This is a genomic window from Pararoseomonas baculiformis, from assembly GCF_017813395.1.
Taxonomy (GTDB): Bacteria; Pseudomonadota; Alphaproteobacteria; order Acetobacterales; family Acetobacteraceae; genus Roseomonas; species Roseomonas baculiformis.
Genome location: NZ_JAGIZB010000011.1, coordinates 1 through 112434, shown reverse-complemented (window position 1 = coordinate 112434; position 112434 = coordinate 1). Strand labels below are relative to the sequence as shown.

104 protein-coding genes, 4 tRNA genes and 3 pseudogenes are annotated in these 112434 nt (G+C 69.8%); 37 read left to right on the top strand and 74 right to left on the bottom strand.

Translation table 11 applies throughout. The features are described from left to right. Positions 1–77: 77 nt before the first annotated feature. From eno to tpiA, 6 genes are all read right to left on the bottom strand, one after another. Entirely contained in the window at positions 78–1361 is a 1284-nt protein-coding gene (eno, locus tag J8J14_RS13175) for a phosphopyruvate hydratase (RefSeq protein ID WP_209379991.1), read from the bottom strand. 110 nt (positions 1362–1471) lie between these two features. Further along, positions 1472–2074, bottom strand: a complete 603-nt coding sequence (gene wrbA / locus J8J14_RS13170; RefSeq protein ID WP_209379990.1) for an NAD(P)H:quinone oxidoreductase — start codon at positions 2072–2074, stop codon at positions 1472–1474. Between the two features lie 127 nt (positions 2075–2201). After that, positions 2202–3026, bottom strand: a complete 825-nt coding sequence (kdsA, locus tag J8J14_RS13165) for a 3-deoxy-8-phosphooctulonate synthase (protein ID WP_209379989.1) — start codon at positions 3024–3026, stop codon at positions 2202–2204. Continuing rightward, a complete protein-coding gene (locus J8J14_RS13160; protein ID WP_209379988.1) occupies positions 3023–4654 on the bottom strand; it encodes a CTP synthase in 1632 nt (543 codons plus the stop codon). The genes kdsA and J8J14_RS13160 overlap by 4 nt, the downstream gene beginning before the upstream one ends. Before the next feature lie 105 nt (positions 4655–4759). After that, on the bottom strand, positions 4760–5122 hold the full coding sequence (gene secG / locus J8J14_RS13155; RefSeq protein WP_209379987.1) for a preprotein translocase subunit SecG: 363 nt from the start codon (positions 5120–5122) through the stop codon (positions 4760–4762). 67 nt (positions 5123–5189) lie between these two features. Beyond that, the gene (tpiA, locus tag J8J14_RS13150; protein WP_209379986.1) at positions 5190–5948 is read right to left on the bottom strand and encodes a triose-phosphate isomerase; all 759 of its coding nucleotides are present in this window, start codon (positions 5946–5948) and stop codon (positions 5190–5192) included. 119 nt (positions 5949–6067) lie between these two features. Here tpiA and J8J14_RS13145 point away from each other — a divergent pair, with 119 nt between their 5' ends. Both J8J14_RS13145 and trpE read left to right on the top strand, forming a co-directional pair. Continuing rightward, positions 6068–7966: a peptidyl-prolyl cis-trans isomerase gene (locus J8J14_RS13145; protein ID WP_209379985.1), complete on the top strand. Its 1899-nt coding sequence runs from the start codon at positions 6068–6070 to the stop codon at positions 7964–7966. Beyond that, a complete protein-coding gene (trpE, locus tag J8J14_RS13140) occupies positions 7963–9483 on the top strand; it encodes an anthranilate synthase component I (protein ID WP_209379984.1) in 1521 nt (506 codons plus the stop codon). Before J8J14_RS13145 ends, trpE begins: the two co-directional genes overlap by 4 nt. A gap of 24 nt (positions 9484–9507) precedes the next feature. Here trpE and J8J14_RS13135 read toward each other — a convergent pair whose 3' ends face one another. Then, positions 9508–9774, bottom strand: coding sequence for a hypothetical protein (locus tag J8J14_RS13135; protein ID WP_209379983.1), 267 nt, complete (start codon positions 9772–9774; stop codon positions 9508–9510). A gap of 200 nt (positions 9775–9974) precedes the next feature. On the opposite strand from J8J14_RS13135, the gene J8J14_RS13130 reads away from it, so the two are divergent. The 6 genes from J8J14_RS13130 (at position 9975) to lexA (ending at position 15014) form a co-directional block, all read left to right on the top strand. Beyond that, positions 9975–10589 carry an anthranilate synthase component II gene (locus tag J8J14_RS13130; protein ID WP_209379982.1) on the top strand — a complete coding sequence of 205 codons (615 nt, stop codon included), beginning with the start codon at positions 9975–9977 and terminating at the stop codon, positions 10587–10589. A 2-nt stretch (positions 10590–10591) separates the two neighbouring features. After that, a complete protein-coding gene (trpD, locus tag J8J14_RS13125; protein WP_209379981.1) occupies positions 10592–11605 on the top strand; it encodes an anthranilate phosphoribosyltransferase in 1014 nt (337 codons plus the stop codon). 79 nt (positions 11606–11684) lie between these two features. Further along, positions 11685–12497 carry an indole-3-glycerol phosphate synthase TrpC gene (trpC, locus tag J8J14_RS13120; protein WP_209379980.1) on the top strand — a complete coding sequence of 271 codons (813 nt, stop codon included), beginning with the start codon at positions 11685–11687 and terminating at the stop codon, positions 12495–12497. Continuing rightward, the gene (gene moaC, locus J8J14_RS13115; protein WP_209379979.1) at positions 12494–12970 is read left to right on the top strand and encodes a cyclic pyranopterin monophosphate synthase MoaC; all 477 of its coding nucleotides are present in this window, start codon (positions 12494–12496) and stop codon (positions 12968–12970) included. The genes trpC and moaC overlap by 4 nt, the downstream gene beginning before the upstream one ends. Beyond that, positions 12970–14175 (top strand): molybdopterin molybdotransferase MoeA, encoded by a 1206-nt coding sequence (locus tag J8J14_RS13110; RefSeq protein WP_209379978.1) that lies wholly within the window; start codon positions 12970–12972, stop codon positions 14173–14175. Before moaC ends, J8J14_RS13110 begins: the two co-directional genes overlap by 1 nt. A 107-nt stretch (positions 14176–14282) precedes the next feature. Next, the gene (gene lexA, locus J8J14_RS13105) at positions 14283–15014 is read left to right on the top strand and encodes a transcriptional repressor LexA (protein ID WP_209379977.1); all 732 of its coding nucleotides are present in this window, start codon (positions 14283–14285) and stop codon (positions 15012–15014) included. Between the two features lie 171 nt (positions 15015–15185). Here the strand turns inward: lexA and J8J14_RS13100 are convergent, their stop codons facing one another. Next, entirely contained in the window at positions 15186–17375 is a 2190-nt protein-coding gene (locus J8J14_RS13100; RefSeq protein ID WP_209379976.1) for a ComEC/Rec2 family competence protein, read from the bottom strand. A 79-nt stretch (positions 17376–17454) separates the two neighbouring features. Here J8J14_RS13100 and gltX point away from each other — a divergent pair, with 79 nt between their 5' ends. After that, the gene (gene gltX, locus J8J14_RS13095; RefSeq protein ID WP_209379975.1) at positions 17455–18861 is read left to right on the top strand and encodes a glutamate--tRNA ligase; all 1407 of its coding nucleotides are present in this window, start codon (positions 17455–17457) and stop codon (positions 18859–18861) included. Positions 18862–18868: 7 nt separating this feature from the next. Here the strand turns inward: gltX and J8J14_RS13090 are convergent, their stop codons facing one another. From J8J14_RS13090 to J8J14_RS13000, 19 genes and pseudogenes are all read right to left on the bottom strand, one after another. Next, complete coding sequence (locus J8J14_RS13090; protein WP_209379974.1) at positions 18869–20935, bottom strand: methyl-accepting chemotaxis protein; 2067 nt, start codon at positions 20933–20935, stop codon at positions 18869–18871. Between the two features lie 70 nt (positions 20936–21005). After that, positions 21006–21875, bottom strand: a complete 870-nt coding sequence (locus tag J8J14_RS13085; protein ID WP_209379973.1) for a DUF697 domain-containing protein — start codon at positions 21873–21875, stop codon at positions 21006–21008. A 32-nt stretch (positions 21876–21907) separates the two neighbouring features. Continuing rightward, a complete protein-coding gene (locus J8J14_RS13080) occupies positions 21908–23305 on the bottom strand; it encodes a YcjX family protein (RefSeq protein WP_209379972.1) in 1398 nt (465 codons plus the stop codon). A gap of 1 nt (position 23306) precedes the next feature. Continuing rightward, positions 23307–23708 carry a lactoylglutathione lyase gene (gene gloA / locus J8J14_RS13075; protein ID WP_209379971.1) on the bottom strand — a complete coding sequence of 134 codons (402 nt, stop codon included), beginning with the start codon at positions 23706–23708 and terminating at the stop codon, positions 23307–23309. After that, entirely contained in the window at positions 23705–24565 is an 861-nt protein-coding gene (locus J8J14_RS13070; RefSeq protein ID WP_209379970.1) for an LpxI family protein, read from the bottom strand. The genes gloA and J8J14_RS13070 overlap by 4 nt, the downstream gene beginning before the upstream one ends. 18 nt (positions 24566–24583) lie before the next feature. After that, positions 24584–25408: an acyl-ACP--UDP-N-acetylglucosamine O-acyltransferase gene (gene lpxA, locus J8J14_RS13065; protein WP_245215753.1), complete on the bottom strand. Its 825-nt coding sequence runs from the start codon at positions 25406–25408 to the stop codon at positions 24584–24586. Beyond that, positions 25405–25896, bottom strand: coding sequence for a 3-hydroxyacyl-ACP dehydratase FabZ (gene fabZ / locus J8J14_RS13060; RefSeq protein WP_209379968.1), 492 nt, complete (start codon positions 25894–25896; stop codon positions 25405–25407). Before fabZ ends, lpxA begins: the two co-directional genes overlap by 4 nt. 2 nt (positions 25897–25898) lie before the next feature. Beyond that, a complete protein-coding gene (gene lpxD / locus J8J14_RS13055) occupies positions 25899–26951 on the bottom strand; it encodes a UDP-3-O-(3-hydroxymyristoyl)glucosamine N-acyltransferase (protein WP_209379967.1) in 1053 nt (350 codons plus the stop codon). Positions 26952–26955: 4 nt separating this feature from the next. Next, positions 26956–27744: an OmpH family outer membrane protein gene (locus J8J14_RS13050; protein WP_245215742.1), complete on the bottom strand. Its 789-nt coding sequence runs from the start codon at positions 27742–27744 to the stop codon at positions 26956–26958. Between the two features lie 26 nt (positions 27745–27770). Then, entirely contained in the window at positions 27771–30107 is a 2337-nt protein-coding gene (bamA, locus tag J8J14_RS13045) for an outer membrane protein assembly factor BamA (RefSeq protein ID WP_245215741.1), read from the bottom strand. 127 nt (positions 30108–30234) lie between these two features. Further along, on the bottom strand, positions 30235–31362 hold the full coding sequence (rseP, locus tag J8J14_RS13040) for an RIP metalloprotease RseP (protein ID WP_209379964.1): 1128 nt from the start codon (positions 31360–31362) through the stop codon (positions 30235–30237). A gap of 39 nt (positions 31363–31401) precedes the next feature. Then, positions 31402–32568 (bottom strand): 1-deoxy-D-xylulose-5-phosphate reductoisomerase, encoded by a 1167-nt coding sequence (gene dxr, locus J8J14_RS13035; protein ID WP_209379963.1) that lies wholly within the window; start codon positions 32566–32568, stop codon positions 31402–31404. Between the two features lie 18 nt (positions 32569–32586). Beyond that, positions 32587–33453 (bottom strand): phosphatidate cytidylyltransferase, encoded by an 867-nt coding sequence (locus J8J14_RS13030; protein ID WP_209379962.1) that lies wholly within the window; start codon positions 33451–33453, stop codon positions 32587–32589. Beyond that, positions 33450–34199 carry a polyprenyl diphosphate synthase gene (gene uppS / locus J8J14_RS13025; protein WP_209379961.1) on the bottom strand — a complete coding sequence of 250 codons (750 nt, stop codon included), beginning with the start codon at positions 34197–34199 and terminating at the stop codon, positions 33450–33452. The genes J8J14_RS13030 and uppS overlap by 4 nt, the downstream gene beginning before the upstream one ends. A gap of 13 nt (positions 34200–34212) precedes the next feature. Then, positions 34213–34785 carry a ribosome recycling factor gene (gene frr / locus J8J14_RS13020; RefSeq protein WP_209379960.1) on the bottom strand — a complete coding sequence of 191 codons (573 nt, stop codon included), beginning with the start codon at positions 34783–34785 and terminating at the stop codon, positions 34213–34215. Between the two features lie 11 nt (positions 34786–34796). Further along, a complete protein-coding gene (gene pyrH / locus J8J14_RS13015; RefSeq protein ID WP_209379959.1) occupies positions 34797–35516 on the bottom strand; it encodes a UMP kinase in 720 nt (239 codons plus the stop codon). A gap of 186 nt (positions 35517–35702) precedes the next feature. Continuing rightward, complete coding sequence (tsf, locus tag J8J14_RS13010; protein WP_209379958.1) at positions 35703–36617, bottom strand: translation elongation factor Ts; 915 nt, start codon at positions 36615–36617, stop codon at positions 35703–35705. A 324-nt stretch (positions 36618–36941) separates the two neighbouring features. Beyond that, positions 36942–37697 (bottom strand): annotated as a pseudogene (rpsB, locus tag J8J14_RS13005) (30S ribosomal protein S2); the annotation flags it as partial. A gap of 204 nt (positions 37698–37901) precedes the next feature. Next, complete coding sequence (locus tag J8J14_RS13000; RefSeq protein WP_209379956.1) at positions 37902–38459, bottom strand: type 1 periplasmic-binding domain-containing protein; 558 nt, start codon at positions 38457–38459, stop codon at positions 37902–37904. 188 nt (positions 38460–38647) lie between these two features. On the opposite strand from J8J14_RS13000, the gene J8J14_RS12995 reads away from it, so the two are divergent. Continuing rightward, a complete protein-coding gene (locus J8J14_RS12995; protein ID WP_209379955.1) occupies positions 38648–39463 on the top strand; it encodes an NADPH-dependent oxidoreductase in 816 nt (271 codons plus the stop codon). Positions 39464–39467: 4 nt separating this feature from the next. Here the strand turns inward: J8J14_RS12995 and J8J14_RS12990 are convergent, their stop codons facing one another. From J8J14_RS12990 to J8J14_RS12965, 6 genes are all read right to left on the bottom strand, one after another. Further along, positions 39468–40037, bottom strand: coding sequence for a hypothetical protein (locus J8J14_RS12990; protein ID WP_209379954.1), 570 nt, complete (start codon positions 40035–40037; stop codon positions 39468–39470). Positions 40038–40118: 81 nt separating this feature from the next. Continuing rightward, complete coding sequence (gene dnaE, locus J8J14_RS12985; RefSeq protein WP_209379953.1) at positions 40119–43565, bottom strand: DNA polymerase III subunit alpha; 3447 nt, start codon at positions 43563–43565, stop codon at positions 40119–40121. A 75-nt stretch (positions 43566–43640) separates the two neighbouring features. After that, complete coding sequence (locus J8J14_RS12980; RefSeq protein ID WP_209379952.1) at positions 43641–44345, bottom strand: ABC transporter ATP-binding protein; 705 nt, start codon at positions 44343–44345, stop codon at positions 43641–43643. Next, on the bottom strand, positions 44338–45591 hold the full coding sequence (locus J8J14_RS12975; protein WP_209379951.1) for a lipoprotein-releasing ABC transporter permease subunit: 1254 nt from the start codon (positions 45589–45591) through the stop codon (positions 44338–44340). The genes J8J14_RS12980 and J8J14_RS12975 overlap by 8 nt, the downstream gene beginning before the upstream one ends. Continuing rightward, positions 45591–46907 (bottom strand): proline--tRNA ligase, encoded by a 1317-nt coding sequence (gene proS / locus J8J14_RS12970; protein ID WP_209379950.1) that lies wholly within the window; start codon positions 46905–46907, stop codon positions 45591–45593. The genes J8J14_RS12975 and proS overlap by 1 nt, the downstream gene beginning before the upstream one ends. 306 nt (positions 46908–47213) lie before the next feature. Further along, the gene (locus J8J14_RS12965; RefSeq protein WP_209379949.1) at positions 47214–47474 is read right to left on the bottom strand and encodes a DUF1467 family protein; all 261 of its coding nucleotides are present in this window, start codon (positions 47472–47474) and stop codon (positions 47214–47216) included. 106 nt (positions 47475–47580) lie between these two features. Here J8J14_RS12965 and J8J14_RS12960 point away from each other — a divergent pair, with 106 nt between their 5' ends. Further along, positions 47581–47853, top strand: a complete 273-nt coding sequence (locus J8J14_RS12960) for a hypothetical protein (RefSeq protein WP_209379948.1) — start codon at positions 47581–47583, stop codon at positions 47851–47853. A 60-nt stretch (positions 47854–47913) separates the two neighbouring features. Here J8J14_RS12960 and J8J14_RS12955 read toward each other — a convergent pair whose 3' ends face one another. The 27 genes and pseudogenes from J8J14_RS12955 to J8J14_RS12825 form a co-directional block, all read right to left on the bottom strand. After that, entirely contained in the window at positions 47914–49566 is a 1653-nt protein-coding gene (locus J8J14_RS12955; RefSeq protein WP_209379947.1) for a ribonuclease J, read from the bottom strand. Next, positions 49563–50384: a type III pantothenate kinase gene (locus J8J14_RS12950; RefSeq protein ID WP_209379946.1), complete on the bottom strand. Its 822-nt coding sequence runs from the start codon at positions 50382–50384 to the stop codon at positions 49563–49565. The genes J8J14_RS12955 and J8J14_RS12950 overlap by 4 nt, the downstream gene beginning before the upstream one ends. Positions 50385–50406: 22 nt before the next feature. Further along, complete coding sequence (locus J8J14_RS12945) at positions 50407–51132, bottom strand: biotin--[acetyl-CoA-carboxylase] ligase (protein ID WP_209379945.1); 726 nt, start codon at positions 51130–51132, stop codon at positions 50407–50409. Further along, the gene (gene nuoN / locus J8J14_RS12940; protein WP_209379944.1) at positions 51129–52550 is read right to left on the bottom strand and encodes an NADH-quinone oxidoreductase subunit NuoN; all 1422 of its coding nucleotides are present in this window, start codon (positions 52548–52550) and stop codon (positions 51129–51131) included. Before nuoN ends, J8J14_RS12945 begins: the two co-directional genes overlap by 4 nt. An 8-nt stretch (positions 52551–52558) precedes the next feature. Then, entirely contained in the window at positions 52559–54070 is a 1512-nt protein-coding gene (locus J8J14_RS12935; RefSeq protein WP_209379943.1) for an NADH-quinone oxidoreductase subunit M, read from the bottom strand. Further along, positions 54067–55983: an NADH-quinone oxidoreductase subunit L gene (gene nuoL, locus J8J14_RS12930; RefSeq protein WP_209379942.1), complete on the bottom strand. Its 1917-nt coding sequence runs from the start codon at positions 55981–55983 to the stop codon at positions 54067–54069. The genes J8J14_RS12935 and nuoL overlap by 4 nt, the downstream gene beginning before the upstream one ends. Positions 55984–55989: 6 nt before the next feature. Further along, the gene (nuoK, locus tag J8J14_RS12925) at positions 55990–56301 is read right to left on the bottom strand and encodes an NADH-quinone oxidoreductase subunit NuoK (protein WP_209379941.1); all 312 of its coding nucleotides are present in this window, start codon (positions 56299–56301) and stop codon (positions 55990–55992) included. Beyond that, positions 56301–57020: an NADH-quinone oxidoreductase subunit J gene (locus J8J14_RS12920; protein WP_209379940.1), complete on the bottom strand. Its 720-nt coding sequence runs from the start codon at positions 57018–57020 to the stop codon at positions 56301–56303. The genes nuoK and J8J14_RS12920 overlap by 1 nt, the downstream gene beginning before the upstream one ends. Further along, positions 57017–57505: an NADH-quinone oxidoreductase subunit NuoI gene (gene nuoI, locus J8J14_RS12915; RefSeq protein WP_209379939.1), complete on the bottom strand. Its 489-nt coding sequence runs from the start codon at positions 57503–57505 to the stop codon at positions 57017–57019. Before nuoI ends, J8J14_RS12920 begins: the two co-directional genes overlap by 4 nt. Before the next feature lie 37 nt (positions 57506–57542). After that, positions 57543–58553 carry an NADH-quinone oxidoreductase subunit NuoH gene (nuoH, locus tag J8J14_RS12910; RefSeq protein ID WP_245215740.1) on the bottom strand — a complete coding sequence of 337 codons (1011 nt, stop codon included), beginning with the start codon at positions 58551–58553 and terminating at the stop codon, positions 57543–57545. Next, entirely contained in the window at positions 58553–60625 is a 2073-nt protein-coding gene (gene nuoG / locus J8J14_RS12905; protein WP_209379937.1) for an NADH-quinone oxidoreductase subunit NuoG, read from the bottom strand. Before nuoG ends, nuoH begins: the two co-directional genes overlap by 1 nt. A gap of 5 nt (positions 60626–60630) precedes the next feature. Further along, positions 60631–61941: an NADH-quinone oxidoreductase subunit NuoF gene (nuoF, locus tag J8J14_RS12900; RefSeq protein WP_209379936.1), complete on the bottom strand. Its 1311-nt coding sequence runs from the start codon at positions 61939–61941 to the stop codon at positions 60631–60633. Position 61942: 1 nt separating this feature from the next. After that, entirely contained in the window at positions 61943–62614 is a 672-nt protein-coding gene (locus tag J8J14_RS12895) for a complex I 24 kDa subunit family protein (protein ID WP_209379935.1), read from the bottom strand. Further along, positions 62611–63864, bottom strand: a complete 1254-nt coding sequence (locus J8J14_RS12890) for an NADH-quinone oxidoreductase subunit D (protein ID WP_209379934.1) — start codon at positions 63862–63864, stop codon at positions 62611–62613. The genes J8J14_RS12895 and J8J14_RS12890 overlap by 4 nt, the downstream gene beginning before the upstream one ends. Beyond that, positions 63861–64547, bottom strand: a complete 687-nt coding sequence (locus J8J14_RS12885) for an NADH-quinone oxidoreductase subunit C (RefSeq protein ID WP_342452442.1) — start codon at positions 64545–64547, stop codon at positions 63861–63863. The genes J8J14_RS12890 and J8J14_RS12885 overlap by 4 nt, the downstream gene beginning before the upstream one ends. Beyond that, positions 64540–65100, bottom strand: coding sequence for a NuoB/complex I 20 kDa subunit family protein (locus J8J14_RS12880; RefSeq protein ID WP_209379932.1), 561 nt, complete (start codon positions 65098–65100; stop codon positions 64540–64542). Before J8J14_RS12880 ends, J8J14_RS12885 begins: the two co-directional genes overlap by 8 nt. A gap of 103 nt (positions 65101–65203) precedes the next feature. Beyond that, positions 65204–65572 carry an NADH-quinone oxidoreductase subunit A gene (locus J8J14_RS12875; protein ID WP_209379931.1) on the bottom strand — a complete coding sequence of 123 codons (369 nt, stop codon included), beginning with the start codon at positions 65570–65572 and terminating at the stop codon, positions 65204–65206. Between the two features lie 250 nt (positions 65573–65822). After that, positions 65823–65899, bottom strand: a tRNA-Asp gene (locus tag J8J14_RS12870). A gap of 59 nt (positions 65900–65958) precedes the next feature. Further along, positions 65959–66035 (bottom strand) — tRNA-Asp (locus J8J14_RS12865). Between the two features lie 81 nt (positions 66036–66116). Beyond that, positions 66117–66188 (bottom strand) — tRNA-Val (locus J8J14_RS12860). A gap of 151 nt (positions 66189–66339) precedes the next feature. Continuing rightward, positions 66340–68757: an endopeptidase La gene (gene lon, locus J8J14_RS12855; protein WP_209379930.1), complete on the bottom strand. Its 2418-nt coding sequence runs from the start codon at positions 68755–68757 to the stop codon at positions 66340–66342. A 180-nt stretch (positions 68758–68937) separates the two neighbouring features. Next, complete coding sequence (gene clpX, locus J8J14_RS12850; protein ID WP_209379929.1) at positions 68938–70194, bottom strand: ATP-dependent Clp protease ATP-binding subunit ClpX; 1257 nt, start codon at positions 70192–70194, stop codon at positions 68938–68940. Positions 70195–70360: 166 nt separating this feature from the next. Further along, entirely contained in the window at positions 70361–71038 is a 678-nt protein-coding gene (gene clpP / locus J8J14_RS12845) for an ATP-dependent Clp endopeptidase proteolytic subunit ClpP (protein ID WP_209379928.1), read from the bottom strand. Positions 71039–71208: 170 nt separating this feature from the next. After that, positions 71209–71988, bottom strand: a pseudogene (gene tig / locus J8J14_RS12840) (trigger factor); the annotation flags it as partial. 636 nt (positions 71989–72624) lie between these two features. After that, positions 72625–73041: pseudogene (locus tag J8J14_RS12835) on the bottom strand (trigger factor); the annotation flags it as partial. A 48-nt stretch (positions 73042–73089) separates the two neighbouring features. Next, positions 73090–73174: transfer RNA gene (locus tag J8J14_RS12830), tRNA-Leu, on the bottom strand. Positions 73175–73201: 27 nt separating this feature from the next. Then, entirely contained in the window at positions 73202–74728 is a 1527-nt protein-coding gene (locus J8J14_RS12825) for an NAD(P)H-hydrate dehydratase (protein WP_209379927.1), read from the bottom strand. A 58-nt stretch (positions 74729–74786) separates the two neighbouring features. On the opposite strand from J8J14_RS12825, the gene J8J14_RS12820 reads away from it, so the two are divergent. Genes J8J14_RS12820 through parA form a run of 3 tightly spaced genes read left to right on the top strand, consistent with a single transcriptional unit; the run spans position 74787 to position 77258 of the window. Beyond that, the gene (locus J8J14_RS12820; RefSeq protein WP_209379926.1) at positions 74787–76088 is read left to right on the top strand and encodes a sulfite oxidase; all 1302 of its coding nucleotides are present in this window, start codon (positions 74787–74789) and stop codon (positions 76086–76088) included. Next, positions 76085–76597: a hypothetical protein gene (locus J8J14_RS12815; protein WP_209379925.1), complete on the top strand. Its 513-nt coding sequence runs from the start codon at positions 76085–76087 to the stop codon at positions 76595–76597. The genes J8J14_RS12820 and J8J14_RS12815 overlap by 4 nt, the downstream gene beginning before the upstream one ends. 40 nt (positions 76598–76637) lie before the next feature. Next, the gene (gene parA / locus J8J14_RS12810) at positions 76638–77258 is read left to right on the top strand and encodes a ParA family partition ATPase (protein ID WP_209379924.1); all 621 of its coding nucleotides are present in this window, start codon (positions 76638–76640) and stop codon (positions 77256–77258) included. Positions 77259–77265: 7 nt separating this feature from the next. On the opposite strand, the gene J8J14_RS12805 is transcribed toward parA, so the two are convergent. Beyond that, the gene (locus J8J14_RS12805; RefSeq protein WP_209379923.1) at positions 77266–78186 is read right to left on the bottom strand and encodes a DMT family transporter; all 921 of its coding nucleotides are present in this window, start codon (positions 78184–78186) and stop codon (positions 77266–77268) included. Positions 78187–78312: 126 nt separating this feature from the next. Here J8J14_RS12805 and J8J14_RS12800 point away from each other — a divergent pair, with 126 nt between their 5' ends. Genes J8J14_RS12800 through metC form a run of 4 tightly spaced genes read left to right on the top strand, consistent with a single transcriptional unit; the run spans position 78313 to position 81741 of the window. Continuing rightward, on the top strand, positions 78313–78966 hold the full coding sequence (locus J8J14_RS12800; protein WP_209379922.1) for an NUDIX domain-containing protein: 654 nt from the start codon (positions 78313–78315) through the stop codon (positions 78964–78966). Then, on the top strand, positions 78963–79694 hold the full coding sequence (locus J8J14_RS12795) for an alanyl-tRNA editing protein (RefSeq protein WP_456307517.1): 732 nt from the start codon (positions 78963–78965) through the stop codon (positions 79692–79694). The genes J8J14_RS12800 and J8J14_RS12795 overlap by 4 nt, the downstream gene beginning before the upstream one ends. Further along, positions 79691–80548 carry a sulfurtransferase gene (locus J8J14_RS12790; protein ID WP_209379920.1) on the top strand — a complete coding sequence of 286 codons (858 nt, stop codon included), beginning with the start codon at positions 79691–79693 and terminating at the stop codon, positions 80546–80548. The genes J8J14_RS12795 and J8J14_RS12790 overlap by 4 nt, the downstream gene beginning before the upstream one ends. Beyond that, positions 80548–81741, top strand: a complete 1194-nt coding sequence (gene metC, locus J8J14_RS12785; RefSeq protein WP_209379919.1) for a cystathionine beta-lyase — start codon at positions 80548–80550, stop codon at positions 81739–81741. Before J8J14_RS12790 ends, metC begins: the two co-directional genes overlap by 1 nt. Positions 81742–81779: 38 nt before the next feature. On the opposite strand, the gene J8J14_RS12780 is transcribed toward metC, so the two are convergent. The 5 genes from J8J14_RS12780 to J8J14_RS12760 form a co-directional block, all read right to left on the bottom strand. Further along, the gene (locus tag J8J14_RS12780) at positions 81780–83867 is read right to left on the bottom strand and encodes a sensor histidine kinase (RefSeq protein WP_209379918.1); all 2088 of its coding nucleotides are present in this window, start codon (positions 83865–83867) and stop codon (positions 81780–81782) included. Between the two features lie 21 nt (positions 83868–83888). Next, the gene (locus J8J14_RS12775; RefSeq protein WP_209379917.1) at positions 83889–85238 is read right to left on the bottom strand and encodes an NTP/NDP exchange transporter; all 1350 of its coding nucleotides are present in this window, start codon (positions 85236–85238) and stop codon (positions 83889–83891) included. Then, complete coding sequence (locus tag J8J14_RS12770; RefSeq protein WP_209379916.1) at positions 85228–86142, bottom strand: aldo/keto reductase; 915 nt, start codon at positions 86140–86142, stop codon at positions 85228–85230. The genes J8J14_RS12775 and J8J14_RS12770 overlap by 11 nt, the downstream gene beginning before the upstream one ends. 151 nt (positions 86143–86293) lie before the next feature. Next, positions 86294–86662, bottom strand: a complete 369-nt coding sequence (locus tag J8J14_RS12765) for a hypothetical protein (RefSeq protein WP_209379915.1) — start codon at positions 86660–86662, stop codon at positions 86294–86296. A gap of 109 nt (positions 86663–86771) precedes the next feature. Then, the gene (locus tag J8J14_RS12760) at positions 86772–87254 is read right to left on the bottom strand and encodes a Fur family transcriptional regulator (protein WP_209379914.1); all 483 of its coding nucleotides are present in this window, start codon (positions 87252–87254) and stop codon (positions 86772–86774) included. Between the two features lie 70 nt (positions 87255–87324). On the opposite strand from J8J14_RS12760, the gene hisI reads away from it, so the two are divergent. The 5 genes from hisI (at position 87325) to lpxB (ending at position 91239) form a co-directional block, all read left to right on the top strand. After that, positions 87325–87777, top strand: coding sequence for a phosphoribosyl-AMP cyclohydrolase (gene hisI, locus J8J14_RS12755; RefSeq protein ID WP_209379913.1), 453 nt, complete (start codon positions 87325–87327; stop codon positions 87775–87777). Positions 87778–87861: 84 nt separating this feature from the next. Beyond that, positions 87862–88536 (top strand): GOLPH3/VPS74 family protein, encoded by a 675-nt coding sequence (locus J8J14_RS12750; protein ID WP_209379912.1) that lies wholly within the window; start codon positions 87862–87864, stop codon positions 88534–88536. A 77-nt stretch (positions 88537–88613) separates the two neighbouring features. After that, the gene (locus tag J8J14_RS12745) at positions 88614–89213 is read left to right on the top strand and encodes a GNAT family N-acetyltransferase (protein ID WP_209379911.1); all 600 of its coding nucleotides are present in this window, start codon (positions 88614–88616) and stop codon (positions 89211–89213) included. After that, positions 89210–90094: a carbon-nitrogen hydrolase family protein gene (locus tag J8J14_RS12740; protein WP_209379910.1), complete on the top strand. Its 885-nt coding sequence runs from the start codon at positions 89210–89212 to the stop codon at positions 90092–90094. Before J8J14_RS12745 ends, J8J14_RS12740 begins: the two co-directional genes overlap by 4 nt. Then, on the top strand, positions 90091–91239 hold the full coding sequence (gene lpxB, locus J8J14_RS12735; protein WP_209379908.1) for a lipid-A-disaccharide synthase: 1149 nt from the start codon (positions 90091–90093) through the stop codon (positions 91237–91239). Before J8J14_RS12740 ends, lpxB begins: the two co-directional genes overlap by 4 nt. Here lpxB and J8J14_RS12730 read toward each other — a convergent pair. Continuing rightward, positions 91229–91714: a hypothetical protein gene (locus tag J8J14_RS12730; protein ID WP_209379906.1), complete on the bottom strand. Its 486-nt coding sequence runs from the start codon at positions 91712–91714 to the stop codon at positions 91229–91231. The two genes, lpxB and J8J14_RS12730, sit on opposite strands and share 11 nt — an antisense overlap. A gap of 56 nt (positions 91715–91770) precedes the next feature. Beyond that, positions 91771–94104, bottom strand: coding sequence for a bifunctional salicylyl-CoA 5-hydroxylase/oxidoreductase (locus J8J14_RS12725; RefSeq protein ID WP_209379905.1), 2334 nt, complete (start codon positions 94102–94104; stop codon positions 91771–91773). Between the two features lie 105 nt (positions 94105–94209). On the opposite strand from J8J14_RS12725, the gene J8J14_RS12720 reads away from it, so the two are divergent. From J8J14_RS12720 to J8J14_RS12665, 12 genes are all read left to right on the top strand, one after another. After that, a complete protein-coding gene (locus tag J8J14_RS12720) occupies positions 94210–94962 on the top strand; it encodes an SDR family NAD(P)-dependent oxidoreductase (protein WP_209379903.1) in 753 nt (250 codons plus the stop codon). Beyond that, positions 94959–95468, top strand: coding sequence for a MarR family winged helix-turn-helix transcriptional regulator (locus J8J14_RS12715; protein ID WP_342452441.1), 510 nt, complete (start codon positions 94959–94961; stop codon positions 95466–95468). The genes J8J14_RS12720 and J8J14_RS12715 overlap by 4 nt, the downstream gene beginning before the upstream one ends. Beyond that, positions 95465–96274, top strand: coding sequence for an enoyl-CoA hydratase family protein (locus J8J14_RS12710; protein WP_209379901.1), 810 nt, complete (start codon positions 95465–95467; stop codon positions 96272–96274). Before J8J14_RS12715 ends, J8J14_RS12710 begins: the two co-directional genes overlap by 4 nt. Then, positions 96274–97446 carry an acyl-CoA dehydrogenase family protein gene (locus tag J8J14_RS12705; protein WP_209379900.1) on the top strand — a complete coding sequence of 391 codons (1173 nt, stop codon included), beginning with the start codon at positions 96274–96276 and terminating at the stop codon, positions 97444–97446. The genes J8J14_RS12710 and J8J14_RS12705 overlap by 1 nt, the downstream gene beginning before the upstream one ends. Then, a complete protein-coding gene (locus J8J14_RS12700) occupies positions 97431–99086 on the top strand; it encodes an AMP-binding protein (RefSeq protein WP_245215739.1) in 1656 nt (551 codons plus the stop codon). Before J8J14_RS12705 ends, J8J14_RS12700 begins: the two co-directional genes overlap by 16 nt. After that, the gene (locus J8J14_RS12695; RefSeq protein WP_209379898.1) at positions 99083–99568 is read left to right on the top strand and encodes an acyl-CoA thioesterase; all 486 of its coding nucleotides are present in this window, start codon (positions 99083–99085) and stop codon (positions 99566–99568) included. Before J8J14_RS12700 ends, J8J14_RS12695 begins: the two co-directional genes overlap by 4 nt. Then, a complete protein-coding gene (locus tag J8J14_RS12690) occupies positions 99565–99966 on the top strand; it encodes a RidA family protein (RefSeq protein ID WP_209379897.1) in 402 nt (133 codons plus the stop codon). Before J8J14_RS12695 ends, J8J14_RS12690 begins: the two co-directional genes overlap by 4 nt. 307 nt (positions 99967–100273) lie before the next feature. Then, the gene (locus J8J14_RS12685) at positions 100274–101488 is read left to right on the top strand and encodes an NADP-dependent isocitrate dehydrogenase (RefSeq protein WP_209379896.1); all 1215 of its coding nucleotides are present in this window, start codon (positions 100274–100276) and stop codon (positions 101486–101488) included. A gap of 92 nt (positions 101489–101580) precedes the next feature. Further along, positions 101581–102258, top strand: a complete 678-nt coding sequence (locus J8J14_RS12680; protein WP_209379895.1) for a DUF599 domain-containing protein — start codon at positions 101581–101583, stop codon at positions 102256–102258. Positions 102259–102306: 48 nt separating this feature from the next. Next, the gene (locus J8J14_RS12675; protein WP_209379893.1) at positions 102307–103242 is read left to right on the top strand and encodes a cation diffusion facilitator family transporter; all 936 of its coding nucleotides are present in this window, start codon (positions 102307–102309) and stop codon (positions 103240–103242) included. A 150-nt stretch (positions 103243–103392) separates the two neighbouring features. Then, a complete protein-coding gene (locus J8J14_RS12670) occupies positions 103393–104694 on the top strand; it encodes an MFS transporter (protein ID WP_209379892.1) in 1302 nt (433 codons plus the stop codon). A gap of 46 nt (positions 104695–104740) precedes the next feature. Beyond that, positions 104741–105124: a hypothetical protein gene (locus tag J8J14_RS12665; protein WP_209379890.1), complete on the top strand. Its 384-nt coding sequence runs from the start codon at positions 104741–104743 to the stop codon at positions 105122–105124. 7 nt (positions 105125–105131) lie between these two features. Here J8J14_RS12665 and J8J14_RS12660 read toward each other — a convergent pair whose 3' ends face one another. From J8J14_RS12660 to J8J14_RS12650, 3 genes are read right to left on the bottom strand one after another with little or no spacing between them, the layout of a single operon-like run. Then, positions 105132–105617, bottom strand: a complete 486-nt coding sequence (locus J8J14_RS12660) for a hypothetical protein (RefSeq protein WP_209379889.1) — start codon at positions 105615–105617, stop codon at positions 105132–105134. A gap of 12 nt (positions 105618–105629) precedes the next feature. Beyond that, positions 105630–107255 carry a peptide chain release factor 3 gene (locus J8J14_RS12655; RefSeq protein ID WP_209379881.1) on the bottom strand — a complete coding sequence of 542 codons (1626 nt, stop codon included), beginning with the start codon at positions 107253–107255 and terminating at the stop codon, positions 105630–105632. A 43-nt stretch (positions 107256–107298) separates the two neighbouring features. After that, positions 107299–108468 (bottom strand): multidrug effflux MFS transporter, encoded by a 1170-nt coding sequence (locus tag J8J14_RS12650; RefSeq protein WP_209379879.1) that lies wholly within the window; start codon positions 108466–108468, stop codon positions 107299–107301. A 154-nt stretch (positions 108469–108622) separates the two neighbouring features. On the opposite strand from J8J14_RS12650, the gene J8J14_RS12645 reads away from it, so the two are divergent. Next, positions 108623–109069: a hypothetical protein gene (locus tag J8J14_RS12645; RefSeq protein ID WP_209379877.1), complete on the top strand. Its 447-nt coding sequence runs from the start codon at positions 108623–108625 to the stop codon at positions 109067–109069. 63 nt (positions 109070–109132) lie between these two features. Here J8J14_RS12645 and J8J14_RS12640 read toward each other — a convergent pair whose 3' ends face one another. The 3 genes from J8J14_RS12640 to J8J14_RS12630 are packed head-to-tail and all read right to left on the bottom strand — an operon-like array spanning position 109133 to position 111550. Next, entirely contained in the window at positions 109133–109720 is a 588-nt protein-coding gene (locus J8J14_RS12640; protein ID WP_342452444.1) for a YcbK family protein, read from the bottom strand. A 5-nt stretch (positions 109721–109725) separates the two neighbouring features. Beyond that, on the bottom strand, positions 109726–111267 hold the full coding sequence (locus J8J14_RS12635) for a L,D-transpeptidase family protein (protein WP_245215737.1): 1542 nt from the start codon (positions 111265–111267) through the stop codon (positions 109726–109728). Between the two features lie 52 nt (positions 111268–111319). Continuing rightward, positions 111320–111550: a hypothetical protein gene (locus tag J8J14_RS12630; RefSeq protein WP_209379875.1), complete on the bottom strand. Its 231-nt coding sequence runs from the start codon at positions 111548–111550 to the stop codon at positions 111320–111322. Positions 111551–111648: 98 nt separating this feature from the next. Here J8J14_RS12630 and J8J14_RS12625 point away from each other — a divergent pair. Next, positions 111649–112434: IS110 family RNA-guided transposase (locus J8J14_RS12625; protein WP_209379874.1), on the top strand; the 786-nt coding region annotated here is incomplete at its 3' end.

The window sequence follows — 112434 nt, the reverse complement described above, 5'->3', positions numbered from 1 at the left end:
CGCGGCTGGGTTGCGGAAATAGCTGTGGACGTTGCGCGCGCGCCGCGCCCGCGGCGCGCGCAGATTAACAACTGATGTCAGCGCCCGCGCGGAAGCACGGTGCGGCCGGCATAACGCGCCGCCGTGCCGAGATTCTGCTCGATGCGGATGAGCTGGTTGTACTTGGCCAGGCGGTCGGAGCGGGAGAGCGAGCCGGTCTTGATCTGCCCGCAGTTGGTGGCCACCGCGAGGTCGGCGATGGTCGCGTCCTCCGATTCGCCGGAGCGGTGGGACATCACCGCCTTGTAGCCGGCGCGATGCGCGGTCTCCACCGCCTCCAGCGTCTCGGTCAGGGTACCGATCTGGTTCACCTTCACCAGGATCGCGTTGCCCACGCCCTTCTCGATGCCCTGGCGCAGCCGCTCGGGGTTGGTGACGAAGAGGTCGTCGCCAACCAGGTTCACCGTCTTGCCCAGGCGATCCGTGAGAAGCTTCCAGCCCTCCCAGTCATCCTCGGACATGCCGTCCTCGATGGAGACGATCGGGTACTTGCCGCAAAGCGCGGCCAGGTAATCCACCATCCCGGCAGAGTCGAGCTTCTTGCCCTCGCCCTCCATGTCGTAGGTGCCGTTCCTGAAGAACTCGGTCGAGGCGCAGTCGAGGGCGAACATGATGTCTTCGCCCACGCGGTGGCCGGCGGCCTCACAGGCCTGGGCGATGAAGTCCAGCGCCTCCTCGGCGCTGTTCAGGTTCGGCGCGAAGCCGCCCTCGTCGCCCACATTGGTGGCGTGGCCGGCGTCATGCAGCTTCTTCTTCAGCGCCTGGAACACCTCGGACCCGATCCGCACGGCATCCGCCATGGTACCGGCGGCCACCGGCATGATCATGAACTCCTGGATGTCGATCGGATTGTCCGCGTGCTGCCCGCCATTGATGATGTTCATCATCGGCACGGGCAGGGTGCGGGCGAAGGTGCCGCCGACATAGCGGTAGAGCGGCAGGCCGTAATGCTCCGCCGCTGCCTTGGAGGTGGCCAGGGAGACGGCGAGCAGCGCATTCGCGCCCAGCCGGCCCTTGTTCGGGGTGCCGTCCAGCTCGATCATCGTCTCGTCGATTTTCACCTGGTCGGTCGCGTCCAGGCCGGAGAGGGCGTCGAAGATCTCGCCCTCCACATTCGCGCAGGCCTTGCGCACGCCCTTGCCGCCGTAACGGGACTTGTCCCCGTCCCGCAGCTCCACGGCCTCATGCGCGCCGGTGGAGGCGCCGGAGGGGACGATGGCGCGGCCGATGGCGCCACTGTCCAGCACCACCTCCACTTCCACGGTCGGGTTGCCGCGGCTGTCCAGAACCTCGCGGGCAACAATGTCGGCGATGGCGCTCATTCGGTGCTCTCTCCCGGCCTTGTCCCGCCACTCCGGGACGGGAAGCGGATAGGGCCGGGCGGGGGTGGCAGGCAAGGGAGGGGCGGAACGATACCCCTCCCCCGCCCCGCTCAGCCGAAGAGCTTGGCGGCGATCCGCGCCACATGCTCGCCCTGGAAGCGGGCGGCGCCCAGGTCGTCCGGGGTGGGCTTCAGGCTGCCATCCCCGCCCGCCACGGTGCTGGCGCCGTAGGGCGTGCCACCCTGAACCTTGGTTACGTCCTGCAGCGGGGCATAGGAGTAGGGCAGGCCCACGATCACCATGCCCAGGTGGTAGAGCACGTTGTTGGTGGCCAGGATCGTGCTCTCCTGCCCGCCATGGAGGCTGGCGGTGGAGGTGAAGGAGGAACCCACCTTCCCGTTGAAGGCGCCCCGTGCCCAGAGCCCGCCGGTCTGGTCCAGGAAGTTCTTCATCTGGGACGCCATGTTCCCGTAGCGGGTGGGCGTGCCGATGATGATGGCGTCGTAGCTCACCAGCTCGTCCACGGTGGCCACCGGGGCAGGCTGGTCCAGCTTGTAATGGGACTTCCGCGCAACCTCCTCCGGAACCAGCTCCGGAACGCGCTTCACATCCGCCGTGGTGCCGGGCACTCCGCGCGCGCCCTCGGCAACTGCATGGGCCATGGTCTCGATATGGCCGTAGCTGGAATAGTAGAGGACAAGAACCTTCGCCATTCGTCACACATCCTTCATGAGCGGCCCGCCGCGGCGGCGGGGTTGCCCGGAGTTATGGCTGGGCAGCCCTGCCGGGCAACGCATGAGGGAAATGACGGTCATTCACCGGAAGCGGGTGACAATCGCGTCAGGCAGCGCCCTTCGAGAGCGAGTCGAAGGCCTTCAGCCGGGCGATCAGGTCCGGCATCTCCCGGATCGGCATCATGTTCGGGCCATCGCTCGGCGCCTTGTCCGGGTCGGGATGGGTTTCGATGAACACCATCGCCACCCCCACCGCCACCGCCGCGCGCGCGAGCACGGGTGCGAATTCCCGCTGCCCGCCGCTGCTGCCGCCCAGCCCCCCGGGCTGCTGCACGGAATGTGTGGCGTCGAACACCACGGGATAGCCCGTGCGGGCCATGATCGGCAGGCCGCGCAGGTCGGAGACAAGGGTGTTGTAGCCGAAGGAGGTCCCGCGGTCGCAGAGCAGGATCTTCTCATTGCCCGTGGAAGCGATCTTCGCGGCCACGTTCACCATGTCCCAGGGTGCCAGGAACTGGCCCTTCTTCACGTTCACCGCCTTGCCCGTCTGGCCCGCGGCCAGCAGCAGGTCGGTCTGGCGGCAAAGAAAGGCCGGGATCTGGAGGCAGTCCACAACCTCGCCCACGGGGGCGCATTGGGCGGCGTCATGCACATCGGTCAGCACGGGCAGGCCGGTGCGTTCCCGCACCTCGGCCAGGATGGAAAGACCCTCCTCCATCCCCACGCCGCGCGCGGCATTCGCGCTGGTGCGGTTGGCCTTGTCGTAGCTGGACTTGAAGACCATGCCGACGCCGGCTTCCTTCGCCATGGCGGCGATCGCCTCGGCGCATTCGAGCGCGTGGGCGCGGGATTCGATCTGGCAGGGGCCGCAGATGAAGGCGAGCGGGAGGTCGTTGCCGACCTCCAGCGTGCCGATCGAGACGCGGCTCATACCAGCCGCGCCTGGCGCACGGCCGCGCCGATGAAGCCGGCGAAGATCGGATGGGGCTCGAAGGGCTTGGACTTCAGCTCCGGATGGTACTGCACGCCCAGGAACCAGGGATGGTCAGGCCGCTCCACGATCTCGGGCAGGACGCCATCGGGCGACATGCCGGAGAAGCGCAGGCCCGTGGCCTCCAGCTTCTCGCGGTAGTTCACGTTCACCTCGTAGCGGTGGCGATGGCGCTCCATGATCTCGGCGCGGCCGCCATAGATCTCGCGCACCAGCGATTCCTCCGCCAGCAGCGAGGGATAGGAACCCAGGCGCATGGTGCCGCCGAGATCGCCGCCCTCGCTGCGCTTCTCGATCATGTTGCCGCGCTTCCACTCGGTCAGCAGGCCGACCACAGGGTCCTCGCAGGGGCCGAACTCCGTGGAGGAGGCACCGGGCATGCCGGCCAGGTTCCGCGCGGCCTCCACCACGGCCATCTGCATGCCGAAGCAGATGCCGAGGAAGGGCACCTTCTGCTCGCGCGCGAACTGCACCGCGCGGATCTTGCCCTCCGAGCCGCGCTCGCCGAAGCCGCCGGGCACGAGAATGCCGTGCACGCCCTCCAGCCGCTTCGTCGCGCCGTCGCCCTCGAAGATGGAGCTGTCCACCCAGTCCAGCTTCACCTTCACATGGTGCGCGATGCCGCCATGGGTCAGCGCCTCGCCCAGCGACTTGTAGGCATCGAGCAGCGACATGTACTTGCCGACGACGGCGATGGTGACCTCGCCCTCGGGCTGCTGCAGCGCGCCGACGATCCGCTGCCAGCGCGAGAGATCCGGCTCGCCATAGACCGACATGTCGAAGTGGCGCAGCACTTCGCGGTCCAGCCCCTCGGCATGGTACTGAAGCGGCACGGCATAGATGCTGGACGCATCCAGCGCCGGGATGACGCTCTCCGGCCGCACATTGCAGAAATTGGCGATCTTGCGCCGCTCGTTCTCGGGGATCGGCCGGTCGCTGCGGCAGAGCAGGATCTGGGGCTGGATCCCCAGGCCCAGCAGCTCCTTCACGGAATGCTGCGTCGGCTTGGTCTTCAGCTCGCCCGCCGAGGCGATCCAGGGCACCAGGGTCAGGTGGACGAAAAGCGAGTTGCGTGGGCCAAGCTCATTGGCAAGCTGCCGCAGCGCCTCAAGGAAGGGCAGGCTCTCGATGTCGCCCACCGTGCCGCCGACCTCCACGAGGCAGAAGTCGTAATCCTCCACCCCCGCGGTGATGCCCGCCTTGATGGCATCGGTGATGTGCGGGATCACCTGCACGGTGCCGCCGAGATATTCGCCGCGCCGCTCCTTCGCGATCACGTCGGAATAGATGCGCCCCGTCGTCCAGGCATCCGCCTGGTTGGCATGCACGCCGGTGAAGCGTTCGTAATGGCCGAGGTCGAGGTCGGTTTCCGCCCCGTCATCGGTCACGAAGACCTCGCCATGCTGATACGGGCTCATCGTGCCCGGATCGACGTTGAGATAGGGGTCCAGCTTCCGCATACGGACCGTGTGGCCGCGCGCCTGCAGGAGCGCCGCAAGGGATGCGGCGGCAATGCCTTTTCCAAGGGAAGAGACCACGCCGCCGGTGATGAATACGTACCGCGTCATGGGAGGCCCTTATAGCGAACGAGGAAACGCCGCGGCCAGAGGCCGCGGACGCAATGAAGCCATGCGCGACACCCGCTTGAAGGGTGCCGCTGCCGATACAGGGAACTAGTTCGTCGGAACCGCGGGCGCCGCCGGGGTGGCGGGCGCGGCCGGAAGCGCCGGCAGGCCGCCCGGCGCGGCCGGAGCCGTGCCGCCGGGGGCAGAGGGCGCCGCCGAATCGAAGATGGAGCGCTGGCGGCCGGTGCCCTGGTTCATCAGCCCGAGCGCAAGGGCCAGGGCGAAGAAGATGGTGGCCAGCACCGCCGTGGCCCGGGTCAGCAGATTCGCCGTGCCCCGCCCCGACATGAAGTTGCCCATGCCCTGGGAGGAGCCGATGCCCAGCCCGCCGCCCTCGCTGCGCTGCAGCAGCACCACCCCGATCAGGGCGGCGGCGACGAAGAAGTGCAGGACGAGGAGGACGGTGGTCATGATGGGCGGCTTCTAGACCCGTAACGGCCCGGGGGGGAAGGTCTTTCCCCGCCGGGGTGGAGAGGTTTCAGGCCGGAACCGCCGCGCCGATGGCCAGGAAATCATCAGCCTTGAGGCTGGCGCCGCCCACCAGGGCCCCGTCCACATTCGGCAGGGCAAGAATCGCCTGCGCGTTGGAGGGCTTCACCGAGCCGCCATAGAGAAGGCGCGTGGTCTCCCCCTGCCCCGGGAAGCGCGCCGCCAGCTCGGCCCTCATCCGGCCATGCATCGCCGTGATATCGGCCTCGGTCGGGGTCCGGCCGGTGCCGATGGCCCAGACCGGCTCATAGGCCACCACGCCCCTGGCACTGGCGAAATCCGGCGGCAGGGAACCGGCCAGCTGCGCCGCGACCACCGCTTCCGCCTCCCCGGCGTCACGCTGCGCCTCGGTTTCGCCCACGCAGACGATCGGGATCAGCCCGGCCTCGATGGCGGCCCGCGCCTTGGCCTGCACCAGCCCATCCGTCTCGCCATGGTCGGCCCGGCGCTCGGAATGCCCCAGGATCACGTAGCCGCAGCCCGCATCGGCCAGCATGGCGGCCGAGACATCGCCGGTATGGGCGCCATTGGCCTCGGCCGAGCAGTCCTGCCCGCCGATGCCCACCGGCTTCCAGCCCATGGAAGCCGCCGCGACATGCAGGTGGAGGAAGGGCGGGCAGAGCAGAAGGTCGGCCCCGGTCACGCGGTCCAGCCCGGCGCGCACGCCCTCGGCCAGGGCCGCGGCCTCGCGCAGCGTGCCGTTCATCTTCCAGTTGCCGGCGATGAGGGGGCGGACTCCGGGGGTCATAGGCTCTCCTGGCGTTACGGCGGGTATCCCTGGCGCGTATCGGTGTGCCGAAGGTTTGGCAACGGGGCGCGGGTGCGCTACGGGCTGCCCCTTCACGCCTTCCCGACAGGGCCATCCGCATGATCTCCGCGTTCCGCCGCCTCGCCGGCACCTGGTTCGCCAAGGGCCTGTTCCTCCTCCTGGTCCTTTCCTTCGCGGTCTGGGGCATCGAGGACGTGGTCCGCAATTTCGGGCGGGACAATGCCGTGGCCCGGGTGGGCGGCCAGCCGATCGAGCTGACCGAGGCGCAGAATGCCGCCCGGCGCGAGACCCAGCGCGTGCAGCGCCAGCTCGGCCCGCGCTTCGAGCCGAACGAAACCTTCCGCCAGGCCGTCGCGCGCCAGGCGGTGGACAACCTGATCGCCAGCCGCGCCCAGACGCAGGAGGCCCGGCGCATGGGCATCGCGGCCTCGGTGGATGCCGTGCGGGGCTACACCTTCGCCATTCCTGCCTTTCATGGCGCGGATGGCCAGTTCAACCCGCTGCTTCTGCAGCAGTTCCTGCGCCAGAACGACCTTTCCGAGGCCGACTTCACCCGGCTGGTGGTGCAGGATCTGGAGCGGCAGCAGCTGATCGGCGCCGTCCGCGCCGGGGCACGGGCGCCGGAGGCGCTGACCCGTCGGCTTCTCGCCTTCGCCAATGAGCGGCGCGTGGCCGAGGTGGCGGAGTTCCCCCTGCTGAACGCCCCTGAGGTGCCCGAGCCGACCGAGGCGCAGCTCACCCGCTTCCACGAGAACAACCCCGCCCTCTTCTCCGCCCCCGAGTACCGGGAGGTCGCGCTGGCGCTGCTCTCGGCCGAGACGCTGATCCCCCGCGTCACGGTCACCGATGCCGAGGTGGAGGCGGGGCTGGAGGCCCAGCGCGAGCGCAGCGGCACGCCGGAGCGGCGCAGCGTGGAGCAGGCGCTGGTCACCTCCCAGGAAGCGGCCGAAGCCATCCGCCAGGCCTGGGCCGGCGGCGCGGAGCTTGCCACCATCCGCGGCCGGGCCGAGGCGGCCGGCGGCACGGCGCTGGAGATGGGCCAGGTCTCCCGCTCCGAGATGCCGGTGGAGAACATCGCCAACGCCGTTTTCGCCCTGCCCGAGGGCGGCGTGACCGCCCCGATCCAGAGCCCCTTCGGCTGGCACGTGATGAAGGTGACCGCCATCCAGCCCGCGGCCGAGAAGCCGATCGAGGAGCTCCGCGCCGAGACCCGCGCGTTCCTGGCGCGCGAGAAGGCCGCCGACCTCTCCTATGAGGAGGCGAACAAGCTGGAGGACGCGCTGGCCGGCGGCGCCACGGTGGAGGAGGCCGCGCAGCGCTTCGGCCTCACCCCCATGCGTGTGACACTCGACCGCCAGGGCAACGCGCCGGATGGCCAGCGCGTGGAGCTGCCCGGCGGCCCCGCCGCCCGAGCCGCCATCCTGGAGGCCGTCTTCGCCAACCCGGCCGGCCAGGGATCGCGTCTGGCGGAGGCCGCTGGCGGCTTCGTGGCGCTGGACGTGACCAACACCACCCCGGCCGCGCTGCGCCCCTTCGACAGCGTGGAGGCCGAGGTGCGCCGGGCCTGGGCGCTGGATGCGCGCCGCCGCGCGCAGGAGGAACGGGCCGCCGCCCTGCTCGCCGCCGTCCAGGGCGGCAAGGACTTCAGCGAGGCCGCACGGGAGGCCGGGGTGGAAGCCGTGCGGATGGGTCCCTCCCTGCGCGACCCGCAGCAGGCGGCCCCGGGCGGCATCCCGCCGGAGCTGCTGCCCGGCCTCTTCGCCGCCAAGCCCGGCGAGGTGACCATGGCCCAGACCTCTGACGGCTATGCGGTCGCCAGGCTCGTGGAGATCCTGCCCGCCGAGGTCGCGGCCGATGCCGAGGGCCTGGCCCGGGTGAAGTCCGAAGTGGAGCAGGCCATGCAGGATGACCTGGAGGCCCAGTTCGCCGCCGCCCTGCGCGCCCGTGCCGACGTGACCATCAACCAGTCCTTGATGGATCAGGTGGCCACCCGATGAACGCCGCCGAGGGTTACGCCGCCTTTGCAGCGGCCCATGCCGCCGGCCGGGGGCAGGTGCTGTTCCGCGAGCGGGTGGCGGATCTCGACACGCCGGTCGGCGCCTTCCTGAAGATCGCCGAAGGGCGGCCGAACACGTTCCTGCTGGAAAGCGTGGAGGGCGGGCAGAGCCGCGGCCGCTACTCCGCCATCGGACTCGGCCCCGATCTCGTCTGGCGCTGCCGCGACGGGCGCGCCGAGATCAACCGCCACGCGCTGACCGCCCCCCACGCCTTCGTGCCGGAGGAAGCCGCGCCGCTCGACAGCCTGCGCGCGCTGATCCAGTCCTGCCGGATGGAGCTGCCCGCCGGACTGCCCCCCTGCGCGGCGGGCCTCTTCGGCTATCTGGGCTATGACATGGTGCGGCAGATGGAGAGGCTGCCCGCAACCAACCCGGATGTGCTGGGCATCCCCGAGGCCATCCTCGGCCGCCCCACCCTCATCGCGGTCTTCGACCATGTGAGGGACATCCTCACCCTTTGCGCCCCGGTCTATGCGGATCGGGGCGAGACGGCGCGCGCGGCCTATGAGGCGGCCCAGGCCCGGCTGGACGAGGCCGAGGCGGCGCTGGACCGCCCGGTGCCCCGCCCCGCGCCGCCCGCCGCCCTGCCCGCCCCCGGCACGCCTTCCTCCAACTTCACGAAGGACGCGTTCATCGGGGTCGTGGACCGAGGGAAGGAGTACATCGCGGCCGGCGACGCCTTCCAGATCGTGCTCAGCCAGCGCTTCCAGGCGCCCTTCGCCCTTCCGCCCTTCGCGCTTTACCGCGCGCTGCGCCGGCTGAACCCGGCGCCCTTCCTGTTCCACTTCGATTTCGGCGGCTTCGCGGCCGTGGGCGCGAGCCCGGAGATCCTGGTGCGGCTGCGGGACGGCACCGTCACGGTCCGCCCCCTGGCCGGCACCCGCCGCCGCGGCGCGACGCCCGAGGAGGATGCCGCGCTCGAGCGCGAGCTGCTGGCCGACCCGAAGGAACGGGCCGAGCACCTGATGCTGCTCGATCTCGGCCGCAACGATGTGGGGCGGGTGGCGGAGATCGGCTCCGTCCGCGTCACCGCCCAGTTCGGGATCGAGCGCTACAGCCAGGTCATGCATATCGGCAGCGAGGTGCAGGGCCGCCTGCGCGCCGGCCTCTCCGCGCTCGACGCCCTGGCGGCCGGCTTCCCCGCCGGCACGCTTTCCGGCGCACCCAAGGTGCGGGCCATGGAGATCATCGAGGAGCTGGAGCCCTCGCGGCGCGGCGTCTATGCCGGGTGCTTCGGCTATTTCGGCGCCGATGGCGGGATGGATACCTGCATCGGCCTGCGCATGGCGCTGGTGAAGGACGGGGTCATGTCCGTCCAGGCCGGGGCCGGGGTGGTGGCCGACAGCGATCCCGAGGCCGAGTACGAGGAAACCCGCCAGAAGGCGCGCGCCCTGTTCCGGGCGGCGGAGGAAGCGGTGCGCTTCGCGGCCGCGGCGCCCCGGCGCGAGGGGGGCTGAAGCCGCTTCCGGGCAGGCCCCGCTTCAGACGGGCGCGTGGAGGACCGTGGCGTCGGTCCGGGCCGGCAGGGAGGAGAGAAAGCTCGCGCCCGCCCACTGGCCCCGCGGCATTTCCGTGTGGGCGGATAGGGGCGCCGCTTCGACCGTGCCAGCCGGCCAGCCATGGGCGACGGCCAGAATCTCCATCAGGATGCCCTCGGCCTCATGGATGCCGTTCTCGGCGGCGTATTCGGCCAGCAGCTTCACCGCGGAGGCGATCTGGCTGCTGGGCTTGGGAGGGGCAGACGCCATGGGAAAGCTCCGGCGCCGGATCATGCCGCGGCGCAGGCTCCGATTAACACATCTCACGCTCTCGTGAGCTGATTTAAATCAGCAGGCAGGGAAAGGGCCCGCAGCCCTCTCTCCTTCACCCACTCCGGGTGCCACGCACCCCCTCCGGGTGCCACGCCAGCTTGACCAATGCCCGGCCCTGGGCCGAAGTGAACGGTGCCATGATCCTGCTCATCGACAATTACGACAGCTTCACCTTCAACCTCGTCCATTTCCTCGGGGAACTGGGTGCGGAGGTGGCGGTCTGGCGCAACGACGCGCTCTCGGCCGAGCAGGCCCTGGAGATGAAGCCGCGCGCCATCGTGCTGTCGCCCGGACCCTGCACGCCCAAGGAGGCGGGGATCTGCCTCGACCTCATCGGCGCCGCCTCGCGCAAGGGCGTGCCCCTCTTTGGCGTCTGCCTGGGCCACCAGGCCATCGGGCATGCCTTCGGGGGCACCGTGCTGCGGGCGCCTGAGCCCGTGCATGGCAAGGTGCATGCGGTGCATCACAGCGGGGCCGGTGTCTTTGCCGGCCTGCCCTCCCCCTTCCGCGCCACCCGCTACCACTCCCTCGTCGTCCGCCGCGAAGACCTGCCCGAGCAGCTGGACGTGACCGCCGAGACCGCCGATGGCCTCATCATGGGCCTGTCCCACCGGGACCTGCCGGTCTGGGGCGTGCAGTTCCATCCCGAGAGCATCGCCTCCGAGCACGGCCACGACATGCTGGCCAATGTCATGCGCATGGCCGGCATCAACCTGCCGCCGCGCCCGCAGACCATGCCCCGGGCCGCCTGACCATGTCACTCAAACCTGTCCTGGCCCGGCTCGCCGCCGGGGAGCGCCTTGCCGAGTCCGAGGCGGAGGCGGCCTTCGGCACGGTGATGGCCGGGGAAGCCACCCCGGCGCAGATCGCGGGCATGCTGATGGCCATGCGCGTGCGCGGGGAAACCGTGGCCGAGATGACCGGCGCCGTCCGGGCCATGCGTGCCCGGATGATCGCGGTGGAGGCGCCCGAGGGCGCGATCGACCTTGTCGGAACCGGCGGCGATGCCGCGGGCACGCTGAACATCTCCACCGCCGCCGCGCTGGTGGTGGCGGGCTGCGGCGTGCCCGTGGCCAAGCACGGCAACCGTGCGCTGTCCTCCCGCGCCGGCGCTTCGGACGTGCTCTCGGCCCTGGGCGTGAACACGGATGTGCCCTTCGAGCGCCTGCCCGGAATCATCCGGGATGCCGGGATCTGCTTCCTGATGGCACCGCGCCACCACGCGGCCCTGCGCCACGCGGCCGGGCCACGGATGGAGCTGGGCACGCGGACCATCTTCAACCTGCTGGGGCCGCTGACCAACCCGGCCCGCGTGCGCCGCCAGATGACCGGCGCCTTCGCTCCCCAATGGCTGCGCCCGATGGCCGAGACGCTGGGCCGCATCGGCACCGCGCATGCCTGGCTCGTGCATGGCCAGGGGCTGGACGAGCTGACCATCGCCGGCCCCTCCCAGGTGGTGGAGCTGAAAGATGGGGTGATCCGCGAGTTCGAAGTCGCCCCCGAGGATGCCGGCCTGCCCCGCCATCCTGCCGATTCCCTGCGCGGAGGCGAGCCGGCGGAGAACGCGGAGGCCTTGACCGCGATCCTGCGTGGAGAGCCCGGCGGCTACCGCGACTGCGTGCTGCTGAACGCCGCCGCCGCACTGCTCGTGGCCGGGCGCGTGGAGGAGCTTCGCGCGGGCGCCGCGCTTGCCGCGGAATCCATCGCCTCCGGAGCGGCCCTCCGGGCGTTGGAGAGGCTTCGGGCACTCACATCGGGAACCACCTGACGGCCTGCATGGGGAGCGTGGCTCCCCATGCGCTCCACCGCTTGACGCGCCTGCCGGAAGGGCGCGAGGAACCGCCATCATGGACCAGACCCTTTCGGTATCGGACACGCTCCGCCGCATCCTCGACGACAAGCGCGTCGAGGTGCAGACGCGCATGCAGGAAACCTCCCTGGCCGAGATGGAGCGGCGGGCACGGGATGCCGGGCGGCCGCGGCCCTTCACCCAGGCCCTTTGCGCAGCCGTCGCCGAGATGCGGATCGGGCTGATCGCCGAGGTGAAGCGCGCCTCGCCCTCGGGCGGCCTCATCCGCGAGCCCTTCGACCCCGCCGGTATCGCCCGGGCCTATGAGCAGGCCGGTGCCGTCTGCCTCTCCGTGCTGACCGACGAGCCCTATTTCCAGGGCACGCCCGAGCATCTGCGCCTTGCGCGGGAGGCGACGAATCTTCCCGTGCTGCGCAAGGACTTCATGATCGACCCGTGGCAGGTCTTCGAGGCGCGAGCGATGGGGGCGGACGCCATCCTCATCATCATGGCGGCACTGAACGACGAGGAAGCCTCCACCATCGAGGATGTCGCCCGCGGGCTCGACATGGGCGTGCTGGTGGAGGTGCATGACGAGGCCGAGCTGGAACGCGCCCTTGGCCTCGAAACCCGGCTGATCGGCGTGAACAACCGCGACCTGCGCAGCCTGCGCACCGACATCGCCGTGACGGAGCGCCTGGCGCCGCTGATCCCCGCGGACCGGATCCCGGTGGCCGAGAGCGGCATCCGCACCCCTGCCGATGTGCGGCGCATGGCCAATGCCGGCGCGCGCTGCCTGCTGGTGGGCGAGCATCTCCTGCGCCAGCCCGACCCGGGGGCGGCGGCGCGCGAACTGGTGCAGGCGATTTGAGCGGCCCCCTCACCCATTTCGACGCCGCGGGCCGCGCGGCGATGGTGGATGTGTCCGCCAAGGCCGAGACGGTGCGGGAAGCCACCGCCAGAGGCCGCATCACCATGCAGCCCGAGACCCTGGCGCTGATCGCCGAGGGTCGGGCGGGCAAGGGTGACGTGCTCGGCGTGGCCCGGCTGGCCGGGATCATGGCCGCCAAGCGCACCGCCGAGCTCATCCCGCTCTGCCACCCCCTGCCCCTTTCCTCCGTCTCGATCGACCTGGAACTGGCGATACCGGACGCGGTGGACATCGCCGCGACGGTCCGCACCGCGGGGCGGACCGGGGTGGAGATGGAGGCCATGACCGCCGTGACCGTGGCGGCCCTGACCATCTACGACATGGTGAAGGCCGTCGATCGCGGCATGCGGATTGAGGCGGTGCGCCTGACCCGTAAGTCCGGTGGGAAATCGGGCACTTACGAGGCGCCGTGATGATCCCGGTGGAGGAAGCCCTGGACCGCGTCCTGGCGGGGCTGGCCCCCACGCCGGCGGAGACGGTCGGATTGTCCGAGGCATGGGGGCGCGTCCTCGCGCAGCCCGTGCTGGCCCGGCTGACCCAGCCGCCGATGGATGTCTCGGCCATGGATGGCTACGCCCTGCGGGCAGAGGATGCCGCAACCGGCGCGCGTCTGCGCGTGATCGGCGCCTCGCCGGCCGGACATCCTTTCCCCGGCACGGTTGGGCCCGGCGAGGCGGTCCGCATCTTCACCGGCGGCGCGGTGCCTCCGGGCGCCGACACCATCCTGCTGCAGGAGGATGCGACGGCCGAGGGCACCCATGTGCTGCCCACGGAGACGCCGCGCGCGGGGCGCCATATCCGCCGCGCCGGGCTGGATTTCGCGGCGGGCGACACGGTCCTCTTCCCCGGGCGGCGCCTGACGGCCCGGGATACGGGGCTGGCGGCGGCGGCCAATCACCCCTGGCTGGCCGTGCACCGGCGCCCCCGTATCGGCATCCTCGCCACCGGGGACGAGATCAGCCTGCCCGGCGATCCGATTCCGCCCGGCGGCATCGTCTCCTCCAACGCCCATGCCCTGGCCGGGCTGGTGAAGGCGGCAGGGGGGGACCCGCTGGTCCTGCCGATCGCCGCGGACGACCGGGACGCCATCGCCGCGGCCGCCGAGGCCGGCCGCCGCTGCGACATGCTGGTCACCACCGGCGGTGCCAGCGTGGGCGAGCATGACCTGGTGCAGGCCGCGCTCGGCCCCCAGGGCTTCTCCCTGGATTTCTGGAAGATCGCCATGCGGCCGGGCAAGCCGCTGATCTTCGGGAATTTGCGCGGCACGCCGCTGCTGGGCCTGCCCGGGAATCCTGTTTCGGCCCTGGTCTGTGCCGTGCTGTTCCTCATCCCCGCCATCCGCCGCCTCTCCGGCCTGCCCTCCGGCCCCGTGGAGACGCGCCCGGCCCTGCTGGGCCGGGACATGCCGGCCAATGACCGGCGGCAGGACTATGTCCGGGGCGAGCTGACCCGCGATTCAGCAGGCCAGCCCGTGGCGACGCCTTTTCCGGCGCAGGACAGCTCCATGCTGCGCCTTCTGGCGCAGGCCGGCTGTCTCATCATCCGTCCGCCCCATGCGCCGGCGGCCCCGGCGGGCAGCATCGTGCAGGTTGTTGAACTTTCCTCTCTCGGCGTGTGAAGCGCGGCATTGACCGACGCGGGAGAACTTTCATAGAACTTCCGTGTCGGTTGCCCGTTTGTTCGTGCAGAAGACTTGCCCCCCGCCGCCAGGGAGACGCCCGGACCATGCTCACCCGGAAGCAGCACGAGCTGCTCATCTTCATCGACAAGCATCTGCGCAACACCGGCTTCTCCCCTTCCTTCGAGGAGATGAAGGAGGCGCTGAACCTGAAGTCCAAGTCCGGCATCCACCGCCTGATCACGGCGTTGGAGGAGCGCGGGTTCCTGAAGCGCCGTGCCCACCGCGCCCGCGCGCTGGAGGTGCTGCGCCTGCCGGACAACCTGGCGCCCCGCGCGGCCGGGGCTGCATCCGCCCCCGCCGCGGCGGCCCCGCCCGCCTTCGCGCCGAACGTCATCCGCGGGAATTTCGCGCAGAACCTCCCAGGCGTGGCCCGCACCGCCAATGACGCGGCTGCGGTTCACCTGCCCCTCTACGGCCGCATCGCCGCCGGCCTGCCGATCGAGGCGCTGCGCGACGGCGGTGAGAGCGTGGAGGTTCCGGCCGCCATGCTCGGCAATGGCGAGCATTACGCGCTGGAGGTGGCGGGCGATTCGATGGAAGGCGCCGGCATCCTGGACGGGGACACGGTGATCATCCGCCGCGGCGAGATGGCCGATAACGGCGCCATCGTCGTCGCCCTGGTGGACGAGAACGAGGTGACGCTGAAGCGCCTGCGCCGCCGCGGCAACTCCATCGCCCTCGAAGCTGCGAATCCCCGGTACGAAACCCGGATCTTCGGGCCGGATCGGGTGAAGGTGCAGGGCCGCCTCATCGGGCTCGTGCGCCGCTACAACTGATCCGGGACGGATTCCGGAAAACGGAAGAACGGAGGCCGGGGAGAGAGGATCTCCCTGGCCTTTCTCATTCAACCTCGGCCGGCGGCTCGGCCTGGGGTTGCGCGTGATCCGGGACGGATTCCGGAAAACGGAAGAACGGAGGCCGGGGAGAGAGGATCTCCCCGGCCTTTCTCATTCAACCTCGGCCGGCGGCTCGGCCTGGGGTTGCGCGCGGGGGATGGGCACAGGCGGCACCCAGGGGCGGTTCCCGCGCCAGGCCCGGTCCGAGAGGATGGTGGCTCCCCCGGGACCGAGCCAGATGGCATGCGCCCCGTCCCGCCACACCGAGAACCGGTCCACACCCGGCGTATCCCGGCAGCGTCCACGGATCGGCTCCAGCGAGATCATCACCGCCGCCTGCCGGCAGCCGGTTTCGGCCAGCACGGGCGGGGGCGGAGGCGCAGGGCCACGCCGGGGCCGGGGCGAATCGGGGGGCGGGCGCCGGAGCAGGATGGCAGCGGCGGCTTCGGGGCGCGGGCGGAGCAAGCAGCTCAGCGCCCCGCATTGCGCGAGCCCATCAGCCGCCTCGCCGTCCCGCGGCAGGGGGATGGCCTGATCCTCGCCCCAGCTGCGAAGCCAGGATTCCCGCGTGATCCGGTTCGCGCCCGAAGCACGTTCGGTCAGGACGGCGGAAGGGGTGGCGATGGCGAGCATCCGGCCATCGGCCGCCACCAGGATATCGGGCGGCCGCGCCGCCATGCCCGAGAGAAGCCCGAGAAGCATCATGGGCAGCCCCGCCCAGCGCCAGGCCAGGCGCCAGAGGCAGAGCCAGCACAGGCCGAGCGCGAAAAGGCCGAGCCCCCAGGCCGGGATGGGCGGCGCGCTCAAGGCGGCACCGGGCCAGGCCGCGACGGCACGCCCGGTCCAGAGCGTGGCATCCACCCCCCATCCCATCGCCGCGAGGGCCGGACCCTCCAGCCCTAGCGGCATCAGCAGAAGCGCCAGCATGCCCGCCGGCATCACCAGGAAAGAGGTGAGCGGCACGGCAATGGCATTGGCGAAGACGCCGTAGAGCTGGAGCCGCCCGAAATGATGCAGGCCCACCGGCGTGGTCACGGCGGCCGCAACCACGGAGGTGGCAACCAGCCCCAGCAGCATGGCGGAGCAGCGCCCGGCGCGCCCGCGCAGCCGCAGCGCCCGCAACAGGGCACGAGAGGCCTGTGCCATGGCAATCAGCGCGAGCACAGCCGCGAAGGACATCTGAAAGGAAGGCCCGACCAGCGCCGCCGGATTGGCGAGAAGCACAAGCCCCGCCGCCAGGGCCAGTGCCCTGAGCGAAAGCGCGCGCCTGCCGGCCAGCACGGCAAGCGTGGCCAGCGCCGCCATGGCGAAGGCGCGCAGCATCGGCACCCCGGCTCCGGTGAGCAAGGTGTAGGCGCCGCCCATCGCAAGGCCCAGCAAGGCCGCCGCGGCCTTGGAGTCCAGCCGCAGCGCCAGCCAGGGAATCGCAGCGATAAGAGCCCGGAGCGTGACAAAGCCGAGCCCCGTGACGATCCCCACATGCAGGCCGGAAACGGAGAGAAGATGCGCCAGCCCGGAATCCCGCAGTGCGGACAGTTCGGCGGCCGGGATGCCGGATTGCGAGCCGGTGAGAAGTGCGGCGGCCACCGCCCCGGTCGCGCCGGGCAGCGCATCCCCGATCCGCGCCTCGATGCCGGCGCGCAGCCCCGCGAAAAGCGGCGCCTCCCCCCTGTCGATGACCGCAGCCGGGTTGAGGGCGAAGCCCGACCCGCCCAGGCCGGAGAAAAAGGCGGCGCGCTGCAGGTCGTAGGCACCGGGATAGGCGGGCGCCATGGGCGAGCGGACCAGGGCGCGGATTCTCACTGTATCGCCAGGCGCCGGGCGGGCTGGATCGCCGGCCCGCAGCCGGATGCGAAGCTGCCGCTCCAGCGCCGGCCCATCATCCAGGCGAGGTCCGTCCAGCACGAGCCGCCGGCCTTCCGGGAGGAGATCCGCGGCGGCGACGCGGCCGGTCACCACCACCGCGATCCGTGGCAACTCCGGCATCGGCGCCGCCGCCGAGCTGTGGAATCGCGCCGCAGCGAAGCCCAGCGCCGCCGCCGCGACAAGAAGGATAGCCGCTGAAACGACGGGGCGTGGCCCTCGCAGTGCGAGGCCGGCGCCCAGCAGCGGCCAGGGAAGCGCCAGCCAGGCAAGGCCCGGCTCGGCCGGAAGCTGGAAATAGGCCAGGATCCCCAGCGCAACCGCCACGGGCAGCCAGAGCGGCCACTGGTCCCACTCCTCCGCGATCCACCCAAGGACGCGTTCGCCCAGGGGCGGCATGGGGGCGGCAAGCGGGGCCGGGCTGGCATGTGCAGACATGGTCCGGCGGCATGCTAGAACGACCATCACGGATTCGTGAGGGGTCAACAGCCCCGCCGCGCAATGATAGAGGGGCGGCATGACCGTCCGCACCCGCTTCGCCCCCTCCCCCACCGGCTACCTGCATATCGGCGGGGCCCGGACCGCGCTCTTCAACTACCTCTTCGCGCGGCACCATGGCGGCCAGTACCTGCTGCGGATTGAGGACACGGACCGTGCGCGCAGCACGCCGGAGGCTGTGCGCCAGATCATCGAGAGCCTGGAATGGCTCGGCCTGTCGCCCGATGAGCCGCCCGTGATGCAGACCGCGCGCGAGGCGCGGCACGCGGAGGTCGCGAAGCAGCTCCTGGCGGAGGGCAAGGCCTATCTCGCCTATGACACCGCCGAGGAGCTGGTGGCGATGCGCGAGCGCGCCCAGGCCGAGGGCCGCCCGCCCCGATACGACGGGAACTGGCGTGACCGCGACCCGTCCGAGGCGCCGGCCGGCGTGGCGCCCGTGATCCGCATCAAGGCCCCGCGCGCGGGCGAGACGGTGGTGCGGGACTTGGTGCAAGGCGAGGTGCGCGTTCAGAACACCGAACTGGATGACATGATCATCCTGCGCAGCGACGGGACGCCCACCTATCTGCACGCGGTTGTGGTGGACGACCATGACATGGAGATCACCCATGTCATCCGCGGCGACGACCACCTGACCAATACCTTCCGCCAATGCATGGTCTATGACGCCATGGGATGGGAGCGCCCGGAATTCGCTCATATCCCGCTGATTCATGGCGCGGATGGCGCGAAGCTTTCCAAGCGCCACGGGGCGGTGGGCGCGCTGGAGTTCCGCGACCAGGGCTTCCTGCCCGAGGCCGTGTGCAACTACCTCCTCCGCCTGGGCTGGGGCCATGGGGACGAGGAATTCGTCCCGCGTGAGCGCGCGATCGAACTGTTCGATCTGAAGGATGTCGGCCGCGCCGCCTCGCGCATGGATTACGCGAAGCTGTCCCACCTCAACGGCCTGTACATCCGCGCCGCCGACCCCGCCCTGCTGCTGCCGCAGGTGCTGGCCCGTCTGGGCGAGGTGAACGAGGTTCAGAAGGCCCGCATCGCCGCCCTGCTGCCCGACCTGCAGCCCCGCGCGCGGAACCTGCTCGAACTCGCCGATGGCGCCCGTTTCGCCCTTGCCGCGCGCCCGCTCAAATACGAGCCGAAGGCGGCCACCACGCTGGATGACCGGGAGGTGCGCGAACGCCTGTCCGCACTGGCCGGGCAGCTGGTCGGCGTGGAATGGGACCGGGCCGCGCTGGACGCCGCGCTGCGCGAATTCGCCGAGGCACAGGGTGTGAAGCTCGGCCAGGTGGCGCAGCCCCTGCGCGCCGCGCTGACCGGAAGCCTTCAGTCTCCCCCGATCGACGCCGTTCTCGTCGCGCTCGGCAAGGAGGAAAGCCTCGCGCGGATCGGGGATGCGGCCGAAGGCGTTTCCCTGATCGGCGGCTGAGCCCTCCTCACGCGGCCCGCACCTCATGGACGAAATGGGTGACGGTGCCGTTGAGGGTTTCCGCCTGCTGGGCGAGGTCCGAGGCGGCGGAGAGGACCTGGGAGGCGGCGGCGCCGGTTTCGGCCGAGCCCTGGCTGACGCTGGCGATGTTGGCTGAGACCGCCCCGGTGGCGTGCGCCGTCTCCTGCACGGTCCGGGCGATCTCGCCGGTGGCCGCGGTCTGCTCCTCCACCGCGGCCGCGATCGCCACCGCGATGCCGCTCACCTCCTCGATGGTGCGGCCGATGCCGCCGATGGCCAGCACGGCCTGATCGGTCGCGGCCTGGATCTCGGCGATCTGGGCGCCGATCTCCTCGGTTGCCTTGGCGGTCTGGGCGGCCAGCGTCTTCACCTCCGAGGCGACGACCGCGAAGCCCCGCCCGGCCTCCCCGGCCCGCGCCGCCTCGATGGTCGCGTTGAGGGCCAGCAGGTTGGTCTGGCCGGCGATGCTGTTGATCAGCCGCACCACATCCCCGATCCGGGCCGCACCCTGGGCCAGCGCCTGCACGGTGGCGTCGGTCTGCCGCGCATCCTGCACGGCGCGGCCCGCAACGGTGGTGGCCTGTGACACCTGGCGGCTGATCTCGCCGATGGAGGCGGTCAGCTGCTCGGCCGCGGCCGCCACGGTCTGCACGCCCGCGCTCGCCTGCTCGGCGGCCGAGACCACCTGGCCCGCCCGGTTGCTCGTGCCCTCGGCGGTGGAGGTCATGCCGCGCGCCGTCGCCTCCAGCTCGGTGGAAGCCGAGGACAGGGTGCGCACCATCTCCCCCGCCTGCTCCTGGAAGCCGCGCACCAGCGCCTCCATTCGCGCCGCGCGCGCCTCCCGCAGGGCGCGGGCCGCCTCGGCCTCGGCCTCCAGCCGGCGCTGGGCCACCGAGTTCGCCCGCAGCACCTCGATCGCGCCGGCCATCTCCCCCACCTCGTCCCGCCGGCCGCGATGGTGGAGGTCGATCTCCAGCTCGCCCGCGGCGATCCGCCCGACATCCGCGGTCAGCTCCCGCACCGGCGCCACCAGCCGCCGCAGCAGCAGCACCACCCCGCCCGCCGCGAGCAGCAGCGCGAGCAGCGCGAGGGCGAGGCTGCCGATCATCCGGCTGCGCGCCGCCGCGGCGCTGGCATCGCCCTGCTCGACCGCCGCGTCCAGCGCCGCGTCGCGCAGCGGAAGGGTGGCGAGGAGGGCCGGGACGGTCCAGCCCGCATAGGCCTGAGGGGTGCCGGGCCAGGCCGGCGCGCCGGGCTTGCCGAGGCTGCCCGCCGCCGCATCCACATAGGAGCGGTAGATCGGCTCGATGCCGCCCCGATGCTCCTTCTCCACCTTCTCCAGGATGGCGAGCAGCGCCGGGTCGCCCTGGGTCCTGGTCAGCCGCGCCGCCGTGTCCAGGGCCGCATCCGTCCGGCCGGTCAGGACCAGCGCATGGCTGACGCTGGCCGGGGTGACAGGCGCCCCGCCCAGCCAGGCATTGATCTGGAGGCTGCGGCTGCCGAGCTCGCTCCGCAGCATAGTGACCTCGCGCCCGATCTCGGCCAGCTCCGCCATACCCGGCGCCAGGGCCCTGATGCGTGCCTCGGCCCCGCGGGCCACCTGCTCCAGCAGCTCGAGGATGGCGCCGCGCTCGGCCATGAGCTGCGCGACCAGGGCCGGGTCGGGCTCCCTCTGGCTCCGGGCCAGATGCGCCTCCACCTGGCGCCGCATGGCATCCAGCCGGCGTGCCGCCTCCTCCAGCGGGCGCGCATCCTGCCCGTCCGCCTGCACGTTCCGGCGCGTGGCCGCGAGCAGTTCGTCCGTCACCTCGCGGCCCCGCTGCAGCGCCGCCCGGTCCGCCGTGCCGGTGCGCGCCGCCGCGCTGAGCAGGCCGCTCTCCACCCCAAGGGTGGTCATCCCGCGCATCACGCCGCTCAGCACGCGTGTCGAATAGGTCGCGCGCGCGGCCCTGTCCCAGTTCGTCCAGGCCGTCCAGGAACTCCAACCCAGCCCCACGAGGCCGGGCAGGGCAACGGCGGCGACACCGGCCAGGAGAAGGGTACGAACGCGCATGGCAGGCTCCCGCGATTGCGCGCGCAGTCTCTCCACCGGGGCTGAAGGACGGGTAAACGCCGCCCGGGATCTAGTCCCGGGGAAGGATCCGGCAGGCCACCGCCGTGGCACGGGCCAGGGTGATCAGGCGCCGCGCGGCGACGGCGCCCGTCGCGGCCTCCCCGACCACATGGCCGACCAGGGGATTGCTGACGATGGCGCGCACCGCCGTGTCCGTCGCCACCTCGGTGGCAGCAACTGTCGCGGCATCGAAGGCGGCGCGGCGCAGCAGCGAGGCAGTGGCGGCGATTCCGGGCCGCATGCCGTGCAGCGCGGCCACCTGCCGCACCAGCCTCAGGCCGCGCCAGCCCACCACCAGCGCATCCAGCGCCGGCGAGGGGCTGATGGCCGTGGCGGCGAAGCCCTGCACCGCGGCCCTGCGCCCCAGAGCACGGGCCTCGGCATCCAGCGCGGCAAGGGGACCGCTCTCCAGCAGCGCCCGAAGCGCCGCGAGATCAGGGGCCTTCCGCAGGGCGGGCAGGACCGGGGCGGCAAGCGGGATCGGCTCGGCCCAGGCCAGCACATGGCGGCGTGCCGAGGCGAAGTCGCCACGGGCGAAGGCGGCACGTGCCTCATCCACCTCCCGCAACAGGAACAGGGCGCGGAACTCGCGATATGCCGCCCAGAAGATCGCGCCGAAGCCCGCCAGGGCCAGGGCCAGGGTCAGCCAGCCCAGCCAGGCCGAGCGCGCGAATTGTTCCGCGACATAATTCCCGGCGGCGAGCGCGGAGAAGCCCAGGATCAGGATCGCGATCCCGATCGCCAGCAGGGACAGGGTGGACAGGCCGGGCGAAGCCAGCGCGGCCGGCTCCGTGCCCTCCTGCCAGGCCAGGTCGATGCGGGCGGGGCCGGCCTCCTCTTCCAGTTGGATCCGGGGCGGGCGGGGTGCGGTCTCGCTCATGGCACAGGCCATATGGCCCGGCGCGGGCCGGATTACAGCGCGTCCCCGATCAGGGCGGAGAGAAGGCTGTCGAGACCGATATGCGGCACGCCCCCATGGCCGTCCCGGCCCAGCCCCGGGGGGCGGAACACCGGCATCTGGAAATAGGCGGCGTTCCAGAAGCTCTCGGGCGGGCGGCGGGCAGGAACCAGCCCCGGATCCACCGTGGCCCAGCGGCCATTCTCCAGCAGCACGCCGCGCACCGCCGGGGCGGGGCGGCCCTCATGCATGGCGGTCGCCTCCTGCGTGCAGCGGATGGAGGCAACGGGGTGGACCGAAACGCCGGCGCCAGCGATCTCGGCCCGTCGGCGCGGTGCATCGACCAGATCGGCCAGGAGGGAGGCCAGGCTGTCCCGGCTCACCTCCGGGACGTGGTCGGCCTTGGTGGCCGCGAAGGCGACACGGGAGATCCCGGCGCCGGTCAGCAGGTCAACCCAGCCCCTGCCATATCGCAGGGTTGCGGAGATGGCGGAGAGCGCCTCGGCCGTGTCCTCGAAGGCCTCGCGCCCGGCATGCAGCGCGCCGAGCACGTCCACCAGCACCACCTGCCGGTCGAAGCGGCGGAAGACGGGATCGAGGAAACGGTCGCGCTGGTCGCGCAGATAGGCCTCATGCCGCCGGGCCAGCAGGCCGCCCAGGGGCGAGTTCCGGATGGTGGCGGGAAGCGGGAAGAACCACAGGATCGGCGCATCGCCCGATGGGCCCGGGTTGAGGAAGCGGCCGGGCTGCAGGAAGCGGAGCCCCAGCTCGTCCCGCGCCGTCAGCAGGAAGCGGCGATAGAGCTGGTGGCCACGGCGGGCCAGCGAGTCCTCGGCAGGTGCGTTGGCCGGCAGGGCGTTGGCGAAGGCCAGGAACTCGGCCGCCGGAGCAGCGCGAAGGCCCGTTGCGATGCGGGCCAGGGTCTCGTCGGACCAGGCGCCGAAATCCTGGGCGAACATGGGCAGGTCGAGCAGCCATTCGCCGGGATAGTCGAGCAGGTCGAGCGTGACCTCCCGGTCCGGCAACACCTGCCCATAGACGCCGCGCCGCCGCAGGGTGAGCGAGAGCGAGACAGTGGAGAGATCCTCGGTCCGCGCGGGCCATTGGGGCGGATCGGCGGCGAGGGCGGCCAGATGGGCTTCGGCATCGAAGCGCGGCGTCGCCTCCACCCCGGGCGGGATCGCGCGGGCGCGCTGGAGGCGGCCTGAGGTTGCCTCCAGCGCCGGCAGGGTGCGCCTCCCCTGCCCCGCCGCCACGAGATTGGCGACGAGAGAGGTGAGGAACACCGTTTTCCCCGCCCGCGAAAGACCGGTGACGGCCAGCCGCAGGCGCTCCTTCCCCGCGAGCCCCATGGCCGCCTCCCCGGTGCGGGTGGCGGCGTCGGAGATCAGGCGGATCGGGTCGGGGATCACGTCAGCGCTGGATCAGCTCGATCTTGTAGCCGTCCGGATCCTCGACGAAGGCGATGATGGTGGTGCCGTGCTTCACCGGCCCGGCTTCCCGCACCACCTTGCCGCCCTGCGCCCTGATACGCTCGCAGGCGGCGGCGACATCCGGCACGCCCAGGGCCAGGTGGCCGAAGGCCGAGCCCAGCTCGTACTTGTCCACGCCGTAGTTGTAGGTCAGCTCGATCTCGCCCTCGCCAGCGGCATTGCCGCCATAGCCAAGGAAGGCGAGGGTGTACTTGCCCTCGGGCACGTCGTTCCGGCGCAGCTCCTTCATGCCGAACATCTTCGTATAGAAGGCGATGCTGCGCTCCAGATCGCCAACGCGGATCATGGTGTGCAGGAACTTGCCCTGGGGTGCGTCGCTCATGTCGCGGCTCCTGTGCTTGCCGCCCGCACATGGTCATCCGGGCGTATGGCGAGAAGGAAGAGCCCGGCGGAATCCGCCTGCTCCGCCATTCTTTCACGATCGACGAGAAGCGCGCCCTCGGCCTCGAAGGCGATCCCGGACAGGCCCGCGGCGATGGCGCCGGCGACCGTGCGCGGGCCCAGCGCGGGCAGGTCCAGTTCGCGGTCCTGGCCCGGCTTCACCAGCTTGACGAGCACGCCGCCCGCGCCTTCACGCCGAAGCTCCCGCGCGCGGGCGAGCATGGCATCCGTGCCCTCGATCGCCTCGACCGCCAGGACCAGCCCCTGCTGGACCACGGCCCCCTGACCGACATCGACGGCGCCGAGCGCGCGCACGACCTGGACTCCACGGCGTATGTCAGCCAGCGCCCCCGCATCCGGCGCGGCGCGGGTGAGAAGGCCGGGCGGGCACTGCGCCTGGGTGAGGAAGCGCGCGGGACCGATGGGCTCGAACCCTTCCTCCTGCAGCACCTGGCGGATCGCGGTGAGAAGGCTGTCATCCCCGCCAAAGGCCCGCATGCCGATCCGCGCGACCAGCTTCGCCGCGCCGGCATCCGGGCGCAGGGAGAGGAAGGAGGGGCGGCGGACATCGCCGACCAGCACGATCTGCTTGGCGCCGCTGGCACGGAGCCAGTCCAGCGCCTGCCCGGCCGCGCCCATTCGGATGGTCAGCACCCGCTCCCCGGCCCATTCGGCCGGCCTGGCGAATCCTTCCAGCAGCACGGCCACGAAGGGGCGACCCATGGCGCGGCAGGCAGCGGCCACGCGGAGGGGCATGGCGCCGCCACCCGCGACGATCGCAACGGGGGTCTCGTTCATCGGGTCAGGCCCATGGGCTCAGGCGGCTTCGGCCTCAGCGTCGTCGGTCTGGCGACCGGCGCGCATCAGGCCTCGGCGGCTCGCCGCCTCGATGAAGGCCAGGATCTCCGCCACCTGTGGCTGGCTACCCTGGTCCTGCGCCACCAGCGCCATCCGCGCCTCAAAGGTGCCGCGCCCCAGGAAAAGGCCGCGATAGGCCGCGCGCAGGGCGTTGATCGCCTCGCGCCCGAAGCCGCGGCGCTTCAGCCCGATCAGGTTCAGCCCGATCAGTCGGGCGCGGTTGCCCATGCACGAACCGAAGGGGATGACGTCCCGCTCCACCCCGCTCATCCCACCGATCACGGCCTGACGGCCGATGCGGACGGACTGGTGGATGGCGGTGCCGCCGCCCACGAAGACATTGTCCCCGATATGGACATGGCCGCCGAGCATGACGTTGTTGGCGAGGATCACCTTGTCCTCGAGCTGGCAGTCATGCCCGACATGGGCGACGCACATGATGAGGCAATCGGCGCCGAGCCGGGTGATGCCCTCGCCGCCCACGCTTCCCCGGTGCACGGTCGCGTGCTCCCGGATGATGCTGCGCGGGCCGATCTCCACCCGGGTGGGCTCGCCCTTGTATTTCAGGTCCTGCGGCGGAAGGCCCACCGAGGCGAAGGGCAGCACCTGCACGCCCTCGGCCAGATGGGTCACTCCGTCCAGCACCGCATGGGCGCCGACCTGCACACCCTCGTCGAGCACGACCTGGGCGCCCACGGTGGCATAGGGGCCGATGACCACGGAACCGGCGATGCGCGCGCCTTCCTCCACGATGGCCGTGGGATGGATCTGCGGCACGCTCAGCTGTCCAGGATCATCGCGGCATAGGTGGCCTCGGCCACCACCGTGCCATCGACCTTCGCCTCGGCGGAGAACTTCCACACATTCCCGCGCTGGCGCTCCTTCTTCACATGCACCCGCATCTGGTCGCCCGGTACCACGGGCTTGCGAAACTTCGCGCCCTCCACGGACATGAAATAGACCAGCTTGCCCCGCGCATCCGGCCCGAGGGTCTCCACCACCAGCACGCCGGCCGTCTGGGCCATGCTCTCGATGATCATCACGCCGGGAAAGACGGGATGGCGGGGGAAATGGCCCTGGAAGACATGCTCGTTGATCGAGACGTTCTTGATGCCCGTGCAGCTCTCGCCCGGGATCAGGTCCACCACCCGGTCCACCAGCAGGAACGGAAAGCGATGGGGGATCGCCTCCATGATCCCGGCGATGTCGAGCGTGCCGCGAGTCTCGCCCTCCGCCGCCCCCTGCGATGCCCTGTCTTCGCTATCCGCCATTCTCAATCGCTCGTCTTCTCTTGCGCCGCCTTGGCGGCCTTGGACTGTCCCAGCTTCCGCATCGCCGCGAAGGATCGCATCGCCTCCCGCACGGGGATGGCCGGGGTGCCCACCACTTCCATGCCGGCCGGCACATCCGACATCACGCCGGCCTGGGCACCGATCCGGACCTTGTCTCCGATCGTCACATGCCCGTTGATGCCGACCTGCGCCGCCACGACCACATAGTCGCCCAGGGCGGTGGAGCCGGCGATGCCCGCCTGGGCCACGATGACATTGCCCCGGCCGGTCCGGACGTTGTGCCCGAGCATCACGAGGTTATCCAGCCGCGTTCCCGGGCCGAGAACCGTGTCATTGCCCGAGCCCCGGTCGATACAGGCATTCGCGCCCACCTCCACCCCGTCGCCCAGGATCACCCGGCCGAGCTGCGGCACGGTGACATGCTCGCCACGCGGGGTGGTGGCGAAGCCGAAACCCTCGCTGCCGATGCGGCATCCCGGGTTCAACGTCACCCGGTCCCCGGCGATGCAGTGGGTCACGGTCACATGCGAGAGGATTCGGCATTCCGCCCCGAACACGACGTTCCGGCCGATATGTGCATAGGGCCCGACGATGCAGCGCGGGCCGAGCACCGCGCCATCCTCGACCACGGCATAGGGGCCGATCTCGCACCCCTCGCCAATCAACGCGCCCTCCCCGACCACGGCGGTCGGGTGCCGGGTGCCATCCGGCGCGGGCGGCGGATGGAGCAGCGCCGCGATCCGGGCGAAAGCCAGCACCGGCATGGGCGACACCAGCGGGATCATCCCATCCGGAACCGCATGCAGGTTCTCGGGGGCGATCACCACCGCGCCGGCGCGGCTCTCCTTCAGGCCGGGCAGCCAGCGGCGCGCATCAAGGAAGCTGATTTCCTCCGGCCCGGCTGCCTGGAGGGTGGCAACGCCACGGAAGAGGCGGTCCCCCGCCCCCTCCGGCACCGTCACCTCGCCGGCCTGCGCGATCCGCGCAAGCGGCAAGGGGCCGGCGACGGCGTGGAAGCGGGAATCCGCCGCCACGGACCTAGCGGCGCTGCTGCTGGGCCGGAGCCTGCGCCGGGCGCTGTGCCGGCGCCTGGCCGCCCTGCGCGGCCGGCTGGGCCGGCGCCTGGCCTTCGGGCGGCATGTTCACGTTGCGGAGCACCCGGTTGATCTGGGCGGTGATCTCGTCCGTCAGGTCGAAGGGCGCATCGTTGAAGATCACCAGCGGCCGCGGCAGCACCAGGTTCACGTTCCGGCTGGCCGCGACCTGGCGGATCACCACCGCCATGGCCTGCTCGATCTCCCCCAGGGCGCCCTGGGCCACCTGCTCGATCGCGCGGGAGCGGTCGCGGAAGACGCGCTGGCTGTCCGTGATGCGCTCCTGCAGCTCGCGCTCCTTCTGGCGCAGCTGATCGGGATTCATCGTGGCGCGCTGGTTCGCGAGGTTCTGCTGCTCCTCGCGCCAGCGGGTCTGCTCGCGCTGCAGGTCCTCGTTCAGCTTCTGGCGCCGCTTCTCGATCTCATCGCGCACGCTGTTGAAGGCGGTCGAGTTCCGCTGGATCTCGGGCACGTCCACGATGCCGATCACCGCGGCCGGCGGCGGCTGGCCAGGGGGGAGCGGCGCGGGGTTCGGGCCGGTCGGGCGGCCCTGCTGCTGGCGCTGCGGCTGCTGCGGCGGGCGTTGCGGCTGCTGCGCCTGAGCGGGGCGGCTCTGGGCGCCGCCACCCTGCTGCGGCGGGATGAAGAAGCCGGGGTCGGAGGACTGGGCCAGCGCGGCGCCAGCCGGGATCAGGAGCGCCGCCAGTGCGGCGAGCGCGGGACGCGCGGTCATCATGCGAACTCCAGTCTTCTTCGTTCTCAGAACCGCGTGCCGAAGCCGAAGCGGAAGAACTGCGTCTCGTCGTAGGACTTCTTCACGACGGCCTGCGCGAAGTCCAGGTTGATGAGCCCGAAGGGGCTGCGCCAGGAAACGCCCACGCCGGCGCCGACGCGGGGCGAGGAGTCATCCACGATACCCGGACCAGAGGAGGAGCCGCTCAGCCCGCCGACATCCACGAAGGCCCGGCCGCTCAGGCCGATCTCGTCGGGAAGGGGAAGCGGGAAGCGGAACTCGGTGGTCTGGGTATAGAGGAAGCGGCCGCCAAGGCTGTCGCGCGTGGTCGTGTCGCGCGGGCCAGCGCCCGCGGTCTCGAAGCCGCGCAGGTTCTCGCCGCCCAGGAAGAAGCGGTCGACGATCCGCTCGTCCTTCCCGCCGAAGGGCTCCAGGTAGCCGATCGAGCCCTGGATCGCGAGCACATAGGCCGGATCACCCAGGAGCCGCTCGAAGGGAATGTAGTAGGCGCCGTCCAGCCGGCCGCGCACATACTGCACGTCGCCGCCAAGGCCGGCGAAGTCCGTGCCCAGCCGGATCAGGTAGCCGGTGCGCGGGTCCAGCCGGCTGTCGCGCCGGTCATAGGTGAGGGTCTGGCCGATCTGCGAAAGCAGCGTCTCGCCGCGCTGCTCCAGGATGTAGCGCGAGGCGTTCGGATTAACATCGAAGATGTTGCGGTTCGACAGAGTGTAGGACCAGGACTGGCGCAGATACTCGTTGAACTCGTAGCCGGCGCGCAGCGCGAAGCCGTAGCGGCGCTCGCGGTAGCCCGAATAATCCAGCAGGTCGCGGTTGATGTAGAAGATGTCCGCGCCGACCGCGAGGTTGCGGTCCAGGAAGGACGGGTCCGTCACGGAGAGGTCGAGCTGGCTGCGCCGCTGCGCGATCACGCCGTTGATGCGTGCATCGATGCCCGTGCCCAGCAGGTTGCGCTCGCGCAGGCCCAGATCGGCCAGCGCGCCCGCATCCGTGGAGTAGCCGCCACCGATCGAGACCTCGCCCGTGGCACGCTCGCTCACATTGGCGCCCAGCACCACGCGGTCCGGGGTGGAGCCGGGGGTGGTGGAGATGGTCGCGTCGTTGAAGTAGCCGAGATTGCGGATGCGCTGGCGTGAACGGCGCACCTGGGCGGCGTTGAAGGCATCACCCTCGGCGATGCGGAACTCGCGCCGGATCACCCGGTCCTGGGTGCGGACATTGCCCGAGATGTCGATGCGCTCGACATAAAGGCGGTTGCCCTCCTTCACCTCGAAGGTGATGTCCACCGTGCCCGCCTCGGTGTTGCGGACGATGCGCGGCGTCACCTCGACGAAGGGTGCGCCGAGCTGGTTGGCGCGGTCGGACATGGCCTCGGAGACGCGCTCCACGGCCTCGCCATCGTACCAGTCGCCCGAGGAGATTTCGACCTCGCGGCGGAGCTGCTCGGCGGTGACGTTGCGCAGGGCGGAGGTGGTCTCCACCTTGCCCAGGCGATAGCGGCGGCCCTCGTCGATCGTATAGGTGACGAAGAAGCCCGTCCGGTCCGGCGCCAGCTCGGCGGTCGCGCTCGTCACGTTCACATCCGCATAGCCCTGGCGGAGATAGAAGCGGCGCAGCAGCTCGCGGTCGAAGTTCAGGCGCTCCGGCTCATAGGTGTCGCTGCTGCTGAAGGGGCGGTACCAGGCCGCCTCGCGCGTCGCGACGATCTCCTTGAGCCGGCTATCCGAGATGGAGCGGTTGCCGACGAAGTTGATGCGGCTGACCAGCGCGACATCGCCCTCGCGGACCTCATAGACGACATCCACCCGGTTCTGGTCGAGCTGGATGATCTTCGGCTCCACCGTCGCCGAGAGCCGGCCGCGGCGGGCATAGATCTCCAGCAGGCGGGACCGGTCGGCCTGCGCTGCCTGGGCGGTGAAGACCGAGCGGGAGCGGAGCTGCGTCTCGTTGCGCAGCACGTCGTCGCTCAGCTTGCTGTTCCCCTCGAAGGCGACCCGGTTGACGATCGGGTTCTCCTCCACCTGCACCAGGATGCGGTCCCCCTGGCGGGCGACACGCACGTCCCGGAACAGGCCGGTGGCGAAGAGGGTTCGGAGGGAGCGGTCGAGCCGATCCTCCTCGAAGGCGTCCCCGGGCTGCAGCAGCATGTAGGAGCGGATGGTCTCCGCCTCGATGCGCTGGTTGCCCTGGACGTCGATGCCCTGGACCGTGCCGGAGGCAGGGCGCGCGGCGGCGGGGCGCTGGGCCGCGGGTCTGCGCGTCTGGGCCTCGGCGACGGAAACCGTCACAGGCACGAGGCAGGTGGCGGCCAGCAGAAGGGCCCGGGAGAAAGGCGAGGCGTGCAAGGCGTGATCCTGTGCCGGCTGTTCCGGTTCGCGGGGGCGCAACCTAGCGGCAAGCACCGTGTGTTGCCACCCCCGCGAAAGTTTCACGCCCAGGGCTCTGGCGCGAAAGCGAAAAAATCCATGCTCTTCAGCTGAAGAGCCCCTGCACCCAGCGGAACAGCCCGAAGCTGGCCAGGTCGTTCCAGGTCGCGAAGACGAAAAGCGTGGCGAGCACGGCCAGCCCGGCGCGGAAACCATATTCCACGGCCCGCGGCGGCAGCGGACGGCCCCGGATCGCCTCCAGCGCATAGAAGACCAGGTGCCCGCCATCCAGCACGGGGATGGGGAAAAGGTTGATCAGGGCCAGGTTCACGGACAGCACGGCCATAAAGGTGACGAGGTTCGCGAAGCCCAAGCTGGCCACCTGCCCGGAAAGCTGGGCGATGCGCAACGGACCGCCGATTTCCTCGGTGCCGCGCTGCCCCGTGATCATCTGCCAGATCCCGCCCAGGGTCTGCACGGTGACATCGGCCGTATAGGCTACCCCGCCCCAGATCGCCGTGAGCGGATCCGTGCGCTCATAGCTTGCCGCGCCCCCACCGATCCCCAGCATGCCCACGGGCGCCGCACCCTCGCCCCGCCCTGGGCGCGAGGCCGGCGTGGTGCTCACCGTCAGTTCCTGCCCGTCGCGCTGCAGGGTGACGCGCACCGGCTGCCCCGCGCGGGGCTGGATATAGGCCTGGACCTGTTCGAAGCGGCTGACGCTGGTGCCGTCCAGCGCCATGATCCGGTCGCCCGGCAGGATGCCGGCGGTCTGCGCCGCGCCTCCCTCGACAACCGAGGCCACCGTGGTGTTCCCGACAGGGCGGCCCACCGCCATGAAAAGGGCGGAGAAAAGCACGGCCGCGAGGACGAAGTTCGCGATCGGGCCGGCCGCCACCACGATGGCGCGATCCCCGACCGGCTTGTCGTGAAAGCGCGGGCCGCGCGGGTCCGGCCGGGGAGGAACGTCCGCCGAATCGGTGACGTCCCCCGCTCCGTCCTGTCCATAGAGCTTCACGTAGCCGCCCAGGGGCAGCCACCCGATCTGCCAATCCGTGCCGCGCCGGTCCGTCCAGGCCGCGATCGGGCGGCCGAAGCCAATGGAGAACTTCTCGACGAAGATCCCGCGCCAGCGCGCCGCCGCGTAATGGCCGAGCTCATGGAAGAAGACGAGAACGCCCAGCACCACCACGAAGGCGAGGATGGTGCGGAAGGGGTCGGGGAGGAAGTCCACCTGATTCTCTCTGTGCAGGGCGCTTGGTTGAGCGGCGGGTCAGGCTTCGGCCAGCTGCCCGGCGATCTGCCCGGCCTCCGCCCGCGCCTGGGCATCCAGGGCAAGAACGGCGTCGAGACTCGGGACGGACGGGTTGCCCAACCGGTCCATCACCGCCTCGACCAGCGCGGCAATGTCCAGGAAGCCGAGCCGGCGCGCCAGGAACCGTTCCACCGCCACCTCATTCGCCGCATTCAGGATGGTGGTGGCCCCCTGCCCCGCCCGCAAGGCCTCCCGCGCCAGGCGGAGCGCCGGAAAGCGTGCCTCGTCCGGCGCGTGGAACTCCAGGCGCCCCAGGGCGGCGAGGTCCAGCCGCGGCACATCGGCCTGCATCCGCCCCGGCCAAGCCAGGGCGTGGGCGATCGGGGTGCGCATATCCGGGGTGCCGAGCTGGGCCAGCAGCGAGCCGTCGGCATATTGCACCAGCCCATGCACGGCGGACTGGGGATGCACCAGCACCTCCAACCGCTCCTCCGGCACCGGAAACAGGCGCGCTGCCTCGATCAACTCCAGCCCCTTGTTGAACATGGTGGCACTGTCGATGCTGATCTTCGCGCCCATGGACCAGACGGGGTGGCGCACCGCCTGCTCCGGCGTCGCGGCCCGCATCTCCGCCTCGGTGGCTGTCCGGAAGGGGCCGCCGGAGGCGGTGATGATGATGCGCTCCACCATCGCGGGATCCCGCGCGTCCAGCGCCTGGAAGATGGCGTTGTGCTCGGAATCGACGGGAAGCAGGGTGGCCCCGGCGGCCCGTGCCTCGGCCAGCACGATCTCGCCGGCGCAGACAAGCGCCTCCTTGTTGGCCAGCGCCAGCGTGCCGCCACGGCGCAGGGAGGCCAGGGTCGGGCCCAGCCCCGCGGCACCGACAATGGCCGCCATGGTCCAGTCCACCGGACGGGACGCGGCCTCGATCACCGCCGCCTCGCCCGCCGCGGCCTCGATCCCGCTGCCGGCCAGGGCATCGCGAAGGGGGGGCAGCCCGGCGGGGTCGGCCAGCACGGCAATGCGGGCACGCAGGCGGCGCGCGGCGGCGGCCAGCCCGGCAGCGTCCCGTCCAGCCACCAGGGCCTCAACGGAGAAGGCGCCCTCCGGCGCGGCTTCGAGAAGCGCGATGGTGCTGCGCCCCACCGAGCCGGTGGCGCCGAGGATAGTGATGCTTCGGGTCATGTCAGGGGCACCAGTGGATCAGCGCCAAAGGGCGCCGCCGTAACCGATGAGCAGAGCCAGGATCATGGCGGCCGGCGCGGCAGCCAGCAGCCCGTCCAGCCGGTCCAGCAGCCCACCATGGCCGGGGATGAGGCTGGAGGTGTCCTTCACCTTGAAGTGGCGCTTGATGGCGGATTCGAGCAGATCGCCCGACTGGGTGGCGACGGCCAGCACCGCCGCCGCCGCCGCTGCCCGCAACGGGCTGCCAGGGGCCAGCTGGACCGCGGCGAAGCCCCCTACCGCCATGGCGAGGAGTAGGCCGCCCATGGCGCCGCTCCAGGTCTTGGCCGGGGATACCTGCGGCCAGAGCAGCGGGCCTCCGAACGCACGCCCGGCGAGATAGGCGCCGATGTCGCTGGCCCAAACAACGAGGAGCAGGAAGATGAGATTGGCCCGGCCTGCCTCGTTCTCGTGCCGCAGCTCGATCAGGCAGAGAAAGGCGACGCCGATATAGAGGACACCCAGGGCAAGGCGCAGCGCCGGCTGCTCGGGCCTGTCACGCCCGCGCAGCCGCTCGGCCCAGGCCCAGGTGAGGAGGAAGCCGGCGACGAGAACCAGCCAGGCAATGGGCGCCAGCTCCGCCACGGCCAGTGCCCCGGCCAGGAAGACGGCAACGGGAACCCCGGCCCCCGGCAGCTTCGCGGTGCGCAGGCCGCAGAGGCGCACCCATTCCCAGGTCAGGATCGCCGCCCCCGCGGCGAGAAGCAGCGTATAGACATTCGCCCCGAGCCAGACGCAGAGCAGGGCGGCGGGGCCAAGCACGAGGGCGGACAGCGCCCGCTTGCGAAGGTCGCGCCAGTTCTTGGCCTTGCTCGCGGCTGCTGGCTGCGCCGGTCCGGGCGTCATCCGGCGCGGGCGCCGAAGCGGCGGTCCCGCCGGCGGAACTCGGCGATGGCCTCCCGCATGTGCTCGGGGCCGTAATCCGGCCAGAGCACGGGCTGGAACACCAACTCGGCATAGGCGGCCTGCCAGAGCAGGAAGTTGGAGATCCGCTGCTCGCCGGAGGTACGGATAATCAGGTCCGGATCGGGCATGCCGGCCGTTTCCAGCGCGCCGGCCAGCGCCGACTCGTCGATCGCGTCCGGGTCGATCTCCCCGGCGGCGGCGCGGCGCGCCAGATCGCGGGCCGCCTTCGTGATCTCGGCCCGCCCACCATAGGAAAGGGCAACGTTCAGGTTCAGGCGGGTGTTGCCCGCCGTGGCGGCCTCGGCGCGCTCGATCTCGGCCTGCATGCCGCTGCCGAAGGCCGTGCGGTCGCCGATCACGCGCAGGCGCACGCCCTGCTCGACCAGCTGGTCCACCTCATGCCGGAGGTAGTGGCGCATCAGGCCGGTCAGGTCGCGCACCTCGTCGGCCGGGCGGCGCCAGTTCTCGCTGCTGAAGGCGAAAAGGGTGAGCCAGCTCACCCCCTGCTCCCCCGCGGCCTGAACGGCGCGGCGTGTGGCCTCGGCCCCGGCCTTGTGGCCAAGGGCCCGTGGCACGCCGCGGGCTGCCGCCCAGCGTCCGTTGCCATCCATGATGATCCCGACATGGACGGGTGCGGCGGGGGAGGTGTTCCCGGTCCGCAGGATGGGCTGAGTGGCGGCGCTCATGGGCAGGGCAGGCTCAAACGGCCTTGATGTCCTTTTCCTTCTCGGCGAGTGCGACATCCACCTTCTTGACGTACTCGTCCGTCAGCTTCTGCACATCGTCCGACCAGCGCTTGGCGTCGTCCTTGGAGATCTCGGACTTGGTCTCCCAACCCTTGATCGTCTCCATTCCGTCCCGCCGCACGCCACGCACCGCGACCTTCGCCGCCTCGGCATATTTGGCGGCCTGCTTCGCCAGATCGTTGCGGCGCTCCTGGGTCAGCGGCGGCAGGGGAACACGGATCACCTGCCCCTCGGCCTGCGGGTTGAGGCCCAGATTCGCATCGCGGATCGCCACCTCGACGGCCTTGGTGACCGACTTGTCCCAGACCTGCACGGAGAGCAGGCCGGGGCCGGCGATGGAGATATTCGCCACCTGGGACAGCGGCTGGTTGCTGCCATAGGCCTCAACCCGGATCGGCTCCAGCAGGGCGGGGCTGGCACGGCCGGTGCGCAGGCCGGAGAACTCCTTGCGGAGCGTCTCCAGCGAGCCGTCCATGCGGCGAACCAGGTCTTTGCGCAGGTCGGGGAAGTTCGGCGGGGCGGCCATGGTCGTGTCCCTCAGCTCTCGTGGACCGTGGTGAACTTGCCCTCGCCCTTCATGACGGCGGTGAAAGCACCCGGCTCGTGGATGTTGAAGACGATGATCGGCAGCTTGTTCTCGCGGGCGAGCGAGATGGCGGCGGCATCCATCACGGCCAGGTCGCGCGCCAGCATGTCGAGATAGGTGAGCGTCTCGTAGCGCTCGGCGGCAGGGTCCTTGCGCGGATCGGCGGTGTAGACGCCATCGACCTGCGTGCCCTTCAGCAGCGCATCGCAGCCCATCTCGGCGGCGCGCAGGGCAGCGGCCGTGTCGGTGGTGAAGAAAGGATTTCCGGTACCGGCGGCGAAGATCACCACCCGCCCCTTTTCCATATGCCGCTCGGCGCGGCGGCGGATAAAGGGCTCGCACAGGCTGGCCATGGGGATGGCGGATTGCACGCGCACCGGCACGCCCGCCTTCTCGAGCGCGTTCTGCATGGCAAGCGCATTGATCACGGTGGCCAGCATGCCCATGCCATCGGCCTGGGCGCGGTCCATACCGGCGGCGGCGCCGGACACGCCGCGGAAGATGTTGCCCCCGCCGATGACGAGGCTGACCTGGATGCCCAGGCGGGTCACGGCGGCGACGTCCTCGGCGATCGCGTTCACCGTGGTGCCATCCAGGCCGTAGGAGCCGGGCCCCATCAGGGCCTCCCCGGAAACCTTCAGAAGGACACGCTTGTAGCGGAGGCTGGTCATTCTTTCAGGCGGTCCCGGGAAGGTGCAAGGGTAGTCGGACCCGCCGGTTCCGGCAAGGCGCCGGCCCCGTCGGGCATTGGAAACCGCCGGGCGCGCAGCGTCCGGCGGTGATATCGGCCATCCCGGCCAGGGGCTATCCGTGCCGCCCGGGATGCCGGGCCGGGCCTGCGCGGCCCGGCCTTCGCTTCAGGCTGCCGTCCCGGCGGCGGCGGCCACCTCGGCGGCGAAGTCCGAGGTTTCCTTCTCGATGCCCTCGCCCAGCTGGAAGCGGGCGAAGCCCACCAGCTCGGCGCCGGACTTCTGGACCACGGCCTTCACGCGGCTCTCGCCGTCATGCACCCAGACTTGCTCCAGCAGCACCACTTCCTCGTAGTACTTGCGGATACGGCCCTCGACCATCTTCTCGATGACCGCGGGGGGCTTGCCGGAGGCCTGGGCCTGCTCGGTCAGCACCGCCCGCTCGCGCTCCAGGGCGGAGTTGTCCACCGCGGAGATATCCAGCGCCTCCGGTCGGGCGGCGGCGACATGCATGCCGATTTGGCGGCCAAGGGTGAGGATCGCGTCCCCGCCATCGGCGGCCTGGAGGGCGGCCAGCACACCGATCTTGCCCAGGCCCGGCTTCACGGCCGAATGGACATAGGTGGCGACGGCGCCGGTGCCGACCGAGAGCACGCGGGCGCGGCGGATCGTCATGTTCTCGCCGATCGTGGCGATCAGGCGGGTCAGCTCCTCGGCGACCGTGTGGCTGGCACCCGGATAGGGCGCCGCCTTGATGGCCTCGACATCCTCGCCAACCTCGAGGGCCACCTTGGCCACGGTCTCGACCAGGCCCTGGAACTGCTCGTTGCGGGCCACGAAGTCGGTCTCGGCGTTCACCTCGACCATGGCGGCCTTCGTGCCGCTGTTGGCAACGCCGATCAGCCCCTCGGCGGCCACGCGGCCGGACTTCTTGGCGGCGGCGGACAGGCCCTTCTTGCGCAGCCAGTCGATCGCGGCCTCCGCGTCGCCATTGCTCTCCACCAGGGCCTTCTTGACGTCCATCATGCCCGCGCCGGTCTTCTCGCGCAGGTCGCGGACCATGGCTGCCGTGATCTCGGCCATCTCTGTCTTCCCGTCTTCAGGCGCGGCGGAACCCGTGGGCTTGGCCCGGCGAGTCGTGATGCCGCTGTATGCGACACGCCGGGGCAGCCATGCCACCCCGGCGCGTTCAGGTCCTTGCGAGCCGGGCGGGATCAGCCCCGCCCGCCCCGCGGGCGATCAGCCGGCGTTGTTGCCGTCGTCGCGGTTGTTCTGGACCATCTGCTCCAGGCTCTCGCGATCCACGCCCGAGGTCGGGCTGGACTGCACGGCACCCTCGAGCACCGGACCATCGGCCACCTCGGCGCCGCCCAGCGTCTCCGGGATCGCGCCGGCGCCCGGCAGGCCGTCCTCTTCCGGCAGGACCTCGGTCGGCAGGTCGGCCTGCGCGCCCACATCCATGCCCGAGGCGGAGAGCTCGGCGGAGATGCCGTCGAACACGGCCGCGGCCATCATGTCGCAGTAGAGGTTGATCGCGCGGATCGCGTCGTCATTGCCCGGGATGGGGAAGGCGACGCCCGAGGGATCGGCGTTGGAGTCGCAGACGGCAACCACGGGGATGCCGAGCTTGTTGGCCTCCTCGATCGCCAGCTTCTCCTTGATCGTGTCGATCACGAAGATGATGTCCGGCAGGCCGCCCATCTCGCGGATGCCGCCCAGCGCGCGGTCGAGCTTCTCGCGCTCGCGGGTCAGCATCAGGATCTCCTTCTTGGTGAGACCCTGGGTGTTGCCGGCCAGCTGCTCGTCCATCTGCTTCAGGCGCTTGATGGAGCCGGTGATGGTCTTCCAGTTGGTGAGCATGCCGCCCAGCCAGCGGTGGTTCACGTAGTACTGGCCGCAGCGGGTCGCGGCCTCGGCCACGTAGTCCGCGGCCGCCTTCTTCGTGCCCACGAAGAGCACGCGGCCACCACCGGCCACCACGTCACGGACGGTGCGGAGCGCACGGTCCATCAGGGGGACGGTCTGCTGCAGGTCCAGGATATGCACCTGGTTGCGCACGCCGAAGATGTACGGGGCCATCTTCGGGTTCCACCGGCGGGTGTGGTGGCCGAAATGGACGCCGGCCTCGAGCAGGCCGCGCAGGGTAACGTCGGGCATCGCCATGGTGGCGGTTCCTTCCTTCCGATTGATCCGGTTGGGCCTCCGCGGCGCTGAACGTCCCGGATGGGACGACCGGACCCTGCCGCGTTTCTCGGAAGGGCGCACCGCGTGCGGATTTGCCGGGCGCGGGAAGATCCCGCGTCCGGCGGGCGCGATATGGCATGGCCTGCCCGGCCGGGCAAGGGCTTACGCCCCCTGCCCCGGCGCTCAGGTGGCGAAGGCGGCTTCCAGCTGCTGCAGCGTCCGGCGCTCGGCGGGGGAGATGCCGTTCAGCAAGCCCAGCATCCCGCCCGCCGCCTCCGCCACCTGGGTGGCGCGGTCCATCACCTGGCGCCGCAAGGTCGCCCGGGCCTCGGGGGAAAGGGCATGGACATAGTCGGTCCAGGCCCCGAGCAGCCCGGGAGGCGGGGCCTTGGCCAGCCATGCGGCGAGAAGCTCGCGGCCGGGGCCGGTTCCATCCAGCCCGGCATGATGCGCCGCCTCGAGGATGGCGGCGCGCTCCTTCTCCCCGAGGGTGCCATCGCACCAGGCGACGACCACGAGCGGGACAAGGGTGAGCGCCGCCAGCGTCTCCCCCCGGATGCCAAGGCCGACGAGCCGGTCCAGCAGCGCCGCGTCCTGGAGCCCTGAGGCATCGGCCAGCCTTTCCCGCTCCGGCCTTCCGGGATCGGCGGCGCGGAGCTTTCGGATCAGCTCCTCATTGTGCCTGGCGAAGAACGCCTCCTCCAGCGCGCGGCGGCGCTCGTCCAGGAAGTCCCTGCTCATTGTTCTCTCCCGCCAGCCGGAGCGCCCAGGCCTGGGCGCTCCATGACAGACATAGCTTAGGGAAGCCCCGCGGGGCTTCCAACGCCGCTTCCAATGCCGGTTCCGACTGGGGCGCACCCGCATGCCTGGGAGGGCTCCCGCCCCGGTGGCAGTCTCCGCCGGCCCGATTCCCAGGATTGCTCGATCGCATGAACGCCCCCTCCCCCGCCCTGGCCGCGCGCTACGGCCAGACCGGCCTCCCCGCCGGCCCGAGCAGCCCGGTGGTGGAGAGCCTGCTCGCGCATCGCTCGGTCCGCGCCTATCTCGACCGCCCGCTGGAACCGGGCACGCTGGAGACCCTGGTGGCGGCCGCTTCCTCGGCCCCCACCTCCTCCAACATGCAGGCCTGGAGCGTGGTGGCGGTGGAGGAGCCCGGCCGGAAGGCCAGGCTGGCGGCTCTGGCGGGGAACCAGGGCTTCGTGGCCCGCGCCCCGCTTTTCCTCTGCTGGATTGCCGACCTGTCGCGCCTGCAACGGCTCGGGCAGGCCGGGGGCGAGCCGCTGGAAGGGCTGGAATTCCTCGAGGCCTACATGGTCGCGCTCGTCGATGCGGCGCTCGCGGCCCAGAACGCGCTGGTGGCGGCGGAATCGCTCGGCCTGGGCACCGTCTATGTCGGCGCGCTGCGGAACCGGCCGGCGGAGGTGGCGGCGGAACTCGCCTTGCCGCCGAATGCCTTCGCGGCCTTCGGCCTCTGCGTCGGCTGGCCGGACCCCGCCGTGCCAAGCGCGGTGAAGCCGCGGCTTCCCCAATCCCTAGTCCTGCATCGCGAGACCTATGCCGCCGCCGGAGAGGGTGCGGAGCTTGCCGCCTATGACGAGCGGCTGGCCGATTTCTCCGAGGCCCAGGGCATGGGGCGCGCCACCTGGTCCGGCCGGATGCTGAAGCGCGTGGCCGGCGCAGAAGCGCTGCAGGGGCGGGACAGGATGGCGGCGACGCTGCGGGCGCTGGGCTTCGGGCTGCGCTGATCCCTCAGGTCGCGAAGGCGCGCTCCAGCCGTTCCAGCATCGCCTCCTCCGCCGGCGAGACAGGCCGGGCATGGCCGAGCAGCTCGCCCGCCGCCTCCGCCACGCGCCTGGCGCGGCCGAGGAGATGGAGCCGCAAGGCCTGGACGGCGCCGGGCTCCATCGCCGCGCCCCGGTCGCGCACATAGTGGCTCCAGGCCTCGATCAGCTGTGGCGGGGGCGGATGGGCCAGCCAGTCTTCCAGGAGCCGGAAGGCCGGACCCTGACGCTCGATCCCGCTCTCGGCGGCGGCGGTGAGGAGCGCCGCCCTTTCCTTGGCGTCCAGGGCGCCATCGGCCCAGGCCACGGCCACCAGCGGAGCGAGTGACAGGCAGGTGAGCGTGTCCCCGTCTATCCCGGCGGCCACCAGCCGCGCCAGCAGGGCCGGATCGGTGATGCCGGAAGCGGCGGACAGTGCCTGCGGCCGCATGTCGTGCCCGACGGCCGCGTGGGCACCGTGGGGGGACCCGCCATTGTCATGCGCGAAGAAGGCGTCCTCCAGCGCGCGGCGGCGGTCCCCGGTGGCCTCCTGGATCATCCCTGCTCCATCTGGTCCCAATTGTCCGGCCTCTGGGGCCGATCCATAGATGGGGATGATGGCGCCAAAATGGATGGCCGGTTACGCCGCCTCCACCATTTCCACCCCAGGAATGACCTTCAGCGCCTGTGCAAGGCGAGGTGAGACATTCCACCGCCCGGGCAGGGTCAGCTCCACCTCCTGTCCCGGCCCGGTTCGGGGGATAATGATCACCTCTCCTTTTCCCCTGCCCTCACGCTCCAGAAGGCTGCGCAGCGGCTCCAGCGCCTCCATGGCCGCGATCTCGACGCGCAGGCCCTGGCCAACGGACTGGGCGGCCCGCTCCAGCGGCTCGCAATCCAGGGCGGTCAGGCGCACGGCCTCGCCATCCACCTTCACCTCGGCGGAGAACATCACCGCGTTTCCCTCTCCCAGCATATCCCGGCACTTGCCCAGAATCTCGGAGAAGCAGGTCACCTCCGTGCTGCCGGAGGAATCGGAGATACGGACCCAGGCCATGCGGCTTCCGGTCTTGGTGGTGCGCTCCTTGGTGCCGATCACGGTGCCGGCCAGCTTCAGCCGCCCAGCCCCGCCCTGGGCACGCTCCGTCATCTTCGCGATGGGGCAGACGCCGAGCTTCGCCAGCACCTCGCGATAGGCATCCAGCGGATGGGCGGAAAGGTGGAAGCCGATGGCCTCCGCCTCCTGCGCCAGCCGGTCCAGCTGCGGCCAGTCCGGCATCTCCCGCAGCCGCAGGGGCGGCGTGTCGGCCGAGGAGCCGGGCGCGCCGAAAAGGCCGATCTGGGCGCTGCTGCGATCCTCGGCCGAGGCCTGGGCACGGCGCAGGATCTGCTCGGCCCCCTCGGTCACGCGGGCGCGGTTCTTGTCCAGGCATTCGAAGGCACCGGCGCGGGCGAGGTTCTCCAGCTGCATCTTGTTCAGCAACTTCGGATCGACGCGATCCGCGAAATCCGTGAGGGACCTGAAAGCCCCCCCCACCTTCCGCGCCTTGACCAGGTCCTGCATGGCGCCGAGGCCGACGCGCTTCACCGCGGCCAGCGCGAAGCGGATGGCCTTGCTGCCATCCTCCTGGATCTCGACCGCGAACTCGGCCTCGCTCCGGTTCACATCGGGCGGCAGCACCTTGATGCCCAGGCGCGACGCTTCCGACAGGTGTGAGGCGAGCTTGTCGGTGTTCGTCATGTCCAGCGACATGATCGCCGCCAGGAACTCCACCGCGTGGTTCGCCTTGAGCCAGGCCGTCTGGTAGGAAACGAGGGCATAGGCGGCGGCGTGCGACTTGTTGAAGCCGTATTCCGCGAAGCGCTCCATCAGGTCGAAGATCTCGCCCGCCTTGTCCTCCGGGATGCCGTTCTTCACGGCCCCTTCGGTGAAGATCTTGCGCTGCGCCTCCATCTCGGAGCGGATCTTCTTGCCCATGGCGCGCCGCAGCAGGTCGGCGCCGCCGAGCGAGTAGCCCGCAAGCTCCTGGCTGATCTGCATCACCTGTTCCTGGTAGACGAGGATCCCGTAGGTCTCCTCAACCAGGCTGCGCATCGCCGGATGCACGGGTTCCCAGGCCTGGCCGTGCTTGCGGGCGCAATAGGCCGGGATGTTGGCCATCGGTCCCGGGCGGTAGAGCGACACCGCGGCGATCAGGTCCTCGAACCGGTCGGGCCGCATCATGCGGAGGACGTCCCGCATGCCCTGGCTTTCGAACTGGAACACGCCGGCCGCATCACCCTTGGCCAGCATCTCGTAGGTGGGCGCGTCGTCCAGCGGGACGGTCGTAATGTCGATCGTCACGCCCTGCCCGGCGAGGATGTCCAGCGCGCGCTGGATCACCGTGAGCGTCTTCAGCCCAAGGAAGTCGAACTTCACCAATGACGCGCTCTCGACATACTTCATCGAGTACTGCGTCACGAGCATGTCGCTGCGCGGGTCGCGGTAGAGCGGCACGATCTCGATCAGCGGCTTCCGCCCGATCACCACGCCCGCCGCATGGGTGGACGCGTTGCGGTACAGGCCTTCAAGCTGGAGCGCCGTGTGCATCAGGCGGTCCACGTTCTCGTCCGTCTCGCGCATCTCGCGCAGGCGCGGCTCGCCATCCAGCGCCTCCTGCAGCGTGGGCGGCTTGGCGGCGTTGAACGGGATGAGCTCCGCGATCTTGTTCACCTGCCCGAAAGGCATGCCCATGACGCGGCCGACATCGCGCACCACCGCCTTGGCCTGCAGCCGCCCGAAGGTGATGATCTGGCCCACGCGGTCCGGCCCGTACTCGTTGCGGACGTAGTTGATCACCTCCTCGCGCCTGTCCTGGCAGAAGTCGATGTCGAAGTCCGGCATCGAGACGCGCTCGGGATTCAGGAAGCGCTCGAAAAGCAGGCCGAAGCGCATCGGGTCCAGGTCGGTGATGGTCAGCGCCCAGGCCGCCACCGAGCCCGCGCCCGATCCGCGGCCCGGCCCGACGGGAATGTCATGGGCTTTCGCCCACTGGATGAAGTCCGCCACGATCAGGAAGTAGCCGGAGAAGCCCATCTTCTCGATGATGCCCAGCTCGAATTCCAGCCGCTCCCGGTAGGCGGGGCGCTGGTCCTCGAGCGTGGCCTGCGCGTCCAGGCGCTTCTCGAGCCCCTTCCGCGCCATGTCCTGCACGATCTCGGCCTCGGTCAGGCCGGCCTCGACCTTTCGGCTGATGGGCAGCTCAGGCTTTTTCGTCTCGGCCATCACGGCGCATTTGCGCGCGATCGCCAGCGTGTTGTCGCAGGCCTCCGGCAGGTCCTTGAAGAGTTCCCGCATGGCCGCGGGGGGCTTGAACCAGTGCTCGGCCGTCAGGCGGCGGCGATCCGGCTCGGCAAGCGTCCGGCCCTCGGCGATGCAGAGAAGCGCGTCATGCGCCTCATGCGCCGCGGCGGTCGCGAAATACACGTCATTCGCAGCCACGATTGGCACGGCGGCGGCATCGGCCAGGGCCAGCAGCCCCGGCTCCACCGCCCGGTCGCGCTCCGTGCCGTGGCGCGTCAGCTCGACGGCCAGGTTGTCGCCGAAGCCCTCGCGCAGCGCGGCCAGCAGCCCTTCCGCCATCGAACGGCGCCCTTCGGCCAGCAGCCGCCCCAGCGGGCCGAGCGTGCCGCCGGTGAGAAGGAAGATGCCCGCGGCATATTCCCGCAGTTGGTCCAGGCTGATGGCGGGCTTGCCGGAGGGGTCTTCCCCCAGCCAGCCCAGGGAGGAGAGGCGCTGGAGGTTCTCCAGCCCCGGCTTGTCCATCGCGAGCGCGACCACGGGATCAGGCGGCAGGCGCGCGGCCTCCGGCCGCTCCGGCTCCTTCTGCCGCGCAAGCCAGAGCTGGCAGCCGATGATGGGCTGCACCCCCTCCTTGGTGGCGTACTGGCTGAACTCCAGCGCGCCGAACATCACGGCCGTGTCGGTCAGCGCCAGGGCGGGCATCCCCGCCTTCCTCGCCAGGCCAGGGAGCTTGTCGGCCTTCACGGCGCCTTCGGCGAGCGAATAGGCGGAGTGGACGTGGAGATGGACGAAGCTGCCGGACATGCCCCGGATATATAGTCATTCCGCCCCGCCGCCGCAGCGATTCGGGCGGCGTGGGCGGAACATCCGCGACTGTGGCTAGGCGGGGACGATCAGCCCATCCCGCAGGGTGACGATGCGGTCCATCCGCGACGCCAGCTCCGGGTTATGGGTGGCGATGAGGGCAGCGAGCCCCCTGCCCCGCACCGCTTCCAGAAGCTCGGCGAAGACCAGATCGGCGGTGCCGGTATCCAGGTTTCCCGTGGGCTCATCCGCCAGCAGCACCTTGGGCGCGTTCGCCAGGGCGCGGGCGATGGCGACGCGCTGCTGCTCGCCGCCCGAAAGGCGGCTGGGGCGGTGGTCGCGGCGGTGCTCCAGGCCGAAGGCCCCCAGGAGCTCGCGCGCCCGGGCCTCGGCTTCCCGCCGCCCGCGCGAGGCGGCGAGCTGGGGCAGCACCACATTCTCCTCGGCCGTGAACTCCGGCAGCAGGTGGTGGAACTGGTAGACGAAGCCGATCGTCTCCCGCCGCAGGGCGGTGCGGGCATCGTCGCCCAGATGGCCGGAATCCCGCCCCTCGACGAGCACGCGCCCGCCATCGGGCTTCTCCAGCAGGCCCGCCACATGCAGCAGGGTGGACTTGCCCGTGCCGGATGGCGCGACGAGGGCAACGATCTCCCCCGCATGCAGGTCCAGATCGGCGCCGCGCAGCACGGGCAGCTCCCCGGCCTCGGACCTGTAGCGGCGCTCAACCCCGCGCAGCGCCAGGGGCGCCGCCGGGCCGGACGCGAGCGGTGCCTCAGGCATTGCGCAGGCCCTCCACCGGATCCAGCCGCGCCGCGCGCCAGGAAGGATAGATGGTGGCCAGCAGCGAGAGCCCGAGGCCCATGCCCACGACCTGCGCCACCTCCGTCGGGTCCACCACGGCCGGCAGCTTGGTGAGGAAGTAGATCTCGGCGCTGAAGAGCTCCGTCCCCGTCAGGGACTGGAGGAACTGCCGGATGTTCTCGATGTTGAGGCAGAAGACCAGGCCGATGGCGAAGCCGATCAGCGTGCCCGCGACGCCGATCGATGCGCCCGCGAGCAGGAAGATCCGCAGGATGGCACCCCGCGTGGCGCCCACGGTGCGCAGCACCGCGATATCCCGCCCCTTGTCCTTCACCAGCATGATCAGCGACGAAATGATGTTGAAGGCCGCCACGATGATGATGAGGGTGAGGATGAGGAACATGACGTTCCGCTCCACCTGCACCGCGGCGAAGAAGGAGGAGTTGGAGGCCTGCCAATCCAGCACCCGCACGGGGCGCCCGCGCATGGCCTGGAAGATCTCCCGCGTCGCGAGGTTCACCCGGTCCGGGTTCTCGACGAAGACCTCCACCTGCGTGGCCGTGTCGCGATGCTGGAAATAGATCTGCGCGGCATCGAGCGGCAGGAAGACATAGCCCGAGTCATATTCCTGCATCCCGGCCTCGAACATCGCCACCACCTCATAAGCCTTGAGGCGCGGCACGGTGCCGACGACGGTGGCACGCCCCTGGGGCGAGACGAGGGTGATCCTGTCCCCGATCCGCAGCCCCAGGCGCCGTGCCAGGCGGGTGCCGACGACGATGCTGTCCTCCCGCCCGAACTGCTCCAGGCTGCCGGCCTGGATGTTGTTCGCGATCAGCGGGCGCGCGCGCAGGTCCTCGGGCCGGATGCCACGCGCCAGCCCGCCCGTCGCGCCGCCGCCCTCGCTGGTGAAGAGGACCTGCCCTTCCACGATGGGCGTGGCCGAGACGATGCCGGGAAGCTGGCGGATGCGGGCGGCGATGTCGTCATAGTCGCGCAGTCCCGAATTACCCTCGGCATAGACGCCGAGATGCCCGTTCAGCCCGAGGATCCGCCCCAGCAATTCCTGCCGGAAGCCGTTCATCACGGACATGACGATGATGAGCGTCGCCACGCCCAGCGCGATGCCCACCAGCGAGAAGATGGCGATGACGGAAACGAAGCGCTCGCCCTTGCGGGCGCGCAGGTAGCGGAAGGCGACGGCGCGCTCGAAGGGCGAGAACATCAGGCGATCGTCGCCTTGATCCGGGCCACCGCCTCCTCCAGCGGCAACTCCAGCCGCTCGCCCGTGGCGCGGCGCTTCAGCTCCACGATGCCCTTGGCGGCCCCGCGCGGGCCGATGATGGCCTGCCAGGGATAGCCGATCAGGTCCGCATCGGCGAACTTGGCGCCGGCTCGCTCGGGGCGGTCGTCATAGACAGCCTCATTCGGCAGGGCGGCGTAGAGGCTCTCGCAGAGCGCATCGGCCGCGGCATCGCCGGGCTTCAGGTTCAGGATGGCGCAGGCGAAGGGCGCCACGGCATCCGGCCAGATGATCCCGTCATCGTCATGCCCGGCCTCGATGATGGCGGCCAGCAGGCGGGAGACGCCGATGCCGTAGGAACCCATCTCGGGCACCACCGGCGTGCCGTCCGGCCCGGCGACGGTCAGCCCCATCGGCTTCGAGTACTTCGTGCCGAAATAGAAGATATGCCCGACCTCGATGCCCCTGGCGGTAACCTGGGATTCGGCCGGGATCGCATCCCAGGCCGCCTCGTCATGCTTCTCGTCGGTCGCGGCGTAGCGGCTGGTCCAGAAATCCACCACCGGCGAGGGATCGCCCGTGCCGCTGGGGTCCTGGGCCAGCACGTCGAAGTCCAGCAGGTCCTTGTGGAGATAGACGACGCTCTCTCCCGTCTCGGCCAGGATGATGAACTCGTGGGAGAGGTTACCGCCGATCGGGCCGGTATCGGCCTGCATCGGAATGGCCTTCAGCCCCATCCGCGCGAAGGTGCGCAGATAGGCGCGGAACATCAGGCGGTAGGATTCCGTGGCACCGGCCTGGTCGAGATCGAAGGAATAGGCGTCCTTCATCAGGAACTCACGGCCGCGCATCACGCCGAAGCGGGGGCGGATCTCGTCCCGGAACTTCCACTGGATGTGGTAGAGGTTGCGCGGCAGGTCCCGGTACGACTTGGCGTAGGTCTTGAAGATGTCGGTGACCATTTCCTCGTTGGTCGGGCCGAAGAGCATCTCCCGGTCATGCCGGTCGGTGATCCGGAGCATCTCCTTGCCGTAGTCGTCATACCGGCCGCTCTCCTTCCAGAGTTCGGCGGGCTGGATGGTCGGCATCAGGATTTCCTGGCCGCCGGCCAGGTCCTGCTCCTGCCGGACGATCTCGGCGACCTTGCGCAGCACCTTCAGGCCGAGCGGCAGCCAGGCATAGATGCCGGCGCTGGTCTGCCGGATCAGCCCCGCCCGCAGCATGAGGCGGTGCGAGACGATCTGCGCCTCGGCGGGCGTTTCCTTGAGCGTGGGCAGGAAGGCGCGGGAGAGGCGCAAGGGAATAGGCTCCGGGGTGAGGTTCGGGCGCGCAACCTAGAGCAAGACGCGGGTGGCGCAATGTGCCTTCGGGGCGGCGCCGGGCATGGGCCAAAAAAGAAGGGCCGCCCCGAAGGGACGGCCCGAGTTTAGGGAGGAAACGCCAGTCACACGGCGGAAGAGGAAAAGCCCTCTTCCATGTCCCGATCATGCTGCACCGCACCCGACGGAGAAAGCCTTTTCAGCCGGATCCAGCCGAAATTTTGAGCTCTCCCGGCGCGTTCTGGATTGTTTTTGTGCATACGCATCCAAGAAACGCGCAATTGACTAATCCGCAGGCATAGCAAGCCAGCCACTCCGGAAAGACACCCAATCGGACCGGACAAGCCACTCGATCCCGCACCAGATCACGATGGAAACCAGGGTCGTCAGCAGGACGATCCGGAGCACGCGCACATGCTGCGGGGCCCCGCGCCAGCCACCCTCCGCCGCCGCCTCGGGATCCGGGCGGATGCCGATGGGCAGAACGGCGAAAAGCACTGTCCACCACACCAGGAAGAACACAACCGTGCCCGCTACCCATCCCATCCGAAGCTCTCCCTCGCCATGACCCCGCCGTAATCTCCCGGCCGCCCCGCGCGTTCTCCGGGCATGCATGCTCCAGGAGAGCATGGGTGCTCCAGAGGAGACCGACATGCGACGCACCACGTTTTTCGCCGGCCTCGCCCTGGCGGTTCTGCCCCTCCTGCCCGTGACGGCCGAGGCCCGGCCGCCCTGGGAGAGAGACTACCACCGGTGGGAACGCCATGAGCGACGCGAGGCGATCCGTGAGGAACGCTGGCGCCGCGAGCGCTGGCGCGAGGCCCGCCGCCGCGACGAGTATGAGCGCCGCCGCTACTATGCCGGCCCGCCCCCCGTCTATGTGCCGCCCCAATCCGGCGTCACACTCCAGTTCAACCTGCGCTGAGGCCCTTCCCGCCCGCCCCGGCCGGGTCAGGCCAGGGGCGGGCAGACCGGTTCCGGCCTGCTACACGCGCAGCAGGTGCAGTTCCACGAGCGGGCGCTTCTTGAGGCGCCGGCCAACCGCCTTGCGAAGGGCGGAACGTGCCGCCTCCCTCAGGGCCGAATCCTCCCGCCGCAGCGGGGCCGGCAGGTCGTTCACCATTCGCGCCAGATCCGCCGCGATCTGGATGGGCTCCTCCTCGCCAGGCTCGAAAAGCCCGGGGGCGGAGATCTGCGGCGACCCGACCACACGGCCCTGGTCATCCACCGCGACCGAGCCGACCACCACGCCGTTGAAGAGCATGCGACGCCGCGCGCCCAACACCGCGCCATCGAGCGGAAGCAGCCGGGGCCCGTCCACCGCCAGCTTGCCGCTTTGCACCGTCTCCGCCACCTCGGCCTGGCCGGGGCCGAGGCGCAGCACATCACCGTCCTCGATCAGATGCGGCGTCGCGCCGAACTCCTTCGCGAGGGCGGCGTGCTCCTGCAGGTGCCGCCACTCGCCATGCACCGGAACGGCGTGGCGGGGCTTCACCAACTCGTAGAGCCGGCGCAGCTCGTCCTTGGCCGGATGGCCCGAGACATGGACGGGGTGCTCGGAGTCCGGGGTGATCACGCGGCAGCCGGCGCGGTAAAGGGCGGCCTCCACATTCATGATCGCCTTCTCATTCCCCGGAATCATCCGGGACGAGAAGATCACCGTGTCGCCCTCCCCAAGGGAGATCTGGGGATGGGTGTCGGCGGCGATCTTGGCGAGCGCCGAGCGGGGCTCACCCTGGCTGCCCGTGCAGATGATCAGCAGCTCGTCATCCGGCAGGTATCCCGCCTCGTCCTCCTCCAGGAAGGGCGGCAGGTCCTTGAAATAGCCGGTTTCCCGCGCGGCGGCATCCGCGTTGCGAAGGGAACGCCCGAACAGCGCCACCCGGCGTCCGGCCGCCAGGGCAGCGCGGGTGATCGAGTCCACGCGCGCGATGTTGGTGGCGAAGCAGGCCACCGCGATCCGGCCCTTGAGGCTGGCGATCAGCTCGAACAACGCCTTCCGGACATCGGCCTCGCTGCCGGAATGCCCATCGACCAGGGCATTCGTGCTGTCGCAGACCATGGCCAGCACGCCTTCGCGCCCCAGGGCGGCGAAGGCGGCCTCATCGGTCGGCTCTCCGATCAGGGGGTCAGGGTCCAACTTCCAGTCGCCGGTATGCAGGACGATCCCGTGCCGCGTGCGGATGGCCAGGGCCTGCGCCTCGGGCACCGAATGCGCCACGCGCAGGAACTGCAGGTCGAAATTCCCGATCTTCACCCGGGTGGAGAGCGGGAGGGTGTGGAGGGTCACCTCATGCATCAGCCCGGCCTCGCCGAGCTTGCGGCGCAGGACGGCGCTCGCGAAGGGGCTGGCATAGATGGGGCAGCGGAGAACCGGCCAGAGCGACGCGACCGCCCCGAGATGGTCCTCATGGGCGTGGGTGATCACCAGCCCCACCAACCGGTCCCTGCGCTCGGAAAGCCAGGCGGGGTCCGGCACCAGGATCTCGGCCTCAGGCGCGTCGGCGCCGCCAAAGCCGATGCCGCAATCCACCGCCAGGAGCTGTCCATCCAGGCGGTAGATATTGAGGTTCATGCCGATCTCCCCCGTCCCCCCAAGAGGGAGGAAGGCGAGGTCGTCGGTCGCGTCGAAGGTCATTCGTTCTCGTTCTTGAGAGATTCTGGGAGCGTTGTCTTGTGGAAGATGGGTGGTGGGTTCCGGGCCGCCAACAGCCGCAGCCCCTCCAGCGTGATATCGGGATCAGTATGTTGAATGACGGTGGTGCCCTCGGCGAACAAGGGGGCGAGGCCACCGGTCGCGATCACCTTCAGGGGACCGCCATGCTCCGCTCGGATGCGGGCAACGAGCCCTTCCACCAGCCCCACATAGCCCCAGAAAATGCCGGATTGCATGGCCGGGACCGTATCCCGCCCGATGACGGACTGGGGCCGGCCAATGCCGATCCGGGGCAGCCTGGCCGCGGCGCGATGCAGCGCCTCGATTGAAAGATTGATTCCCGGCGCGATGATGCCGCCGATATAGGCGCCCCCATCCCCCACCACGTCAAAGGTCGTAGCGGTTCCGAAATCGATCACGATCAGCGGCGCGGTATAGTGGTGATGGGCCGCAAGCGCATTCAGCAGCCGGTCCGCTCCGACCTCCTTGGGCCGGTCCACCAAGATTTCGAAGCCCCATTCGACGCTCCCGGCGCGGGCAACGAGCGGCTCGCAGTCGAACCATTCCCGTGCCAGGCGCCGAAGGCTGTAGAGGGCCGCGGGAACGACCGTTCCGATGGCGCAGCCGGTGATGTCGGTGGGTTTCAGCCCGTGCTGGGACAGCAGGGCGAGGAGAAAGACGGCGTATTCGTCGCTCGTGCGGTCCGCCCGGGTGGCGATGCGCCAGCGGCCCCGCCATTCGGCGCCGTCATGCACGGCAAAGACGACATTGGTGTTGCCGGCATCGATGGCCAGAAGCATGCAGCACTTCCCCCCGTGGCCGTCAGAAGCTCACCTCCCCGGCCATGAGCGTTTCCATGCCGGTTGCAGTGCGAAGACGCAATCCGCCCCTTTCGTCCAGCCCCGCGAATTGCCCTTCCAGAATGCCCCGCGCTCCGCTCACGGCAATCGGGTGCCCCGGCGCATGGCCATGGGCCAGCCAGGCCAGGCGGACCGGCTCGAAGCCCTCACGCAGCCAGATGGCCCGCCAGCGATCAAGCGAGGCCATGATGCGGGCCGCGGCCTGCTCCGGCCGCACTGGTGGAGGCGGCAGCGCGGCGGTCGGCCGCCCCGGCACTGCCGGGGCATGAAGCAGGTTCACGCCGATCCCCAGGGAGAGCCAGGACAACCGCCCGTCCCCGCCGATCCCCGCTTCGGTCAGGATCCCGGCGCATTTCGCTCCCCCGAGGAGAAGGTCGTTCGGCCATTTCAGCGAAAGCCCCGGTCCCGCATGGGCCTGCAGCGCCTCATGCACCGCGACGGCTGCCAGCAGGCCCCATTGGGGCACGTCGCGCGCCAGGCATTCCGGGCGGAGAAGAAGGGAGAGGTAGAGATTGCCCTCGGGCGACACCCAGGACCGGCCCTGGGTTCCCCGCCCCGCGCTTTGCCGGCGGGCTAGGACCGCAAGGCGTTCGGCCTCACCCCCCTCGCCCGCCGCGCGGATCACATCGGCGGTGCTGGGCAGCTCATCATGGATATGGAGCCGCCAGCCCGCCGGAACGCCGGTCACCCCGCCAGTGCCGCGACCGCGGCTGTCGCCGCCGCGACGATCGGTGCGGGGAAGAGGAAGAACAGCACGTTGAAGAGTCCCGAGGCGGCGAGCACGACAGAAACCGCCGCCGGCCGCGGATCGAGCGAACCCTCGGGCGCGTCGAAATACATCACCTTGATGATCCGCAGATAGTAATAGGCGCTGACTACGCTGGTGAGCACGCCGAGGGTGGCGAGAACCCAGTAGCCCTCCTGCACCGCCGCCAGGAATACGTAGAGCTTCGAGAAAAAGCCCGCGAGCGGCGGGATGCCCGCCATGGAGAACATGAACACCACCATGGCCACGGCCATGGCCGGATCGGTGCGGCCAAGCCCTGCCAGATCCTCCACCCGCTCCAGCGCCCGGCCCTGCCGCCGCATGGAGACGAGCACGGCGAACACGCCCGCATTCATGACGAGATAGATCGCCATGTAGAGCATGACGCCCCGCAGGCCCGTATCGGTGGCGACCGCGAGGCCCATCAGCGCGTAGCCGACATGACCGATGGAGGAATAGGCCATCAGGCGCTTGATGTTGTTCTGCCGGAGCGCCGCGAAGGAGCCCAGCAGCATCGAACCGAGCGAGGCAAGATAGATCACGCCCTGCCACTGCGCGGCGAGTTCCGCGAAGGGATCGGCCAGCACGCGCACGAGAAGCGAGACGGCGGCCACCTTGGGTGCGGAGGCGAAGAACGCCGTCACCGGCGTCGGCGCGCCCTCATAGACGTCCGGCGTCCACATGTGGAAGGGCACGGCGGAGATCTTGAACGCCAGGGCGGCGATCACGAAGGTCACGCCGACCAGCAGCCCGAGCGAGACGGCGCCGTCTCCGGTGGCGGCATTCCCAATGGCCGCGAAGCTCGTCGAGCCGGAGAAGCCATAGGTGAGGCTGGCGCCATAAAGGTAAAGGCCGGACGCCAGGGCGCCGAGGACGAAGTACTTCAGCCCGGCCTCGGCGGAGCGCGCATTGTCCCGATCGAAGGCGGCGATCACGTAGAGCGAGAGCGAGAGCAGCTCCAGCCCCATATAGAGCGTGATCAGGTCCGCCGCGGAGACCATCACCATCATGCCGATGGTGCTGAAGAGGACGAGGATCGGGAATTCGAAGCGGGCGATGCCCTGCTTCTCGTTCCAGTCCAGCGCCAGCATTAGGCCGGAGGCGGCGCCGAGCAGGATCAGCACCTTGGCGAAGCGCGCGAAGCCGTCGGACACAAATTGCGTGCCGAAGGCCATCCCATCCGGCGTGGCCATCACCAGCACGGCGGCGATGAGCAGGGCGCCCAGCGTTCCCATCGTGACAGGGAAGGTCGTGTCCCGCTTGGGGATCACGCCGGCCAGGAGAAGCACGAGGCCGGCCGCCGCCAGCAGGATTTCAGGAAGGGCGAGAGTCCAGTTCATCGTCGCGCTCACAGGCCCGCCACCCGCGACACGGCGAGGGCGGCCTCATGCCGCTCCACCAGCACGGCGACCGAGGCCTCCCAGACATGGGTGAAGGAGGAGGGGTAGAGTCCCATCCAGAGGGTCAGGACGATCAGCGGCGCGAAGATCGCCAGCTCCCGCGGGGAGAGGTCGAGAAGGCCCCGCACCTCGTCCCGCGTGATCCTGGAAAAGACCACACGGCGATACAGCCAAAGCATATAGGCAGCGCCCAGGATCATGCCGGTGCCGGCACCCAGCGCCACCCAGGGGCTGGAACGCCAGGCGCCGGTAATCACCAGGAACTCACCAGGAAAGTTAGCGGTGCCCGGCAGGGCCACGCTGGCCATCGTGAAGAGCATGAAGACCAGCGCATAGGCCGGCATGACCTTCGCCACGCCGCCATAGCGGGCGATCTCGCGCGAATGCACCCGGTCATACAGCACGCCCACGCAGAGGAAGAGCGCGCCGGAGACAACGCCATGCGCCAGCATGGTGAAGAGCGCGCCGGAAATGCCCTGCTGGTTGAAGGTGAACAGGCCGATCGTGACGATGCCCATATGGGCCACCGATGAATAGGCGATGAGCTTCTTCATGTCGGTCTGCACGAAGGCGATCATGCTTGTGTAGATCACCGCCACGACGCTGAGGGCGAAGACCAGCGGCGCGAAGAAGGCCGAGGCGTCCGGAAAGAGCGGGATGGAGAAGCGCAGGAAGCCGTAGCCACCCATCTTCAGCAGCACGCCCGCCAGGATCACCGAGCCGGCTGTCGGCGCCTCGACATGCGCGTCTGGCAGCCAGGTATGCACCGGCCACATCGGAACCTTCACCGCGAAGGAGGCGAAGAAGGCCAGGAACATCCAGTACTGCCAGCTGGACGGCAGCGGCGTCTGCATCAGCGCCGCGATGTCCGTGCTGCCCGCATTGTACCAGAGAGCCAGGATGGCCAGCAGCATCAGCACCGAGCCGAGCAGCGTGTAGAGGAAGAACTTGAAGGCCGCATAGACCCGGCGCTGCCCGCCCCATACCCCGATGATGAGGAACATCGGGATCAGCACACCCTCGAAGAACACATAGAAGATGATCAGGTCGAGCGCGCAGAACATGCCGACCATCATCGTCTCCAGGACGAGGAAGGCGATCATGTATTCCCGCACCCGGGTCTGCACCGCTTCCCAGGAAGCAAGGATGCAGAGCGGGGTGAGGAAGGTGGAGAGCAACACGAAGAGGACGGAAATACCGTCCACACCCATGTGGTAGTTCACGCCGAACTCGGGCAGCCAGGCGAGCTGTTCCACGAACTGCGCGTCGGCGCTCCGCGGGTCGAAGCTGAACCACAGGATCAGCGAGAGCGTGAAGACGATCAGGCTGGTCCAGAGCGCGGTCCAGCGGGCGTTGGAGGCGACGGTCGCCTCATCCCCCCGCACGCACAGGATCGCCACAACCCCCGCCAGCGGCAGGAAGGTGAGCAGGGAGAGCAGCGGGAAGCCGGCCGCGTTCATCGGGTGAAGCCCAGGAAGATGACGGAGACGAAGACCACGAGGCCCGCGATCATGGTGAAGGCGTAGTTCGCCACGCGTCCGGTCTGGAAGCGTGCCACGCCGCGCGCGGCATCGACCGTGATCGCGGCGACGCCATTGGGGATGCCGTCGATGATGGTCGCGTCGCCCGTCTTCCAGAACACCTGCGAGAGGCGGCGGAAGGGCCGGACGAAGATCGCGTCATACAGCTCGTCGAAATACCACTTGTTCAGCAGGAAGCGGTGCAGCCCGGGGAAGGTCTGCGCCAGCCGCGCCGGGATCGCCGGTGCGAACATGTAGAACAGGTAGGCCAGCACGATGCCCGAGATGGCGATCACGGTGGGCGCCAGCGGCACCCATTCCGGCACCTCATGCGCGTGGTGCAGCACATGGTTGTGCTCGGCCGTGAAGATCGAGCCGTTCCAGAACTCGGCCTGATGGTGGCCCACGAAGAGGTCGTAGAACACCGCGCCGGTGAAGAGCGCGCCGACAGCCAGCACCAGCAGCGGGATCAGCATCACCGCCGGGCTCTCATGCACGTGCTCCATCACATGGTGATCCGCCCGCGGCTTGCCGTGGAAGGTCAGGATGAGGAGCCGCCAGGAGTAGAAGGCGGTGAGGAAGGCCGCGATCAGGCCCAGGACGAAGGCATACATCCCCGCCCCGGTATGGGCGGCGAAGGCGCTCTCCAGGATCATGTCCTTCGAATAGTAGCCGGCGAAGAAGGGAATGCCGGCCAGGGCCAGGCTGCCGATCCACATCACGGCATAGGTGATGGGGATCTTGGTCCAGATGCCGCCCATCTTTCGGATGTCCTGCTCGTCCGACATGGCGTGGATGACCGAGCCCGCGGAGAGGAAGAGCAGTGCCTTGAAGAAAGCATGGGTGAAGAGGTGGAAGACCGCCGCCTGGTAGGCGCCCACGCCGATGGCGAAGAACATGTAGCCGAGCTGCGAGCAGGTCGAATAAGCGATAATGCGCTTGATGTCGTTCTGCACGCAGCCGATCGTCGCTGCGAAGAAGGCGGTGGATGCCCCGACGATCGTCACCAGGGTCAGGGCATTCGGGGCGTATTCGAAGATGGGCGACATGCGCGCCAGCAGGAACACGCCCGCCGTCACCATGGTGGCGGCATGGATCAGCGCCGAAACCGGGGTCGGCCCTTCCATCGCGTCCGGAAGCCAGGTGTGCAGGCCCAGCTGGGCCGATTTTCCGCAGGCACCGAGGAACAGCAGCACCGAGATCACCTCGAGCGCCGGCATACCGGCGAAGGTAACCCCCCGCATTTCCTCGACGCGCGCGAAGATGTCGCCGAAGGTGAGCGCGCCGAAGGTCCAGAAGATCAGCGCCATGCCCAGCATGAAGAACAGGTCGCCAACCCGGTTCACGATGAACGCCTTCATCGAGGCCCGGTTCGCGCTCTCGCGCTCATACCAGTAGCCGATGAGCAGGTAGCTCGCGAGGCCGACGCCTTCCCAGCCGAAGAAGAGCTGGACGAGGTTGTCGGCGGTCACCAGCATCAGCATGGCGAAGGTGAAGAGGCCGAGATAGGCAAAGAAGCGCGGCGGCGTCTCGTCATGGGACATGTAGCCGACGCTGTAGAGGTGGATGAAAGTGGAGATGAAGGTCACCATCCCCACCATCATGGCGCTCAGCGTGTCGTAGCGGAGCGCCCAGTCCACGGTCAGGCCACCGACGCTGATCCATTCGGAAATGGTCACGGTGCGGGGCGCGGAATGCAGCCCCACCTCGACGAAGGCCGAGACGCCGCAGATGGCGGCCAGCACCATGCAGCCCACGGAAACCCACATGGACAGGCGGTCGCCCAGCCAGCGGCCGAAGAAGCCGGCGAGGGTGGCGCCCAGCAGGGGGAAGAAAACGGCACCGACGAACATGGCGCCCTAACCCTTCAGGGTGGACACGTCTTCCACCTCGATGCTGCCGCGGTTGCGGAAATAGATGACGACGATGGCCAGCCCGATCGCGGCCTCGGCGGCCGCGACGGTCAGGATGAACATCGCGAAGATCTGCCCGGTGAGGTCCCCCAGATTGGAGGAGAAGGCCACCAGGTTGAGGTTCACCGAGAGCAGGATCAGCTCGATCGACATCAGGATGACGATGATGTTCTTCCGGTTGAGGAAGATCCCGAACACGCCGAGCACGAAGAGGATCGCGCCCACCGTGAGGTAATGGCCGAGGCCGATCTCAAGCATCAGTGGTGCCCCCCATGGCCGTGGCCCCCATGGCCGTGATCGTCATGCCCCTGATGGCCATGCGCGACCGCCTTCGGCTTGGGCTCCTCCGGGGGCAGCGGGCGCAGGATGCCGAGTTGCCCGATGGAGGCCCCGACGGGGACCGAGGCCATGTCGAGCTGCGTGCGGCGCGTGACCTGGGCCGTGATGTCCTGGCGCTTGCTCCGGGCGCGGTCCCGGTGGGTCAGCACGATTGCGCCGATCATCGCGACCAGCAGGATGAAGCCCGCCGCCTGGAAGAGGAAGACATACTCCGTATAGAGCACCCGCCCGATCGCCACGGTGTTCTGCACATCGCCAGCCACCGGGTTCAGGCGCAGCACGCCCGCCTGCCCGCTGGACTGCCAGGCGCCGAACACGAACAGCAGTTCCAGCAGAAGAATGCCCCCGATCACCGCGCCGACCGGCGCGTAGCGCTGGAAGCCCTGGCGAAGCTGGGCGAAGTCGATGTCCAGCATCATCACGACGAAGAGGAAGAGCACCGCAACCGCGCCCACATAGACGATGACCAGGATCATCGCCAGGAACTCGGCCCCCGCGAGGAGGAAGAGCGCGGCCGCATTGAAGAAGCCGAGAATCAGGAACAGCACGCTGTGCACCGGGTTCCGGCTGGTGACGACCATCACGGCGCTGGCGATCAGCACCGCCGCGAAGGCGTAGAAGGCGAGTCCGGCGATCATCGGTAGGGTGCGTCCGCCTTCAGGCGCGCGGCGAGCATCGGCTCCCAGCGATCGCCGTTATCGAGGAGCTTCTGCTTGTCGTAGAACAGCTCCTCGCGGGTCTCGGTCGCGAACTCGAGGTTCGGCCCGAGCACGATGGCATCCACCGGGCAGGCCTCCTCGCAGAGGCCGCAATAGATGCACTTCGTCATGTCGATGTCGTAGCGCGTGGTCCGCCGGGAGGCATCCTCCCGCGGCTCGGACTCGATGGTGATGCACACGGCCGGGCAAACCGCCTCGCACAGCTTGCACGCGATGCAGCGCTCCTCCCCATTGGGGTAGCGACGCAGCGCATGCTCGCCGCGGAAACGCGGGCTCAGCGGAGAGCGTTCGGAGGGATAGGAGATGGTGGCCTTCTTCGAGAAGAAGGCCTTCAGCGTCAGCCACATGCCGGAGACAAGCTCCGTGAGCAGCAGGCTGCGCGCAACTCGGTCTAGCGTCGCCATGACGGGCGGACCTTTCCGCATGCAGTGTTGGGGCGGGTCATGCCGGCAGCCACCCGAAGATCTTGAGAGCCGCGGCGGTCAGCACCAGCCAGACGAGGCTGATCGGCAGGAACACCTTCCAGCCAAGCCGCATGAGCTGGTCATAGCGGTAGCGCGGGAAGGTGGCGCGGACCCAGACGAAGACGAAGAGGCAGAAGCAGACCTTCAGGATGAACCAGACCGGTCCCGGCACCCAGTTCAGGGGCGCCACGTCGAAGGGCGGCAGCCAGCCTCCGAGGAAGAGGATGGTGGTGAGCGACGACATGAGGATCATGTTCGCGTACTCACCGAGGAAGAAGAGCGCGAAGGTCATCGCGGAATATTCCACGAAGAACCCCGCCACGAGCTCCGATTCACCCTCGGGCAGGTCGAAGGGCGCCCGGTTCGTCTCCGCGAGCGTAGAGATGAAGAAGATGATGAACATCGGGAAGAGGGGGATGGCGAACCAGAGCCCCTTCTGCGCGAGCACGATCTCCGTCAGGTTCAGCGACCCCACGCAGAGCAGCACGGTGACGATCACGAAGCCCATGGAGACCTCGTAGGACACCATCTGCGCCGCCGAGCGGAGCGCGCCGAGGAAGGCGTATTTCGAGTTCGACGCCCAGCCCGCGATGATGATCCCATAGACGCCGAGAGAGGAGATGGCGAAGAGATAGAGGATGCCGACATTGATGTCGGCAATCGCCCAGCCCTCGTTCACCGGGATCACCGCCCAGGCGATCATCGCCAGGATGAAGGTGAGCATCGGCGCCATGATGAAGAGGACCCGGCTCGCGCCCGTGGGCACGATGGTCTCCTTCATCAGCATCTTGCCGGCATCGGCGAAGGGCTGCAGCAGGCCGAACGGGCCGACCACGTTCGGACCCTTCCGGAGCTGCATGGCCGCCATGATCTTGCGCTCGGCCCAAGTCATGTAGGCCACGCCGATCAGCAGCGGGACCAGCAGCGCCAGCGCCTGCGCGACGGTGAGGGACAGGATCCCGATCGGGGAGTTCAGAAAGCCGTCCATCACTCAGCCGCCATCGCCGGGGTGGGCGCGCCCTGGGCGGCGTGGGCCCGCGCGCATTCGGCCATCACGTCGCTGGCCCTGCCGAAGATGTCCGCCTGGTAGTAATTGGTGATGGCCGGGGCGAAGGGCTCGCTCCCCAGCGCGCCCGCATCCCCCGCCGGGGCACCAGGCACGGGGGCCGGAACCGGTGCCTCGTCCGGATGGGCGAAGACCGGGTTCACCTCGATCAGGCGCTGCCGGATGGCCGCGTGATCATCATAGGGCAGCGCCCCGCCCAGATAGTCGCTCGCCGCCCGCAGGATGCGCCAGTCCTCGCGCGCCTCGCCCGGCGGGAACACCGCCCGGCGGCCGCGCTGAACGCGCCCCTCGGTGCTGACATAGAGCCCGTCCTTTTCGAGGTAGCTGGCCCCGGGAAGGATTACGTCGGCCCGCGCCGCGGCGCGGTCGCCGTGGTGGCCCTGGTAGATCACGAAGGTTTCCGCCCCGATGAGGGCGGGGTCCAGCTCGTCGGCGCCCAGCAGCCAGAGGGCATCCACCCCGCCGCCCAGCATGGCGCCGAGATGCTTGCCCCCCTGCCCCGGCAGGAAGCCGATATCAAGGGCAGCCACCTGGCCGCCCGCATTGTGCAGCAGGTTGAAGCCGTTCCACTCGCCGGTGATGGCGTTGAGCGACTGCGCCAGCTTCCAGGCAGCGGCGAGAATCGCCGCGCCGTCCGGCCGGCGCAGGGCGCCGCGGCCGAGCAGAATGAGCGGCCGCTTGGCCTTGCGCAGCGCCTCGCCGAACGCCCCATCCATCAAACCGCGCAGCGCGTCGGGGCCGTCGCCCAGATGCTGCGCCGGGTAGGTGAGGTCGGGGCGCGGCCCGATCACGCCCACCGGCACCCGGGCCATGGCCCGCTTGCGGATGCGCGCATTCAGCACCGGCGCCTCGACACGCGGATTGCTGCCGATGATCAGCACCGCATCGGCCTGGTCGATCCCGGCAATGGTGCTGTTGAACAGGTAGAAGGCGCGGTTCGAGCCATCCAGCGCCGCACCGTCCTCACGGCAGTCCAGGTTCTGCGAACCGAGCCCGGCCATCAGGTCCTTCAGCGCCAGCACGCTCTCGGCATCCGCCAGCCCGCCGGCCACGGCGCCGATCCGGTCCCCCGGAAGCCCCTTCAGCCGCGCGGCGATCGCCTCGAAGGCCTCAGGCCAGCTCGCCGGACGCAGCTTGCCGTCCCGCTTCACCCATGGGCGGTCGAGGCGGCGATGCTTCAGAGCGTCGAAGGAGAAGCGGCCGCGATCGGCCATCCACTCCTCATTCACCTCCTCATGCACGCGCGGCAGGATGCGAAGGACATCCGGCCCGCGGCTGTCCACCCGGATATTGGTGCCGGTGGCGTCCAGCACGTCGATGCTGTCCACCTTCGACAGTTCCCAGGGCCGGGACATATAGGCATAGGGCCGACTGGTCAGCGCGCCCACCGGGCAGATGTCGATCAGGTTGCCCGACAGCTCGGAGGAGAGGGCCTTCTCCACATAGGTGGTGATCTCCAACGCCTCGCCGCGGCTCACGGCGCCCAACTCCGGCGTGCCGGCCACCTCGGTCGAGAAGCGGACACAGCGCGTGCACTGGATGCAGCGCGTCATGATCGGCTTGATCAGCGGGCCGAAATACTTGTCCGTCACGCTGCGCTTGTGCTCGCGGTAGCGGCTGGCGTCGTGGCCATAGGCCACGGCCTGGTCCTGCAGGTCGCATTCGCCGCCCTGGTCGCAGATCGGGCAGTCCAGCGGGTGGTTGATCAGCAGGAACTCCATCACGCCCCGCCGTGCGTTCCGCACAGTCGGGCTGTCCGTGATGATCTTCATCCCGTCCATGACGGGGAAGGCGCAGGAAGCCACGGGCTTCGGCGCCTTCTCCACCTCGACGAGGCACATGCGGCAATTGCCGGCGATGGACAGGCGCTCATGATAGCAGAAGCGGGGGATTTCGGCCCCCGCCAGCTCCGCCGCCTGGAGTGCCGTGGCGCCAAGCGGCACCTCGATCTCCTGGCCATCCACCGTGACCTTGATGAGCTTCACGTCGCTCATGACATTCACTCCGCCGCCATCGGCAAGGGCCGGGCGGCATGCTGTCTCTTATACTCGGCGATCCGCTCCTCCATCATCGGACGGAAGTGGCGGATGAGGCCCTGCACCGGCCAGACGCCGCCATCGGCGAGCGCACAGATCGTGTGCCCCTCGATGCGCTTCGTCACGTCCTCCAGCACGTCGATCTCGTCGATCTCGGCGCGGCCCTCGACCATGCGGTCCATCATGCGGCTGACCCAGCCCATGCCCTCGCGGCAGGGCGTGCACTGGCCGCAGCTCTCATGCTTGTAGAACTTGGAGAGCCGGGCGATGGCGCGGATCAGGTCCGTGGACTTGTCCATCACGATCACCCCCGCCGTGCCAAGGCCCGACTTGTGCTCGCGCAGCGCGTCGAAGTCCATCAGCACGTCGTCGCAGATGTGCTTGGGCAGCAGCGGCGTGGAGGAGCCGCCGGGAATCACGCAGAGCAGGTTGTCCCAGCCCCCGCGCACGCCACCGGCATGGCGCTCGATGAGCTCGCGCAACGGCATGCTCATCTCCTCCTCCACATTGCAGGGCTTGTTCACATGGCCCTGGATGCAGAAGATCTTCGTGCCCGAGTTCTTCGGCCGGCCGAAGCCGGCGAACCAGCCCGCGCCACGCCGCAGGATGGTCGGCACCACCGCGATGGTCTCGACATTGTTCACCGTCGTCGGCCGGCCATAGAGGCCCACCGCCGCCGGGAAGGGCGGCTTCAGCCGCGGCATGCCCTTCTTGCCCTCAAGGGACTCGATGAGCGCCGTCTCCTCGCCGCAGATATAGGCACCTGCGCCGCGATGAACGTAGAGGTCGAAGTCATAGCCCGACCCGGCCGCGTTCTTGCCGAGCAGCCCCGCCGCATAGGCCTCGTCGATCGCGGCCTGCAGCACCAGGTGCTCGTTGTAATACTCGCCGCGCACATAGATGTAGCCGGCCGAGGCGTTCATCGCGACCGCCGCCAGCAGGCAGCCCTCGATCAGCGTGTGCGGATCGTGGCGCAGGATGTCCCGGTCCTTGCAGGTGCCCGGCTCCGACTCGTCGGAATTGACGACGAGATAGGAGGGCAGCCCGTCCGGGTTGGACTTGGGCATGAAGGACCACTTCAGCCCCGTCGGGAAGCCGGCGCCGCCGCGGCCACGAAGGCCGGACTGCTTCACCTCCTCGATGATCCAGTCACGGCCCTTGGCGATCAGCCCGGACGTGCCATCCCAGTTGCCACGCTTCTGCGCGGCCTGCAGCCCCCAGTGCTGCACGCCGTACAGGTTGGTGAAAATGCGGTCCTTGTCCTGAAGGGCCATGTCAGTTCCCTCCCCCTTCACGAGCCAGGGGCACGTCAAGCAGCGTCAGCGGCCCACCTTCCGGCGCGCTGGTCTGGCGCCCGATGGTGCTGCCCGGCTTCGGCCGCTCGCCGCGCCGGAGCGCCTCGATCAGCTGAACCGTGCGGTCGTAGTCCAGGTCCTCGTAGTAGTCGTCATCCACCTGAAGGATCGGCGCGTTCACGCAGGCGCCAAGGCACTCCACCTCGGTCAGGGTGAACGCCCCGTCCTCGCTGGTGTCGCCATAGCCCTTGAGCTTGCCCGCATCCTTGCAGGCGCGCAGCACGTCGTCCGAACCGCGTAGCATGCAGGGCGTGGTGCCGCAGACTTGCAGGTGGAAGCGCCCGATCGGACGGGTGTTGAACATGAAGTAGAAGGTCGCGACCTCGAAGACGCGGATCGGCGCCATGCCCAGGCGCTCGCCCACCTTGTCCATCGCCACGCGCGGCACCCAGGCGCTGCCGGTCTGCCGGCCCATCTGCTTCTGCACGACGTACAGAAGCGGGATCACGCCCGAAGCCTTCTTTTCGGCAGGGTAGCGGGCCAGGATCTTGGCGATCTGCGCCTCGCTCTCCGCGTCGAACTCGAAGCTATCCGGCTCGGCCTGGCTGTTGCGCCAGTTCGGGTCGAGGTGATCAACAGCTGCTTCGGTCACCGGTCGATCTCCCCGAAAACGATATCGAGGCTGCCGATCACCGCCACGGCATCCGCCAGCATATGCCCCTTGGACAGCACCTCCATCGCCTGGAGATGCGCGAAGCCCGGCGCCCGGATCTTGCACCGGTGCGGACGGTTGGTGCCGTTGGCCACGAGATAGACCCCGAACTCGCCCTTCGGCGCTTCCACCGCGGTGTAGGTCTCTCCGGCGGGAATGTGGAAGCCCTCCGTGTAGAGCTTGAAGTGGTGAATGAGGGATTCCATCGAACGCTTCATCTCGCCGCGCTTCGGCGGCGTGATCTTGTTGTCCTGCACCCGCACCGGGCCTTCCGGCATCTGGTCCAGGCACTGGTGGATGATCTTCAGGCTCTCCCGCATCTCCGCCATGCGGACGAGATAGCGGTCATAGCAGTCGCCATGGCGGCCGACCGGGATTTCGAACTCCATCCGGTCATACACGTCATAGGGCTGCTGGCGCCGCAGGTCCCAGGCCATGCCGGAGGCGCGGAGGCAGGGGCCGGAGAAGCCCCACTCCATCGCCTGCTCGGCGGTCATGACGCCGATATCCACGGTGCGCTGCTTGAAGATGCGGTTATGCGTCAGCAGCCCATCCAGGTCGTCGATGAACTTCGGGAAGCCATTGGCCCAGGCGCGAATCCGCTCCGGCATGCCGGCCGGCAGGTCGCGATGCACACCACCCGGCCGGAAGTAGTTGGCATGGTAGTGGCTGCCCGAAACCTGCTCGTAGAATTCCAGCAGGATCTCGCGCTGCTCGAAGCCCCAGAGCGGCGGCGTGATCGCACCGCAGTCCAGCGCATAGGTGGTGATGTTCAGCAGGTGATTCAGGATGCGCGTGATCTCGGCGAAGAGCACGCGGATATACTGCGCGCGCAGCGGCGCCTGGATGCCAAGCAGCCGCTCCTGCGCAAGCGCGAAGACATGCTCCATGCACATGGGCGAGACGTAGTCGAGCCGGTCGAAATACGGCATCGCCTGCACATAGGTCTTGTACTCGATCAGCTTCTCGGTGCCGCGATGAAGCAGCCCGATATGCGGGTCGGCACGCTCCACAACCTCGCCCTTCATTTCCAGGATGAGGCGCAGCACGCCATGGGCGGCCGGATGCTGGGGGCCGAAGTTAATGGTGTGGCTGTCCACCTCCACCCGCCGCAGACCGGGCTCGGCAGCGGCGTCCGGACCGGTGGCTTGGGTGTCGGCAGAATTCAGGGCGCCGGTCGTCAGGCTCATGGCTGGTTCTCCGCTTCCGGCTTCTCCAGAAGCGATGCGGGCGGCGGCGCGATCCGGTTCAGATGCACCTTCTCGTCGCCCGGCAGGGTGGTCATGCCCTCCCAGGGGGAGAGGAAGTCGAAATTGCGGAAGTCCTGCTGGAGCTTCACCGGCTCATAGACCACCTCGCGCCGCTCGGGGTCGTAGCGGACCTCGACATGGCCGGTCAGCGGGAAGTCCTTGCGCAGCGGGTGCCCCTGGAAGCCGTAATCCGTGAGGAGCCGGCGCAGGTCCACATTGCCCTCAAAGGCAATGCCATACATGTCCCAGGCCTCGCGCTCGAACCAGCCGGCGGTCGGCCAGATGGCGGTCACGCTCGGCACGGGATTCTCCGCATCCGTCGTGGTCACCACCCGGATGCGGTGATTGTGAGTGAGGGACAGCAGGTTCCACACCACGTCGAAGCGCTCGGCGCGCTCCGGCCAGTCCACGCCGCAGAGATCCATGCACTGCTCGAAGGCGAAGCGCGGGTCCGTCCGCAGCACCGCCATCACGGGAAGCACGGCGTCGCGGCGGATGCGGATGGTCAGCTCCGCCCCGCGGACCACGAAGGCCTCCAGCACGGCGCCGGGCGGCATGGCCGCGGCGACCTGCTCGCCCAGGGCGGTCAGGTCGGGGGATAGGTTCGGGGAAAGCTCAGCCACGGAGAATCGTCCCGGTCCGGCGGATCTTCTTTTGCAGCTGCATGATGCCATAGACCAGCGCCTCCGCCGTCGGCGGGCAGCCCGGGACATAGACATCCACAGGCACGATGCGGTCGCAGCCGCGCACCACGCTGTAGCTCCAGTGATAGTAGCCGCCGCCGTTGGCGCAGCTGCCCATGGAGATCACCCAGCGCGGCTCGCTCATCTGGTCATAGACCTTGCGCAGGGCCGGGGCCATCTTGTTGGTCAGCGTGCCCGCCACGATCATCACGTCCGACTGGCGCGGCGACCCACGCGGGATCACGCCGAAACGGTCCAGATCGTAGCGCGCCATATAGGCGTGGATCATCGGCACGGCGCAGCAGGCCAGGCCGAAGGTCATCGGCCAGAGGCTGCCCGTGCGGGCCCAGTTCACCACCTTGTCCAGGTTGGCGACAACGAAGCCCTTCTCCTCGATCTCGCCGGTCACGCCGCGGATCACCGCGTCCTGCTCCGGCCCCGGGGGAAGAGCCTGATTGTTCCAGGCCATCTGTTCGCTGTTGACGCCGCTCATCGCATCGTCCTCCGCGCGTCACCGCGCGTCATCATCCTGCGGGCCATGCGGCCCGTCTCGCCACGCTCGCTCACGCGGCTCACCTCACCGCGCGTCGCGCGGCTCATTCCCAGTCCAGCGCGCCCTTGCGCCACTCATAGATGAACCCGACCGTCAGCAGCCCGAGGAAGCCCATCATCGAGAGGAAGCCGAGCCAGCCGATCCCACCCAGCGCCACGGCCCAGGGGAACAGGAAGGCCACCTCCAGGTCGAAGATGATGAACAGGATCGCCACGAGGTAGAATCGCACGTCGAAGCGATGCCGCGTGTCCTCGAACGGCTCGAACCCGCACTCATAGGTCGAGAGCTTCTCCGCATCCGGCTTCTGGCGGGCGGCCAGAACGGAACCGCCCACCATGGCGATGCTGATCGCCGCGGCGATGCCCAGGAAAACCAGGATCGGGAAGTAGTTGGCCAGCAACGGCTGGGTCATGGTGCCCCTCGGTGCTTCGGGGCACCCAGGGTTGACTGACCACCGGATACGCCCATGGGCGCTGAGGCCATGCCGCAGCGCAACGCTGCGCACCATATAGTCAAGGATGGTCGGCCGCCATAGGGGCCACCGGCCCAGTTCAGCACAATGGATGCAGCTTAATCAACACTTGCGAGCAATTCGCAAGCAGAAGAGGAAGTCCGGAACGCAAAACGCCGCCCCAGGGGGCGGCGCTTTGAAAGGCGTTGAATGGCGCGAGTGACGGGGCTCGAACCCGCGACCTCCGGCGTGACAGGCCGGCGCTCTAACCGACTGAGCTACACCCGCACAAGGTAGTCCCGAAAGCAAAGCGCCGCCCGTGGGAGCGGCGCAAGGATCGCATCGCGTGGCGCGAGTGACGGGGCTCGAACCCGCGACCTCCGGCGTGACAGGCCGGCGCTCTAACCGACTGAGCTACACCCGCGTGCGATGTGGGGCCGTTTATGGGCTGCGGCGGGGCCTGTCAACCCGATGTCACCATTCCCTTGCGGGACATGGGCGGGAATGGGCGCTGAGGGATTCGAACCCCCGGCATCCTCGGTGTAAACGAGGCGCTCTACCGCTGAGCTAAGCGCCCGCCCTGCCCGTTTCTGGGCGGCCCAGGAGCCTTGAAGCGCAACCGCGCCCCCGGGGCAATCCTCCTGGCTCACGCCCGGCCCCACGGCATGAAAAAGGGCGCCGGCACAGGCCGGCGCCCCCCTTCAATACCAGGGATCCAGGGATCCCGCTCAGTGCGGCAGGCTGGCGCCCGCCGGGTCACCGGCTGCGGGCTTGGCCGGGTTGACCTCCTCCGGCTCGATCCAGTCGATCGCCTTGGGCTGGCGCACCAGGGCCTGGGAGATCACCTCGTCAACATGGGAGACGGGAATGACCTTCAGCGCCTTGGTGACGCTCTCCGGGATATCGGCCAGGTCCTTCTCGTTCTCCTTCGGGATGAAGACCGTGCCCACCCCGGCGCGGAGCGCCGCGAGGAGCTTCTCCTTCAACCCGCCGATCGGCAGCACCCGGCCGCGTAGCGTGATCTCGCCGGTCATGGCCACGTCCTTGCGAACGGCGATGCCGGTGAGGATCGAGACGATGCTCGTCGCCATGGCGATGCCCGCGGAAGGCCCGTCCTTCGGCGTCGCGCCCTCGGGCACGTGGACATGGATGTCCCGCTTCTCGAAGACGGTCGGCTTGATGCCGAAGCTCGTCGCGCGGCTGCGCACATAGGACACCGCCGCGGAAACGCTCTCCTGCATCACGTCGCCGAGCTTGCCGGTGTGCTTCACCGCGCCCTTGCCGGGCAGCAGCACGGCCTCGATCGTCAGGATCTCGCCACCCACCTCGGTCCAGGCAAGGCCGGTGACGGCGCCCACCATGTCCTCGGCCTCGGCCTCGCCATAGCGGAACTTCCGCACCCCGGCATACTTGCCCAGGTTCTCGGCGGTGATCTCGACCGTCGTCGCCTTGCCCGAGACGATCTCGCGGACCGCCTTGCGGGCCAGGCCGCCGATCTCGCGCTCCAGGTTCCGGACGCCGGCCTCGCGCGTGTAGTAGCGCACGAGGTCGCGGATCGCCTCGTCCGAGACGCTCCACTCGTCCGGCTTCAGCCCGTTCGCCTCAGTGACCTTGCCGATCAGGTGGCGGCGGGAGATGCCGATCTTCTCATCCTCGGTGTAGCCGGGGATGCGGATAATCTCCATGCGGTCCAGCAGCGGCTGGGGCATCTTCAGCGAGTTGGCGGTCGTGATGAACATCACGTCCGACAGGTCGTAATCCACCTCCAGGTAGTGGTCGTTGAAGGTCCCGTTCTGCTCGGGGTCCAGCACCTCCAGCAGGGCCGAGGACGGGTCCCCGCGCCAGTCGGCGCCGAGCTTGTCGATCTCGTCCAGCAGGAAGAGCGGGTTGGCCGTCTTCGCCTTCTTCATGCCCTGGATGACCTTGCCCGGCATGGAGCCGATATAGGTCCGCCGGTGGCCGCGCACCTCCGCCTCGTCCCGCACGCCGCCCAGCGACATGCGCACGAAGTTGCGGTTCACCGCCTTGGCGATGGACTTGCCAAGCGAGGTCTTGCCGACGCCCGGAGGGCCGACGAGGCACAGGATCGGGCCGCGGATCTTCTTGGACCGGCTCTGGACGGCCAGGTACTCGATGATCCGCTCCTTGACCTTGTCCAGGCCGTAGTGGTCGGCGTCCAGGACGCGCTGCGCCTCCTCCAGGTCGATCCGCACCTTGGTGCGCTTCTTCCAGGGGATGGACACCATCCAGTCCAGATAGTTCCGGACGACAGTGGCCTCGGCCGACATGGGGGACATGCCGCGCAGCTTCTTCAGCTCGCCCTGCGCCTTCTCGCGAGCCTCGGCGGAGAGACCGGCCTTCTTGATCTTCTCCTCGAGCTCGGCGATCTCGTCCTTGCCTTCCTCGCCCTCGCCCAGCTCCTTCTGAATGGCCTTCATCTGCTCATTCAGGTAGTACTCGCGCTGGGTCTTCTCCATCTGCCGCTTCACGCGGTTCCGGATGCGCTTCTCGACCTGAAGAACGCCGATCTCGCTTTCCATATGCGCGAAGACGCGCTCGAGACGGGCGGGCACGCCCACCGTCTCCAGCAGCTCCTGCTTCTCGGCGATCTTAAGGTTCAGATGGGCCGCGACCGTGTCCGCGAGCTTGGCTGGCTCCTCGATCTGGTTGATCGAGACCAGCACCTCCGGCGCGATCTTCTTGTTGAGCTTGATATAGCCCTCGAACTGGCTGACGACCGAGCGGCTCAGCGCCTCGACCTCACGCGGCTCGGGGCTGGTCTCCTCGATGGTCTCGGCGAAAGCCTCGAAATGCGTGCCCGTCTCCTTCCAGCCCACCACGCGCGCGCGGCGGCCACCCTCGACCAGCACCTTCACGGTGCCGTCCGGGAGCTTCAGGAGCTGGAGGACGGTGGAAACAGTGCCGACCTCGAACAGGTCGCCCGCCTCCGGATCATCCTGGGCGGCGTTCCGCTGCGCCAGGAGAAGGATCTGCTTGTCCTCGCGCATCACGCTTTCCAGCGCGCGCACGGACTTCTCGCGCCCCACGAAAAGGGGAACGATCATATGCGGGAATACAACGATATCGCGGAGGGGAAGGACGGGCAGAGCCTCGCCCCGGACCAGTGCCGCTTCAGAATCCGCCATGGGGACCTCGCTTGGACAGTCGGCGCGGGAACGCCCCGATCGGGCACGTCCCCGTCACCACGGGTAAGGCCCTAATGTGGTGCCGGGGCAGCCTTCCCACAACGGCGGGAGGGCCGCCCCGGCTCTACAGGCCATGCAATAAGGGTGCCCTCCCATGTCACCATGGAAGGGCTTGCCGGCTCAGGCGCTAGTCTGCTCCGCCGGCCGTTCACCATAGATGAACAGCGGCTGCGCCCGGTTCTCGGCCACCTCCTTGTTCACCACCACCTCCTCAACCTCGTCCAGCCCGGGCAGGTCGAACATGGTCGAGAGCAGGATGCCCTCCATGATGGAACGCAACCCACGGGCACCGGTCTTGCGCTGGATGGCACGGTTCGCCACCGACTTCAGCGCGTCCTCGGTGAAGGTCAGCTTCGTCCCTTCCATCTCGAAGAGGCGCTGATACTGCTTCAGCAGCGCGTTCTTCGGCTTGGTGAGGATCTCGATCAGGGCCTTGTCGTCCAGGTCCTCGAGCGTCGCGATCACCGGCAGGCGGCCGATGAACTCGGGGATCAGGCCGAACTTCAGCAGGTCCTCAGGCTCGACCTCGCGCAGGATGGCACCCTGGCGGCGCTCATCCGGCCCCTTCACATCGGCGCCGAAGCCGATGCCGGAGCCCTTGCCCTTGGCCGCGATGATCTTCTCCAGCCCGGCGAAGGCACCGCCCACGATGAAGAGGATGTTGGAGGTGTCCACCTGCAGGAATTCCTGCTGGGGGTGCTTCCGGCCGCCCTGGGGCGGAACGGAGGCCACCGTGCCCTCCATGATCTTCAGCAGCGCCTGCTGGACGCCCTCGCCCGACACGTCGCGCGTGATCGAGGGGTTGTCCGACTTGCGGGAGATCTTGTCGACCTCGTCGATATAGACGATGCCGCGCTGCGCCCGCTCCACGTTGTAATCCGCGGCCTGGAGCAGCTTGAGGATGATGTTCTCGACATCCTCGCCGACATAGCCGGCCTCGGTCAGCGTCGTCGCGTCCGCCATGGTGAAGGGCACGTCGAGGATGCGGGCCAGGGTCTGGGCGAGCAGCGTCTTGCCCGATCCGGTGGGGCCGACGAGCATGATGTTGCTCTTGGCGATCTCCACCTCGCCGGACTTGGCGCCATGCGCCAGCCGCTTGTAGTGGTTGTGCACGGCCACGGAGAGCACCTTCTTGGCGTGCTCCTGCCCGATGACATAGTCATCGAGGACCTTGCAGATCTCCTTGGGCGTCGGAACCCCATCGCGGGACTTCACGAGGTGCGTCTTGTGCTCCTCGCGGATGATGTCCATGCACAGCTCGACGCATTCGTCGCAGATGAACACCGTCGGGCCGGCGATGAGCTTGCGCACCTCGTGCTGCGACTTGCCGCAGAACGAGCAGTAAAGAGTATTCTTGGAATCGCCGGACTTGCTCATGTGCGCTCCTCGCCCCTGACCGGGCCGGAAGCCGGCGCCGTCGGGGCGTCAAGAAGGCAAGATAACCCCCCTCCCCCTTCCGGGGAAGCATGGGACGAAATTGTGACGGCCGCGCCGCCCCACCCGCGGGAACAGATCCCGAACCGGGAAGGGCGGCGGCGCTCCATCAGCTGCGCGGCCCCTCGACCGCCGGCGTGGAAACCGAGCCACTCGCGGGAAGCTTGGACACGACCTGGTCGATCAGACCGAAAGCCTGCGCCTCCTCGGCGGACATGTAGGTGTCGCGCTCGAGCTTGCGCTCGATCTCCTCGACGGGCTGACCGGTATGATGAACATAGATCTGGTTCAGGCGCTTGCGGAGATCAAGGATCTCGCGGGCCTGGATCTCGATGTCCGTCGCCTGGCCCTGGGCACCGCCGGAGGGCTGGTGGACCATGATCCGGCTGTTCGGCAGCGCGAAACGCTTGCCCTTCTCGCCCGCCGTCAGCAGCAGCGAGCCCATGGAGGCCGCCATGCCGAGGCAGACCGTGGAAACGGGGCTGCGGATATACTGCATCGTGTCATACATCGCGAGGCCGGCCGAAACCACGCCGCCCGGGCTGTTGATGTAGAAGGCGATATCCTTGTTCGGATTCTCGCTCTCAAGAAAGAGCAGCTGGGCGCAGATCAGCGACGAGACCTGGTCATAGACCTGACCCGTCAGGAAAATGATCCGCTCCTTCAGCAGGCGCGAATAGATGTCGAAGGCGCGTTCCCCGCGGGCGGTCTGCTCGACCACCATCGGAACAAGGGAGTTGTTGAAAACATCAATCGGATCGCGATCGACAAACACGGAGCGGGTCATCGTTTATCCTTCCCCGCCGGCGGAGAAGTGCGTCCCCGATGGCACCGCCCGGATGGGAACCCGGCCCAGCCGCGGCACCCGCCCGGTCCCCTCTGCCGGCAAATCTTCCACCCCAAGATGGGGCAACCCGCCCCCCCGCGAAAGGGGGGCGGGGCCGGAATGTGGCAGCCTCAGGCCGCCTGCAGGTCGGCCGGGGTCACGGTCGTATCCGTCACCTTCGCCAGTTCCAGCATGAAGTCCACAACCTTCTCCTCGAAGATCGGGGCGCGGAGGTTCTCCAGCGCCTGCGGGTTCTTCTGGAAGAACTCGAAGACCTGCTTCTCCTGGCCGGGATAGCGGGAGGCCTCGCGACGCATCGCCTGGAACAGCTCGTCCTGGTTCACCTGGATGTTGTTCGTCCGGCCGATCTCGGAGAGCAGCAGGCCCAGCCGGATGCGCCGCTCGGCGATCTTCCGGTAGTCGGCCTTCAGCGTCTCCTCGTCCTTGCCGGCATCCTCGGCGTCCAGGCGGCCCGCCTTGCGGTCCTCCTCCACCCGGGCCCAGATCTGGCCGAACTCGGCCTCCACCATGCCCTCGGGCACGGCGAAGTCGGCGCGGTCGGACAGCTGGTCGAGCAGGGCGCGCTTCACCCGCAGGCGGGTCAGCCCGTCATACTCGCTCTGGATGGACTTCTTCAGCTCCTCGCGCAGCTGCTCGGCGCTCTCCAGCCCCAGGGACTTGGCGAACTCGTCATCGGCCGGGGCCGGGGCACGGGTCTTCAGCGCCTTGGCGGTGATCTCGAACTCTGCCGGCTTGCCGGCCAGCTCGGTCGAGCCATAGCCCTCGGGGAAGGAAACGCGGATCTTGCGCGTCTCGCCCGGGCGAATGCCCTCCAGCCCTTCGGTGAAGCCGGGGATGAAGCCCTCGCCGCCCACCTCGATCGGCATCTCATTCGCGGTGCCGCCCGGGAAGGGCTCGCTCACGGAACCCTCCCCGCCCTCGCGGGTCAGGCCCGGCGCGGCGATGCGGAGCGTGAGGGCCGCGGCCGGAGCCTCGGCGAAGGCCAGGCGCAGCGCGGGCTGCACGGAAGCCAGCCCCTCCACCTCGGGCACGGTCCAGCGAATGGAGGCCTCCTGCAGCCCCTCGCCCAGCGGCAGGTTCGCCATCTCCTCGGCCACCACCTTGCCCGCGGCGTCCAGCCCGGCGAGGTAGAGGCGCGCGGAGGTCTTGGCGGGCAGGCTGCCCTCGGTCACGCCCCAGCGGAGGGAAACGACGAAGGTCTCGCCCGGGCGGGCCGCGAAGCCCACCTTGCCCAGCGCCACGCGGACGTTCTTGATCGTCTCCTCGCCCGAGCCGGGCTGGATGGCGAAGTCGGCATAGGCCGCGCCATCCGCCTCGCCCATATCGGCCTGGCTGGCCAGGCCGCGCGGGCTGGACGAGACCGCCACGTCCTTGCCGAACACGGGCGGCATCAGGTTGCCCGAGACGCCCTCGGTCACCAGCCGGCCCACGAAGTCGGCGATCACCACGTCACCCTTCGTGGCGGCGCGGTCCTCGGCCACGTCCTCCAGCTTGGCGTTGCGGGCGGCAAGCCCGTCCATCGCCTTCTGGACCTCCTCGTCGGAGGGCTCGGCGCGCGGGCGCTCCAGCTCGATGCCCGAGAAATCCGGCATCGGGATCTCCGGCAGGATCTCCATCTCGATGTTGAAGGAGAGGTCCTGCCCCTCGGCGAAGTCGCCGACCAGCTCCACCTTCGGCTGCAGCGCCGGGCGGAGGCCGCGGTCGTTCAGCAGCTCGCGGGTGGCCGTCTGGACCTGCTCTTCCAGCACTTCGCCGGTCACGGCCGTGCCGTAGCGCTTCTTCACCACGGACATCGGCACCTTGCCCGGCCGGAAGCCCGGGATCCGCAGGTCGCGGCCCAGGGCGGCGAGCCGCTTGTCACGCGTCGCCTCGATCTCCGACGCCGGCACAACCACCGAGAAGGACCGCTTCAGCCCCTCGGCCGAGAGCTCCGTCACCTGCATTCGCTCAGTTCCACATCCAGGACAAAACTCGGGCGGCGCCAGACTTCTTGGTGCGGGCGGAGGGACTTGAACCCCCACGGCTTGCGCCACTGGAACCTAAATCCAGCGTGTCTGCCAATTCCACCACGCCCGCCTCGCAGCGGCGCCGAAGGGCCGGGCCTTAGCGCAACGGCGCCGGCTTTCCAAGCGCCGGTGGAACCGGGGAGGCCCGAAGGGCCCGGGCCAGAGCCCCGGGAAGCCCCTCCACCACGTCCTCGGCCAGGGTTCCCGGGCCCTCCGGCGCCGCTTCCCCCTGCAGCCACACCGCGGCGCAGGCGGCTTCGAAAGGAGCCAGCCCCTGGGCCAGCAGCGCCCCGGCCAGCCCGGCCAGCACGTCGCCCGTTCCGGCGGTGGCCAGGCTGGGCGGCGCATTGTGGTTGATCGCGGCCCGGCCATCCGGCGCCGCGATCACGCTATCCGGCCCTTTCAGAACAACCACCGCGCCGGTCGCCGATGCCGCGCGCCGCGCCGCGCCCAGCCTGTCCGGCCCCGGCTCACCGAAGAGACGGGCGAACTCCCCGGCATGGGGCGTCAGGATCGCCGCCCCACGCAGCCCCTCCGGCGCTCCTGCAAAGGCCGTGAGCCCCCCGGCATCCGCCACCACCGCGCGCCCGGCCCGCAGCGCCCCCGCCATCAATCCGCGCAGCCCGCCATCCGGGGCCATCCCCGGCCCGATCACCCACACGCCGCGCCGCGCATCCTCCAGCAGGGCCCCGACCGGCGGCCCCGCGACGATGGCGCCCGGCTCCCCGATGCGGAAGGCGGCGGCCGCCTCCTCGGAGGCCGCGGCGAGGGTGACCAGCCCCGCCCCGCCGCGCCGCGCGGCGGAGGCCGCCAGCCGGGCCGCGCCGGGCATGGCACCGCCGGCCACCACCACATGGCCCCGCTTGTACTTGTGGCCCTCCGGATCAGCGGGAGGCAGGTGCCACAGGCCCGGCGCATTCCGGAACACCGGCGCCCCCTCCTCCGCCAGCGCATCTGCCAGCGCCGCCTCGGGCAGCCCGATATCGGCCAGCCGCAGCACGCCGCAGAGCAGCCGGCCCGGCAGCAGGAGGTGACCAGGCTTCAGCCGCGCGAAGGTCACGGTCAGCGCCGCCTGCGCGACCTCGCCCAGCGGGGCCCCGGTGGCCCCGTCCAGCCCGCTTGGCACATCCACAGCCAGAATCGGCCCGCCCGCGGCGCGCAGCACCGACACGGCTTCCGCCCCCAGGGGCCGCGAGGGCGCGGCGCCCAGCAGGGCATCAATGACCAGCCCGGCCCGCGCCGCCTCTTCCGGCGTGAAGGGAACCACCGACCCACGCCAGCGCGCCGCGGCCCCGGCCGCGGGGCCGCCCGGCCGGGGCACCCCCATGGTCGCCACGGCCACGGGCCATCCCGCCTCGTGCAGCAGCCTGGCCGCGACATAGCCATCGCCGCCGTTATTCCCCGGCCCTGCCAGCACCAGCGTCCGGCAGGCCCTGAACCGCGCCATGGCCGCGCGCGCCACGGCCCGCCCGGCAGCCGCCATCAGGACATCCACCGGCACGGCCGATGCCGCGTCTGCCCGGGCCATCGCCGCCGGGGTCAGCAGATCGAGCGGCCATCGCGTCCGAATGGCCTTCTCGCCGGGCAGGAGAAGGTTATGATCCGGACAGCCGGGAAGAGGCATCAGACCTTCTCCTGGAACACGGGAATCGCGGCGAAGACCGCTTCGGGGGAAACTTGCCATGGCGCGTGAACGCTCGCTGCTCGAACTCTATGCGCAGGATCCCGAGCGGGCCGACGCGCTCGCCTTCGGACGGCGCGGCGCGCTGAAGGGCACGGCCCTGGCCGCCATGGGCGCGGCCCTCGGCGCCACCATCCCCTTTGCGGCCCGCATGCCCCAGGGCCTGCTGCCCGCGGCCCTCGCCCAGCCGGCCGGCGGCCCCGCGACATTGCGGATGGACGGCAAGGCCGGCCTGATCCTCCTCGGTGAGCGCCCGCTTGTGGCCGAAACGCCCGAATCCATGCTGGACGACGACGTGACCCCGGCGGACAGGTTCTTCATCCGCAACAATGGTGGCATCCCCGAACGCTTCTCCGCCGACCCCAAGACCTGGCGCATCAGGATCGACGGCGAGGTGAACACGCCGCTGGACCTCACGCTCGGTGAGCTGGAAAGCCGCTTCGAGCTGGTCACGCTGCGCCTGCAGATGGAATGCGGCGGCAATGGCCGGAACGCCTTCGTGCCGGAAACCCGCGGCAACCAGTGGGGCAACGGCGCCATCTCCAACGGCGAATGGACCGGCGTGCGCCTGCGCGACGTGATTCGCGCGGCTGGCCCGAAGGACACGGCCCGCTTCACCGGCCATTTCGGCGCCGACCCCCACCTGTCGGGCGACACCTCCCGCCAGGCGATCAGCCGCGGCATGCCCATCGCCAAGGCGATGGAGGACACCACCCTGATCGCCCTGCGCCTGAACGGCGAACCCATCCCCCTCGTCCACGGCTTCCCCGTCCGCCTCATCACCCCGGGCTGGCCCGGCAGCCTGTCCCAGAAATGGCTGAACCGGATCACCCTGCGTGCCACCCCGCATGACGGGCCCGGCATGGGCGGTACATCCTACCGCGTGCCGGTGAAGCCCATCGTCCCGGGCAGCAGCACCAACGGGGCGGATTTCGTGGACATCACCTCCATGCCGGTGCGCGCGCTGCTCACCAACATGGCCCATGGCACGCGCCTGCCTGCCGGCACGCGCCGCCTGGACCTGCGCGGCCATGGCTGGGCGGGCGACCTGACCGTGCGGGCCGTCCATGTCTCCACCGATTTCGGCGCCAGCTGGGCCGAGATGCGCGTGGCCGAGCCCCCGAACCGCCATTCCTGGCAGCGCTGGCAGGGCAGCGTGGAACTGCCCTCGGACGGGTATTTCGAGATCTGGACGCGCGCCACCGACAGCCAGGGCCGCATGCAGCCCCATGCCGCGCCGAACTGGAACCCGCAGGGCTACGCCGCCAACGCCATGGCCCGGACGGCGATCCTCGTCGGATGAGCCTTTCCAGCCTGGAAAAGGGGGCGGTGGGCCTGGCCTGCGCCCTCGGCCTGCTCGTGCTTGCCATGGATGTCCCGGCCTCCCGCCGGGCCACCGGTCCCGCCCCCCTCACCCCCACCCCGGCCGCCCTCGCCACGGCCGAGGCCGATTCCCGCGCCGCCGCCCGGCGCGCGGAGGCCGAGCGCCTGGATGCGGAACGCGCCGCTTCCGCCCGGGCGGAGGCGGAGCGCCTGGCCGCGATCCAGAACCCGCGCGAGAGCGAGGACATCCTCCCCGCCGGCCATGGAAGGGAGGAGGTCTTCGCCCGCTGCACCACCTGCCACAACACCGCGATCATCCGCCGCAGCGGCTTCACCCGTGCCCGATGGGACGAGCTGATGGACTGGATGACCGAGAAGCAGGGCATGGCCCCGCTGGAAGGCGACATGCGCGGCCTGGTGGTGGATTACCTGGCGCAGCACTTCCCGCCGCGCCGGAACCCGCGCAACACAAACCCCTTTCTCAACTGATCCGGTCTAGGCTCCTACCCGAATCGGCGGAGGGGCTGGGATGGCCTTCGTGGTGGCGGTGGCGCAGCGGAAGGGCGGGGCGGGCAAGTCCACGGTGGCGGCTAACCTCGCCGTGGCCCTCGCCGCCTCGGGCGCAAGGGCCGCGCTGCTGGACACGGACCCGCAGGCCACCCTCACCCGCTGGCACGCCCTGCGGGATGCGGACCGCCCCCTGGCCTTCGAGAACCCCTCGGGCTGGCGTGTGCCGGGCACGGTGGACCGGCTGCGCAAGACCATGGACTTCATCGTGCTCGACACGCCGCCCCATGCCGATACGGACAGCCGCATCGCCATGCGATCGGCCGATCTCGTGCTCATCCCGCTCCAGCCCTCCCTTCCCGATCTCTGGGCGATGGAGGCCACGCTGGAGGTCGCCGCCGCGGAGAAGCGCAGCGTCGCCCTGATGCTGAACCGCGTGCCGGCCCAGGGCCGGGCGGCGCAGGAGGTGGCCGATACGCTGGCGCAGCGGAAGCTTCCCCTGCTGCCCGCCGCCTTCGGCAACCGCACCGCCTTCGCGGCCGCCTTCGCCGCGGGCCTGGGCGTCGTCGAGGCGGCCCCGCGCGGCCAGGCCGCGGCCGAGGCCAAGGCCCTGGCCGAGGCGATCCGTCAGGAAAGCCGATGAGGCGCGACTAGCGTGGCGCCCCCGCCACCTCCATGCGCCAGATCGCCAGCCCGGCGCCCACCAGCACGAGGAAGCCCGCCAGGTCCCACATATCCGGCACCTCGCCCCAGAGGAGCACGCCCAGCACCGTGGTCCAGAGAATGGCCGAGTATTCGAAGGGCGCGATCACCGTGGCATCCGCCGAACGATAGGCCGCCGTCATCAGCATCTGCGCGCCCACCGAGACGAGGCCAACGATCAGCAGCAGCCCCCATTGCCGCGGCGTCGGCGTGATCCAGACCCGAAGCGTAGCCACCGCCGCCACCGCCGCCGCCCCGATCGCGAACCACAGCACGATGGTGATGCCGGACTCGCCGAGTTCCCCCATCTTCCGGATGGACACCATGGCATAGGCCCAGCCCAGCGCCGCCGCGAGCACCCCGGCCACAGCGCCCAGATGCAGCGTTTCGCCGCCGCCCCCGGGCTGCAGCATCAGCAGCACGCCCCCGAAGCCTGCCAGCACCACGGCCAGGCGGCGCCACCCCACCCTTTCCCGCAGCAGCAGCACGGACAGGGCCGTGAGGAAAAGCGGCATGGTGAAGTTCAGCGCCGTGACCGTGGCGAGCGGCAGGTGCACATAGCCGTAGAAGGAACCATACATCCCGATCAGCCCGCCGATCAGCCGCTCGGCATGCCGCCTGGGATGCCGCGTGCGCAACGCGCCGCGAAGCCCGCCCGGCGCGCTCCACTGCGCCAGGAGCAGGATGGCGGGCAGCGCGAGAAGGTTGCGGAACAGCACCACCTCGGAGAGCGGCAGCGCCCCCTGGAGCGCCTTCACCGCCGCCGCCGCCAGGGCAAAGAGCCCTGCCGAGCCGGTCACATAGGCGATCGCCCGGGCCCGCGCGGCGCGCTGGCCACGAGGGGGAACGGACGAGGAAGGGGAATTCATACAGGGCCTGGGATTCGTGTGAGCCCGCCATTCTCCCCTCGGCGGCGCCCGCCGCAACCCTCGCCGCGCCTCGCCGGGCCCCGGGTGATTTCAACCGCCCCGGTTCCGCTGTAGCGTCCGCCCCCCATGACAGAGCAAGACGGCGCGGCCCGGCCGCCCAATGCCCCGCCGGTTCCAAGTCATCCCCTCTACGTGCCGGAGGCGGACGAGGTTGTCTGGGCCGGGCGCTTTCCGGTCCAGCGCGTGCGCTTCCGCTACCGCAAGCGCGACGGCACCCTCTCCGGCCCCCTCACCTGGGAACTGCTCCGGCGCGGCCAGGGCACGGTCATCCTGCCCTGGGATCCCGTCACCGACCGCATCGCCCTCATCGAGCAGTTCCGCCTGCCCGCCCTCGCCGCCGGCGAGGAGCCGCTGATGACGGAGCTTCCCGCGGGCCTGGTCGAGGCCGGCGAGGACCCGGCCGAGACGGCCCGCCGCGAGCTGCGGGAGGAAACCGGCCTGGACTGCGCCCGCATGGAGCGGATCGGCGTCTTCCTGCTGATGCAGGGCTCGGCCGATGAGCGCGTGCATTTCCAGCTGGCCCAGGTCTCGCTCGCCGAAGATCCGTCGCGGCCCGGCGGCCTGGCATCCGAGAATGAGGAAACCGTCGTGCGGGTGGTGGACACGGCCGAGGCCTTCGCCATGGTGGCGGAGAACCGCATCCGCAACGCGCCCGCAGCCCTTGCCCTGCTCTGGCTGCAGGTGAACCACGCGCGGTTGCGCGACGAATGGACGAGATGATGCAGACCCAAGCCCTGTTTCGCGAAGATGCCTACGCCGAGGGCAATGCCGCCATCGTGCTGGAAAGCTCGGAAGCCGGCGTCGTCCTGGACCGCAGCGTCTTCTACCCCCGCGCCGGCGGCCAGCCCGGCGATACCGGCAGCATCGCCTGGGAAGGCGGCGAGATGCCGGTGGCGGACACGGTGAAGGGGCCGGACGGCTCCGCCCTGCATGTGCCCGGCCCCGGCGCCGCCATCCCGCCCGTGGGCGCGAAGGTCACCGCCAGGCTCGACTGGAACCGGCGCCACCGCCACATGCGGATGCACACCACCCTCCACCTGCTCTGCGCCGCCATGCCCGGCATCTACGCCACGGGCAACCAGATCGGCGCCGAGAAGTCCCGCCTGGATTTCGACCTGCCCGAGCCGCCCACGAAGGAATGGGTGACCGAAAGGCTGAACGCGCTGATCGCGGCCGACCACCCCATCGGCGAACGCTGGATCACCGAGGCCGAGCTGGACGCCAATCCCGGCCTCGTCCGCACCCTCTCCGTCCAGCCGCCCCGCGGGGCGGGCCAGGTCCGGCTGGTGCGCATCGGAGCGGAGGAGGCACCCATCGACCTCCAGCCCTGCGGCGGCACCCATGTGCGCCGCACCGGCGAGATCGGCCGCGTGGAGGTCGTGAAGATGGAGAGCAAGGGCAAGCAGAACCGGCGCATCCATATCGTGCTGGCGGAGGACGCGACGTGAACGACATCGTTTCGACTGAGTGGCTGGCGGGGGAGCTGGGGAAGCCCGACCTCGTGGCGCTGGACTGCTCCCTCATCCTTCCGGGGGAGACGGGCAACAAGCGCGAGGCCTTCGCCGCGGCCCGCATCCCCGGCGCGCGCTACTTCGACATTGATCTCTTCGCGGACCCGGACACCGATCTCCCGCACATGGTCCCGACGCCCGCGCGCTTCGCGAAGCTCGCCGGCGCCCTCGGCATCTCGAATGAAAGCCGCGTCGTCTTCTACGATCACGCCCAGGGGCTGCGCGCCGCCGCGCGCGGCTGGTGGCTGATGCGGCTCATGGGGCATGAGGCCGCCTTCGTGCTGGATGGCGGCCTGCCGAAATGGCAGCGCGAGGGCCGGCCGGTCGAATCCGGCGAACCGCCGGCCCCGCCCGCCGCGCATTTCGTGGCGGATTTCCGTACGGACCGGCTCCGCGGCATCGGCGACATGAAGCGCATCATCCGCCAGGGCGGGGGCGAGGCGCTGATCCTCGACGCCCGCGCCGCCGGACGCTTCGACGGCACGGCACCGGAACCGCGCCCCGGCCTGCCAAGCGGCCACATGCCCGGAGCCGCCAACATCCCCTTCACCGACCTCCTGGCGCCCGACGGCACCATGCTGCCGCCGGATGCCCTGCGCGCGCGGTTCGAGCGCGCCGGGGTGGATGCGGAACGCCCGGTGATCCTTTCCTGCGGCTCGGGCGTCACCGCCTGCGTCCTGGCGCTTGGCCTTGTGCGCGCCGGGCTGCCCGAGGGCTCCGTCTATGACGGCTCCTGGACCGAATGGGCGCTGCGCCCGGAAACACCCAAGACCACCAAGGAACAGGCCTGATGGCTGATCGTCACGACAAGGCACTGGGCTTCGCCACCCGCATGTCCCATCACGGGCGCGCGGGGGCGAAGGCCCATGGCTTCGTCAACCCGCCCGTCCATCGCGGCTCCACCGTGCTCTTCCCCGATTGTGAATCCCGCAAATCGGCCGCGAAGCAGCGCTATGAGCAGGTGCTGACCTATGGCACCGCCGGCGGCCCCACCCACCACATGCTCGAGGACATGATCGCCGAGATCGAGGGCGGCACCCGCGCCGTCATCGTCGGCACGGGCCTCGCCGCCGTCATGGTCCCGCTGCTCGCCTATCTGAAGGCCGGCGACCACTGCCTGATGCCGGACAGCGTCTATGGCCCCGCCCGCAACCTGGCGGATGGCCTCATGGCCGGCTTCGGGATCGAGACCACCTATTACGATCCGCTGGTGGACGAGGCCGGGATGCGGGCGCTGATCCGCCCCAACACGCGCGTCGTCTATACCGAGAGCCCGGGCAGCCACACCTTCGAGGTGCAGGACATCCCCGGCATCGCCCGTGCCGCCCATGCGGCGGGCGCCAAGGTGCTGATGGACAACACCTGGGGCTTCCATAACTTCCAGCCCTTCGTCCATGGCGTGGATGTCTCCATCCAGGCGCTGACGAAATACGCGGCCGGCCATTCCGACGTGCTGCTGGGCAGCGTGGCCGTGAACAACGCCGAGGACTGGAACATCGTGAAGGGGGCGGCCAGCCAGCTCGGCCAGTTCGCCAGCCCCGATGATTGCTGGCTCTGCCTGCGCGGCCTGCGCACCCTGCCCGTGCGGCTGAAGCAGCAGGCGGAGAACAGCCTCGTCGTCGCCCGCTGGCTGGAGACGCGGCCCGAGGTGCTCCGCCTCCTCCACCCCGCCCTGCCCTCCCATCCGCAGCACGCGATCTATGCGCGCGACTTCGCCGGCACCTGCAGCCTGTTCGGCGTGGTCCTGCAGCCCCGCTATGCGGATGCGGACGCGGAGGCCGTGGTGGATGCGCTGGCGCTGTTCGGCATCGGCGCCTCCTGGGGCGGCTATGAGAGCCTGGCCCTCCCCACCTCGCCCTCCATCACCCGCACGGCGAAGGACCCGGCCCTCGGCGGCCCCGCGATCCGCCTGCATATCGGGCTGGAGGAGCCGGAGGACCTGATCGCCGACCTCGCCCAGGCGCTGGACCGCCTGCCGCGCTGAACCCGCCCCGCCCCGGTCCGCAAGGGCCGGGGCGGTTCTCAGCCCGCCATGGCCGGGACAAGCGGCAGCTCGATCTCGCAGACCAGCCCCCCTGCCTCCCAGGCAAGGGAAACGCGCCCGCCCAGCTGCGTGCGGATGGTCGCCTCCAGCACGCGGGATCCGAAGCCGCGCCGCTCGGGCCGCCCCGCCACCAGCGGCCCGCCCCGCTCCTCCCAGCGCAGCGAAAGCCGGCGCTCCGCCCCGCCGCCGACCTCCCAGGACAGGAGGATCCGTCCCTCCGCGCAGGAGAGCGCGCCATGCTTCACGGCATTGGTGGCCAGCTCATGCACGGCCATGGCCAGGGGCTGGGCGATCTGGGCGGGAAGCGACACGGCGGGCCCACTCAGCTCGGCCCGCCTCGCGGCCTCGGCCATGAAGGGAACGAGCTCGCCCTCCAGCAGGCTGCGAAGATCGGCACCGGCCCAATGCTCCGCCGCCAGCAGGCTCTGCGCCCGCGCCAGCGCCGCCACCCGCCCCTCGATCGCTCGCATGTAGGAGGGCACATCCTCCGCCCGTGTGAGGCGAAGGGCCGCCTGCACCACCGCCAGGGCGTTCTTGGCGCGATGATCCACCTCGCGCATCAGCAGCGCCTGCCGCTCCTCCGCCGCCTTGCGCTCCGTCACGTTCTGGAACACGCCCGCCAGGCGAAGCGGCGCGCCACTCGCCTCGTCCCGCTCCACCACCGCCCCGTGCATGGAAAACCATCGCCACGCCCCCGCGGCATCCCGCAGGCGGAACTCGGCGGTGCAGCGCCCCGGCAGCCCGCCGGGCCCGGGATTCAACGCCTCCAGCAGGTGGGCCAGGTCGTCGGGATGCACATGGTCGAGCCAGTTGTCGGGGGGCGCCTCCCGCAGCGCGGCCTCGCCCGGCCCGGCGAGCCATAGCCTGCCCACGGGCATCCCGGGACCGCCGGGCAGCATTTCCCAGCGGCCCAGCCGCGATGCCTCCAGCGCGAGCCGCAGCTGCCGCTCGCTGGCCCGCAATGTCTCCTCGGCCCGCGATACCTCCTCTCGGAGCATCTCGAACTCGGTCACCCTCAGCCCGGGCGTCTCCGCCGGCGCGCTCCCGCCGCTGCCGGCCGCGACGGCACCGGAATGGCTCAGCAGCTGCCGGATCGGCCGCAGCACCTGCCCGGCGAGCCAGAGGGCGAAAGCGATGCCCAGCACCATGGCCAGCCCGCCGCCGAGCATGAGCCCCAGCAGGGGAGAGAGCCAACGCGCGCGGTGCATGCGCATCGGCTCGGCCAGCACCATCGTCCAGCCCGGCGCCGCGGAAAGCCGCGCGAAGGAGAAGATCATCTCCTCCCCCTCCAGCCCGGGCCCGCGCAGCACACCGCCGTCGCGGCCCTGGATGGCGGGACGGTACCAGGCGGGAACGGGGTGCCCGACGAAACGCGCCGCTCCCGAAGACCGCGCCGCCACGATCCCTGCCCGGTCCACCACCGTGGCGAAGGAACCCTCCGGAAGCCCCTGCGCCTCCAGGATGGCGGACAGTGTCGCCGGCTCCACGCGGGTCGCGAGCAAGGCCTGGGCGCGGCCCTCGCGCATGATGGGGGCCGCCACGCCGATCACGGGCCGCTGCGCCACCGCGCCGTACACAACATCGCTCACCCCCGGCCTTCCCGTCTCGAAGGCCGCCGCGACATAGGCGGGCGCGGCCGTCGCGGGCAGCGGCTCGCCGGGCGGCACGGCGCTGTGCAGGATGAGGCGGAGGCGGCGGTCCAGGAGCATCACCGGCGTGCCGAGGATTTGGGCAAGGCGCGTGGCATGGGGCCGGAACTTCTCCGCCTCCCCCTCGCCCACTTGGTCCAGATCCGGATTCGTCGCGATCGCGGAGAGCGCGGCGATGCGGCTCTCCATCTCCGCGTCCAGCGCCAGGGCAAGCGCGCGCACCGTGTCCTGAAGGCGCGCCTCGGAAGCCTGGCGGTAGTTCCCGGCCATGTGCCAGGTGGTGTAGATGCCGAGCCCCAGGGCCGGCGCCAGCACCGCCAGGGTCAGGGCCGCCAGATAGGTCCGCAGCCGCAGGCGCCGCCCGGGAAGTCCGCGCGCGGAGGGACGACGCGCGGAGTCGGCCCGTCCATCAGCCATGGAGCAACGCCGGCCCCACCCTCAGGATGGCACCACGGCCGCTTGATCCCGCACCGCGGGCGGCTCGGCCAGCGCCACGGCCCGCTCCTGCCTGCGCCCGAGCCAGAAGCTGAGCGCCAGCCAGGCCACCGAGAGCGGCACGGCCACCACCGCGATGCCGGTCATGCCCATCCCCAGGGCCAGCAGCCCCGCATGGGACCAGACGGCCACCTGGTCCCCGCCGCGATACACCACGGTGTCGATGAAGTTCTTTGCCTTGTAGCGGTCCTCTCTCGGGACCGAGGTGAACAGCACCTCCCGGGTCGGGCGGGCCAGGGCGAAGTTGCTGACGCGCCGCGCCACCTGCACCACGACGAAGACCCCGACGCCCGGCGAGGCCGCGAGCGCCGCGAAGCCCAGCACGCTGAACAGCGGCAGGGCGCACAGCGTCAGCGCCACGCCGAGCCAGTTCATCAGGCGCCCCGTGAGGAAGATCTGCACGAACAGGGTGAGGAGGTTCACCCAGAAATCGATGTCGGCGAAGAAAGCCGTGCGCGCGGCCCGGCTGGGAAATGCCGCCTCCGCAATAGAGAGCTGCTGCACGTAGAGGAAGGTGGAGGTGACGGAGTAGAACAGCATGAAGAAGGCGATCCCCAGCAGATAGGGGGATCGGAACGTGTGGGTCATGCCGGCAAAGATACCCCCGCCCAGCGCGCGATGCGGATCGGCCCCCTGGACCGGCCGCCGGAAGGCATCGCTGATCCGGGACAGGCGGCCCGAGGCAAAGACCGCCACCTCCAGCAGCACGATGGAGGCAAGAAGGAGCCAGTTCTGCCCGATCCGCTCCACCAGCCCCGAGGTGAGGCTGGACCCCGCGAGGCCACCCAGCGTGGCCCCGGCGGCAAGGAACCCGAAGAGGCGCTTGCCCTGCTCCGCATCGAACACGTCCACGACGAAGGACCAGAAGACCGAGACGACGAAGAGGTTGAAGACCGAAACCCAGATGAAGAAAGCACGCCCGATCCAGACATGCTGCTCCGGCCCGGCGAGCATCAGCAGGAGCATGAACACCAGCAGGTTCAGCATGAAGAACCGGTAGGCGATCGCGACGAACTTTTCCCGCGGCCAGCGCCGCACCGCATAGGCGAAAAGCGGGTTGGCGGCGAGCATGGCCAGGAGCGTGCCGGTGAAGAGCCAGGGCAGGTTCCGCACCCCGCCCGCCACGCCGAGCTCATCCCGGATGGGCCGGAGCACGAAATAGGCCAGGAAGAGCGCGAAGACATAGAGCCAGGACCAGGCCAACGCCTGCACCTCGGCCGGGCGGATATCGATGATCCGCCGCAGCGCCCGGTAAGCCCATCCGCCCTCCGCCCCCGCGGCGTCAGAGCGCATCGATGAACTGCTCCATCCGGCGGCGCAGCGCCGCGTCGGGCATGCGGCCCTGGGCGGCCTTCAGGTTGTCGTCCACGTAGCGCGCCTGCGCCATTCCCGGTACGGCGCAGGTCACCGCCTCGTGGCTGACCAGGTATTTCAGCATCACCTGCGCCCAGCTCGTGCAGTCGATCTCGGCCGCCCAGTCCGGCAGGGGCTTGCCCTGCGTGGCGCGGAACACGCTGCCCCGCCCGAAGGGCAGGTTGATGAACACCGCCATGCCGCGTTCCCGCGCCAGCGGGATGATCCGCTCGGCCGCGTTGCGGTTGTCCAGCGCGTAGTCGATCTGGATGGCGTCCAGCGTCTCGCGCCGCATCATGGCCTCGAAGGCCTCGTATTGCCGGTCGAAGGAGGTGGTGGCGCCGACATAGCGGATCCGCCCCGCCGCCTTGAGCTCCCGCAGCGTGGCGAGCTGGTTGGAGATGTCGCGCAGGTTGTGCACGGCCAGGAGGTCGATCCGGTCGGTCCGCAGGTTGCGGAAGGACTGCTCGATCTGCGCGCGCCCCGTCTCCTTAGTGTCCGCGCCCACCTTGGTGCAGACGAACAGGTCCCGCCGGATGCCCAGATCCTCCATCAGCCCGCCCATGATCGATTCGGCGTTGCCATAGGAGGGCGCGGTGTCCAGCACGGTGCCGCCCAGGGCATGGAACCGGCGGAAGGTCTCGCGCAGCGGTGCCCGGTCCTCCTCCGTGCTCGCCTCCTCATAGCGGCGGGCGGAGCCCAGCCCGACCACCGGGATCATCTCCCCGGATGAGGGGATGGGCTTGGGGAGGAGGGGCGAGGCCTGCGCCAGGGCAGCCCGCCCGGCCGTGGCGGCAAGCCCTGCCCCAAGGGCCGCGAGCGCGGTTCGGCGAGTTGCCATCATGACGGTTTGCTCCCTCTGCGCCGCTGCCGCGGCAGCATCTACGTCCCGTCCCCGGGATGGGAAGTGTCGCGCGAATGGGAAGCCCTGGAAATCTCCCGCAGCAAGGGCTCGCGGCAAGGAGGCGGCGCAGGCGCGCCGCCCCGGGGGCCTACTACTCGGTCACGGCGCGGGTCGTGCCGTTCTGCCGGTTCCAGTAGAGGGTGATCTTCGAGATGCTGCAGAGGTCGAAGTTCCGCCACTCGGACTCGTCCCCATCCGCATAGACCACCTTCATGTCCCAGTTGCAGGTGGAGGCGCGGCGGTTGAACTGGATGTCCACCGAGCGGCCATTGGGCAGGGTATCCTGCCCCATGACATCATTCCCCCAGGAGGAGGAGCTGGTCGGTCCGAGATAGACCTCGTTGATCTCGTAGCCCGTCCGGTTCATCAGGGTGAAGTCTAGCCGGCTCTGGGCATGGGCCAGGGCGGGGGCCCCTACCGCCAGGGCGGCGGCAAGCACGGGAAGGTAGCGGCGGTGCATAGCGTCTCCGATCGTACCGGTCATTTCCAACCGGGAACTAACGGTAACGTGATCGGCGCCCCTGAAGATACCGTGAATCAGAACCGCACATCAGAATCCTTCGCAGGCATCAGCCCGCAGCCGCGCAGGCCCCGCAGGTGCCCTCCACCTCCACGGTGGTGCGCGCCGGGCTGAACCCCGCAGACCTCGCCGCCGCGGCCACCGCGGCCACCACGGAGTCGTCGGAAAGTTCGGCGGTGCGGCCGCAGTTCCGGCAGATCAGGAACTGGTGGGGATGGTCGTGCTCATGCCCATGCGCCGCCTCGGTGCAGGGGATGAAGGCGTTCAGCCGCTCGATCCGATGGATCAGGCCCTGGGCCAGCAGGAAGTCCAGTGCGCGATACACGGTGGGCGGCGCGGCCCCCGGGCGCTCGGCCCGCAGCCGGTCCAGCAGCGCATAGGCTCCCACGGGCTGGTCGGCCTCCAGCACCATCTCCAGGACGCGCCGGCGCAGCGGCGTCAGCTGCGCGCCACGGCGGAGGCAGGATTCCTCCGCATCGCGCAGCATCGTCGCACGGTCGCCATGGGCCTGATGGTGTTCGCCGTGGGGCATCGGTGTTCCGGGGCAGTCCTCGCGGGGGGCGGGCGGGGACGCCGGCGCCAACCCGGACTATATAGGCCGCATGGCCACGCCTCCCAACCGCCCCGCCGGTCTCCCGGCCTGGAACATCCCCACGGCCGAAGCGCGCGCGCGCTTCCTTGCCGCGCTCAAGCCCGATTCGCATGGACTCGTCGCCGCCATCGCCCAGGCCCATGGCACGGGCGAGGTGCTGATGCTCGCCTGGATGAATGCCGAGGCTGTCGAGGAAACCCTCGCGACCGGCCGCGTCACCTATTACAGCCGCTCCCGGAAGGGTCTCTGGCGCAAGGGCGAAACCTCCGGCCAGGTGCAGCACCTGATCGACCTCCGCCTGGACTGCGACGGGGACGCGCTGCTGGCCATCGTCCACCAGGACGGAGTCGCCTGCCATACCGGGCGGCGCTCCTGTTTCTCCTGGGGCCTGCGCGAGGACTCCGTCGCCCCGCTTGAGCCCGTGCTGGCGGACCCCGCCACCCTCTACGGCAAGCCTGGCTGAAATATCTTTCGCGGAACCGCGATTGACGGTCCCGCCCGGCCAGGGCTTCCCTCTCCCGCACGCCACACGAAATAGGGGTATTCCATGCCGCTCACCATGCCGGAGGAACTGATCCTCCTGATGCTGGACGACCGGAGCGGCCGGCTCAACGAAATGGCCGGGCCTGCCTCCGGCTACGCCATCGCCGGCGCGATCCTGGCCGAACTGGCCCTTCACAACCGGATCGACACGGATCCCCAGCGCCTCTACGTCACCGATCCCTCCCCCACCGGCGACCCGCTGCTGGATCGCGTCCTCGCCCGCATCGCCGCCGATCCCGGCCCGGGCCCGGACGAGGGCGACTTCCCCCATGGCAGCCGCTGGTGGATCGAGACGCTGGGGCGCGAATCCGATTCCTTCCGCGAGCAGATCTTCGCCCGCCTGGTCCAGCGCGGCATCCTCCGCGAGGAGATGGGCCGCTTCCTCTGGATCTTCCCGGAGCGCCGCTACCCCGTGATCTCCGACAAGGAGGAGCGCGAGGTGAAGGCGCGCCTGACCGGCGTGATCTTCGACGACGACATCCCCGAGCCGCGCGACTCCCTGCTGATCGGCCTCTGCCGCGCCGCGGGGCTGCTGCCGCTGATCCTGGCCGAGGAGACGCTGGAAGCCGCCGAGCCACGCATCGCGCAGGTTGCGAACCTGGAGGAGCTCAGCCGCTCGCTTGGCAATGCGGTGCGCGACATCTTCGTGGAGATGGCCCGCTACACGCCCCTGATGTAGCGGCCACGCGGCGGCGGAGCCCGTCCGCCGCCGCGTTCCGCTTTTCCCCGGCAGCCGGGCCGCCTATGCATCGCGGCATGCCGGAACCCGAACACCGTATCCAGACCGTCGCGGGGGAGGCGCTCCGCCCCCATCTCGCGGCGGTCGCGCGCCTGCGCGCCGTCGTCTTCCGAGATTGGCCCTATCTCTATGATGCCGCCGAGGATTACGAGGCGCGCTATCTCCGCGCCTATTCCGAAAGCCCGGGCGCGGCGGTGATCCTGGCCCTGGCGGGCGAGGAACCCGTCGGCGCCGCGACCTGCCAGCCCATGCAGGAAGCCGGGCGCGCCGTGCTGGAGGCCGCGGCGGCGGCGGGGATGGACCCCACCAACACCTGCTATTTCGGCGAATCCGTGCTGCTGCCCGAATGGCGCGGCCGCGGCATCGGCGTGGCCTTCTTCGCGGCGCGGGAAGCCCATGCCCGCGCCCTGGGCCTGCGCCGCGCCGCCTTCTGCGCCGTGCGGCGCGACGCCGCCGATCCACGCCGCCCCGCAACCCACCAGCCGCTGGATGCCTTCTGGCACAAGCGCGGCTACGCGCCGGTGCCGGGCATGGCTGCCACCATGGAATGGCGCGAGGTCGGCGGCACGGCCGAGATCCCGCACCGCCTCGATTTCTGGGCCAGGGATCTCGCATGAAGCCGCTGCGCCTCGCCCTCCTGCCCTACCCTGTCGGGCGGCCGGAGGGGGTGCCCGCCTTCGCTGCCAAGCTGGACCGGCTGCTGGCCGAGGCACGGGAGGGCGGCGCGGAGCTGGCCGTGCTGCCCGAATATGCCAGCGTGGAACTCGGCGCCTCTCTCTGCCGGGCAGCACCGCCCACCGAGGCGGCGGAACTGGCCGCCATGGTGGAAGCCGCCCCGGCGATCCTCGATTCGATGCGCGCCGCCGCCATGCGTGCCGGCCTCTGGCTGCAGCCGGGCAGCCTGGCCATGCGCGATGCGGACGGGCTGATCCGCAACCGCGCCCCGCTGATCGCGCCCGATGGGCGGATGGCCTTCCAGGACAAGCAGAACATGACCCGCTTCGAGAAGGAGCGCTGGGGCGTCTCGGCCGGGGCAGCACCGGCCGTGTTCGAGACGCCCTGGGGCCGGATCGGGATCTCCATCTGCTACGACGTGGAGTTCCCCCTCCATGTGCGGGCCCAGGTGGAGGCGGGCGCCTGGCTCATCCTCGCCCCCTCCTGCACGGACACGCTGCACGGCTTCAACCGCGTGCGGCTCACCGCCGCGGCGCGGGCCGTGGAGAACCAGTGCTTCGTCGCCGTCACGCCCACGGTGGGAGAGGCGCCCTGGTCCGCCGCGCTGGATGTGAACCGGGGCAAGGCCGCCATCTTCGGCCCCGTAGACCGCGGCTTCCCCGATGACGGCGTGATCGCCGAGGGCGTGCTGGACGAGCCGCGCTGGCTTTTCGCCGATCTCGACCCCGCCCGGATCACGGCTGTACGGCGCGAGGGCGCCGTCTTCAACCACCAGGGATGGCTGGGCGCGGTCGCGCCCGCTTCCGTCGCGGGGTTCGCATGACGCAACTGGTTTACATCGTCGCGGGCGAGGCATCGGGCGATGTCCTGGGCGCCCGCCTCGTCGCGCGCCTGCGCGAGATGCGGCCCGGCCTCGGCTTTGCCGGGATCGGCGGCGAACGCCTGGCGGAGCAGGGCCTGCAGAGCCTCTTCCCCATGCGGGAACTGGCGCTGATGGGCCTGCTGGAGGTGCTTCCGAACATCCGCAGCCTTGCCCGGCGGATGGACGAGACCGTGGCCGACATCACCGCCCGGCGCCCCGCGGCCCTCGTCACCATCGACAGCCCCGGCTTCGCCCTGCGGTTGGCAAAGCGCGTCAAGCCCATGGGCATCCCCGTCATCCACTACGTCGCCCCCCAGGTCTGGGCCTGGCGGCAGGGGCGGGTGAAGGAAATGGCCCACCGGCTGGACCGCATCCTTGCCCTCCTGCCCTTCGAGCCGCCCTTCTTCGAGAAGGCGGGCATCCCCGTGGATTTCGTCGGCCATCCCGTGCTGGAAAGCGGCGCGGACCGCGGCGACGGCGCCCGGTTCCGCGCGGCCCATGGGATCCGCCCGCAGGAACGCGTGATCCTGGTGATGCCGGGCAGCCGCCGCACCGAGATCCGGCGCCTCCTGCCCATCTTCGGGGAGGCGCTCCGCCTCCTCTCGGCCCGCGTCCCGGGGCTGCGCCCCGTGGTTCCCCTGGCCGGGCCGGTGGAAGAGGCCGTGCGCACGGCCGCCGCGGGCTGGACCCCTGGCCCCATCCTCGTCCGCGACCTGGCGGAAAAGCACGACGCCTATGCCGCCGCCTCGGCAGGCCTGATCAAGTCCGGCACCTCCTCGCTGGAGGTGGCGCTGGCGGGGGTTCCCATGGTGGTGGGCTACCGCGTGAACCCGATCACGGCCGAGATCGTCCGGCGGCTGGTGAAGGTGCGCTACGCCAGCATCGTGAACCTGCTGGCCGATGCGCCCGTGATCCCGGAGTTCATCCAGCAGGATTGCCGCCCGGACCGGCTGGCGGCGGGGCTGGAAGCCCTGCTCTCCGGCGGCCCGGAAGCCGCGGCGCAGAAAGCCGGCTTCGCGCGCGTGATGTCGCAGCTCGCCCCGCCCGGCGGCGGCAGCCCCAGCGAGGCCGCCGCCCGCGCCGTGCTTGGGGCGATCAGCGCCTGAGGCCGGAGCCCGGGCCGGTCACGGGCTCGTCAGGATCGACCATGGGCACGCCCGTGCCCGCCATGCTCGCGGCCCCCGCCGCCATGGAGGAGTTCACGGGCAGGTCGGCTTCCGAGGCGAATTCCGGATCGTCCCGCCAGCCCTCCTCCCGCCAGCTCGCGGCGCGCTGTTCCAGGTCGATCGCGCCGTGCCGGTTGAACACGGCCATCACATGCTCCGCGATCCCGTCATCCACCTCGGCCGTGACAACGGTGGAACCGCGCCGGACCGCCTCCGTATAGGTCCGCCGCTCGGAGTCACCGATCAGCAGATGGCCAAGCGACGGCAGGATGCCCTCATTCTCCACAAGCTGGGCGTTCTCCGCGGGATGAACCTGGATCCGCTCCGAGGTGATCCGGTCATGCACGCGCAGATGCGTCACGACGGACTCGGCCTCGTCGCGATTGTCGAACACCGCCGAAATCACGCGGGACATGCGTTCCTCCTCCTCCTCCTGTCGGGGGAGGAACGGCACGGGCGCCGCCGGGGTTGCTACCCCGCCCAGGCGTGGCGCTTCGGCCGGGCCTTGCGGCGCAGCTCCATCAGCTCCGCCTCCTCCCGCGCCGCGTTGCGCAGCAGCGCCTCCTGCCCCCAGCGATATTGCGGCGGGCAGGCCGTGCGCACGCCGTAGCGGGCCGCCGCTTCCATGGTGAAGGCGGGGTCCACCAGATGGGGCCGCGCCAGCGCCACCAGATCCGCGCGCCCGGCGGCGAGAATGGTGTTCACCTGGTCCGCGCTGGTGATGCTGCCCACGCAGATCGTCGCCACCTTCGCCTCGTTCCGGATCATGTCGGACCAGGGCACCTGGAACATGCGCCCGTAATGCGGCGCGCTGCCCGCCACGGTCTGGCCGGTGGAAACATCCAGCAGGTCGCAGCCCTCATCGGCGAAGGCGCGCGCGATGGCCAGGGTCTCCTCATCCGTGACGCCGCCCTCCGCCCAGTCGGTCGCGGAGACGCGCACGCTCATCGGCCGGTCCGACGGCCAGGCGGCGCGCATGGCGCGATAGACCTCCATCGGGTAGCGCAGCCGGTTCTCCAGGCTTCCGCCATACTCGTCCGTGCGATGGTTCAGCAGCGGCGAGAGAAAGCTGGCCATCAGGTAGCCATGGGCGCAGTGGAATTCGAGCATGTCGAACCCCGCCCGCGCCCCCCGCCGCGTGGCGGCGACGAAGTCGTCGCGCACCTTGTCCATCTCCGCGCGGGTGATCGCGCGCGGCACCTGGCTGTTGGAGAAATAGGGCAGCGCACTGGCCGAGACGATGGGCCAGGCCCCCTCCTCCAGCGGCTGGTCCATCCCCTCCCACATCAGCTTCGTCGCGCCCTTCTGCCCGGCATGGCCGAGCTGCAGCGCGATGCGCCCCGCCCCATGCGCATGGACGAAATCGACGATCCGCTTCCAGCCCGCCTCCTGCTCATCGCTCCACAGCCCCGTGCAGCCCGGGGTGATCCGCGCCTCCGGGGAAACGCAGGTCATCTCCGTGAAGATCAGCCCCGCCCCGCCCGTGGCGCGCGCGCCGTAATGCATGAGATGCCAGTCATCCGGCATCCCGTCCCGCGCCGAATACTGGCACATGGGCGAGACGACGACGCGGTTCGGCACGGTCATCCCGCGCAGCCGGAAGGGCTGGAACATCGGCGGCGCGCCCTTCACCGCCGGCAGCCCCTCCGCACGCACCTCCTCCTCGAAGAGCGCGCGGGATTCCTCCACGAACTCTGGCGCCCGTAGGGCAAGATTGTCCCAGGTGATGGCCTTGGAACGCGTCATCACCCCGAAGGCGAAGCGCGTCGCCGGCATGTGCCAGAAGCGGTCCACATGCTCGAACCAGACCAGCGAAACATCCGCCGCGTGCTGGATCTTCTCCACATCCTCGCGCCGCCCGGATTCGAAGCGCGCCAGCGCCTCCTCCACCGTGCCGCCCCGCATGAAGGCGCCATGCAGGGCAATGGCATCCTCCATCGCCAGCTTCGTCCCCGATCCGATCGAGAAATGCGCGGTCGCCTTCGCATCCCCGAGCAGCACGATGTTGCCCTTCGACCAGCGCTCGCACCGCATCATCGGGAATTGCCGCCACAGGCTGCGATTGGTGATGAGCCGGTGGCCCTGCAGTTCCTCGGCGAAGACCTCCTCCAGGAAAGCGGCGCTCTCGGCCTCGCTCATCGCGTCCAATCCGGCGCGCTCGAAGGTCTCCGGATCCGTCTCCAGCACCCAGGTGCTGGCATTGGCCTCGTACTGGTAGCAGTGGGCGATGAAGATGCCCTCGGGCCGCTCCTTGAAGAAGAAGGTGAAGGCGTCGAAGGGCCGCGTGCTGCCCATCCAGGCGAAGCGGTTGGGGCGCAGGTCGATCTTCGGCGCGAAATGGGCGGGGTCGCTGTTGCGGACCGGGCTGTTGATGCCATCCGCCGCCACGATCAGATCCGCCTCCGGGAAGTCCTCGGGCTTCGCCTGGCGCCCGAATTCCAGCTCCACCCCCAGCTCGCGCGCGCGGTCCTGCAGCAGCATCAGCAGGGTGCGGCGGGAGCAGCCGCAGAAGCCGTTGCCGCCGATCCGGTGCACCGCCCCCTTGGCGTCGCGCTCACCAGCGCGCCTAGCCACGATTTCGATATCGTCCCAGTAGGCGAAGGCATCGCGGATCGCCTCGTAGGAGGGCTGGTCCGCCTTCTCGAAGGTTTCCAGCGTCTGGTCGCTGAACACCACGCCGAAACCGAAGGTATCGTCGGCCCGGTTGCGCTCCACCACGGTGATGTGCGCTTCCGGCCGGTCCCGCTTCATCAGGATGGCAAAGTAGAGCCCCGCAGGCCCGCCGCCGATGACCGCGATCCGCATGGGAAGCCTCCTGAGTGCCGCAACGGCAAATAGTTTAGGCTTCAACTTTTCAAGGGTTCAACAGGCTTGCGGCGGGCCGGAGAAACATTTTAGGCTTCAAGCATCATGGACGGCATATCCGGGCGGCATGCGGTGGTGACGGGGGGCGGGTCGGGCATCGGCCTGGCCATCGCCGCCGCGCTCACCCGCGCCGGGGCCCGGGTCACCGTCATGGGCCGGCGCGAGGCCCCGCTCCGCGCCGCCGTGGCAGCCGGCAGCGCCGCGGGCTTCGAGATCGCCGATGTCACCGCCGAAGGCGCCTTCCCCGCCGCCCTGGCCCGCTGCGGCCACCCCGCCATCCTGGTGAATGCCGCCGGTGCCGCCGAAAGCGCGCCCTTCCTGAAGACCGGCGACGAGATCTGGGAGCGGATGCTCCGGGTGAACCTGCTCGGCGCCGCATCCGCGACCCGCGCGGCCCTGCCCGCCATGCTGGAAGCCCGATGGGGCCGGGTGGTGAACATCGCCTCCACAGCCGCCCTGCGCGGCTACCCCTATGTCACCGCCTATGCCGCCGCGAAGCATGGCCTGCTGGGCCTGACCCGCGCCCTGGCGCTGGAGGTGGCTTCGAAGGGCGTGACCGTGAACGCCGTCTGCCCCGGCTTCACCGAGACCGACATCGTGGCCGAAAGCGTCGCCCGCATCACCGCCAAGACCGGCCGCAGCGAGGCCGAAGCCCGCGCCGAACTCGCGAAGCACAACCCCCAGGGCCGGCTGGTGCAACCGGATGAGGTGGCGGCCACCGTGCTCTTCCTCTGCGGCAACGCCGCCGGTGCCGTGAATGGCCGCGCCATCGCCGTAGATGGTGGGGAGGTGCCGTGAGCCCGCCCGACACCCATGTGGACGCCGAGACCGCGCTGGACCACGCCCCGGCGGGCCACAAGGACGACCTCCGCCTCTGGCTGCGCATGCTCTCCTGCGCCCGGCTGATCGAGGCCGAGATCCGCCGCCGCCTCCGCGCCAGCTTCGACACCACCCTGCCCCGCTTCGATTTCCTGGCGCAGCTCGAGCGCGCCCCGGACGGCCTCACCCCCGGCGAGATCAGCCGCCGCATGATGGTCACGGGCGGCAACGTCACCGGCCTCGCCGCCAGGCTGGAGGAGGAAGGGCTGATCGAGCGCCGCGCCGTGCAGGCGGACCGCCGCGCCGTCACCCTCCGCCTCACGCCCCAGGGCCGGCGCGAATTCGCGCGCCAGAGCACGGCGCATGAGGAATGGGTGGCCGAGCTGCTCGGCGGGCTTTCCGCCAGCGACCGCGCCTCGCTCCTTCGCCTGCTCGACCGCACCCGCCGCGGCATCCGCGCCGCCATCTCGGAGAACGAGGCATGAGCCTCCGCGCCTTCAACGCCCGGCATGTGCGGCTGACGGTGGAGGGGAAGGTCGCCTCCATCACCCTCGACCGCCCCGAGCGCAAGAACCCGCTGACCTTCGAATCCTATGCCGAGCTGGTCCGGATCTTCCGCGAAGCCGTGGGGGACGACAGCGTCGGCGCCTTCCTCATCTCCGGCTCAGGCGGCAACTTCTGCAGCGGCGGCGACGTGCACGAGATCATCGGCCCGCTTCTGGACCGCGACACCAAGGGGCTGATGCAGTTCACCGCCATGACCGGTGACCTGGTCAAGGCCGTGCGCGCCTGCCCGCAGCCCATCCTCTCCGCCGTGGATGGCGTCGCGGCCGGCGCCGGTGCCATCATCGCCATGGCCTCCGACCTCCGCATCGCCACGCCCCGCGCGAAGGTCGCCTTCCTCTTCAACCGCGTCGGCCTGGCGGGCTGCGACATGGGCGCCTGCGCCATGCTGCCCCGCATCATCGGCCAGGGCCGCGCCTCCGAACTCCTCTACACCGGCCGCTCCATGTCCGCGCAGGAAGGGCTGGACTGGGGCTTCTTCTCCCGCACGGTGGAACCCGAGGCCCTGATGGAAGCCGCGGCCAACCTCGCCCGCCAGATCACCGAGGGTCCCGGTTTCGCCAACGCCATGACCAAGCGGATGCTCGCCATGGAATGGGCCATGTCCATCGAGCAGGCGATCGAGGCCGAAGCCGTCGCCCAGGCCCTTTGCATGACCACCCAGGATTTCCGCCGCGCCTATGAGGCCTTCACGGCCAAGCGCCGCCCTGTCTTCGAGGGCAGCTGATGCCCGACCGCGACTTCCTCTCCTGGCCCTTCCTGGAACCCCGCCACCGGGACTGGGCGGAGGAGGTCGAGGCCTGGGCCGCCGCCCATGCCGGGCGCCTCTCCGAGGGCGACACCGACACCGCCGTGCGCGCCCTCGCCCGCTCGATGGGAGAGGCCGGGCTCCTCCGCATGGCCGCGCCGGAAGACGGCCGGCTCGATGTCCGCGCCCTCTGCATCGCGCGGGATGTGCTGGCCCGCCATTCCGGCCTGGCGGATTTCGCCTTCGCGATGCAGGGCCTGGGCACGGGCTCCCTCACCCTCTTCGGCAGCGATGAGCTGAAGGCGCGCTACCTCCCCGCCGCCCGCGCCGGCACCGCCCTCGCTGCCTTCGCCCTGAGCGAGCCCGAGGCGGGCTCCGACGTCGCCGCCCTCGCCACCACCGCCACGCGCGATGGCGATCACTGGGTCATCGATGGCAGCAAGACCTGGATCAGCAATGGTGGCATCGCCGCCACCTATGTCGTCTTCGCCCGCACGGGCGAAGCGCCCGGCGCCAAGGGCCTGACCGCCTTCCTCGTCCCCGCCGGCACGTCCGGCCTCACCATCGCCGAGCGGATCGAGGTTTCCGCGCCCCACCCCCTCGCCACGCTGCGCTTCGAAGCGATGCGCGTGCCCGACACGCACCGCCTCGGCAAGCCCGGGGACGGCTTCAAGGTGGCCATGGCGACGCTGGACGTGTTCCGCGCCACCGTCGGCGCGGCCGCCCTCGGCTTCGCCCGCCACGCGCTGGACCTCACCATCGAGCGCGCGACAGGCCGCCACCTCTTCGGCGGCCCGCTCTTCGACCAACAGATGACCCAGGCCGCCATCGCCGAGAGCGCGGTGGAGGTGGAGACCTCCGCCCTCCTCGTCTATCGCGCCGCCTGGCTCAAGGATTCCGGCATGCCACGCGTCTCGCGCGAGGCATCCATGGCCAAGCTTCACGCCACCGAGGCCGCGCAGCGCGTAGCCGATCGTTGCGTGCAGATCCACGGGGGGCACGGCGTCGTCCGCGACCACCCCGCAGAAAAGCTCTACCGGGAGGTTCGCGCGCTGCGCGTCTATGAGGGCGCCAGCGAAGTGCAGCGGATCATCATCGCCCGCGCCGAGCGCGCGCGGTCCGAGGAGGCGGCACAATGCAAACCGAGATGACGATCGAATGGTCCGGTGCCACGCCGGACCTCGCCCCCAGCGCCCATATCGACACCTTCCCGCGGGACAACCTTCCCCCGCGCGACCAGTGGCCCGAACTCGTCTTCGACCTGCCCGACTACCGCTATCCCACCCGCCTGAACTGCGCGGTCGAACTCCTGGACCGCAATGTCGCGAATGGCCGCGGCGAACATCCCGCCATCATCACGCCCGAGGAAACCCTCACCTACCGCGCGCTGCAGGAGCGGGTGAACCGCATCTGCAACGTGCTCACGCGCGACCTCGGCATGGTGCCGGGCAACCGCGTGATGCTCCGCAGCGCCAACAATGCCTGGATGACGGCCACCTATCTCGCCGTGCTCAAGGCGGGTGGCGTCGTCGTCGCCACCATGCCGCTGCTCCGCGCGAAGGAGCTGGGGCAGATGCTGGAAAAGGCGCAGATCACCCACGCGCTCTGCGACATCAAGCTGCGCGACGAAATGGAGAAGGCCGCCGCCGAGGCCCGGCAGCTCCGCCATATCGCCTACTGGGGCAATGGCGACCTCGAGTCCCGCTGCGCCGCCGCCTCCTCCGATTTCACGGCCTGCGACACGGCCGCCGACGATGTCTGCCTCATCGGCTTCACCTCCGGCACCACGGGCCTGCCCAAGGGCACCATGCATTTCCACCGGGACATGCTGGCCATCTGCGACGGCTATTCCCGCCACGTCCTCCGCCCCGGTCCGGAGGACCGCTTCATCGGCTCCGCGCCGCTCGCCTTCACCTTCGGCCTTGGCGGTCTCGTCCTCTTTCCCTTCCGTGTCGGCGCCACCGGCATCCTGCTGGAGAAGGCCGGGCCGGACGAGCTGCTGCCCGCCATCGAGAAGTACCGCGCGACCATATGCTTCACCGCCCCCACCGCCTATCGCGTGATGGCGGGCAAGGCGCAAGATTTCGACCTCTCCTCCCTGCTCAAATGCGTCTCCGCCGGGGAGACCCTGCCGCGTGCCATCTTCGATGCCTGGAAGGAGGCGACCGGCATCAGCCTGATGGACGGCATCGGCGGCACGGAGATGCTGCACATCTTCGTCGCGGCGCCGGAGGAAACCCTCCGCCCGGGCTGCACGGGCCTGCCCGTGCCCGGCTACCAGGCCACGATCCTGGACGATGAGGGCCGGGAGGTCCCGCGCGGCACGCCGGGCTGGCTCGCCATCCGCGGCCCGATCGGCTGCCGCTACCTCGCCGATCCGCGCCAGACCAACTATGTGCGCCACGGCTGGAACATCACCGGCGACGTCTACGTCCAGGACGAGGACGGCTATTTCCGCTACCAGGGCCGTGGCGACGACATGATCGTGGCCGCGGGCTACAACATCGCGGGCCCGGAGGTGGAAGGCGCCCTGCTCACCCACCCCGCCGTGCGCGAGTGTGGCGTGATCGGCGCGCCGGACGGCAAGGGCGGCATGCTCGTGAAGGCCTATGTCGCCCTCAAGCCGGAATTCCTGCCCGGCGATGCCCTGGTGAAGGCGCTGCAGGACCATGTGAAGGCCGAGATCGCGCCCTATAAGTCCCCGCGGGTGATCGAGTTCCTCGACGCCTTGCCCCGCACGGAATCCGGCAAGCTCCAGCGCTTCGCGTTGCGAAAGATGGCCACCGGGTGAAGCGTCCCTCGCCCATCCCCGCCTCCGCCCTGCCAGCCGCGGCCTTTCGCGCGCCGGCGCGGGTGCGCTTCGGCGACTGCGACCCGGCGGGCATCGTCTTCTTTCCCAACTGGTTCTCCATGGCCAGTGCGACCATCGAGGACCTGTTCCGGGAACGGCTGGGCATCGATTTCCACGCCTTGCATGCGGAGCGCGGGATCGGCACGGGATTCGTGCATGCCGCGGCCAGCTTCATGCGGCCCGGGATGATGGGGGACGACGTCCTGCTCACCCCCCTCATCCGCCGCATCGGCGGCGCTTCCTACGCCCTCGACCTCCACATCCACCGGGGCGAGGAGGAGCTGGCACGCCTCGACCTCGTGACCGCCACCACCGACCTCGCCACGCGGACCAGCCGGCCCGTGCCGCCCGACCTGCGGGCGGCACTGCTGCGCTACATGTCCGAATGCGGCCCCTCAGAAGGCCAGGAGATTCCCGCATGAGCGGCCCGCTTACCACCCTTCATCCTCCTGGCTGGCCGGCACCCAGGGGCTACTCCAACGGCATGATGGGCCAGGGCCGCATCGTCCTCGTCGGTGGCCAGGTCGGCTGGGACGAGGCGGGCCGCTTCGCACAGGGCTTCGTCGCTCAGACGGAGCAGGCCCTGCGCAACATCCTTGCCGTGCTGAAGGAGGCCGGGGCGGGGCCCGAGCATATCGGCCGGCTCACCTGGTATGTGGTGGACATGGACGAGTACCGCGCGTGCCTGCCGGAACTGGGCCGCGCCTATCGCTCGGTGATGGGCCGCAACTTCCCGGCCATGGCGCTGGTCTGCGTCGTCGCCCTGGCCGAGCCGGAGGCCCGGCTGGAAATCGAGGCCACCGCCATCCTCCCGGACTGATCGGGCAGCGCCCGTCCGGCGGCGCAGGAGCAGACCAGCTGCCCGTCGGCCAGCCGGTTCGGCACGGTGGGCTCCCCGCAATGCGGGCATTCACGGGCCGGTTCCATCGGCGCCTCCCCTCCAGGCCTCCCTATCTGGGGCGCCCTGGAGCATCGAAAACCCTGCCCCTGCCTTGAACCGGCCGGGCCCTGGTGCGAATGTCCGGCCCGCCGCCGGGGGATCCCCCCGGCCCAGTGTTCACGCCCCGTGTTCACCCCCAGTGTTCGTCAGGCGGGCCCCGCCCGCCCTTCAGGTAACGAGGATCGGAATGGCCAAGATCAAGGTGAAGACCCCAGTCGTCGAGATGGACGGGGATGAGATGACCCGGATCATCTGGGGCTTCATCAAGGAGAAGCTGATCCTTCCCTATCTCGACGTGGACCTGAAGTACTACGACCTCGGCATCGAGTATCGCGACCAGACCGACGACCAGGTCACGGTCGATGCCGCCAACGCTACCAAGCAGTACGGCGTGGGCGTGAAGTGCGCCACCATCACCCCGGACGAGGCGCGGGTGAAGGAGTTCAACCTGAAGAAGATGTGGAAGTCCCCCAACGGGACCATCCGCAACATCCTCGACGGCACGATCTTCCGCGAGCCCATCATCTGCCAGAACGTGCCCCGCCTGGTGCCGCACTGGTCCAAGCCGATCGTGGTCGGCCGCCACGCCTATGGCGACATCTACCGCTCGGTCGAGATGAAGGTCCCCGGCGCCGGCACGGTGAAGATGACCTACATCCCCGAGGGCGGCGAGGCCCAGGAGATCGGCGAGTTCGCCATGCCGGCCCAGGGCGGCGTCGCCATGATGATCCATAACCTCAACAAGTCGATCGAGGGCTTCGCCCGCGCCAGCTTCAACTATGGCCTGGCCCGTAACTACTCCGTCTATTTCAGCCACAAGAACACGATCCTGAAGGCCTATGACGGCTCCTTCAAGGACATCTTCCGCAAGATCTACGACGAGGAGTTCAAGGCCGAGTACGAGAAGCGCGGCCTGACCTATGAGGACCGGCTGATCGACGACATGGTCGCCTCCGCCCTGAAGTGGGAAGGCGGCTATATCTGGGCCTGCAAGAACTACGATGGCGACGTGCAGTCCGACATCGTGGCGCAGGGCTTCGGCTCGCTCGGCCTGATGACCTCCGTGCTGCTCTCCCCGGACGGCAACACGGTGGAATCCGAGGCCGCGCATGGCACGGTCACCCGCCACTATCGCGAGCACCAGAAGGGCCGCGAGACGAGCACGAACCCGATCGCCTCCATCTTCGCCTGGACGCGCGGCCTGGCCTATCGCGGCAAGTTCGACAACACGCCGGATGTGGTGGACTTCGCGAACCAGCTTGAGAAGGTCTGCGTCGAGACCGTCGAGAGCGGCAACATGACTAAGGACCTCGCCATCCTCATCGGCAAGGACCAGCCCTGGCTCAACACCCAGGCCTTCCTGAACAAGCTGGACGAGAACCTGCAGAAGGCCCGCGCCTGAGGCGGCCGCGCCGGCCCGTCTGGCCGGCGCCTTGCATTCGACCCGGGGCGGGTGCCGCAAGGCCCCGCCCCTTCCTTTTCCCGGCGGTCCCGATGTCCGGCTTCCTCACCACCCTCGACATGATCGCCCTGGCCAGCTTCGTCCTGTGCTGGGTGGGCTATGCCACGGTCGTGGACCGCGTGCCCTCCATCCGCAGGCGCAGCGTCATCCACGCCATGGACGAGCACCGCCGGCGCTGGCTTCTCTCCACCATCCCCAAGGACAACCGGATCGCCGATGTCGCCATCGTCGGCAATCTCATGTCCTCCACCTCCTTCCTCGCCAACACCTGCATCTTCATCATCGGCGGCGGCTTGGCCCTTCTCGCCGCGCCGGATGTGGGCCAGCGCGTGCTCGGCGCCGTGCCCTTCGCCGAGACCCCGACGGTCGGCGGATGGGAGGCACGGGTGCTCCTCCTCCTCGTCATCTTCGTCCGCGCATTCTTCGAGCTGACCTGGGCGCTCCGCCAGTTCAACTACGGCTCCATCCTGATCGGCGCCCTCGGCCATACCGAGGCCGCGCGGCCCGGCGCCGAAGTGGCGGCACAGGTGGTCAACCGCGCCGCGCGCCACTTCAACACGGGACTGCGCGCCTACTACTTCGGCCTCGCCGTCCTGGCCTGGATGGTGCATCCCGTGGCCCTCATCCTGGCCTCGCTCTGGGTGGTCTCGGAACTGCACCGTCGCGAGTTCCGCTCGGCCGTCCGCGCCGTGCTTAGCGCGCCGGGCTGAAGCGTTTCGCCTCTCGCCACGGGCGCCTCGCCGGGGCAGTCTTCGCGGGTGAGCACCTCCGCAACGACCCGTCCCTCCGTTCCCGACGGCCCCGCCCTGCAGCGCGAGCGGTCCATCCTGCTGGCCTGCCTGCTCGACTGCACGATGATAGGCCCCTACCTCGTCATCGGCCTGCTGGCGAACTCGCTCACCACCATCGCGGAATGCGTGCGCGGCGGGCTGATGCTCGGGCTGGAATTCATCCTGCTGGTGGTGCTGCGCCGAATCCATCGCGGCGAGACCACCGAATACGACTACGGAGTCGGCAAGCTCGAGCAATTCGCCAACCTGGCCATCGGCGTCGCCATGGGCGCCTTCGGTGTCTGGCTGCTCTACGCCGCGGTGGGCCGCTGGTTCCATCCGCCGGACCAGGCGGGCTACGGCCTGATCCTGGCGAGCGCGCTGACCATCGTGAACCTCGCCATCAACGCCGCGGCCCTGCGGTCGCTCTGGCGCGCCGGGCGCGACGGCACCTCCGCCATCATGACCGTGCAGATCCGAAGCCGGGCGGTGAAGCTCCTCTCCTCCGCGCTGGTGGCCGCCGCCATCGCCACCAACGCCGCGGCCGAGCTGCTGGGCTGGCCGCATTGGGTCGGCCCGGCGGCCGAGGCAGTGGGCACCGGCTTCGTCGGGCTGGTGATGATCCAGCTCTGCGTTAGCCTGTGGCGCGAAGCCGTTCCCCATCTGCTGGACCACAGCCTGGACGAGGCCCGCCAGGGTTCGATCAACCGCGCCCTCGCCGGGCATTTCGCGAATTACGATGCGCTGGTCAGCGTGAAGTCCCGCATCGCCGGCAAGCAGGCGATCGTGGACATCGCGCTGGGTTTCGAACCGGGGCGGCAGATCGGGGAGATCCAATCCGTCGCCGACGCCGTGACAGCCGATCTGGAAGGGCTGATCCCAGGCGCGATCGTCACCATCACCCCGGTCGCCCTCTCGCGCTGACAGCGGCGGGCACGCGCGACACAGCTCCGGAAATTTCCGGGAGGTGCCGTAACCAGCGGTTGCGAAACATTCCCCACAACGCAACCATGCGGCGAGCGAGGCCTGCTCCGCAGCCTCCGGCATATGGGACCACCAGGGGGAATGGGCGACATGAAGCGCCATGTCAGGTTGATCGCGGCTGGCGCCGTGGGGAATGCGATCGAGTTCTACGACTTCCTAATCTTCGGCTACCTCTCCCTCCATATCGGCCGGGCCTTCTTTCCAGCCGGGGATGGGGTGGCGGCCATCCTGGCCTCCCTCGCGGCCTTCGCCGTCGGCATGCTCATGCGCCCGCTCGGCGGCCTCATCTTCGGCCTGCTGGCCGATCGCGGGAACCGCCTCCGGGCGCTCGTCGCCTCCGCCGCCATGATCGCCGTCCCGACCTTCCTCATCGGGCTTCTTCCGGGCTACGCGACCATCGGGGTTTTTGCCCCGATCATCCTGGTGCTCCTCCGCGTCATCCAGGGCCTTTCCCTGGGCGGCGAGTTCCCGGCCTCGCTCGCCTATCTCGTCGAGAATGCGCCGCCTGGCCGCCGCGCGCTCTTCGGCAGCTTCGCCAGCGCCGGCGCCGTCAGCGGCATGCTCCTCGGCACCGCCACCTGCTACGTCACCTCCAGCCTGCTGGCAGAGGACGCGATGCAGGAATGGGGCTGGCGCATCCCCTTCCTGCTCAGCGCGGTGCTCACCATCGCCGCCGTGCTCCTGCGCCGGGCCCTGCTGCGGGACGACCATGCACCGGTCCGCGCCTCCCTGCCCATGGCCACCTTGCTGCGGGAAAACCTGCGAGGCTTGGTCGGCGTGTTCTCCGCCAACATCCTCACCGGCACCGCCAGCTTCGTGGTGTTCATGTTCACCGTTCCCTGGCTCATGCAGACGGCCGGCATGGCCTATGACGATGCGCTGGCGATCAACCTGCACACGCTCCTGCTTCTGTTCATGGCCCTGCCGGTGGCGGGGCTGCTTGCCGATCGCTTCGGCCATCGCCGCACGGTCATGCTTGGTGTCGCGGGGCTGCTGCTCGGCGCGCATCCCCTGCTGGCCATGATGCGGAGCGGTGACCCGCTGCTGGACAGTTTGGGCGAAGCCGGGCTGGCCCTCGCCTTCGCCCTGCTGGTTGCCTCCATGGGCCCGATCATGGCGGATGCGTTCCCCAGCCACGCGCGGGTCACCGGGATCGCCATCGCCTATGGCAGCGCCGTGGGAATCTTCGGGGGCCTCTCCCCGATGATGGTGCAGTACCTCATGGGAGAGGCCCATGACGTGATGGCGCCGGCCCATGTCGTCATGGGCGCCAGCCTCATCTCAGGTGTCAGCCTCCTCCTCGCCAGTCAGTGGCAGGCGCGGGGGGCCGAGGCGCCCCAGGCCGCGAGGCCTGACCTCGCCCAATCCGCCCGGGCCCACGGAGCCGTGTGACCGGGTGCTCCGCGCGGCGTTCATCGCGCGGAGCAAGGAGGACGGGATGTCAAGGCTCGTGGCTGGATGGCTTCTGCCGCAGGAGGAACGCGGGCCGCTCCTCGCCCTGGTTCCGCCCCGCTATCCCCGCTTGGTGGCCCACCATGTCACCCTGAAGCCCGGCGTGGGGAAGGACCACCCCCTGCGCCCGGAGAAGGAGGGCCGGATCGTCGGCGTGGCGGATGACGGCAAGGGCGTCCAGGCCCTGGTGGTGGAGATCGGCGGCACCACGGACCGGCCGGACGGATCGACCTGGCACATCACCTGGTCGCTGGGCGCCGGGCGCAAGCCGGTGGAGAGCAGCGACGTCATCCGCTCCCACGGATGGAAGCCACTGGAGCCGCCCCGGACGATCCGGCTGGAACCCGCCGTGTTCGACTCCACCCAGTAATGGGCGCTCAGCCCACCCCGGGCCCCTGGCCGGTAAAGCCGAGCTTCCGCAGCGCCGCGATCGAGCGCTCCGCCGAGACATGGTGGACGAAGATCCCGCCCTTCGCCTCCCAGCCTTCCCGGGCCGAGGCACGGTCATCCACCAGCACATGGCCCGGCCCGGACCAGCGCGGCTTCTCCCGGCTCATGCAGGTGATGACCGGAACATGGGCGCCCAGCATGCGTGCCACCCACTGCTTCTTCTGCGCCGGCGCCCAGGCGCCCAGCGGAAGCCCGGTCAGGATGGTGGGCCTGTGCGGCTCGCAGAAGCGCCACAGCGCCTCCGCGTCATGCATGAAGTCCAGCGTATCGAAGAAGGCCGGCGCCTTGGCCAGCGCCGCCCACATCTTCTTCAGCGGCAGCTCCTCCGGCCGCCTGCCGGTCACCGCCTTCACGCCGCGGTCAAAATCCGCCAGCACCCCGTCCAGGTCGAGGAAAAGCGTGTGCGCGGTCATGCGCCCCCCTGGCTACGACGCCGCATGCTGCTCCCGCAGCTTCAGGAACTTCAGCATCGGCCACTCCTCCTCGGCGCGGTTGCGGCGCCAGTCGCTGGTGAAGAAGGCCACCAGCGCCCCGTCATGGTCCTCCGCCGTGTCATGGGGCGCGGATTGCCGGAACTTCTCCATCGCCGCCCTGTCCTCGGAAACGACCCAGCGCATCATGCTCCAGGGCGTGGCCTCGTAGCGGCTGGGCACGGAATATTCGGCCTTCAGCCGCTCGGCCAGCACATCCAGCTGCAGCGCGCCCACCACGCCCACCACCGGCGGGGTGCCATCGAGCGGGCGGAAGAGCTGCACGACGCCCTCCTCGGCCAGCTGCTCCAGCGCGGTGCGCAGCTTCTTGCCCACCATCGCGTCCTCGATCATCACCCGGCGCAGGATCTCCGGCGCGAAGCTCGGTACGCCCCGGAAGTTGATCGCCTCGCCCTCGGTCAGCGTATCGCCGATCCGCAGGATCCCGTGGTTCGCGATTCCCACCACATCCCCCGGCCAGGCCTCCTGCGCCACCTGCCGGTCCTGGGCGAAGAAGAAGAGCGGCGCGTTCACCGGAACCTGCTTGCCCGTCCGGGTCTGGCGCAGCCGCATCCCCTTCTCCAGCCGCCCGGAGCAGATGCGGAGGAAGGCCACGCGGTCCCGGTGGTTCGGGTCCATGTTGGCCTGGATCTTGAAGACGAAGCCGGTCAGCGCTGCCTCGTCCGGCTGCACCCGCCGCGTATCCGCCGGCCTTGCGCCGGGATGCGGCGCGAAGCGCGCCAGCCCCTCCAGCAGGTGCCCGATGCCGAAGTCCCGCAGCGCCGAGCCGAAATAGACCGGCGTCATCGTCCCCTGGCGGAAGGCCTCCAGGTCGAAGGACGGGAAGGCCGAGGCCAGTTCCGCCCCCTCGCGCAGCGCCTCGGCATCCGCCGCCGGCACCAGCTCGTCGATCTTCGGATCATCCAGCCCGGTCAACCGCACGGGCCCCGAGCCCTCTTCCATCAGATGCAGCGCCGGCTCGAGCATGTCATAGGTACCGAGGAAGCCGCGCCCCGATCCCACCGGCCAGGCCGCCGGGGTCACGTCCAGCGCCAGGGTCTTCTCGATCTCGTCCAGCAGCTCGAAGACGTCCCGGCTCTCCCGGTCCATCTTGTTGATGAAGGTGATGATCGGGATGTCGCGCAGCCGGCACACCTCGAAGAGCTTGCGCGTCTGCGCCTCGATGCCCTTGGCGGCGTCGATCACCATCACCGCCGCGTCCACCGCCGTCAGCGTCCGGTAGGTATCCTCCGAGAAGTCCTCGTGGCCCGGCGTGTCCAACAGGTTGAACACCACACCGTCGCGCTCGAAGGTCATCACGGAGGTCGCGACCGAGATGCCGCGGTCTTGCTCGATCTTCATCCAGTCCGATCGGGTGCGGCGCCGGTCGCCCTTGGCGCGCACCTGGCCGGCCAGCTGGATGGCGCCGCCGCGCAGCAGCAGCTTCTCCGTCAGGGTCGTCTTGCCCGCGTCCGGGTGGGCGATGATCGCGAAGGCCCGGCGGCGCGCGGCTTCCCGCGCAACGGCATTCGCGCCCGCCGGCACCGCCGACAGGGCCTCGATGGGGGTGGTCTGGTCCATGCCCGCTATCTGGCGGTCTTGCGGCCCCGGTGCAACACGCACGTCACCCGTAGCGGCGCCGCAGCGCATTCAGGGCCACCGTCATCGCCGCCCCGAACAGGATCACCCCCGCCACGGGCACCGGGCTTCCATCCGCCAGCACCCCGACGGCCACGCTGCCCAGCGCCGCGACCGCGAACTGCATGGTGCCCAGAAGGGCCGAGGCCGTGCCCGCCCGCTGCCCGTGCCGCGCCAGCGCCCCCACGGCTGAGTTGGGCAGGATGAGGCTGCTGGCCGCCATCAGCAGCACGATCGGCGGGAACACGCCCCAGAGCCCGCCCCACCCGGTCCAGGCCAGGAGCATCAGCAGCGCCGAAGCAGCCAGCACGGCCAGGGAAGCCGCAGTCAGCACCCGCCCCGCGCCGAAACGGGCCGCCAGCATGGGATTGGTCTGCGCACCCCCGATGAAGCCGGCGGCGGTGACCCCGAAAATCACCGCGAAGGTGCTCGGCGTGACCCCGAAATGCTCGATGAACACCGCCGGGGCCCCGCTGATATAGGCGAACATGCTGAACATCACCGCCGAGCCCAGCAGCGCATGGGTCAGGAAGACCGGCTCCGTCAGTACCCGCCCGAAGCCGCGCAGCAGCGCCCCGGGACCCAGGCGCAGCCGCTTCTCCGGCGGAAGCGTGTCCGGCAGAAGCCAGAAGACCAGCAGGCAGGACAGGGCGCCATAGGCGGCCAGAACCCAGAAGATCCAGCGCCAGCTCGCCCAGCCCAGCAGCAATCCGCCGAAGGAAGGCGCCAGGATGGGCGCCGCCCCCATCACCAGGATCAGCCGGGACATGAGCCGCGCGGCCTCCAGCCCCGTCGCCTTGTCCCGCACCACCGCCCGCGGAATCACCGCGCTGGCCGAAGCGCCGAAGGCCTCGACGAAGCGGAAGGCCGCCAGCCACCCCATGCTGGGCGCCAGGGCGCAGCCCATGGAGGCGGCCGTATAGACCAGGGTACCGATGATCAGCGGCCCGCGCCGCCCGAAGCGGTCCGACAGCGTCCCCTGCGTCACCTGCCCCACCGCCAGCCCGACGAACCAGGTCGCGAGCGTCAGCTGCGCGCTGCCCGCCCCCGTGCCGAACTCCGCCTCCATCGCTGGAAAGGCGGGCAGGTACATGTCGGTGGAAAGCGGGTTGATCGCCGTGAGGAAGCCCAGGAGCAGCGGAAGCCAGAACGGCATGGAATCCTCACCTCGCGGTCCAGCCATCTTGCTGCGCTGCAAAAAGGCCCGAGGGAACCCCCTTTCAATGCAAGGCACCTCCGCGGCCAGGAAAGCTCTTGCGAACGATTATCATTCCCGCCAACCTGCGCAGGCCACCACGCGGAGAATTCCCATGGCCACTCGCGGCCTTCCGAACTGGCCCTGGAAAGGCGTCTCCCCGGAGGAGCTTCCGCCCGCCGAGGCCGTGCTCCTCGAAGCCATCCGATCCTGGGTGGAGGCGACGCGCAGCGGCGCCCCGCCGCTGCCCGCGCTGCGCCTGCCCCTCGTCACCGAGGATCTCGGCGAGGCGGCGGAGGCGCTGGAAGCCCTGCTCCGGGCCCTGGCCTGCCCGGGTTCGATGGGCTGCCGGCTCTGCCCGCGCGTCACCCCGGCCGAGGGCACCGTGCTTCTCGGCCTCGGCCTGGCCCAGCGGGCCACGCGGCGTGAGGCACTGGCCACCTTCCTCCAGCTCGCCCCTCCGGCCGCGGCCTATGCCGCGATCGGCCCCGCCCTCGCCATCGGATTGGTGATGCGGCGCGCCGGCCTGCTGCTGGCGAACCCGCTTCGCGCCACCTCCTGAATCGAAAAGGCCGGGGGAGTCCCTCCCCCGGCCTTCCGAAAGCCATGCCCGGTCCCGCCGGCGCTACCAGCGCCGAGGGACGCCGCAATCCAGGTGCACGAAGCCGTCGCGCCGGTAAAGGCCGACGCCACCCAGCCCCATCCGCGCCGCAAGCCGTGCCATCTCATAGGAGTTGCGGCTGGGCAGGCGCATGTCGCCCGCCATCCCGGACATATGGAGCGAAACCGTGGAGACGCGGCTGGAACGCCTCGCAGTCGCGGCATTGGTCTCAGGTGAACGGTAGCCGCTGATCACCTCGAAGGCGTCGGTGGCCTCCATCCGGGCGGCCACGGAATGCATCACGTCGAACAGCCGCGGATCCATCGGCGTCACCTCCTCGCGGGAGATGTCGCGGAACACCCAGTCCAGCTTCCGCAAGGCCTCGGTGACGTAGCGGCCATCGGTGAAATAAACACCGCTGAAGGAATCGCTCGTATAGGCGCGCTTCACGTTGAGGCGCCGCGTGCCGCGGGCCAGCTGCGCCTCCGCCGGGCCGGGAACCGCCGCACAGGCCAGCAGCCCCATGCCGGCCCCGATCAGGGAACGCCGCCCGATCCGCGCATCGGCGCAGCACGGGCATTCCGGCTCAGCCGGCCGATGGCCGGAGAACACCCGGCTCAACGCCCAGCCCCCCCGGCTGCCGCGACGCGCACCCCTCCGCGATCCATCTCCCGGACATAGGCCAGGTCCAGCCCATAGATATCCGGCCGCACGCGCACGCGGGATCCTTCGGTGACGACCGTGCTGTAATGCAGCCGGACCGGCAGCGGCCGGCGCAGGCCCACGGACTGGGTCTGCCGGCTGTCATAGGCGCGCTGGACGCGCGCCGCGTCCCAACCCATGCCCTCGAGCACGATGTTCAGCAACTCGTTGGGCTGCGAAAGACGGATGCAGCCCGAGGAGAAGGCCCGGTCCGGCCGGCCGAACAGGCTGCGGTCCGGGGTGTCGTGGAGATAGATGTCGTCGTTGTTGGGCATGATGAACTTGATCCGTCCGAGCGCATTGCCGTCGCCGGCATCTTGTCGGATGAGGTAAGGAAACCGGTCCTGCCGGATGCTGGACCAGTCCACGGAGGCGGGATTGACCTCGACCCGCTCCCCTCCCACGACGCTATAGAGACGGAAGCCCTTGGCGGCCATTCCCGCCGGGTCGCGGCGGAAGCGGGGCAGGAGATCCTCGCGCGCGTTGCGCTCGGGAACGCCCCAGGTCGGGTTGAACTGAACTGTGGTCATGCGCACGCGCATGGTGGGCGTGGCACGTTCGGGCTTGCCGACGATGACATTCATCTTCAGCAGCACCCGATCCCCTTCCTGCACCGTCAGCACGTAGTCGGGGATGTTCACCTCGATGCGCCGCTCGTCACCCGGGCGCATCGCGTTGCGGCGCATGTCCAGCGCCGCGCGGATCTGGCTCACCCGGCCCGAGGCGGGGCGGTTCAGCAGGCCCTGGGTGATCGGCCCCACCTTGCCATCCACCTCAAGCCCGCTCGCGGCCTGCCAGCGGCGCACCGCCGCCTCCAGCGCGGCATCGAAGGTGGCGCCGCCATCGCGCGCCGCCGCCAGCACCGGGTCCTCGGCCCTCAGCCGCTCGCGCAGCGCGGGAACGCGTGCCTGGTCCTGCATGCCCGGCTCCAGCGTGTTGCCGGGCGGGATCGGCCGCCAGCCGCCGGAGGCGACCAGGCCGCCGGCCTTCGCCAGCTCCGCCCGCAGCAGCGCCGCACCTTCGGGAAGATTGGCAGCACGGTCGATCAGTGCCGCAGGCTCGGCCGCCCCAACCAGCTCGGCCTGCCAGCGCGAGAAGTCCACGGCGGACGGATCGCGCAGGATGTCCCCGCGCCCCGTCGGCTGCCGAAGCCGCCCCTGCACCAGATCCGCCAGCGCCGCATTGGCGGCGTGATAGACCGCGGCGTGGAAGGCGGCCGGCTCCGAACTCCCCATGGCGTCCGGCGGGATTGCGTAGGCCACCGTATCAAGCCCGTCCTGCCCCAGCCGGCGCAGCCGCGCGGCCAGGCGGAACACGGAATCCCAACTCTGCGGCCCCGGCCCGGCCGGCGCCACCTGCACTGCCTCGGCCGCCGCTTCGGGCGCGCCCGGCAAGGCCCGGCCCATGGATGGCAGCAGGCCGACCATCAGGCCGGAGAGAGCATCGCGTCTTCGCATGGGCGAAGCCATACCCTCCGCCGCCCGCCCCTGCAAAGGCGAAAGCAGCCTCTCAGCGCGACATCAACCAACCGATCAGCATCACCACCAACGCGCCGATCAGCAGGGCCTTGACGAGGGTCCACCACTCCCCACGTCCCGCCTCCCCTTCCTCCGCATGGGCGATGGGGCGCGGGGCAGGGTGGCGCGCCTCGGCCATGCCCGCCGGCGCCATGCTATCGGCGCGGGAAGCGGCCTCGTCGCGCATCCTGGTGTCGTCCGAAGGCGAGGGGCTGCGGGCCATCTGGGGTCCTCTGGCGCTGGGGAATTTTATGGGATGGCCCGCCCCTCATCCCGCTGGCGTAGGCTGGCCGGGCAACCGGGGCGTAAGGGAGCTGACCCATGACGGAGATTGCGGTTCTCGGGGTGGATCTGGGCAAGAACAGCTGCAGCGTGGTCGGGCTGGATGCGGCCGGGCGGGTGGTCCTGCGACGACGCCTGCACCGGGACGGGGTGGTGGGGCTGGCGGCAGCATCGCCAGGGTGCGTGGTGGCGATGGAGGCCTGCTGTGGAGCGCATCACCTGGGCCGGCGGCTGCGCGAGGCAGGGCACGAGGTGCGGCTGATGTCGCCCGAATACGTGCGGCCCTATGTGAAGGCTCAGAAGAACGACGAGCGGGACGCGGAGGCGATCGCCGAGGCGGCGACCCGTCCGACCATGCGCTTTGTCGAGCTCAAGAGCGAGGCGCAGCTCGACATGCAGAGCCTGCACCGCGCCCGAGACCGGCTGGTGGGCGAGAGGACGGCGCTGATCAACCAGCTGCGCGCCATTCTGCTGGAGCGCGGCATCACCGTGCCCCAGGGGCGGCGCAAGCTGGAGGTCTACCTCGAGACCCTGCTGACCGAGGAGCGGGTCCCGCTCAGTCCGCGGGTGCGGCTACTGGTCGAGGACCAGCGGGCCGAGTGGCACGACCTGGACCGGCGTATCGAGGCGTTCGACGAGGAGTTCGCGGCCGAGGCCAGGACCGATGAGGCTGCCCGGCTGCTGACCACCATTCCCGGCATTGGGCCGCTGAACGCGACGGCGCTGGTGGCAGCAATCGGCAGGGCCGAGACCTTCGGGCGAGGACGGGATCTCGCTGCCTGGCTGGGGCTGGTGCCGCGGCAGATGACCACGGGAGGCAAGCCA

Excerpts from the sequence above, each read along its gene's own strand:
- eno (WP_209379991.1), bottom strand. The coding sequence starts at position 1,361 with ATGAGCGCCATCGCCGACATTGTTGCCCGCGAGGTTCTGGACAGCCGC.
- wrbA (WP_209379990.1), bottom strand. The coding sequence starts at position 2,074 with ATGGCGAAGGTTCTTGTCCTCTACTATTCCAGCTACGGCCATATCGAG.
- kdsA (WP_209379989.1), bottom strand. The coding sequence starts at position 3,026 with ATGAGCCGCGTCTCGATCGGCACGCTGGAGGTCGGCAACGACCTCCCG.
- J8J14_RS13160 (WP_209379988.1), bottom strand. The coding sequence starts at position 4,654 with ATGACGCGGTACGTATTCATCACCGGCGGCGTGGTCTCTTCCCTTGGA.
- secG (WP_209379987.1), bottom strand. The coding sequence starts at position 5,122 with ATGACCACCGTCCTCCTCGTCCTGCACTTCTTCGTCGCCGCCGCCCTG.
- tpiA (WP_209379986.1), bottom strand. The coding sequence starts at position 5,948 with ATGACCCCCGGAGTCCGCCCCCTCATCGCCGGCAACTGGAAGATGAAC.
- J8J14_RS13145 (WP_209379985.1), top strand. The coding sequence starts at position 6,068 with ATGATCTCCGCGTTCCGCCGCCTCGCCGGCACCTGGTTCGCCAAGGGC.
- trpE (WP_209379984.1), top strand. The coding sequence starts at position 7,963 with ATGAACGCCGCCGAGGGTTACGCCGCCTTTGCAGCGGCCCATGCCGCC.
- J8J14_RS13135 (WP_209379983.1), bottom strand. The coding sequence starts at position 9,774 with ATGGCGTCTGCCCCTCCCAAGCCCAGCAGCCAGATCGCCTCCGCGGTG.
- J8J14_RS13130 (WP_209379982.1), top strand. The coding sequence starts at position 9,975 with ATGATCCTGCTCATCGACAATTACGACAGCTTCACCTTCAACCTCGTC.
- trpD (WP_209379981.1), top strand. The coding sequence starts at position 10,592 with ATGTCACTCAAACCTGTCCTGGCCCGGCTCGCCGCCGGGGAGCGCCTT.
- trpC (WP_209379980.1), top strand. The coding sequence starts at position 11,685 with ATGGACCAGACCCTTTCGGTATCGGACACGCTCCGCCGCATCCTCGAC.
- J8J14_RS13110 (WP_209379978.1), top strand. The coding sequence starts at position 12,970 with ATGATCCCGGTGGAGGAAGCCCTGGACCGCGTCCTGGCGGGGCTGGCC.
- lexA (WP_209379977.1), top strand. The coding sequence starts at position 14,283 with ATGCTCACCCGGAAGCAGCACGAGCTGCTCATCTTCATCGACAAGCAT.
- J8J14_RS13100 (WP_209379976.1), bottom strand. The coding sequence starts at position 17,375 with ATGTCTGCACATGCCAGCCCGGCCCCGCTTGCCGCCCCCATGCCGCCC.
- gltX (WP_209379975.1), top strand. The coding sequence starts at position 17,455 with ATGACCGTCCGCACCCGCTTCGCCCCCTCCCCCACCGGCTACCTGCAT.
- J8J14_RS13090 (WP_209379974.1), bottom strand. The coding sequence starts at position 20,935 with ATGCGCGTTCGTACCCTTCTCCTGGCCGGTGTCGCCGCCGTTGCCCTG.
- J8J14_RS13085 (WP_209379973.1), bottom strand. The coding sequence starts at position 21,875 with ATGAGCGAGACCGCACCCCGCCCGCCCCGGATCCAACTGGAAGAGGAG.
- gloA (WP_209379971.1), bottom strand. The coding sequence starts at position 23,708 with ATGAGCGACGCACCCCAGGGCAAGTTCCTGCACACCATGATCCGCGTT.
- J8J14_RS13070 (WP_209379970.1), bottom strand. The coding sequence starts at position 24,565 with ATGAACGAGACCCCCGTTGCGATCGTCGCGGGTGGCGGCGCCATGCCC.
- fabZ (WP_209379968.1), bottom strand. The coding sequence starts at position 25,896 with ATGGCGGATAGCGAAGACAGGGCATCGCAGGGGGCGGCGGAGGGCGAG.
- J8J14_RS13050 (WP_245215742.1), bottom strand. The coding sequence starts at position 27,744 with ATGACCGCGCGTCCCGCGCTCGCCGCACTGGCGGCGCTCCTGATCCCG.
- dxr (WP_209379963.1), bottom strand. The coding sequence starts at position 32,568 with ATGACCCGAAGCATCACTATCCTCGGCGCCACCGGCTCGGTGGGGCGC.
- J8J14_RS13030 (WP_209379962.1), bottom strand. The coding sequence starts at position 33,453 with ATGACGCCCGGACCGGCGCAGCCAGCAGCCGCGAGCAAGGCCAAGAAC.
- uppS (WP_209379961.1), bottom strand. The coding sequence starts at position 34,199 with ATGAGCGCCGCCACTCAGCCCATCCTGCGGACCGGGAACACCTCCCCC.
- frr (WP_209379960.1), bottom strand. The coding sequence starts at position 34,785 with ATGGCCGCCCCGCCGAACTTCCCCGACCTGCGCAAAGACCTGGTTCGC.
- pyrH (WP_209379959.1), bottom strand. The coding sequence starts at position 35,516 with ATGACCAGCCTCCGCTACAAGCGTGTCCTTCTGAAGGTTTCCGGGGAG.
- tsf (WP_209379958.1), bottom strand. The coding sequence starts at position 36,617 with ATGGCCGAGATCACGGCAGCCATGGTCCGCGACCTGCGCGAGAAGACC.
- J8J14_RS13000 (WP_209379956.1), bottom strand. The coding sequence starts at position 38,459 with ATGAGCAGGGACTTCCTGGACGAGCGCCGCCGCGCGCTGGAGGAGGCG.
- J8J14_RS12995 (WP_209379955.1), top strand. The coding sequence starts at position 38,648 with ATGAACGCCCCCTCCCCCGCCCTGGCCGCGCGCTACGGCCAGACCGGC.
- J8J14_RS12990 (WP_209379954.1), bottom strand. The coding sequence starts at position 40,037 with ATGATCCAGGAGGCCACCGGGGACCGCCGCCGCGCGCTGGAGGACGCC.
- dnaE (WP_209379953.1), bottom strand. The coding sequence starts at position 43,565 with ATGTCCGGCAGCTTCGTCCATCTCCACGTCCACTCCGCCTATTCGCTC.
- J8J14_RS12980 (WP_209379952.1), bottom strand. The coding sequence starts at position 44,345 with ATGCCTGAGGCACCGCTCGCGTCCGGCCCGGCGGCGCCCCTGGCGCTG.
- J8J14_RS12975 (WP_209379951.1), bottom strand. The coding sequence starts at position 45,591 with ATGTTCTCGCCCTTCGAGCGCGCCGTCGCCTTCCGCTACCTGCGCGCC.
- J8J14_RS12965 (WP_209379949.1), bottom strand. The coding sequence starts at position 47,474 with ATGGGATGGGTAGCGGGCACGGTTGTGTTCTTCCTGGTGTGGTGGACA.
- J8J14_RS12960 (WP_209379948.1), top strand. The coding sequence starts at position 47,581 with ATGCGACGCACCACGTTTTTCGCCGGCCTCGCCCTGGCGGTTCTGCCC.
- J8J14_RS12955 (WP_209379947.1), bottom strand. The coding sequence starts at position 49,566 with ATGACCTTCGACGCGACCGACGACCTCGCCTTCCTCCCTCTTGGGGGG.
- J8J14_RS12950 (WP_209379946.1), bottom strand. The coding sequence starts at position 50,384 with ATGCTTCTGGCCATCGATGCCGGCAACACCAATGTCGTCTTTGCCGTG.
- nuoN (WP_209379944.1), bottom strand. The coding sequence starts at position 52,550 with ATGAACTGGACTCTCGCCCTTCCTGAAATCCTGCTGGCGGCGGCCGGC.
- J8J14_RS12935 (WP_209379943.1), bottom strand. The coding sequence starts at position 54,070 with ATGAACGCGGCCGGCTTCCCGCTGCTCTCCCTGCTCACCTTCCTGCCG.
- nuoL (WP_209379942.1), bottom strand. The coding sequence starts at position 55,983 with ATGTTCGTCGGTGCCGTTTTCTTCCCCCTGCTGGGCGCCACCCTCGCC.
- nuoK (WP_209379941.1), bottom strand. The coding sequence starts at position 56,301 with ATGCTTGAGATCGGCCTCGGCCATTACCTCACGGTGGGCGCGATCCTC.
- J8J14_RS12920 (WP_209379940.1), bottom strand. The coding sequence starts at position 57,020 with ATGATCGCCGGACTCGCCTTCTACGCCTTCGCGGCGGTGCTGATCGCC.
- nuoI (WP_209379939.1), bottom strand. The coding sequence starts at position 57,505 with ATGGCGACGCTAGACCGAGTTGCGCGCAGCCTGCTGCTCACGGAGCTT.
- nuoH (WP_245215740.1), bottom strand. The coding sequence starts at position 58,553 with ATGGACGGCTTTCTGAACTCCCCGATCGGGATCCTGTCCCTCACCGTC.
- nuoG (WP_209379937.1), bottom strand. The coding sequence starts at position 60,625 with ATGAGCGACGTGAAGCTCATCAAGGTCACGGTGGATGGCCAGGAGATC.
- nuoF (WP_209379936.1), bottom strand. The coding sequence starts at position 61,941 with ATGGCCCTTCAGGACAAGGACCGCATTTTCACCAACCTGTACGGCGTG.
- J8J14_RS12890 (WP_209379934.1), bottom strand. The coding sequence starts at position 63,864 with ATGAGCCTGACGACCGGCGCCCTGAATTCTGCCGACACCCAAGCCACC.
- J8J14_RS12880 (WP_209379932.1), bottom strand. The coding sequence starts at position 65,100 with ATGAGCGGCGTCAACAGCGAACAGATGGCCTGGAACAATCAGGCTCTT.
- J8J14_RS12875 (WP_209379931.1), bottom strand. The coding sequence starts at position 65,572 with ATGACCCAGCCGTTGCTGGCCAACTACTTCCCGATCCTGGTTTTCCTG.
- lon (WP_209379930.1), bottom strand. The coding sequence starts at position 68,757 with ATGGCGGATTCTGAAGCGGCACTGGTCCGGGGCGAGGCTCTGCCCGTC.
- clpX (WP_209379929.1), bottom strand. The coding sequence starts at position 70,194 with ATGAGCAAGTCCGGCGATTCCAAGAATACTCTTTACTGCTCGTTCTGC.
- clpP (WP_209379928.1), bottom strand. The coding sequence starts at position 71,038 with ATGACCCGCTCCGTGTTTGTCGATCGCGATCCGATTGATGTTTTCAAC.
- J8J14_RS12825 (WP_209379927.1), bottom strand. The coding sequence starts at position 74,728 with ATGCCTCTTCCCGGCTGTCCGGATCATAACCTTCTCCTGCCCGGCGAG.
- J8J14_RS12820 (WP_209379926.1), top strand. The coding sequence starts at position 74,787 with ATGGCGCGTGAACGCTCGCTGCTCGAACTCTATGCGCAGGATCCCGAG.
- J8J14_RS12815 (WP_209379925.1), top strand. The coding sequence starts at position 76,085 with ATGAGCCTTTCCAGCCTGGAAAAGGGGGCGGTGGGCCTGGCCTGCGCC.
- parA (WP_209379924.1), top strand. The coding sequence starts at position 76,638 with ATGGCCTTCGTGGTGGCGGTGGCGCAGCGGAAGGGCGGGGCGGGCAAG.
- J8J14_RS12805 (WP_209379923.1), bottom strand. The coding sequence starts at position 78,186 with ATGAATTCCCCTTCCTCGTCCGTTCCCCCTCGTGGCCAGCGCGCCGCG.
- J8J14_RS12800 (WP_209379922.1), top strand. The coding sequence starts at position 78,313 with ATGACAGAGCAAGACGGCGCGGCCCGGCCGCCCAATGCCCCGCCGGTT.
- J8J14_RS12795 (WP_456307517.1), top strand. The coding sequence starts at position 78,963 with ATGATGCAGACCCAAGCCCTGTTTCGCGAAGATGCCTACGCCGAGGGC.
- metC (WP_209379919.1), top strand. The coding sequence starts at position 80,548 with ATGGCTGATCGTCACGACAAGGCACTGGGCTTCGCCACCCGCATGTCC.
- J8J14_RS12780 (WP_209379918.1), bottom strand. The coding sequence starts at position 83,867 with ATGGCTGATGGACGGGCCGACTCCGCGCGTCGTCCCTCCGCGCGCGGA.
- J8J14_RS12775 (WP_209379917.1), bottom strand. The coding sequence starts at position 85,238 with ATGCGCTCTGACGCCGCGGGGGCGGAGGGCGGATGGGCTTACCGGGCG.
- J8J14_RS12770 (WP_209379916.1), bottom strand. The coding sequence starts at position 86,142 with ATGATGGCAACTCGCCGAACCGCGCTCGCGGCCCTTGGGGCAGGGCTT.
- J8J14_RS12765 (WP_209379915.1), bottom strand. The coding sequence starts at position 86,662 with ATGCACCGCCGCTACCTTCCCGTGCTTGCCGCCGCCCTGGCGGTAGGG.
- J8J14_RS12760 (WP_209379914.1), bottom strand. The coding sequence starts at position 87,254 with ATGCCCCACGGCGAACACCATCAGGCCCATGGCGACCGTGCGACGATG.
- hisI (WP_209379913.1), top strand. The coding sequence starts at position 87,325 with ATGGCCACGCCTCCCAACCGCCCCGCCGGTCTCCCGGCCTGGAACATC.
- J8J14_RS12750 (WP_209379912.1), top strand. The coding sequence starts at position 87,862 with ATGCCGCTCACCATGCCGGAGGAACTGATCCTCCTGATGCTGGACGAC.
- J8J14_RS12745 (WP_209379911.1), top strand. The coding sequence starts at position 88,614 with ATGCCGGAACCCGAACACCGTATCCAGACCGTCGCGGGGGAGGCGCTC.
- J8J14_RS12740 (WP_209379910.1), top strand. The coding sequence starts at position 89,210 with ATGAAGCCGCTGCGCCTCGCCCTCCTGCCCTACCCTGTCGGGCGGCCG.
- lpxB (WP_209379908.1), top strand. The coding sequence starts at position 90,091 with ATGACGCAACTGGTTTACATCGTCGCGGGCGAGGCATCGGGCGATGTC.
- J8J14_RS12730 (WP_209379906.1), bottom strand. The coding sequence starts at position 91,714 with ATGTCCCGCGTGATTTCGGCGGTGTTCGACAATCGCGACGAGGCCGAG.
- J8J14_RS12725 (WP_209379905.1), bottom strand. The coding sequence starts at position 94,104 with ATGCGGATCGCGGTCATCGGCGGCGGGCCTGCGGGGCTCTACTTTGCC.
- J8J14_RS12720 (WP_209379903.1), top strand. The coding sequence starts at position 94,210 with ATGGACGGCATATCCGGGCGGCATGCGGTGGTGACGGGGGGCGGGTCG.
- J8J14_RS12710 (WP_209379901.1), top strand. The coding sequence starts at position 95,465 with ATGAGCCTCCGCGCCTTCAACGCCCGGCATGTGCGGCTGACGGTGGAG.
- J8J14_RS12705 (WP_209379900.1), top strand. The coding sequence starts at position 96,274 with ATGCCCGACCGCGACTTCCTCTCCTGGCCCTTCCTGGAACCCCGCCAC.
- J8J14_RS12700 (WP_245215739.1), top strand. The coding sequence starts at position 97,431 with ATGCAAACCGAGATGACGATCGAATGGTCCGGTGCCACGCCGGACCTC.
- J8J14_RS12690 (WP_209379897.1), top strand. The coding sequence starts at position 99,565 with ATGAGCGGCCCGCTTACCACCCTTCATCCTCCTGGCTGGCCGGCACCC.
- J8J14_RS12685 (WP_209379896.1), top strand. The coding sequence starts at position 100,274 with ATGGCCAAGATCAAGGTGAAGACCCCAGTCGTCGAGATGGACGGGGAT.
- J8J14_RS12680 (WP_209379895.1), top strand. The coding sequence starts at position 101,581 with ATGTCCGGCTTCCTCACCACCCTCGACATGATCGCCCTGGCCAGCTTC.
- J8J14_RS12670 (WP_209379892.1), top strand. The coding sequence starts at position 103,393 with ATGAAGCGCCATGTCAGGTTGATCGCGGCTGGCGCCGTGGGGAATGCG.
- J8J14_RS12665 (WP_209379890.1), top strand. The coding sequence starts at position 104,741 with ATGTCAAGGCTCGTGGCTGGATGGCTTCTGCCGCAGGAGGAACGCGGG.
- J8J14_RS12660 (WP_209379889.1), bottom strand. The coding sequence starts at position 105,617 with ATGACCGCGCACACGCTTTTCCTCGACCTGGACGGGGTGCTGGCGGAT.
- J8J14_RS12655 (WP_209379881.1), bottom strand. The coding sequence starts at position 107,255 with ATGGACCAGACCACCCCCATCGAGGCCCTGTCGGCGGTGCCGGCGGGC.
- J8J14_RS12650 (WP_209379879.1), bottom strand. The coding sequence starts at position 108,468 with ATGCCGTTCTGGCTTCCGCTGCTCCTGGGCTTCCTCACGGCGATCAAC.
- J8J14_RS12645 (WP_209379877.1), top strand. The coding sequence starts at position 108,623 with ATGGCCACTCGCGGCCTTCCGAACTGGCCCTGGAAAGGCGTCTCCCCG.
- J8J14_RS12635 (WP_245215737.1), bottom strand. The coding sequence starts at position 111,267 with ATGCGAAGACGCGATGCTCTCTCCGGCCTGATGGTCGGCCTGCTGCCA.
- J8J14_RS12630 (WP_209379875.1), bottom strand. The coding sequence starts at position 111,550 with ATGGCCCGCAGCCCCTCGCCTTCGGACGACACCAGGATGCGCGACGAG.